105 protein-coding genes (2 of these 105 running past the window's edge) are annotated in these 115343 nt (G+C 37.9%); 14 read left to right on the forward strand and 91 right to left on the reverse strand.

Translation table 11 applies throughout. From position 1 onward, the window contains the following. The 70 genes from DPX34_RS00770 to DPX34_RS01115 all read right to left on the reverse strand — a co-directional run. Nucleotides 1-579 carry the 5' portion of a nucleotidyltransferase family protein gene (locus tag DPX34_RS00770; protein ID WP_157964580.1) on the reverse strand. Its footprint begins 156 nt before the window's first position, so the window shows 579 of its 735 coding nt (coding positions 1-579); its start codon is at nt 577-579; the stop codon falls past the left edge of the window. 2 nt (nt 580-581) lie between these two features. Next, the gene (locus tag DPX34_RS00775) at nt 582-2078 is read right to left on the reverse strand and encodes a PfkB family carbohydrate kinase (protein WP_111976501.1); all 1497 of its coding nucleotides are present in this window, start codon (nt 2076-2078) and stop codon (nt 582-584) included. 18 nt (nt 2079-2096) lie between these two features. After that, entirely contained in the window at nt 2097-3128 is a 1032-nt protein-coding gene (locus tag DPX34_RS00780) for an alcohol dehydrogenase catalytic domain-containing protein (RefSeq protein ID WP_111976502.1), read from the reverse strand. Nucleotides 3129-3145: 17 nt separating this feature from the next. Continuing rightward, a complete protein-coding gene (locus DPX34_RS00785; protein ID WP_111976503.1) occupies nt 3146-3970 on the reverse strand; it encodes an SDR family NAD(P)-dependent oxidoreductase in 825 nt (274 codons plus the stop codon). Next, nucleotides 3957-4748, reverse strand: coding sequence for an SDR family NAD(P)-dependent oxidoreductase (locus DPX34_RS00790; protein WP_111976504.1), 792 nt, complete (start codon nt 4746-4748; stop codon nt 3957-3959). Before DPX34_RS00790 ends, DPX34_RS00785 begins: the two co-directional genes overlap by 14 nt. A 4-nt stretch (nt 4749-4752) precedes the next feature. Continuing rightward, nucleotides 4753-6795, reverse strand: coding sequence for a B12-binding domain-containing radical SAM protein (locus tag DPX34_RS00795; protein ID WP_111976505.1), 2043 nt, complete (start codon nt 6793-6795; stop codon nt 4753-4755). Nucleotides 6796-6836: 41 nt separating this feature from the next. Continuing rightward, a complete protein-coding gene (locus tag DPX34_RS00800) occupies nt 6837-7712 on the reverse strand; it encodes an FkbM family methyltransferase (protein WP_157964581.1) in 876 nt (291 codons plus the stop codon). A gap of 39 nt (nt 7713-7751) precedes the next feature. Continuing rightward, complete coding sequence (locus DPX34_RS00805; protein WP_111976507.1) at nt 7752-9518, reverse strand: thiamine pyrophosphate-binding protein; 1767 nt, start codon at nt 9516-9518, stop codon at nt 7752-7754. After that, a complete protein-coding gene (locus DPX34_RS00810) occupies nt 9515-10339 on the reverse strand; it encodes an SDR family NAD(P)-dependent oxidoreductase (RefSeq protein ID WP_157964582.1) in 825 nt (274 codons plus the stop codon). The genes DPX34_RS00805 and DPX34_RS00810 overlap by 4 nt, the downstream gene beginning before the upstream one ends. Nucleotides 10340-10349: 10 nt before the next feature. Further along, complete coding sequence (locus DPX34_RS00815) at nt 10350-11399, reverse strand: alpha-ketoacid dehydrogenase subunit beta (protein ID WP_111976509.1); 1050 nt, start codon at nt 11397-11399, stop codon at nt 10350-10352. Further along, nucleotides 11389-12348: a thiamine pyrophosphate-dependent dehydrogenase E1 component subunit alpha gene (locus DPX34_RS00820; protein WP_111976510.1), complete on the reverse strand. Its 960-nt coding sequence runs from the start codon at nt 12346-12348 to the stop codon at nt 11389-11391. Before DPX34_RS00820 ends, DPX34_RS00815 begins: the two co-directional genes overlap by 11 nt. Beyond that, nucleotides 12345-12998 carry a class I SAM-dependent methyltransferase gene (locus DPX34_RS00825; protein WP_111976511.1) on the reverse strand — a complete coding sequence of 218 codons (654 nt, stop codon included), beginning with the start codon at nt 12996-12998 and terminating at the stop codon, nt 12345-12347. The genes DPX34_RS00820 and DPX34_RS00825 overlap by 4 nt, the downstream gene beginning before the upstream one ends. Nucleotides 12999-13001: 3 nt before the next feature. Then, the gene (locus tag DPX34_RS00830) at nt 13002-13997 is read right to left on the reverse strand and encodes a GDP-mannose 4,6-dehydratase (RefSeq protein WP_111976512.1); all 996 of its coding nucleotides are present in this window, start codon (nt 13995-13997) and stop codon (nt 13002-13004) included. 39 nt (nt 13998-14036) lie between these two features. Continuing rightward, nucleotides 14037-15101: a class I SAM-dependent methyltransferase gene (locus DPX34_RS00835; protein ID WP_111976513.1), complete on the reverse strand. Its 1065-nt coding sequence runs from the start codon at nt 15099-15101 to the stop codon at nt 14037-14039. 27 nt (nt 15102-15128) lie between these two features. Then, a complete protein-coding gene (locus tag DPX34_RS00840; RefSeq protein WP_111976514.1) occupies nt 15129-16178 on the reverse strand; it encodes a hypothetical protein in 1050 nt (349 codons plus the stop codon). Continuing rightward, nucleotides 16171-16737 carry an SIS domain-containing protein gene (locus tag DPX34_RS00845; RefSeq protein WP_232824616.1) on the reverse strand — a complete coding sequence of 189 codons (567 nt, stop codon included), beginning with the start codon at nt 16735-16737 and terminating at the stop codon, nt 16171-16173. Before DPX34_RS00845 ends, DPX34_RS00840 begins: the two co-directional genes overlap by 8 nt. Then, complete coding sequence (locus DPX34_RS00850) at nt 16734-17681, reverse strand: NAD-dependent epimerase/dehydratase family protein (RefSeq protein WP_111976516.1); 948 nt, start codon at nt 17679-17681, stop codon at nt 16734-16736. Before DPX34_RS00850 ends, DPX34_RS00845 begins: the two co-directional genes overlap by 4 nt. Nucleotides 17682-17695: 14 nt before the next feature. Then, entirely contained in the window at nt 17696-18838 is a 1143-nt protein-coding gene (locus tag DPX34_RS00855) for a methyltransferase domain-containing protein (protein ID WP_111976517.1), read from the reverse strand. 9 nt (nt 18839-18847) lie between these two features. After that, the gene (locus DPX34_RS00860; protein ID WP_111976518.1) at nt 18848-20020 is read right to left on the reverse strand and encodes a hypothetical protein; all 1173 of its coding nucleotides are present in this window, start codon (nt 20018-20020) and stop codon (nt 18848-18850) included. Nucleotides 20021-20045: 25 nt separating this feature from the next. Continuing rightward, the gene (locus DPX34_RS00865; RefSeq protein WP_111976519.1) at nt 20046-21242 is read right to left on the reverse strand and encodes a capsular polysaccharide export protein, LipB/KpsS family; all 1197 of its coding nucleotides are present in this window, start codon (nt 21240-21242) and stop codon (nt 20046-20048) included. Between the two features lie 8 nt (nt 21243-21250). Continuing rightward, complete coding sequence (locus tag DPX34_RS00870; protein WP_111976520.1) at nt 21251-22171, reverse strand: LicD family protein; 921 nt, start codon at nt 22169-22171, stop codon at nt 21251-21253. Nucleotides 22172-22181: 10 nt separating this feature from the next. Beyond that, a complete protein-coding gene (locus DPX34_RS00875; protein ID WP_111976521.1) occupies nt 22182-23252 on the reverse strand; it encodes an iron-containing alcohol dehydrogenase in 1071 nt (356 codons plus the stop codon). A 79-nt stretch (nt 23253-23331) separates the two neighbouring features. Then, a complete protein-coding gene (gene aepY, locus DPX34_RS00880; RefSeq protein WP_111976522.1) occupies nt 23332-24447 on the reverse strand; it encodes a phosphonopyruvate decarboxylase in 1116 nt (371 codons plus the stop codon). Next, nucleotides 24447-25745, reverse strand: a complete 1299-nt coding sequence (aepX, locus tag DPX34_RS00885; protein ID WP_111976523.1) for a phosphoenolpyruvate mutase — start codon at nt 25743-25745, stop codon at nt 24447-24449. Before aepX ends, aepY begins: the two co-directional genes overlap by 1 nt. Before the next feature lie 49 nt (nt 25746-25794). Then, nucleotides 25795-27432 carry a hypothetical protein gene (locus tag DPX34_RS00890; RefSeq protein WP_111976524.1) on the reverse strand — a complete coding sequence of 546 codons (1638 nt, stop codon included), beginning with the start codon at nt 27430-27432 and terminating at the stop codon, nt 25795-25797. Nucleotides 27433-27455: 23 nt separating this feature from the next. Next, on the reverse strand, nt 27456-28280 hold the full coding sequence (locus DPX34_RS00895; RefSeq protein ID WP_111976525.1) for a class I SAM-dependent methyltransferase: 825 nt from the start codon (nt 28278-28280) through the stop codon (nt 27456-27458). Between the two features lie 27 nt (nt 28281-28307). Beyond that, nucleotides 28308-30014 (reverse strand): B12-binding domain-containing radical SAM protein, encoded by a 1707-nt coding sequence (locus tag DPX34_RS00900; protein ID WP_111976526.1) that lies wholly within the window; start codon nt 30012-30014, stop codon nt 28308-28310. Nucleotides 30015-30110: 96 nt separating this feature from the next. Continuing rightward, the gene (locus DPX34_RS00905; RefSeq protein WP_198673592.1) at nt 30111-30947 is read right to left on the reverse strand and encodes an SDR family oxidoreductase; all 837 of its coding nucleotides are present in this window, start codon (nt 30945-30947) and stop codon (nt 30111-30113) included. A 1-nt stretch (nt 30948) separates the two neighbouring features. Then, nucleotides 30949-31725, reverse strand: coding sequence for an SDR family NAD(P)-dependent oxidoreductase (locus DPX34_RS00910; RefSeq protein ID WP_111976528.1), 777 nt, complete (start codon nt 31723-31725; stop codon nt 30949-30951). Beyond that, nucleotides 31726-32397 (reverse strand): class I SAM-dependent methyltransferase, encoded by a 672-nt coding sequence (locus DPX34_RS00915; protein WP_111976529.1) that lies wholly within the window; start codon nt 32395-32397, stop codon nt 31726-31728. Further along, nucleotides 32394-32828, reverse strand: coding sequence for a VOC family protein (locus DPX34_RS00920; protein WP_111976530.1), 435 nt, complete (start codon nt 32826-32828; stop codon nt 32394-32396). Before DPX34_RS00920 ends, DPX34_RS00915 begins: the two co-directional genes overlap by 4 nt. Beyond that, nucleotides 32818-34239, reverse strand: coding sequence for an aspartate aminotransferase family protein (locus DPX34_RS00925; protein ID WP_111976531.1), 1422 nt, complete (start codon nt 34237-34239; stop codon nt 32818-32820). Before DPX34_RS00925 ends, DPX34_RS00920 begins: the two co-directional genes overlap by 11 nt. Before the next feature lie 8 nt (nt 34240-34247). Further along, a complete protein-coding gene (locus DPX34_RS00930; protein ID WP_111976532.1) occupies nt 34248-34994 on the reverse strand; it encodes an acylneuraminate cytidylyltransferase family protein in 747 nt (248 codons plus the stop codon). After that, nucleotides 34987-35823, reverse strand: coding sequence for a sugar phosphate isomerase/epimerase family protein (locus tag DPX34_RS00935; RefSeq protein WP_198673593.1), 837 nt, complete (start codon nt 35821-35823; stop codon nt 34987-34989). The genes DPX34_RS00930 and DPX34_RS00935 overlap by 8 nt, the downstream gene beginning before the upstream one ends. A gap of 82 nt (nt 35824-35905) precedes the next feature. Then, on the reverse strand, nt 35906-37810 hold the full coding sequence (locus DPX34_RS00940; protein WP_111976533.1) for an N-acetylneuraminate synthase family protein: 1905 nt from the start codon (nt 37808-37810) through the stop codon (nt 35906-35908). Nucleotides 37811-37813: 3 nt separating this feature from the next. Beyond that, complete coding sequence (locus DPX34_RS00945) at nt 37814-39181, reverse strand: GHMP family kinase ATP-binding protein (protein WP_111976534.1); 1368 nt, start codon at nt 39179-39181, stop codon at nt 37814-37816. Further along, a complete protein-coding gene (locus tag DPX34_RS00950) occupies nt 39178-39888 on the reverse strand; it encodes a sugar phosphate nucleotidyltransferase (RefSeq protein ID WP_111976535.1) in 711 nt (236 codons plus the stop codon). The genes DPX34_RS00945 and DPX34_RS00950 overlap by 4 nt, the downstream gene beginning before the upstream one ends. 23 nt (nt 39889-39911) lie before the next feature. Then, nucleotides 39912-43469 carry a 6-hydroxymethylpterin diphosphokinase MptE-like protein gene (locus DPX34_RS00955; RefSeq protein ID WP_111976536.1) on the reverse strand — a complete coding sequence of 1186 codons (3558 nt, stop codon included), beginning with the start codon at nt 43467-43469 and terminating at the stop codon, nt 39912-39914. A 182-nt stretch (nt 43470-43651) separates the two neighbouring features. Continuing rightward, entirely contained in the window at nt 43652-44203 is a 552-nt protein-coding gene (pseH, locus tag DPX34_RS00960) for a UDP-4-amino-4,6-dideoxy-N-acetyl-beta-L-altrosamine N-acetyltransferase (RefSeq protein WP_111976537.1), read from the reverse strand. A 2-nt stretch (nt 44204-44205) separates the two neighbouring features. Next, the gene (locus tag DPX34_RS00965; RefSeq protein WP_111976538.1) at nt 44206-45561 is read right to left on the reverse strand and encodes an ANL family adenylate-forming protein; all 1356 of its coding nucleotides are present in this window, start codon (nt 45559-45561) and stop codon (nt 44206-44208) included. Continuing rightward, nucleotides 45561-46268, reverse strand: a complete 708-nt coding sequence (locus tag DPX34_RS00970) for an SDR family NAD(P)-dependent oxidoreductase (RefSeq protein WP_111976539.1) — start codon at nt 46266-46268, stop codon at nt 45561-45563. The genes DPX34_RS00965 and DPX34_RS00970 overlap by 1 nt, the downstream gene beginning before the upstream one ends. 6 nt (nt 46269-46274) lie before the next feature. Continuing rightward, nucleotides 46275-46574: a hypothetical protein gene (locus DPX34_RS00975; RefSeq protein WP_198673594.1), complete on the reverse strand. Its 300-nt coding sequence runs from the start codon at nt 46572-46574 to the stop codon at nt 46275-46277. A 2-nt stretch (nt 46575-46576) separates the two neighbouring features. After that, nucleotides 46577-47623: a UDP-2,4-diacetamido-2,4,6-trideoxy-beta-L-altropyranose hydrolase gene (pseG, locus tag DPX34_RS00980; protein ID WP_111976540.1), complete on the reverse strand. Its 1047-nt coding sequence runs from the start codon at nt 47621-47623 to the stop codon at nt 46577-46579. Then, on the reverse strand, nt 47623-48666 hold the full coding sequence (gene pseI / locus DPX34_RS00985) for a pseudaminic acid synthase (RefSeq protein ID WP_111976541.1): 1044 nt from the start codon (nt 48664-48666) through the stop codon (nt 47623-47625). Before pseI ends, pseG begins: the two co-directional genes overlap by 1 nt. Nucleotides 48667-48674: 8 nt before the next feature. Next, the gene (locus tag DPX34_RS00990) at nt 48675-49640 is read right to left on the reverse strand and encodes a glycosyltransferase family 9 protein (protein WP_111976542.1); all 966 of its coding nucleotides are present in this window, start codon (nt 49638-49640) and stop codon (nt 48675-48677) included. A 10-nt stretch (nt 49641-49650) separates the two neighbouring features. Next, entirely contained in the window at nt 49651-50349 is a 699-nt protein-coding gene (pseF, locus tag DPX34_RS00995; RefSeq protein ID WP_111976543.1) for a pseudaminic acid cytidylyltransferase, read from the reverse strand. Further along, nucleotides 50346-51506, reverse strand: coding sequence for a UDP-4-amino-4,6-dideoxy-N-acetyl-beta-L-altrosamine transaminase (gene pseC / locus DPX34_RS01000; RefSeq protein WP_111976544.1), 1161 nt, complete (start codon nt 51504-51506; stop codon nt 50346-50348). The genes pseF and pseC overlap by 4 nt, the downstream gene beginning before the upstream one ends. A 2-nt stretch (nt 51507-51508) precedes the next feature. Next, complete coding sequence (gene pseB, locus DPX34_RS01005; protein ID WP_111976545.1) at nt 51509-52510, reverse strand: UDP-N-acetylglucosamine 4,6-dehydratase (inverting); 1002 nt, start codon at nt 52508-52510, stop codon at nt 51509-51511. 159 nt (nt 52511-52669) lie between these two features. Continuing rightward, the gene (locus DPX34_RS01010) at nt 52670-52984 is read right to left on the reverse strand and encodes a hypothetical protein (RefSeq protein WP_111976546.1); all 315 of its coding nucleotides are present in this window, start codon (nt 52982-52984) and stop codon (nt 52670-52672) included. Continuing rightward, nucleotides 52981-53409, reverse strand: a complete 429-nt coding sequence (gene fliS, locus DPX34_RS01015) for a flagellar export chaperone FliS (RefSeq protein WP_111976547.1) — start codon at nt 53407-53409, stop codon at nt 52981-52983. The genes DPX34_RS01010 and fliS overlap by 4 nt, the downstream gene beginning before the upstream one ends. A 10-nt stretch (nt 53410-53419) precedes the next feature. Beyond that, the gene (gene fliD / locus DPX34_RS01020; protein WP_111976548.1) at nt 53420-54937 is read right to left on the reverse strand and encodes a flagellar filament capping protein FliD; all 1518 of its coding nucleotides are present in this window, start codon (nt 54935-54937) and stop codon (nt 53420-53422) included. A gap of 24 nt (nt 54938-54961) precedes the next feature. Next, the gene (locus DPX34_RS01025) at nt 54962-55399 is read right to left on the reverse strand and encodes a flagellar protein FlaG (protein WP_111976549.1); all 438 of its coding nucleotides are present in this window, start codon (nt 55397-55399) and stop codon (nt 54962-54964) included. Nucleotides 55400-55559: 160 nt separating this feature from the next. Then, nucleotides 55560-56378, reverse strand: coding sequence for a flagellin N-terminal helical domain-containing protein (locus tag DPX34_RS01030; protein WP_111976550.1), 819 nt, complete (start codon nt 56376-56378; stop codon nt 55560-55562). Nucleotides 56379-57045: 667 nt separating this feature from the next. Beyond that, entirely contained in the window at nt 57046-57867 is an 822-nt protein-coding gene (locus DPX34_RS01035; RefSeq protein WP_111976551.1) for a flagellin N-terminal helical domain-containing protein, read from the reverse strand. Nucleotides 57868-58396: 529 nt separating this feature from the next. After that, complete coding sequence (locus DPX34_RS01040) at nt 58397-59218, reverse strand: flagellin N-terminal helical domain-containing protein (RefSeq protein WP_111976552.1); 822 nt, start codon at nt 59216-59218, stop codon at nt 58397-58399. Between the two features lie 421 nt (nt 59219-59639). Beyond that, nucleotides 59640-60458, reverse strand: a complete 819-nt coding sequence (locus tag DPX34_RS01045) for a flagellin N-terminal helical domain-containing protein (RefSeq protein ID WP_111976553.1) — start codon at nt 60456-60458, stop codon at nt 59640-59642. Nucleotides 60459-61423: 965 nt separating this feature from the next. Further along, nucleotides 61424-62242: a flagellin N-terminal helical domain-containing protein gene (locus tag DPX34_RS01050; RefSeq protein ID WP_111976554.1), complete on the reverse strand. Its 819-nt coding sequence runs from the start codon at nt 62240-62242 to the stop codon at nt 61424-61426. A gap of 718 nt (nt 62243-62960) precedes the next feature. Then, the gene (gene flgL, locus DPX34_RS01055) at nt 62961-64175 is read right to left on the reverse strand and encodes a flagellar hook-associated protein FlgL (RefSeq protein ID WP_111976555.1); all 1215 of its coding nucleotides are present in this window, start codon (nt 64173-64175) and stop codon (nt 62961-62963) included. Nucleotides 64176-64179: 4 nt separating this feature from the next. After that, a complete protein-coding gene (gene flgK, locus DPX34_RS01060) occupies nt 64180-66246 on the reverse strand; it encodes a flagellar hook-associated protein FlgK (RefSeq protein ID WP_111976556.1) in 2067 nt (688 codons plus the stop codon). 128 nt (nt 66247-66374) lie between these two features. Continuing rightward, the gene (flgJ, locus tag DPX34_RS01065; RefSeq protein WP_111976557.1) at nt 66375-67439 is read right to left on the reverse strand and encodes a flagellar assembly peptidoglycan hydrolase FlgJ; all 1065 of its coding nucleotides are present in this window, start codon (nt 67437-67439) and stop codon (nt 66375-66377) included. Nucleotides 67440-67464: 25 nt separating this feature from the next. Further along, nucleotides 67465-68565 (reverse strand): flagellar basal body P-ring protein FlgI, encoded by a 1101-nt coding sequence (locus DPX34_RS01070; protein WP_111976558.1) that lies wholly within the window; start codon nt 68563-68565, stop codon nt 67465-67467. Between the two features lie 17 nt (nt 68566-68582). Continuing rightward, nucleotides 68583-69275 carry a flagellar basal body L-ring protein FlgH gene (gene flgH, locus DPX34_RS01075; RefSeq protein WP_111976559.1) on the reverse strand — a complete coding sequence of 231 codons (693 nt, stop codon included), beginning with the start codon at nt 69273-69275 and terminating at the stop codon, nt 68583-68585. Between the two features lie 31 nt (nt 69276-69306). Then, nucleotides 69307-70095 carry a flagellar basal-body rod protein FlgG gene (gene flgG, locus DPX34_RS01080; protein ID WP_111976560.1) on the reverse strand — a complete coding sequence of 263 codons (789 nt, stop codon included), beginning with the start codon at nt 70093-70095 and terminating at the stop codon, nt 69307-69309. A gap of 41 nt (nt 70096-70136) precedes the next feature. After that, the gene (gene flgF, locus DPX34_RS01085; protein WP_111976561.1) at nt 70137-70901 is read right to left on the reverse strand and encodes a flagellar basal-body rod protein FlgF; all 765 of its coding nucleotides are present in this window, start codon (nt 70899-70901) and stop codon (nt 70137-70139) included. 292 nt (nt 70902-71193) lie between these two features. Continuing rightward, on the reverse strand, nt 71194-72615 hold the full coding sequence (gene flgE, locus DPX34_RS01090; RefSeq protein WP_111976562.1) for a flagellar hook protein FlgE: 1422 nt from the start codon (nt 72613-72615) through the stop codon (nt 71194-71196). Nucleotides 72616-72663: 48 nt separating this feature from the next. Continuing rightward, on the reverse strand, nt 72664-73407 hold the full coding sequence (locus tag DPX34_RS01095) for a FlgD immunoglobulin-like domain containing protein (RefSeq protein ID WP_111976563.1): 744 nt from the start codon (nt 73405-73407) through the stop codon (nt 72664-72666). A 13-nt stretch (nt 73408-73420) separates the two neighbouring features. After that, nucleotides 73421-73852 carry a flagellar basal body rod protein FlgC gene (flgC, locus tag DPX34_RS01100; RefSeq protein WP_111976564.1) on the reverse strand — a complete coding sequence of 144 codons (432 nt, stop codon included), beginning with the start codon at nt 73850-73852 and terminating at the stop codon, nt 73421-73423. Next, the gene (gene flgB / locus DPX34_RS01105; protein WP_111976565.1) at nt 73852-74253 is read right to left on the reverse strand and encodes a flagellar basal body rod protein FlgB; all 402 of its coding nucleotides are present in this window, start codon (nt 74251-74253) and stop codon (nt 73852-73854) included. Before flgB ends, flgC begins: the two co-directional genes overlap by 1 nt. A 343-nt stretch (nt 74254-74596) precedes the next feature. Further along, nucleotides 74597-75415: a CheR family methyltransferase gene (locus DPX34_RS01110; RefSeq protein ID WP_111976566.1), complete on the reverse strand. Its 819-nt coding sequence runs from the start codon at nt 75413-75415 to the stop codon at nt 74597-74599. Nucleotides 75416-75432: 17 nt separating this feature from the next. After that, the gene (locus DPX34_RS01115; protein ID WP_111976567.1) at nt 75433-76356 is read right to left on the reverse strand and encodes a chemotaxis protein CheV; all 924 of its coding nucleotides are present in this window, start codon (nt 76354-76356) and stop codon (nt 75433-75435) included. Between the two features lie 160 nt (nt 76357-76516). On the opposite strand from DPX34_RS01115, the gene flgA reads away from it, so the two are divergent. From flgA to DPX34_RS01135, 4 genes are all read left to right on the forward strand, one after another. Further along, complete coding sequence (gene flgA, locus DPX34_RS01120) at nt 76517-77206, forward strand: flagellar basal body P-ring formation chaperone FlgA (protein WP_111976568.1); 690 nt, start codon at nt 76517-76519, stop codon at nt 77204-77206. 73 nt (nt 77207-77279) lie between these two features. Next, nucleotides 77280-77597 (forward strand): flagellar biosynthesis anti-sigma factor FlgM, encoded by a 318-nt coding sequence (flgM, locus tag DPX34_RS01125; RefSeq protein WP_111976569.1) that lies wholly within the window; start codon nt 77280-77282, stop codon nt 77595-77597. 9 nt (nt 77598-77606) lie between these two features. Beyond that, nucleotides 77607-78029, forward strand: coding sequence for a flagellar export chaperone FlgN (flgN, locus tag DPX34_RS01130; protein ID WP_232824617.1), 423 nt, complete (start codon nt 77607-77609; stop codon nt 78027-78029). Between the two features lie 274 nt (nt 78030-78303). After that, nucleotides 78304-80184, forward strand: a complete 1881-nt coding sequence (locus DPX34_RS01135; protein WP_111976571.1) for a cation:proton antiporter — start codon at nt 78304-78306, stop codon at nt 80182-80184. 451 nt (nt 80185-80635) lie between these two features. Here the strand turns inward: DPX34_RS01135 and DPX34_RS01140 are convergent, their stop codons facing one another. From DPX34_RS01140 to fadI, 8 genes are all read right to left on the reverse strand, one after another. Further along, the gene (locus DPX34_RS01140; RefSeq protein ID WP_111976572.1) at nt 80636-81310 is read right to left on the reverse strand and encodes a 2OG-Fe(II) oxygenase; all 675 of its coding nucleotides are present in this window, start codon (nt 81308-81310) and stop codon (nt 80636-80638) included. 94 nt (nt 81311-81404) lie between these two features. Further along, nucleotides 81405-81659 (reverse strand): hypothetical protein, encoded by a 255-nt coding sequence (locus DPX34_RS01145; protein WP_111976573.1) that lies wholly within the window; start codon nt 81657-81659, stop codon nt 81405-81407. Nucleotides 81660-81715: 56 nt separating this feature from the next. Continuing rightward, on the reverse strand, nt 81716-82075 hold the full coding sequence (rraB, locus tag DPX34_RS01150; protein WP_111976574.1) for a ribonuclease E inhibitor RraB: 360 nt from the start codon (nt 82073-82075) through the stop codon (nt 81716-81718). Nucleotides 82076-82086: 11 nt separating this feature from the next. Beyond that, on the reverse strand, nt 82087-82821 hold the full coding sequence (locus tag DPX34_RS01155; RefSeq protein WP_111976575.1) for a 1-acylglycerol-3-phosphate O-acyltransferase: 735 nt from the start codon (nt 82819-82821) through the stop codon (nt 82087-82089). Nucleotides 82822-82973: 152 nt separating this feature from the next. Next, entirely contained in the window at nt 82974-83486 is a 513-nt protein-coding gene (locus tag DPX34_RS01160) for a hypothetical protein (protein WP_111976576.1), read from the reverse strand. Nucleotides 83487-83535: 49 nt separating this feature from the next. Beyond that, on the reverse strand, nt 83536-84240 hold the full coding sequence (locus DPX34_RS01165) for a tRNA1(Val) (adenine(37)-N6)-methyltransferase (RefSeq protein ID WP_111976577.1): 705 nt from the start codon (nt 84238-84240) through the stop codon (nt 83536-83538). A 258-nt stretch (nt 84241-84498) separates the two neighbouring features. Beyond that, nucleotides 84499-86652 (reverse strand): fatty acid oxidation complex subunit alpha FadJ, encoded by a 2154-nt coding sequence (fadJ, locus tag DPX34_RS01170; protein ID WP_111976578.1) that lies wholly within the window; start codon nt 86650-86652, stop codon nt 84499-84501. Between the two features lie 10 nt (nt 86653-86662). Further along, the gene (fadI, locus tag DPX34_RS01175; protein WP_111976579.1) at nt 86663-87970 is read right to left on the reverse strand and encodes an acetyl-CoA C-acyltransferase FadI; all 1308 of its coding nucleotides are present in this window, start codon (nt 87968-87970) and stop codon (nt 86663-86665) included. A 317-nt stretch (nt 87971-88287) separates the two neighbouring features. On the opposite strand from fadI, the gene DPX34_RS01180 reads away from it, so the two are divergent. The 6 genes from DPX34_RS01180 to DPX34_RS01205 are packed head-to-tail and all read left to right on the forward strand — an operon-like array spanning nt 88288 to nt 95366. After that, nucleotides 88288-89244 (forward strand): AAA family ATPase, encoded by a 957-nt coding sequence (locus tag DPX34_RS01180; RefSeq protein ID WP_111976580.1) that lies wholly within the window; start codon nt 88288-88290, stop codon nt 89242-89244. Between the two features lie 8 nt (nt 89245-89252). Then, nucleotides 89253-90203, forward strand: coding sequence for a DUF58 domain-containing protein (locus DPX34_RS01185; protein ID WP_111976581.1), 951 nt, complete (start codon nt 89253-89255; stop codon nt 90201-90203). Continuing rightward, nucleotides 90203-90796, forward strand: a complete 594-nt coding sequence (locus DPX34_RS01190) for a DUF4381 domain-containing protein (RefSeq protein ID WP_111976582.1) — start codon at nt 90203-90205, stop codon at nt 90794-90796. Before DPX34_RS01185 ends, DPX34_RS01190 begins: the two co-directional genes overlap by 1 nt. Next, nucleotides 90789-91808 (forward strand): VWA domain-containing protein, encoded by a 1020-nt coding sequence (locus tag DPX34_RS01195; RefSeq protein WP_111976583.1) that lies wholly within the window; start codon nt 90789-90791, stop codon nt 91806-91808. Before DPX34_RS01190 ends, DPX34_RS01195 begins: the two co-directional genes overlap by 8 nt. Further along, complete coding sequence (locus tag DPX34_RS01200) at nt 91801-93681, forward strand: vWA domain-containing protein (RefSeq protein ID WP_111976584.1); 1881 nt, start codon at nt 91801-91803, stop codon at nt 93679-93681. Before DPX34_RS01195 ends, DPX34_RS01200 begins: the two co-directional genes overlap by 8 nt. Beyond that, nucleotides 93675-95366, forward strand: a complete 1692-nt coding sequence (locus tag DPX34_RS01205) for a BatD family protein (protein WP_111976585.1) — start codon at nt 93675-93677, stop codon at nt 95364-95366. The genes DPX34_RS01200 and DPX34_RS01205 overlap by 7 nt, the downstream gene beginning before the upstream one ends. Nucleotides 95367-95852: 486 nt before the next feature. Here DPX34_RS01205 and DPX34_RS22220 read toward each other — a convergent pair whose 3' ends face one another. Next, complete coding sequence (locus DPX34_RS22220; protein ID WP_269815492.1) at nt 95853-95975, reverse strand: hypothetical protein; 123 nt, start codon at nt 95973-95975, stop codon at nt 95853-95855. Between the two features lie 599 nt (nt 95976-96574). Beyond that, nucleotides 96575-98104 carry a CYTH domain-containing protein gene (locus DPX34_RS01210; protein WP_111976586.1) on the reverse strand — a complete coding sequence of 510 codons (1530 nt, stop codon included), beginning with the start codon at nt 98102-98104 and terminating at the stop codon, nt 96575-96577. Between the two features lie 504 nt (nt 98105-98608). Between DPX34_RS01210 and DPX34_RS01215 the strand changes: the two genes are divergently transcribed. After that, a complete protein-coding gene (locus DPX34_RS01215; RefSeq protein WP_157964583.1) occupies nt 98609-99235 on the forward strand; it encodes a TIGR04211 family SH3 domain-containing protein in 627 nt (208 codons plus the stop codon). A gap of 109 nt (nt 99236-99344) precedes the next feature. Here the strand turns inward: DPX34_RS01215 and yegD are convergent, their stop codons facing one another. The 6 genes from yegD to pdsR form a co-directional block, all read right to left on the reverse strand. After that, nucleotides 99345-100739, reverse strand: coding sequence for a molecular chaperone (gene yegD / locus DPX34_RS01220; protein ID WP_111976588.1), 1395 nt, complete (start codon nt 100737-100739; stop codon nt 99345-99347). Nucleotides 100740-100860: 121 nt separating this feature from the next. After that, nucleotides 100861-101550: a phosphoglycolate phosphatase gene (locus DPX34_RS01225; RefSeq protein ID WP_111976589.1), complete on the reverse strand. Its 690-nt coding sequence runs from the start codon at nt 101548-101550 to the stop codon at nt 100861-100863. Between the two features lie 12 nt (nt 101551-101562). Next, nucleotides 101563-102864, reverse strand: coding sequence for a valine--pyruvate transaminase (locus DPX34_RS01230; protein ID WP_111976739.1), 1302 nt, complete (start codon nt 102862-102864; stop codon nt 101563-101565). Between the two features lie 120 nt (nt 102865-102984). After that, nucleotides 102985-103779, reverse strand: a complete 795-nt coding sequence (locus tag DPX34_RS01235) for a diguanylate cyclase (protein WP_157964584.1) — start codon at nt 103777-103779, stop codon at nt 102985-102987. Between the two features lie 205 nt (nt 103780-103984). Then, complete coding sequence (pdsS, locus tag DPX34_RS01240; RefSeq protein WP_111976591.1) at nt 103985-106195, reverse strand: proteobacterial dedicated sortase system histidine kinase; 2211 nt, start codon at nt 106193-106195, stop codon at nt 103985-103987. A 21-nt stretch (nt 106196-106216) separates the two neighbouring features. After that, a complete protein-coding gene (gene pdsR / locus DPX34_RS01245; protein ID WP_111976592.1) occupies nt 106217-106906 on the reverse strand; it encodes a proteobacterial dedicated sortase system response regulator in 690 nt (229 codons plus the stop codon). 220 nt (nt 106907-107126) lie between these two features. On the opposite strand from pdsR, the gene pdsO reads away from it, so the two are divergent. Both pdsO and DPX34_RS01255 read left to right on the forward strand, forming a co-directional pair. Then, the gene (pdsO, locus tag DPX34_RS01250) at nt 107127-107876 is read left to right on the forward strand and encodes a sortase-associated OmpA-like protein PdsO (RefSeq protein WP_111976593.1); all 750 of its coding nucleotides are present in this window, start codon (nt 107127-107129) and stop codon (nt 107874-107876) included. A 202-nt stretch (nt 107877-108078) separates the two neighbouring features. Then, nucleotides 108079-108288, forward strand: a complete 210-nt coding sequence (locus DPX34_RS01255; protein ID WP_111976594.1) for a hypothetical protein — start codon at nt 108079-108081, stop codon at nt 108286-108288. Here the strand turns inward: DPX34_RS01255 and DPX34_RS01260 are convergent. The 4 genes from DPX34_RS01260 to DPX34_RS01275 all read right to left on the reverse strand — a co-directional run bounded on the left by DPX34_RS01260 (nt 108285) and on the right by DPX34_RS01275 (nt 112590). Beyond that, nucleotides 108285-109334, reverse strand: coding sequence for a retropepsin-like aspartic protease (locus tag DPX34_RS01260; protein ID WP_111976595.1), 1050 nt, complete (start codon nt 109332-109334; stop codon nt 108285-108287). The genes DPX34_RS01255 and DPX34_RS01260 overlap by 4 nt on opposite strands. A gap of 36 nt (nt 109335-109370) precedes the next feature. Further along, nucleotides 109371-110207: a glucosaminidase domain-containing protein gene (locus DPX34_RS01265; RefSeq protein ID WP_111976596.1), complete on the reverse strand. Its 837-nt coding sequence runs from the start codon at nt 110205-110207 to the stop codon at nt 109371-109373. A 301-nt stretch (nt 110208-110508) separates the two neighbouring features. Further along, nucleotides 110509-111591 (reverse strand): S41 family peptidase, encoded by a 1083-nt coding sequence (locus DPX34_RS01270; protein ID WP_111976597.1) that lies wholly within the window; start codon nt 111589-111591, stop codon nt 110509-110511. 222 nt (nt 111592-111813) lie between these two features. After that, nucleotides 111814-112590, reverse strand: coding sequence for an alpha/beta hydrolase (locus tag DPX34_RS01275; protein WP_111976598.1), 777 nt, complete (start codon nt 112588-112590; stop codon nt 111814-111816). 404 nt (nt 112591-112994) lie between these two features. Between DPX34_RS01275 and DPX34_RS21840 the strand changes: the two genes are divergently transcribed. Continuing rightward, nucleotides 112995-114872, forward strand: coding sequence for a carbohydrate-binding protein (locus DPX34_RS21840; protein WP_198673595.1), 1878 nt, complete (start codon nt 112995-112997; stop codon nt 114870-114872). A 468-nt stretch (nt 114873-115340) separates the two neighbouring features. Here DPX34_RS21840 and DPX34_RS01290 read toward each other — a convergent pair whose 3' ends face one another. Beyond that, a protein-coding gene (locus tag DPX34_RS01290; protein WP_111976599.1) for an ABC-F family ATPase crosses the window boundary here: on the reverse strand, nt 115341-115343 show its 3' end. The gene runs 1578 nt beyond the window's last position; only the last 3 of its 1581 coding nucleotides appear in the window; its start codon lies off the right edge, out of view; it ends in the stop codon at nt 115341-115343.

Raw genomic sequence — 115343 nt, forward strand, 5'->3', positions numbered from 1 at the left:
TTTGATATTTAGCGCATAAAAATATTTAAACTGTGCTTGTGAAAATATATAAACCGCCCCATTGGCTAAATTACCCGGCGGGTTTTCTACTTTTTCATGAAAGGCTAATAAGTTATTTTGCTTATCAACTTCTAATATTCCACACGTTTGGGGTGTCTCGGTTTCAAACCCCATCATGGTTAAGCCTTGAGCGTTATTGGTGTAATGAAATTGAAAAAAAGCATTCCAATCGCACAAACATAAATTGTCTGCATGGGCGATTAAACAATCCTCATCAATCTTAAATTTATGAATAATGGCTTTTACACTACCCGCCGTACCCAGCAAGCAAGGTTCGTTAAATAAGGTGATATTAGAATATAATGGGTGCTCTTTTAAAGTATTAACAACTTGTTCTGCAAAATAATGCGTGTTGATATAAAAACGGCTAACACCCGCTAAATGCAACTGCTCTAACCAAATAAATAAAAGCGGCTTTTCATCAATAGGCACTAAACATTTAGGAATATCATTTGTGATAGGGCGAAGCCGAGTGCCAAGCCCGGCAGCCAAAAGAATGGCTTTTTTTATTTTTGCCAACGTTATAAACCTTCAATTGCCTTTAATAACTCAGACTGCTGCAAAGGCTTATTGCCAACTCGACTTACCTGACAAGCAGCAGCAACAGCCCCCAAAAAAGAAGACTGCCAAAAATGAGTCCCGGTTGCCAACGCTAAAGCGGAAGACGCCAGAAAACAATCACCAGCCCCTGCCGGATCAATAGCTTTATCAGCTAAAGCGGCAATTTTATCGTTGTCCCAAGATTCTAACGCCGAATCTTCAATGTTTGGTTTATGTAAAAATGCACCGTCTTCAGCTAATGTAATAACAATGTGTTTAGCTTTACATTTTTTACGCAGTTTTTCGGCTAACAAGACTAAACCATCTTTAGTATTGTTAATGGCAAGCCTTGCTTCTCGTTCAGTTGGCGTTATTAAATCCATCTCTTCAAAACGAGAAATATCACCAACTTGTGAAGAAGATTGGCTATCAGCCGCAATCAATACATTATGCTTTTTACATAATTTTATAATTTTTTCAACCAAGCTTTGAGGTAAAACGCCATAATTAAAATCTGAAAAAATAAGTACATTTGTTTTTGGAATAATGCTAACCAAATCATCAAATATTTGGTTTTGAACTTTTTGCTGAATGTCATGGTTTCTCACTTCATTAACTCTCAGCATCGTTTTATTACCCACACGGTAACGTGTTTTTAAACTCGTAGGGCGTGTATCATCAATCGCAAGAAAGCGATCAACTGAATAATCTTTTAATTTTTGATCCGTGTAATGATGAAACTCATCTTTGCCCGTTACGGTAAATAAACTAACACTATTAGCACCGAGCGCTTTAGCATGTGCCGCGGTAATACCAGCCCCGCCCAAAAATAAATCTTTCGTATTGGGTGTTACAACAATAGTCGGGTCTTCTTGAGACATGCCGACAGCATTGCATTGCACATATTGGTCAATTATCACATCACCAATAACGACGACATTCAACTCTTTAAATTTTTCTAAAGTGGAACGACAACTCTCTGTTGAAATATGATGATGTTTTAAAAAACCATTAAGCTTAGCTTTATTAATAACCGGGGCGGTTTCTGTAATTTGGTTAGAAGAGCCGCTGTTAAAAGAAAAATCGCCTGAACAAAAAACAAGTTTTCCGCCAAATTCTTCTATCAAGTGTGTCTCAGGGTTGGGCCGATTTTGATATTCAACCCCTTTAACAACAACATTCGGCTTAATCTCACAAATAACATCTTCAATCGACACTTTATTGATAAAACAATAATCAACAAACCCTAAAGCACTCACCACTTCTGTGCGGTAAGCTTCGTCCATATAATTTGGATTTTGAATATGTGCATCGCAATTAACCCCTACAATTAAGAGGTCGCCACAATCTTTGGCAAACTTAAGCAAACGGATATGTCCGGGGTGAAGCGTATTAAAGTTCCCCGTCACCAATACACAACGCTGTTGGCTATTTGAGATGTTTTTTGCAATTGAAGGTAAATCTAAAACAACCGACATATTAAGCTCTACATTTTTTTATAACTTGATCAAAGCTCGAACAATTTTGCGCTGCTCAAGATCATCCAGTGCATCATTTATCTCGTCTAATGAATATTCTTTCGATAATAATTTATGCACAGGTAAATTATACTTAGTAATAATATCGGCAATAACGGGGATATCTTTATCCGGTTGAGAACCACCACCCCAACTACCGGCTATTTGCTTACCGCAGATAAGCTCAAAGGGGTCGATCGATATTTTATCACCATGTTTTGGGTGAGATGCAAAAACACACTGTCCACCACCACGTCTAACTAAACTAAACGCGGCTTCAATAGATTCAACAGTGCCTGCAGCTTCGATCGCGTAATCAATATCATTAGCGTGATTTTCACGTAATTGCTTTATGCCGATCTCATCCGCTTTATAACATTCAGCAGCACCAAATTCTTTAGCAAGGGTTAACTTATCATCCTCAATATCAACCGCTATAATTTTAATTGATTCAAAATGCCGTAAGGCTAATAACGCACTTAAACCAATCCCTCCTAAACCATAAACAACAACCGTTGAATTAGGCTCTGGCTTTACTTGATTTAAAACAATACCAGCACCAGTCGGTAAAGCACAACCCAATAACACGGCAAGCTTATCATCAAAATGTTTAGGCACTTTTACCACTCGGTTTTCAGAAACAACCGAGTAATCACTAAATGTAGTTACCGCGCCGGCGTTAATTTTACCTATCGGTGAATCATAAACCGTACCACCCGCTTCTAAACCATCACCTTTTATCCAGCCTAAAACAACTTTATCACCAACTTTAACTTTGGTAACACCTTCACCTACTTGCTCTACAATTCCGACACCTTCATGACCTAACATATGCGGTAAATATTTATCTTCACCACGTAGGCCACGAGCTTCCATAAGCTGGCTATGGCACATACCGGCATACAACATCTTAATTAATAACTGCCCAGATTGAATTGCGCCGTGGGAAATAGAATCAATAATGTCAATTTTACTACCCAAATTAATCAACACCGCAGCGGTATAGAACATAAATCTCTCATTTGAAGTTAGACAGCTCTGCACTTACCACCATCAATTAAAATATTAGCGCCTGTCATATAACTATTTTCTATAGAAGATAAAAAAATGACACAATCCGCTATTTCTTTTACCGTACCAAGCCTACCTAGTGGAATACTACTTGTTGCACGTTTATTTTCTTGTACTTCAACGTCTGCTATATCAGTAGTCTCGTTAATAGCTTTTTCTATTATATAATCATGCCACCCCTCTGTTTCTATAATGCCCGGAGAAATGGTATTCACCAATATAGAATCGCTTGACCACAACGCTGATAAATTTTTAGATAAAACTAATAATGCAGCTTTAGAGGCTGCATAATGCGGATTAAACAGTCCTGGAGAAGAAGCCACAACCGATGATACATTTATGACTCGAGGATTAGCCGATTTTTTTAATAAATCATGAAATAAACGGCAAAAAGTGACGACACTTGTCACATTTAAATTAAAACAACTAATCCAATGTTCTTCTAATAGGTCATTAAATGTTCCTTTATTATCAGGACCACTTGGGATCCCTCCGCAATTATTAACAAGTATATCTAAACGCCCATATAGCTTGGTTATTTCTTCCACCAATAACTGAACAGAGGGAGAGTCCATAACATCACATTGGTAATAATGTAAGGTACCGTGTTCATCGCCAGTTAAGTGTTGTTGTATAATTTCAGCTGCCGATTTGAGCCGATTTACATTTCGAGCACAAATATAAACATCAACACCAGAAGCGAGTAAGCCTTCGGCTATACCAAGTCCGATACCTTTACTGCTTCCCGTCACCAATGCTACACGATTATTACCCAAATTCATTTACATCAACCTCAAACATTAATCCACTTTGTTCTACCAACGATAGTCCTCCATCTACATTTAGAATTGCACCTGTTATAAATGAAGCGTCAGAAGACAGTAAAAAACGCATTGCAGGGATCACTTCATCCACAAGGCCTATTCTTTTTAAAGGGTGAGCAAATTCTGCGCGCTTACGATACTGCGTATTATCGGGTGAATGATACTTATCAACAAATTCATCTTGAACAATAAAACCAACACGAAGCGCATTAACTCGAATGTTTTGCTCACCTAAATGGACAGCTAAATATTTAGTCATATTCTCAAGCGCAGCTTTAGCTGAATGGTATGAAATCGTCACGCTTGTATTTAAACAAATTAACTCAGCATGGATCGAACTGATAAATAAAACGGCAGGGGAATTGTCAGAAAAATATGGCATAATTTTCTGAATAACAAAAAAAGCAGATTTTACGGTTAAATTATACTCAACATCCCACTCTTGGGGCGTTATATCTAAAAAATGAGGTTTGTGTTTGCATCGAATTAAATAACAAACACGATCAATTTTACAGTTTGAAAAAATATCTTTAAAAAGCTCCACTAATGAATCCGTATTCGTTACATCAAGTTGGTAAGCAGTACAATTAATACCTAAACTAATTAACTCGTCCCTACAGATAAATACATGTTCAGATATATCAAATAAATACACTTTATTATATTTAACAGCATCCGATTTTATAAAAGATAAACCAATCCCTCTTGCCGCACCAAAAATAGCTAAATTACACATAAATTTAGTTACTCATACCAGTGGTGACAGTGGATAACCGGATAGGTTTAAATAATTTTTCCGTGTTTATCCGCATTAAAATTCTACCTAACCCTTCTATTTTTTCACCGTACTGATTGAAATAGGATTCAACATAATCTCGTTCCTCATTAGAATACCCTAACGTTATTTCAATAGTATCTTCACTATAATATTCCAAAGGATCACATTCATATTTTAATTTTTCCATTTCAATAAAATTAAAATTAAAAGCGTCAGTAACCACTAGCTCTCGATTTGTTAAATTACATTTACGTAAAAGACTTATTTTTTTAAGTTGGTTTAAATAAAGTGCGATTTGATTCGTTAAACTAGATTGCTCGATGAGTAAATCACATACCACTTGATACGCAATATCATGTAACTCTTCTAAACCTTCAAACACGGCACGCGCTTTGCCTTTTGCCATTTCATTAGTCCCAGCTGAATTTCCAATAATAAGCTCATGATTATGCGTAAAATAATCCATTAAATGATCTTTCGTTTGGAATGTATTACTGAAACAATCATGCACATAATCACTGTATATATTAGACATGTATGATCTTGAGTTTAATATTTGAGCGTGCGCTCTTTCAATAAAATCAAACCATTCAATTTTATGACTAATTAATAGATTCCGTAATTCAAAAAACAGCCCAGTATTATGTAAAACTTCAACAGATAAGTCTAATTGTCTGCAGCTTAAATAATCTTGTTTAGAAAGCGTATTGGTTGCAACGCAAATTTCTTCGAATTCAACACTACAAAATCTTTCGCCGTAGCAAAAATAATGACCAAAGCACCTAGGATTGATTCTAAAAACAGTTTCCATCTGATATTTCTGCCGGCTCATCGGTGTCGCCAGTTCAGTTTGAGGTAAAAGTATAAGTTGATACATTCTTACAATACCGAGTCCCGAATTGATAACTTCTTTTAAGCTGGTAACGTGAGTTAAAACGGAGTCGCCAGGTAAAGCTAAAATTATTTCTGTATAGGTTGGAGTATTAACATCTTTACTCTCTTGGACTATTACATTTAAAGCATCACTAGATATATTTGATCTCTTGATAGTACTTAAAATATCTTGATTAGTGGTCTGAAGTGAAGCAGCAATACTCAACGCACCATCTAATTTTTTAGCAACTTCAATAACTCTTTCTTTTTTATTTTTGCCCGTTGATACCAATATTTTTTGTGGCCAATTATATTCTGATTTAAGTTCAGCTATAATATCTGCTTTTGCTACATCTTGAGGGAACATTCCAAAATTAGCATCCGTTATTAATAAGTCTTGTACCTGTTTTCTTCTTTGAGCGATATATTCAAGTTCATTTTTAAAATTATCAACTTGCGACACACGATTATAATAACTATTGCCTTCAGTACAAAAAGTACACCCAAATGGGCATCCTCTCGTTGTATGAACCATAGGGATTAAAACATTATCAAAAAATTTATCCATATAGCCAGATAGATATGGGGAGCCTATTTCAGCAAGGTTTTTTATTCGGGGTAAAATATCCGCACTAAACACACGCTGCGCCCCTTTTAAAAAATGTGCATTAGAAGGGATCACACCATTATTTTTAAGACGATTAGCATCAAATTCAACCAACTCTAATTGAGCTAATAAATCTAATGTCGCTTTTTCGCCTTCTTTAATAAGATAAAAGTCAATTAACGGGTAGGCGGACCAAAAATCATTTAATTCTTCAGGGGTTAAACCATAATTAGGCCCCCCCCAAATAACCACTGTTTCAGGGTGCTGTTGTTTTATACGCTTAGTAAACTGATATGATAGATCGCAATTCCAAGAATAGTTCGAAAAGCCAACTAAATCGGGAGTTTGTGTTTCTAAAGCCTTAGCTAAATCATCTGGATACTTAAATAACTCAATCTCATAATGATCAGGGTTTTCCTGATTAATATAATTAGCAATCAAGCCGACAGCTAAAGGAAATACATTAGAAGCAATACTTTGCCCCGTGTGAGTAAGATCAGCTAAAAATAATTTTCTTTTTCTCATATAAAACTCACTCTGTATAAACAAAACTATCTATTAAATACTTACCAATTCATTTGGTCTTTTTTGCTTACAAAAACAGACCCATCTCTATAACTTAAAGGCAGATCATCTAAACTTATTGCTTTATTCCACCCATCTTTTTGTAAAAATAAATTAAGGCCAAATAACTCCGCACGCTCGAAAATCACCTTAGCATTTTCAATACCATTTACCTCCATCATAACATCAACTAAATCCCAAGCAGTTTCTGGTATATTAATAAACACATCGGCTTCCTGCCCCTCTATATCCATTTTAATTAATGTGAAATTGTGTACAATTTCACATATATTGACAACATCCACATCAAACAATTCTAAAGCACCATATGGGTTTAGCTTTGAACCAGATAAATGACTACCAGTTAAATTGCCACATACTCGGGTAAACTCCGCGGTCCCAGAGTAGCTAGCGACAGCGGAATTTATAGCTTTTACAGTCTGCAGGTTGTTAAGTTTAATATTATTACGCAAGACACTGAACGTTGAAGGATCAGGCTCGTAAGATTCAACAAGTAATCCAAGTTTACCCAGTGCAATTGTATGTAATCCAATATTTGCACCTAAATCTAAAACCGACGAATATTTATGACAATTAGATATATAAAAACTTAAAATTATTAACTCATCAAGCCCAAATAAATGCTTTGTGTTAATATTTCCCATTTCATGGAAGGGTAAAATTAAATTGAAATTATCCGTAAATTTAATCATTGGCGCATTATCGTTTTGATATGCTTTATCAATAATTGATTCAATTTCCAATTTCCAGGTTAAATATTGTTCTGAAGTCATAGCATGTGAACTTGGACTTTTTATAATCTCAACGATATAACTTGATAAATCTACGGCCAATTCATTCATAATAAGCACACTCACTATTAGCCTCAATATATAGGGCTAAGATCTTTAAAAATATCATACAATAATAGTATCCTTTTCTATTTGTTCAGCAGGCAATAAGGGGCTCATATTCTCTAAACCATTACCATATTTGATAATAGGTTCATATCTAAAATGTTCATTAACCTGCATATCAATTAAAATTGGTTTTTTGCTTGCAAAAACAAACGGTAATAATTTTCCTAACTCTTCATTATTACCGACAGAATAAGAATCAATGCCATAAGCTTTCGCAACATCGGAGAAAGCAATTGAAGGTATACCTGAATTAACCGAAGATGATTCATAACAAGCATCAAGCCAATCATCCTGTGTCTGTTTTATCATTGAATGACCTTTGTTATTATAAACAAAGATATATACAGGGCACCCTATATAACACAATGTCGCCAGCTCCTGAATATTCATTTGAAGCCCCCCATCACCAGTAATACAAACAACTGGATTAGTTGCATTAACTGCAACACCTATCGCACAAGGTAAAGCGTATCCCATCGGGGTATTATTAAATGACGTTAAATATTTTTGACCTTTTTGATCAACACCGTAGACCATAGATAATGGTAAGCATGTACCGGTATCGACAACTACAACCTGATCATCAGAAAAATAACGTGAAATATTCTCTGCTGCCATATATGGATTTATGCCATCTAAATCGTAAACAGGGGGGCGATTATATTTTTGAGTTATTTTGTCAATATACCTAAACCAATCATCACTAAAATAAAAGTAATCAACATTATCGTTTAAAAAATTATCACATTGTTCAATAAAGAACTTAGCGTCTACCGGAAATTTAAATGCAATAGAAAATTTAGATTCAGAAAAACAGTCAAACTTATTAATTTCAGTCTCATCAATATCAACCATGCAGACTTTTGCATTCCTTGCAAAAGTATCTAGTTTAGCCGTTGCTCTTGAATCTAGACGACAACCTATTGATAGAATAAAATCAGAATTTTGAAGTACAATATTATTTCCACGATAAGAATGAGTACCAAAACTGCCGATAAATAACGAGTCGTTAGAGGATGCAACACCTTTCAATGGCCACGTTATTAAATAAGGCAAACCAATTTTATGACAAAAAGAGATAACTTGTTCATACGTATTATTTTCAAGTAACCCAGCTCCTAAAATAGCGATAGGACGCTTACTATTTTTTAGGGTTTGAAACATTGACATAAAAACGAATACATCGATAACGGGAGTACTCGTTTTTTTGATTAAGTCGTTTAAAAATAATTTTGCTTCATCATCATTTAACTCAGCTCTTTGGAAGTCATCCGGTATATCAATTAAAACAGGACCTTTCCTTCCCGTTGTAGCATGTTTGATAGCTTGTTTTAATGCGATATATATATCGTCAGGTGACTGTATTTGGATTGCATATTTACATATTGGTGCAGCAACGTTTACGATATCCGTTTCTTGAAAGCCATATTGCCTTACGCCCATCCCTTTTGATAACCTAAAAGATGAAACATTACCGGTTATATGCAAGGTTGGGATAGAGTCAAAATAAGAAACAGCAATGCCAGTAAGTAAATTAGTAGCTCCAGGCCCAGATGTAACCACTGTACATCCTAAACCATATACTCTTGCATAGCCATCTGCAGCCATTGAGCAGGCCTGTTCATGCTGCATCGTCACATTCTGTATATTAGGTTTTTTAGCTATCGAATCAATTAAATGTAAAGCAGCCCCACCCTGTAAAACAAAAACATGTTTAATTGATTGAACAGCTAAAAAATCAGCTAAAAAATCAGATAATTTCATAATAGGATTCTTTTATCATTAGCAAAACGTCTAAGTTTATACATTTCAGGAGTGGCTTTTAAATCAAGACTTAACTTTTCCCGTCCCCATTGATCATGAACAACTGAAAAATTTCGCCCACCGGCGACCGAGCGACCTTGAACGGTTAACCATTGTATACACTCATAAATATCCCTCATCGATGTGCCTTGCGCTTTTGAATCCCAAAAGTCTTGAACTCTAGATAAATTATCTTCCGCTAGTTCCCCCGCGCTTAAAGTTTCTAAGTGCGTTTTTGTTCGAACAAAGCCAGGACCAACGATAAATACATTTAATTCTGGGTTTTCATCATCCAGTAACTCACACATTTTAATTAACATGATCTTTGCAACACAATAAGCAGAATAACATCTGAATGGGTTATTCGTACCTCCACCGGCAAGCAATGCAATAGTGTTAATAGTATTTATATTTCTATACGGATAAAGGGCATGAATAGCTCGAAGTTGAGCGATAGAGTTGATATCTACAGACGAAGACCACGTATCAAAATCTAGATCAAAAAAACGACCAATTGGCTTGCTTGTGCCAACAGAACTAAAAATACAATCCCAATCAAATTTATATTTTTCTACCACGTTAATAAGTTTAGGCATTTCAGTTTTAACGGTTAAGTCGCATTGAACTAAATATAGGTTGTTACAATTTTTTAACCTTTCATAGTTTTCATTTTCAGACCTATATGTACCAATAACTTGGTAACCATCTTCTAAATAAAACAGGCATAAATTCATACCGATATCAGCATTGACGCCCAAGATAATAATTTTTTTATTTATCATACAAATAAACCTAAAACGGACCTTTAAACCAATCACCTGGAACATCATGTTTCGTTAACGGGCTGGATTTGACGTGATTTTTGTTAAATACGTTAGCTACTGCAATTACAATATCATCGGCTTCATTATAAAAACCTTTAGTCAATCCAAAGCTAGTCGGTTCAGGGTAGTTAGGTAAACCAAGTCTAATTGGGGCGACTTTAAGCTGACTAAAACAATTTTCAGTAATACTCGTGATAAGCTCACTCGCTACAGAATAATGAGAATGACTAATATCAGTAACAAGTACACTGCCTGTTTTATTTACAGAGTCATAGACATCCGTTAATTGAGTATTGGATGGTTCGCTTATTTCAAGCACCTCACAACTAACACCCATGAACTTCAAAATTTCAGCGGCTTTTAAAGACTCTAACAGCATATAACTATTGGATATTATTGTAATATCATCGCCTGAAATATGCTTACGTATAGAAGAAGGCTTTTGTTTCAAAGGCTTACAAATATCTTCATTTGCTTGTTGGTTATGCAACCATCTATGTTCTAAAAATATCGTTGGGTTATTATCCATAATAGCGTTATATAGCAACTGCCCTACATTATCAGTCAAACTAGGCACTACTACTTTTAACCCGGGTATATGTGTAAACCATGATTGTAGGCTTTGCTGATGTGTAGGGCCTTGCCCCCACCCCCGGCCAATAATCAAACGAATCGTTAATGGTACCGACATAGTGCCATTAAACATATAATGCCATTTAGCGGCATTGTTAACGAGCTGATCCATGGCTAATAAAAAGAAATCAACGCGTTGATGTGTCATTAATACCCGACTACCCGCTATCGCCGCACCAATACCAACACCGGTCATTGCATTTTCTGAAGTCGGTGTATCAAATACACGCTCTTCACCAAAAGCCTCGGCTAAGCCAGTTGTCGTATTAAATATCCCTTTGGGGTCATCGATTCCCAGCCCCATTGATATCATTGATGGATCGTCTCGCATTGCTTGATGCTGAGCTAAATTAATTTGTTCTGCAAAATTAGTATTAGTTGGCATATAAATAGTTATTATTCTGTTTTGGATCTGGGAATGGTGAATTTTCTGCAAAATCAAAGGCACTATGAATTTCTAACATTAGTTCCTTCTCAATATCGGCTTTGATTGCAGACCAGTTATTCTGCTTTGCGAGTTCTTGAGTCATTTTGAATAAAGGATCATTTGCTAACCAACGTTCTATGTCTACTCGTGGGCGATAGTTTAAATCATCATCAAAATGAGGCCCGCAGTGCTCTCGATGCCGGTATGTATGACATTCTATTAAAGCGGGACCTAAACCAGAACGAACATGGTTTAACAATTCCTGTGTTGCGTTAATAACCTGATTAATATCATTTCCATCAACCGCGATCGATTTAATTCCTATTTCTTGTGCCAGACGAGTAATTGACCGCCCTTCAGGCTGTCTTGGTTTTAAAGGGGTATAAACTGAATATTGATTGTTTTCACAAACAAATAAAATAGGGAGTTTTTTGACTGCTGCAAAATTAGTGGATTCATAAAATGCGCCTTCTTCAGTTGCACCATCACCAAAATAAGCAATTGAAATTTCAGCTTTCTTTTGCACCTGTTGATGTAAAGCGTTCCCGACTGCCAATGGAATGCTATTGGCGACAATAGCGGTACTCGCAACAAAACCAACATCTAGATCGCTTAAATGCATTGAACCGCCACGACCAGCAGTACACCCAGTCTCTTTACCGTATAGCTCCGCAATCAATTTATTTAAACAGCCACCTTTAGCTAGATAATGAGCGTGGGCACGATGGGAACTATAAGCTTTATCTTGATTTGAAAGTAAAGAGGATACACCAACCGCAACGGCTTCTTGACCAATAGATAAATGAGTTGGGCAACGCATTTTTTGTTCTGAATATCGCTTCGCAATTTCTTCTTCAACTAAGCGAATTCTTAATGTTTGGCGATAAAGTTCTATTAAATCACTCATGGCATAAACCAGTAATAATCGCCAGTGTAACCAACGTCTTCAAAGAATTGTTTCCACTCATCAACATGCATGATCGTTTTAGCGGTTAAATTCCATTCATACATACGTTCTTTTTCTTCATCGTCACGGTAAGCGTCAACGGTTATATACGCCTTACCTCGTGAAACACGCATAATTTCTTGCAAAGCTTTAGCACAATCCTCTCGCTCCAAATTATGAACTGTATTAATACTCATCACAAAATCAAAGCTATTATCTTCGTAAGGTAATTGTGTCGCGCAAGCTACTTTAAGGTTAGCTTTAACTTCAGGCTTTGCATTTTCGATAGCATATTCTGATACATCAATACCTTGGGCTTTAATACCGGGAATGGCTTGCGTCAAATCATAAATAAAAAAACCTTTAGCACAACCAACATCTAAAACCTGGCTATTATGATTTAGCTCGTAAAACTCTGTTAAATCGGGGATCACGGGTTGCCAAAAACGCGAAAAATAACTAAACCCACCATAGCCATATTTACGCTCACCATCAAAAAAATCACGCCCAAATTGCCTAGCTATAGATCTAACTTCTTCCGTTTTCTCTTCAACACGGGCTTTAGTATCACGTTTAGTTCTTGGATAATTTTTTAATAAATCAATTTCCATTAATTAAACCTTATGAATGTAATGTGAAGGTTGATCTTTTAAGGTTGAAAAGTGCGTTGTTAACCAATTTATTGTTCTTTCTAAACCCTTTTCTAAGGTAATTTGATCTTGCCAATTTAATGTATTACGTACTTTATTAGCATCTAATAGATAAGCAGCATCTTTACCCGCTCTATCTTCCGTAATTTGGCATAACAACTCAAAATCGGCCGACATCATTCCACAAATAGTTTCAACGAGGTTTCTGATAGAAATAATGTCTTTAGTTGATATATGGTAAGTTTGGCCAATTTCACCTTCCAGACCTATTTTATAAGTCGCATCACTCACATCATCTATATGAATAAATGAACGTTCAGAGTGACCACCGCCATGTAATTGTAGTGATTCACCTTTTAAAATACTTAAAATAGTTTTAGGTATAATTCGATATAATTGCTGACCTTCACCATAAACATTAGCGGCTCTGGTTGTCACAACCGGAAATTGGTGCACATCAAAAAAGGTTTTAAGGCTCATATCGGCTGCAGCACGAGAAACCGCGTAAGGGGTACTCGGGTTATATACTTGGCTTTCGTTTACAAAACCAGTGCAAGAGCCATAAACCTCAGGTGTAGATATGTGAATATACTTATCAACAAAATCTTTTTGTCTAATTAGATTATGTAACTTAATAGTTGAAACGGCATTGGTCATGAACCAATGTTCAGGAAAGTCCCAACTTTGCCCCACCATACTTTGTGCAGCAAAGTTATAAATATGATTTGGCTTTTCAGCGTCAATAAGTGTGTTGATTTCCACTAAGTTTTCATTTAAATCATATTGATAAAACCTAAAGCGCCCTTTGGGTTGTGTAGGGAATTTATAAGGTAATAATGCATTTATCGGCTCAGGTGAACGACTACAGCCAATAACATCGCATCCTAAATCAAGCAGGTAGCGGACAAAACTAGCGCCAGAAAATGAGTTGCTGCCGATAACTAAAATAGTTGAATTCATTGATAGCTCAAAACTAAAAAACCATATATAAACATACAATTAGACTTTTTTAAACTGAAAATAACGACTTATAACTTTGCTCGTCTCTATCTCAGGTATTTTTGAAAATTCGCTTAGTATTTTCTCTTTATCTTGAGTAATAAACTTAAAACCAAATGATTCAACTAATTCGATTAATTCATTTTGAAACCAAGCATTTTGGTGAATAAATTCAAAATTATCAAATTGCTTTTTAGCGATCGAAACAAGAGTATCCGCAATTTTTTTACCAGATGGATCATTCATCACTCGGTCTAATTCTAGCGAGCTCAATTTTACAGGGCCTACGTATCCTTCAGCATTCCAATTGACATTTTTTTCAAATAAATTGGGGCCATTAAGTTCTCTTACGCCACAGAAAATCATTGATGCTCTATTTGCAACATTGTCACAAACATCATGTTTTTCCCAATTAGGCAATAGCGGTTCAATCCCCCATTTACCAACAAAAAAATCAATATTATTTGTTTTCAATGCATTAATGACTTCATCAAAGTCAGGTAGCTTTAAAATGAAATTTGCATTGTTTTTACATACGCGAAATGATTCTAGAAAGACTTGAGTTAAAGTAGCATCATCTAAATGTTCAAAGTTATGAGAAGAGTAAATCAACTCAATAGCACTACTTTCAATAGGAAATTTACAACTAGCCGTTAATTGATAAGGATATAGGTAGGAACCAGAACCTTCTAAGTTAATCCAATTAGCATGATAAAATTTATGCCCGCCGCCAATGTTTAAGTATGAACCATTTAGTTGTGCCTCCAATGGGCTTAAATATCCCAAAGAGTGGAAATAACAGTAAATATTGCGCGCTAAGAATCCTAATTCAACTAATTGTGCATAAATTTCTTTATAGCTTTCAGAAACAATAATAACGTTATAATGACTATCGATATATGGTTGCAGTGCATTCAAAGCGACAAGTGGCTGAGGATAACCATATTCGATAACACTGTCAGGGTTAGTCACACTAAAAGCGTCAACTTCATCACAATTGATCAACCCAGAACTAAACATTTTATGCGTGCCTTCACCAACACCAAAAACCACATATTTATTCACACTGAACCCCATAGGAAAATTTACTTCTTAATTGATAACAGGAAATGTTGCATTATTACCGGCCAGGCAACTTAAAGACAAATACGATGCGTTCTCAGGCACTAATGTGATTTCAATCGTTTTTCGATTACTATTATCAGGGATAATAGCGCGGTGTTTAAGAGCGTTAGAATTAAATAACAAGCATGAGCCTGGCTCTCCTTCTAGAGATACAATGCCATCATCCAGCTCCAATTGAGTCGTACCTGATTTTAAGTTAATTTCGTTAGGGTAATATAATAATTTAACGACTGAGCTTGGTAACCCATCCTTGTGCCACAATAAAGGTCCAAAAAGCGTATCTTGATTATTTACCGTATATTCAAAAACTCTGATATTTGATATTTGCCAAGGTTTATCTATTAGTTGTCTAAGCTCTTCACTAAAACAGTCCATAATAGCGAGGCAATAAGCGACTGTTTCATCCGTTGGACGATAAAAATTAAACAGCTTGGTAATTTTAAGCTTTGATGCAGCATCTAACGATTGATTAAAATCATATCCTTTATGAAAGTCCTTAATATCAAAATCTTGAGGCTCGAGTAACGTTAAATGCTCTGCAATTTCAATTTTTAAAAAATTAGGCACTTGCTTAAAATAATATTTATTTTTAAAATTTAGAAATGAACTCCGTTCTGAAGCAATTAACGAACTAAAGTACAAAAACTCTTGTAAACATGAAAAATGAAAAATTTTTTCTGAAAAATCCAAAGTCATGTAACAACAATCATCAGTTTTCAGGCGACAAAGTCCAGGTTTTAAAACAATAAAGATTTGGTTTAAAGACACACCGATGATAACTAATTGCTGGATGATTTGCTTGTAAGACGCATAAGAAGTTGAAATTACAAAAGCTGAATTTGTCTTAACCTCGCGAGGAAATGGCAAAATATCAATACCTAATATTCGCCCACCTGCTTTAAAGTTATCAATCAAAGAACTTTCATTATCCTCGAATTTATTTAATACTTCACAGCCTTTTGGGGTCGCACCAATCACATAAACATATTCAAATTCTGCTTGAATCTCATTAATCATAATGAATTTTACTTAATAATTTCATCAGCATATGTCCAACGATAAGCTGTAAATCTTCTGATATTTGCATATCGTTAATATCAAAATGAATTGGCATATCCAATATTTCTTTTGCTTTACCACCATCAAAACCTAAAATACCAACGGTATACATTCCCTTAATTTTAGCTTCTTCAATAGCTTTAATTATATTGCTTGAATTACCGCTACCCGATAAAACTAACAGAAGATCACCTTTTTCAGCTTTAACTTTTAGTTGACGAGAAAATATAGAATCGTAGCCTAAGTCATTGCCTAAGCAAGTCAAAACAGAGCTATTTGCAGATAACGCTTCAACTTTTAATGCATTTGCCAGATTAGGACTCACACCGTATAAAAAATCATTAGCTAAATGCATCGCATTGCCGGCACTACCGCCATTACCACAAATGTATAAATGATTTTTGGTTTTAATAACCGATTTAAGTTTATCTGCAAATATCTCAACAGAAGACCAATCGGTTTCGGATAATATAACACTCAGCGTTTGAGCATATTCATTACAGCTAAATTTTTTCATAAAACGGTCTGTTGCATCCATTTTAAATTATAGTGTTCATCTTTATCGGCCAATTTGCCATTTTTATAAGCAGCAATTATTTCTTCTATTGCTATTTCAACAGATTTTTTAGGTTTAAAACCAGTAGCAAGTAGCTTATCTGAATTAACACGATACGATCTTGGGTCATTAGACGGCGTAGCAATAACTTCGGCTCTCGTTCTCTTTTTAAGAATTTCAGCAATTTCAGTGATCGTTATATTTTCAAAACCCGCATTATAAACCCCGGTAACATCAGGGTTTGCTAACATAAATAAATACAAGTCCGTTATATCATCTATGTGTATGTTGGGTCGCGATTGGTCGCCACCAAAAACAGTTATCTTGCCATTTTTAATCGCTTGCATTGTTAACATATTAACCGCAACATCAAGACGTTGCCGCGGAGATAAACCACAAACGGTTGCAGGTCTAATAATTTGCACAACCATATCATCGCTGTAACTCAACAACACTCGTTCTGAAACCATCTTCGTTTTGTTATATTCTGAAATGGGCTCGAGTGTTAAATCTTCTGTTACATTTTCTTCTTCTTTGACACCATATACACTACCAGAAGATGCATAAATAAAGTGCTTTATCCCTTTTCTTGCCGCGTGATCAGCTAATTGCATAGTTGCTAACGCGCTTACTTCCCAAGTTAATTTAGGGTTAAGATCTCCGCACGGATCATTAGCAATCGAAGCCAAATGAATAATAGCGTCAACACCATCTAATGGTATTGTTTCAACAAACCGAACATCGCCTTTAATGACAGATAAATTTTTGTGTTCGTCCAAATGATTACCAAACCATTGTATATCAAACGCTATAACGGAATAGCCTTCGGCTAACAGCTTAGGTACCAACACACTACCTTTATAGCCACACGCGCCAGTTACTAATATTTTTTTTAATTTATTCATAAGCTCTTTTTAAATTATTTTTCACATACAAGTATTGTAAAACAACCTGTTGAGCCTAATTCAACAGAGCCATTTATTTTATCGTTTTGCATATATGTTTCTTTAACTTTAAAACCCGCACTTTCAACTAAAAAGATAAATTCAGTAACCGTATAATGTTTAATATGATACTTAAATTTTTCCTTATCATATGGCATTACAGTTTGATTTGGAGTCGAGCAGATAAACAAACCACCCACTTTCAGTTGTCGGTAAAATATGTCCATCAACTGTTTATCTAATTTTAAATGCTCAATAGTTTCAAACGAAACAATTGCGTCAACTTCTGATTTAATTTCAACCTCTAAAGCATTTTGGCAAAGAAACGCTATATTATCTTTCTTATAATATTTATTAGCATAATCAATCGCGCCACTATCTATATCAACGGCAACGATTTGAGCATCTAACGAATCAGCTAACATAGCCGAACCATAACCGATACCGCAAGCAAGATCTAAAACCATTGTACTCTTTGTTTTCTTTAAATAATCACAGGCAAATTGGTAACGATTTTTATGATCCGCTCGTATATTTTTAATAGTAGGCGCGACTTGACGTTCACTTTTATTAACGATTTTTTTCCCTTTCGCCACTAAATGTACATTATTTTTAATTTCAGTTGCCACATCAATAAAACCAGCCCGCTCTAACAAAAATTTAATTCTTTTTTCATTATATCCAGACTTATGAACATCCCAATACGTTTGATTATAGTCTTCACTTCTAGGGTTACATTCTCTCTGCCAACCCCATAAACCAGCAAAACTATATCGAGCATCAGAACGAGTGTCTCGGAGGTTTTCTTCTGTCCAATCTGCTTCAAGCCACTGCCTAGCATGAAAATCCATATTGGGTACAACAATATAAACAGTGCCACCAACTTCAAGGGCATTATACCAATCGACCAAAGTAGCGTCGGCTTCCATAGACGTAAGGTGCTCTAGCATATGCCGAGAATAAATTTCTTTTACATTATGACAATATTTAGAAAGGTCCCAGGCTGGGCATACAATATCAACACCAGGTAACTCGCGAGTATCACAATGAATAAAGCCTTCCCGCCGGTCTTCTCCACAACCAACATAAACAGATTGAGATTTATTTTTAAAATTCAAAATCGCTCCTTAAAAAACATTTTTTCGGCCATATCGCTCGTGAAGCAATAAAAAATCATCTTTTAACAAAAGATATTCTTCAAGCTTTGCACAGATGCTTTCTAAATTAACAATTCGCTTGATCGTGCCTCTTAAAGAAACTAATAAAACTTCGGTTATATCCATCGATTGGACAAACTTAAAAATATCATAGTATGTATGTAATTGCTGGCCATTATAAGGAATGACACAAATAGGAAACTCGTGTTCTTTTAAACTCGATCGAATAGAGCTAAGTTCAGACTGGTTAAAATTACTATCTGGATGTATTTTATAAACAGGTGCTAAATTTGATAGTAATTCACTCTTAAAATTATCTTGGCAAATTAAATGAACTTGTTCTAATGACAATAAATCTGTTATTTCTTTATATATAATTTCGAAAACACTTTCCCGACAACTTCTAAAAAGCAATATAGGTTCATGCCGATGGGGCGTTAAAAAGTGCTTTAATTCATTGTGCGTGATCTGCTGTATATCTCGGTAATTATTACTTTTTCCAAAACTACGCTTTAAAATATCACTTAAATTTTCATCACAATCAAACCGCTTTTCTTTATTTATTAAGTTAAATACGTAAGCCATTTGTTCTTTGGATTTATGCCAAGCGTTATTATATGCGCCTTCACCCACAGATAAGTCTTGAAAATAACCGGACCGATAAAAATCAAAACCGTAAGCAAAAACTTGAGAGGCTCCTCTGTGAAGTAAATCAAAAATAGCAAACAGACCGGTAAAAGGGGTACATGAGATAGCAGACATCACTTCACTATATTTATTTTCATCCGCGATATCATATTCAATATTAGCTTCTTTATTCTCACAATAAAACCAATCCATATAGCGTTGCCAAACGTCTTGATATTGCGGCAAACAAGGCTGAAAAACCATTAATTTAACTTTTTGTCTCTTTAAAGCATCAAAATTAACTTGCCAACCAGAAGATGACATAGGTAGGCCGTACCAGATATCACATCGCCCCCCTAATTCATGTTCAGGGTCATCAACTTCGCAGGTATCCGTTGTTTTAACGACGAGATCAAACGAATTAATAAAGTCGACTGATTTAGAGCCCCTACCTTTTAAATAACCTGATGGCGAAATAACGATACAACGCTTGCCTTTAATTATATTTTGTTTCAATTGCTTTAGACCTAAATTGCATAATTCACATGAAAGAACCAATACTAGAATATTTCATTACATAATCGGCGATATCTTCATTTTTAATTTCGACTTGTCGATCAACCATGGCTGCAAACAAGCCTTCGTAATTGCCTTTATGAACAGATAATAACGATGTGCCTTCAGTGATTACATCAAGACCTGCAAGTGAAGCTTCGTATAAGCAACTCGAAGTTATCCCATGCACATGTTTAGCATTTTCAAGTAAAGTTAAAAAAGGTAACTCTGAGCTTGGATGTCCGTGATAATGGTATTGTGACCTAAACGGATCTTTAGGATGTGCCTTGAATAAAAGTTTATAATTTTTTGGATAATAATCAACAACATAATCAATAAACTCTTGCATACCCTTTGTAAATCGGCTGCAATTGATGATATTGGCATCATCCGGTACTTGCAGTGGTACTAATACGTAATCAGCCGTTTTATGCTTAAAGTCAGCAAGATAGCTCGCTTTAAGGTTATTTAATGCCTGATAGTGCCGGTCTTCTACCCAAGTTAAATCATCAAACATTAATGAACAGTTTTGATTTACACCCAACTTATCTAAATAAATATGCTCTGATTGTGGGAAAAAACCATATTCAACATACGTTTTGGCACGCTCAGAAAATACGCTTTGGGCTATTTGATATAAAGGGCGCTGTCCTCCCCAAATAACGATGTCTCGACTTTGCCAATATTCTTTATAATAAAAAAGGGTGTTTGGGCAAATTGAGGTAACGGTTAAACCTTGTTTTGTAAGATATTCTTTAATTCCAGTAAGATGTCTTGCATGTCTTTTAACGCCATCTGCGTGCTCTAACATTAAAACTGTTTTTTCAGGAGGCGCGACATCAATATGACGGGTATCAATATACGGGTCGACGAGTAAAACTTGCTCAATATTATGCGCAAAGGGTGCTAGCGCATTTAATTGATTAAACTGAAACGAACCATTGCCAGTACCCAAAACGACAATGCCTTTCGCTTGTTCAGGAACAAAAACAGGAACTTCATTCCTCACATTAACAATACCAGATACCGTGTAATCGATAAATCCAAGTACATTTTGAGGATTGTACTCGTATATTTTTTTAGCAAAGCCACCTGAGCCAAACAGCATATAGCGCTTATCGGCTAAATAAGTTATTGCTACGGGCTTAACTTTATTAAGTATATTTACAAGCGCTTTTTGCATAACAATAATTAACTTTTTCCAACTTCAACACAAAAACCAGCATTTTGTATATCATCAAAATCGACTGGTTGAGTGTGCGCATAATCACTCATTTGTATATTTTTTTTAGGAATGAGCCAATCACCATATAAAAAAGTTAAATATTCATTAGGTCGAACAGGAGTTTTAACCGAAACACCATGAAACAAAATACTCTCTGTCGCATTAAAGTGCACTTCAGGCGCGTACCACATACCTAAACTAGGTAAATGAATTGACTTACCTGATTCATTTTGTCTAAAACTAAATGACGTTTTAAATTCAATTAATTGACCTTTGGGGTCAGTAAACATCAATAAGTAACTCGTTGGTTGCTTATCTTTATCAACAATGCGCTCAAAGCGCCACTCAACCTCATGTTGACTTGCAGAAATAAACGAATTTAACACGCCTTCTAATGCATCGTGACTACCCGCCGGTAATGACATATCAATATCATCATCCCAAGCGATAATATCTTTATCACGAATTAAGCCTAAAAGAGTGCCAAAATCAGCGACTAAAGGTAAATTGATTTGGGCAGCAAAAAAACTTAATTGCATAATAATGTCTCGCCCCAAAGCTAAGGTTTGAGTATGGTAAAAAGGGGTGATTTTTTTTAATTGATTTTTAGGCGGTAAAATCACTTTAGATCTTGGAATAAGAAGTTGTTCTAATAACTGTTTTTCAACTTCTAATGCCCATTGAGTCGTGATGACGATTTCTTCGAAAGCTATTTCAGATAACTCGGTAGGCGCATAAACATAAAGACCGTTAATGGTTTTACCTATTTTATTCAGGTCGTTGTCAACCAAGCCGATAAATTCCCTTTCATGTTCAGTATTAGCCATAAATGTGCCTGCACCGGCGCCAGCACCAAACAGAAGTGATTTTATTTTTGCTTTATTCATATAGACGACTCTAGTGCATTAAGCTTTCTATTAATATATTTTTCAACATATCATCATTAATCGGCAAGATAAAATTACCCGCTCGACTTGGATCTAATTGACCCTTTATCGCATTAATTACTTGATCATTTGTCGCATATTGATTGACATAATCAATCAAGTTTAACGAATGTAACAGGTTTATAATACTATCGGCGAGTTTAGTCGAAAGCTTTAATTCATCACTTTTAACGTGCTTTAAAAGTGCAGCTAACGTAAAACTGCATGCTAACCCATGAGGCATACTAAATTTTAACGTTAACGGATAAGAAATTGCGTGAGCTAAAGCGGTTTTAGTTTGTGAAATAGCTAAACCAGCCAGTAAAGCACCGTATTGTAAATTCTCACGAGCAGTTAAATTTTCCGGTTCAGTCAAGGCAACCGGTAACCATTTGCAAATAAGGGCAATAGACTGCTCTGCAATATCTTGAGTGTTTGGGGTGCGATTAACATTCCAAATAGACTCTAAAGCATGTGATAAAGCATCAAGTGCCGAATAAAGCGTTTCAGTTTTAGGCAGCGTTAACGTTAGGGTTAGGTCATGAATAATATGATCCGCACAAACCCCATTTAACGAAAGCTTAGTTTGGCTTTCTGAATCCCAAATGGTAGCAAATGGCGTGACTTCAGACCCCGTACCGGATGTTGTCGGTATACAAATTAAATTTAAATGATCAGGTTCGGTTAATGCTGCGTTATTTAATGCTTGTGCTAACGAAACGTGCAAGTTTAATAATGAATAACTTAAGGCTTTAGCACTGTCCATCACACTGCCGCCGCCTAGGGCAATTACATCAGTAAAATGGGTATTATGATGTTCTTCATGTAATTGATTTAATAAGGTCAGTTCAGGGTTTGCTTTAACGGGTTGGCAAATCGTTAATTCAACGGCAGGTCTTAGTTGGCCCAATTGTTTACCTATATTATCTGCATGCCCACGTGTGATAAAACTTGAACTTGTAACCAGAAGTACTTTATCCCCAGTTAACATATTAGGTATTTCAGTCAAGTAGTTTTGAGTTTTAACAAGTGCTTGGTTCATTAATTCAAAGCCTATATATGGGCGCTAGATTACTTTTGACGGTGATAGATTCTCTGCCTACAAGCGTATGGTAGTCAATTTAGTTCAACGCGTGCTGCATAAATGCTTTTTTATTTTCGATAGGTGAATTCGTTGGTCGCCCTAAATCTGATCGCGAACCTGCATTAATTTTAATTTCTATTAAATGAGTACCCGCTTGAGTCACTATAGGCCAAGCGTTAATTAAATCAGCTAGCGTTTCAATACAAGTAGCCGTTTTATATCCGCAAGCATTAGCTATTGCCACAATATTAATTTCATTAGCAACGGTTAGCTGACCACCAACAGATTCATGGCAACCATTATTTAACACGACATGTGTTAAGTTATTTAAACCTTGTTGCGCAATAACAGGCATCGCCCCCATATGCATTAATAATGAACCATCACCATCTAATGCAAATACTTTTTTATCGGGTTGCGCTTTAGCAACACCCATTGCAATAGATGCCGTATGCCCCATCGCCCCAACCGTTAAAAAATCATTATTGGGTTGTTTTTTAGCTCGTCTTAATTCAAAAACCTCTCGCGATGTTTTACCCGTTGTAGAAACAACAAGCCCATCCGATGGAATTAAATCAAGCAATGTTTCCAGTATTTGTTCTCTGTTTAACGTATATTGATGAGGTTGTTGTAGCGCTTTCACGTCAGAAAATGTTCCTTTTTTGACCAGTAGCGCGACAGGTTTATTCAAATGATGCATTTTATTAATTAATGCTGGCAAAGATAAATAAAGGTTTGAACTTTGATCAATAATCATATAATCAATGTCTAATAAGGCCAGTTGCTCTTCCGTTATAACACCTTGCTTAACATGCTGTGGCTCATCTTTAACGCCCGCCTCACCTCGCCAACCAATAACTAATAACATAGGTATACTATAAACAGCTTCGTCTGCTAACGATGCAAGAGGATTGACAGCGTTACCCAAACCTGAGTTTTGCATGTAAACCACAGCGGGTTTACCAGAGCCCAAGTAATGGCCACAAGCCAATGAAATGGCATTACCTTCGTTTGCCGTAATAACATGGCTCGATTTTGGGTATTCATTATCAATATAAGCGCAAAGCGATTTAAGTAACGAATCAGGCACCCCGGTAAAAAAACGTAAACCTAAAGTATCTAATTGTTGGCAAAATTTAGCAGGCGATATCATTATTTCCCGCCTGGTATCAATTCAAGAATTTGCTTAAGAGGCATCATTTTCCCATCCACTTCTTTGCTTCGCCCTTCTCGCAAAATAGATTCAGCCGTATTACACATAGCAGGGTAAGCGCTACGTAATAACTGATTAGCATAGATGACAACATTCACACCGTTTTCAATGAGTTCTGATTCATAAACAGAGTTATAGCTCGAAGGTACGGCGACTAATGTTTTTCTGTTTGCAAGTTGATTGTAACGCCGGCAGAATTCAAATATTTCATCGGGTGATTTTTCTCGACTGTGGATCATAATACCATCAGCACCAGCTTCTAAAAATGCTTCAGCTCGTGCCATCGCATCATCGATGCCTTTACCCAAAATTAAGCTTTCTATACGGGCAATGATCATAAAATCATTTGTGGCTTGCGCGTTTTTACCGGCGATTATTTTTTGACTAAAGGCTTCGATACTATCCTGAGTTTGAGCAACATCAGTCCCAAATAAAGAGTTCTTTTTAAGACCTGTTTTATCTTCAATAATCACCGCTGATACACCTAGTCTTTCGAGTGTTTTAACGGTAAAAACAAAATGCTCGGTTTTACCGCCGGTATCTGCGTCATAAATAATTGGTTTAGTCGTTACTTCTAACACTTCATTTAACGTGCCCATACGAGATGATACATCTACTGCTTCAATATCGGGTTTACCTTTTGCGGTTGAGTCCGTTAAGCTGCTGCCCCACATGCCATCAAATTCTTTTGGCCCTTCTGGTGTATCAACCCGAGTATTCTCAATAATCAAGCCTGACAACGCATTATGAATATCTAAAAAACGTACAATAGGCTTAGCAGCTAATAAACGCTTTAAAGACTTTAAACGGATTTGTGGCGTTGTACCAATCTCTTTCATTGCTTTATGCAATTGAGTTGACGAAATACCTTGGGTGTAAGGCACTTCAATTAACTCGCCTCCCCATTGAGCAAGGCTATCAATCACTTTTTGACGCGTTTTTTGTTGCACGCCTTCACGCCAATCATCACCATGAACAACATAGTCAGGCTTTAGCAATTCTAAATTTGGCACATAATCTAAAGTGGTTTGAGGGATAACTTTCGAAACCCCTTTGATTTGTTCAATAACCAACAAGCGCTGCTCAAACGTCATAAATGGAACTCGTTTATAACTCGCAATCGCTTTATCTGTTAATAAACCCACTGTTACTTCGCCTAATTTAGCCGCTTCTTTTAAAATATTAAGGTGGCCAGGGTGGATCAAGTCAGCACTCATGCCAACGTAAACTTTTTTCATTCTAATTTTCCAAAAAGGGAGTTAGTTAACGCAAATCAATATTGGCAGTTCAATAAAAAACCGATTTATTAACAACAACAAATTTAGTTTTATCTACGCTAAATTTTTCTTGCAACTCTTCAATGATTTGAACTTCTCTATATTTAGGCGTAACGACAAGATAATCAAAATCAATATTGTGAATGCTATCGGAATGTAATACTCGAATACCATTTAATGTTCTGTTTAATTCATTTTTATTATCGAATATGCATTCAGTATTTTTAATATATGCCGGCAGGATATCTCTTGTTATGGAACCTGCACCATAAAAGGCTAATCGAGTACCTTTTCTGATCTTAATATCATTCAAATCAGCATATGGATATATGCCTAAAATATTTACATACAGATATTTTCGGATCCACTTATAAACCTTAAAAAACGAGTAAACCCCTAATATCACATTAAGGCTAACACGTTCACTTATTAAGCTTTTCTGAGATGTTAATGTAGAGCAACTATTTTGGGGATCCGGTTGATCTTGATAATTAGGTTTATAGAAATTAGGCACCAACTTATTATCTTCTTTTAAAAGATTCAGCATGTGATCAGTTTCTTGTTTTAAAATTTCAAAAGAATCTTCTTGCCAAACATATTTTTGATATTTTGTAGCACCATGCCAGTTGTCACCTAACGTTAATCGATTGGTTTTTTCTAAAAAATCAGCCGACGCAACAAATGCATCATCAGTTATAATTTTAAAATTAATATACGCTGTTTTATTTGAAAAGATGGAAACAACATTAACACCATTCGATACAAATAAATTAAGAGTAGCTTCTTGATGTAAAGCAGCTCGAAAAGCAAGATTACCAACAGCTTCATTACAGTAGATAACATTTTTACCCGTGATAGCATCTGCATCATACAGTGAATAAAAATCGGTCAGAATAATAAAAATAAACTCATCTTGCTTTTCATACGAGGTAACTAACGCCTGCCATGCCGATATATTACTATTACGACTGCTATCAATGGTCGTTTCTCTCAATGTGATCGTGATAGGAATACGAGGTTTAGCGTACTTTTTTAACCATCTCCTAGCAAGTTGAACTTGCCCATTGGGTGCTTTCAGGCAATTATAGCTAAGATCTTGTTCGGAAAAATGAGTAAAAGATAACACTTGGTAGCTAAGAGGACGTACTAAACCCAGCTGCCTTTCAAATGGTTGAGAAGGGTTATAATCAATGGGAAATAGTACATTGGTTTTTTCTAATGCTTTTATTACCGTGATCGCCTGATTTCGATTATCTAATAATAATACCGAACCAATAAAATCGAATAATTTAGTATATTCAAGCGCTAAATTATGTATAAGCTGTTTGTAATTTGACTGATTAATACGACTTTCGTAGTGAGGGTTAGCGGGATAAACTTCATCCGTAACCAATATAATATCAATTTTATGCAAGCCTAAACGACGACGCTCAACTTCCGCATTTATAATAAATACAGCAATATCAGATGTATATGGCAGCTCAGCAAAGTCATAAATCGCAATTAATCGAGTTCCATTATATGACTCAGCTTTTTGTTTATTTATTAATTTTTTTTTATTATTTAATTCAGATATAAACCTATCATAATTAACCGGCTGATTAAGATACTGACAAACTGTTTTGATTTGATTGATTGGTATATTCATTGCTCGCTCTATTATTTATCGTATCACTTTTGAGCTAGTACGATATATTCACCATGATCATCAACAGCAGCACCTACACACCATGAATCAAAAATTTGAATTGAACGAAAACCCATATTGGTTAATAGCTGTGTAATAGTTTCACGAGAGTACGGTCTTAGGATATTCTTAAAACATGATCGTTCATTTGAATTCCGCTTTAAAAAAGTCTTATTCCAAACCAGATCATTTGTAGAATCAACTGTGACATCACATAAAATATACTCAAAAGGGTCTGAATCAGGGAACTCTTTCCATGTATTTAATTGACCATTGCACAGTTCTAGTTGCTCTTTCACATTTTTAAAGTCCCATAATTCAAGAATTAAGAATCCACCATCACTTAATGAATCATAACACCACTTAAGAGTATCGCTTTGTGCAGATTGACTAATAGGAGCGATCAGTTGCAAAACAATATCAACCCCCATGATCAAGTCAAGATTACTTAAAGGTTTAATATCAAATAAGTTTTTATTAATGTTAGTTACTTTGACACTTTCAATATAAAGCCTAAATTTTTCAGCAAAATCATAGCGAGATTGACTAATTTCAATACCTAATGCCTCTGTAACTAAGCCTTCTTTTTCAAGTTTATATAATAATTTACTATTACCTGAACCGATCTCACATACACGTCCTGACCACTGAGTAGTAATGCAGCGTTCTTTAATAAAAGTAATATGCTTATCACAGCTAGCTAATTTATCATCACAATAGGATTGAAAACGAGCTTCAGTAAAATTAGTTAATAATTCAACATCTTCATATGCAGTTAAATTAACATGTTTGTTATCCGTTAATTCCATATAAGTATCAACCTAATTGTATCAGCCTTATGCACCTCTAATTCCTTGAGTGTGAGGAACAAAATTAGCATCATCGTCTTTGAAATACATGTTCTTAAAAATACTTTTTTCTTGTTCAACCATTTCTTTATGATAAGCGGTGATTAGCTCTTCATTTGCATCATATAAAGACTTATAAAAAGTATCGTTGTTCATTTCGGTGAAATTTACAGTCATTAAATCGGGGTTTCGAGAAAGTTGGAAAAAGTCTTCATGATCTCTCAACAGCCCATTTTTTAATGCATATTCATAAAGAGGGGAACCGGGATATGGGGTTACCGGTCGCAACAAGCGATACTCATCAGGTTTACAATCCAATAAGATTTTAACAGTCTTTTTAATAGACTCTTCAGTTTCCCCGATATTCCCAAACATGCAAGGAAGCGACACATCCATACCTGCTTCTTGTGTAAACCGAACACCTTCCCTGATCATTTCTTCACTTGTCTTTTTATTCATCAATTCAAGCGCTTTTGTATCACCTGATTCCAGCCCATATAAAATTTGACGGCAACCTGCAGCGGCCATTATTTCAGCTATATCTTGATCAACAATATTAAAACGCCCTGTTGTTGCCCAAGTAACCCTTGGTATATCGCCTGAATCCATAGCTTTGATCATGTTTTCACAAAATTGCCTAACATGGGATTTACTGGTCATAAATAATTCATCTGAAAACCCAAAATCAGTGACATTGTAACGATCATTTAAGAGGTGCATTTCCCCTAGAAAATCATCAAATGGGCGATGTCGATGACCCGTTTCTAGCCTATAACAAAAATTACATACATAAGGGCAGCCGCGACTAGATAATATAACGAAAAAATTACGTCCCTTGTGGTAACCCGTATTTTGATATTGAACGTATTTTTCAATTGGATATAAATGATAGGCAGGCCAAGGAATGGTCTTAATATCAGGAACGGGCTCTCGTTTTTTACTCACAAATATTTCATTACCATCTCTAAAAGATATTGAAGGTAAATCATGAATATCTTCACCACAAACAAGTGCGTTTAATAAATTAAGCATTGAGTTTTCTGCTTCACCAGAAATACCGTAATCGGCCCCTGTTTTAGCTAAATAAAAGCCAGGTAAAGGAGTAAAACCATTTCCCCCTAAAATAATTTTTGAGTGCGGCGAAACAGCACGGATAGCTTTACAATGTTCTATACAATCATGTATATAATTTGATAAGTAACCTATACCAATAAAATCAAACGGCTCTCTTTCAAGCAGGAACTTCTCTAAGTCTTTTGGTCCAAGGTGATAACAAGTTCCATGAAAAACCTCTACATAGTAATCATTTTGTTCAAGAACAGCAGCTAAATAGGCAGGTCCCGATGTAAAATTTGGCATTTGATCATATTGATCCATGGTCACAAATAATACACGTGCTCTTTTTTCATTTTGTTTAAGAGATTTAAGTGAATACTCTCTAGGGCCTTTTGTTGCTCTAAAGCTATCCCCTTCGTAATTAATTTTAATTCTAAGATTAGGATCACTTTTGCGCTTTGATTCATCAACAGAATATTGTTGTTTATCCATTTCAGGGTCATAAGAATCAACCGCAAATCCGGGATTCCTTAGATCTTGTTGTCCTGCATCTTCTTTTGTATCTTCTTTTTTGTCTTCTATTTTATTTTTATCAAAAGGATTAGGGTTTGGATCATATAGATTCTGCTTAATCGCCATTTAAATATCTCTTATTATCCTGCAATCAAATGTGAAAGCCAACCAGTGTTACTTTATTATCGGCCATAATGTATTGTTCTTTAAATAAAATTATACTCACCAAACACTTCTACCGCCTTCTACAGGAACTATAGAACCGTTCAAATAGCTCGAAGCATCACTTAACATCCATATTAATGTACCCTGATATTCATTTGCTTTAGCCATTCTCTTTAAAGGGATAAGATTTGACACTTTATCAATAAACTCGCTTGGTTGCCCATTTTCAATACCGCCAGGGCACATTGCATTACAACGAACACCGTCTTCAGCCCAATAAGTAGCTAAATATCGTGTTAGGCCGATTAACCCAGCTTTAACAACTGAATAAGTGACAGGTTTAACCGATTGTAAATGCTTGGGTTTATTTGGATCAGCATATAGCCTTTGATCTGGCGCGATAAGCCCTAGGTCTGAAGAAATATTAACAATAGAACCACCATCTATATTTTCACTGATAAACACGCCGTAATATTTAGCGCAATTGAAGGCACCGGTTAATCCAACGGCAATATCTTGCTCCCAAATATTAATTGGGAAATTTTCTAACCGAGAGAAATTTTCACTGTTATCCGTTTCAACTTTAGGGTTATTTGCCGCATTATTAATTAAGCCATTTATACAACCGAAATCAAGTTTAACTTGATTAGCATTATTTTTGACTTGTGTTTCATCGGTTATATCAACCTGATAGCCTTTACAATTTATATCATATTTCTGATTCAAACTATCGGCTAATAATTGTACCGCATTAAAATTTAAATCTAAAAGTATAGGAGTGCCACCGTATGCTGCAATTGCTTCAGCATGCATTTGACCTAGTAACCCTGCAGCACCAGTAATCACAATTACTTTTCCATCTAAACGAAACAGGCTATCTAAATTATCCGACACCTTAATAAACTCCCATTGTTTGCCCGCCATCTACTACAATTGAGCTTCCAGTTATAAATGAAGCCTTATTCGAACACAAAAATGTGCAAATACCGGCTACTTCGGCAGGTGCACCAAATCGATTCATAGGCACTGTAGACTCAATCATACTATTTATTTTTTCAGGATTATCAGCCATTTTTTTATCCCAACTACCATCTGGAAATAAAATGTTACCCGGTAATACCGTATTAACTCGGACTGATTCACAAGCTAATTTTCTAGCCATATTTTTTGATAAAGCCACTATAGCTGATTTAGCAGTGGAATAATCAACTGGTGCGCCAAAAGCTTCAACCCCAGCAATTGATGAAATAAAGAGAATACACCCTTTAGTTTTTCTTAAAACGGGTAAAAATTCATTTACTGTAAACAAAGACGATTCGAAGTTTTTCTGCCAAGTAATGCTCCATTGGGTCAAATTAGGTAAAGCATCTGGAACACTTTTTCCATCACCCACATTAGCAACCACAATATCAATATCACCAATTTCTTTGCTAATGACTCTGTTTAATAATGCAAGCTCATCAACCTTAGAACAATCACACTTATATACAGCAACATGGTTTTCACCAAATTTAACTTTTAAATCATGCGCTAAGTTATATAATTTATCAGAGCCTCTTGAGACCAAAATAACTTTAGCGCCTTCTTCAAGAAAACTCTCAGCAATAGAAGCACCAATCCCACAAGAGGCCCCCGTTATTAAAGCGACTTTGTTTGTTAAGTTTAAGTTCAATTATCTATCCTTTGATTTATATCCCACACCAACTAACATAAGCTCCCTAGACCATCTCAAAAATTTATTTTTGACTCTGACCGGAATAAATGGCGATATAAAAGCGCAAAAATAGTTTAAGAAAGGATAACGCCAAACAATGGGTAACTGCCTAAATTTGAATACATTAATTTCATCAAAACCAAATATTTTATAAGCATCTTTTAATGAAACAATTGTGAATGGTGTTCGATGGGTAAAATCATCAAAATATGTTTTATAGTTTGATTCCCAATCAGGAACCAATGTTATCAGAATTCCCCCAGGCTTTAATACTCGGTAAGCCTCTGCTAAATATTTTTCTGGGGAATGGAGATGCTCAATGAATGATTTACTATAGATCACATCAAAAAAATCATCCTCAAAAGGCAGTTTATCTTGCTCTACATCGCAAATAGCCACATCATAGTCAGTTGCATAATTTAGCGATTCACTACATATATCAACACCTGTTACATCTAAGCCTATTTGCTGAAACGCTTTAATAAAATCGCCTCTTCCGCAACCGGGTTCGAGTAACTTCATCCCAGGCTTTAATTGGAATATTTGAGCTATATAATTGCATAATTTTGCAGGATATTCAGTATAAGGTCTCTCGCTTTCATCATATACGACAGAGATGTACCGGCTCATTTTATTTCCTCTACAATTTCTAAAAGTACACCTTCTGGATCATAGCAGTAAGCCACTTTAACTTTTCCATTCGGGGCTAATGCGGGCTGATTAACAAGACTTCCGCCTAAAGCGAGAATGAGGTCACACGCAAGTTGACTATCTAAAACACTAAAAGCAATATGCGAGCAGCCTTGTTTATTTGCGGGTGCATTTCCTTCAACAATATCAGCGGGATGAGAGTGGTATTTTAATAATTCAAGTAAAAAACCATCTCCTAATCTTAATTTTACCCATTCTAATTTTGCGTTTTTATACCCTGTTACTTGATCAATAAAAGTCCCGATTTCGATATCTTGATTTTCAATGACAAAACCTAATCGTTGATAAAAATCAACAGAGTTTTCTATGTTATTCACAACGATACCGGTATGTCGAGCATTAACAAACATGATTTTTAACGTCCTCAGCTTTAACTTTCGCTAACTCACATAACGCTTGTTCAATGCACTCATCTAAAACCATTACTCCTTCCAATAAAGCATCTTCATTTATACTTAAAGGTGGGGCTAACTTTATAGATTCTCGTCCGGTATGAACCAATAACAACCCTTTTTGTAATGCTTTTTCACAAATCACATCACACAATTCGCTTAATGGCTTACCATTCTTATCTTGGAACACAAGAGCCGCTAGTAAGCCTTTGCCAAATATGTGTTTAAGGTGTTCAGGGTATTTAGCTTTTAATTTATCTAATTCTCTGTGGAAAACTAAGCCTAACGCTTTGGAATTATCAATAAGCCCGTCTTCAATTAACGCTTCTAAATTAGCGTGTCCCGCAACACAACACAGAGGATTGGCAGAGTGTGTAGAGCTCATCGAGCCAATGTCCGGTAAATCCATTACATCAGCAGAACCTAATACAATTGCTAATGGTAATCCAGAGCTTGCACCTTTACCACAGCATAATAAATCAGGCTCAATGTTATAATGCATATATCCAAACAACTCACCAGTGCGCCCAAATCCAGCTTGCATTTCGTCAAAAGCAATCAAGATCTGATTTTCTTTTGCGAATTCATCAAGTGCTTGTACAAATTCTACTGGGTAAAAAACGGCTCCCCACCCTTGGAATGTCTCAAGCATAAAACCACATATATCATGCTCAGGATCGATGTTTTGTGCACTGCACATTTTATACAATTCAGTTTTAAAGAACGCTTTAGAGTCTTCTTTTACAGGCGTTAACCAAGGGTAAGGAAAAGGTAGATGATGAATATTCGGATCTTGATAGCCTATCCATTCTCGAGCCCCCGCACTACCAGTCATCATTTGAGCCCCTAAAGTACGCCCATGAAAAGCACCATCAAAACAAACAATGCCTTGCTTTCTTTTACCACGTTTTTGACCTTCTAAACGCATCAACTTTAACGCAACTTCCGTCGCTTCAGTGCCAGCAGAAAGTAAAAATGATTTTTCGAATTGAGTCGGAGTTTGTTCTATTAAGTAATTTAAATAATCAATCCGTTCTTGGCTGGCATAGGTATATGTATGAAGCAATGGCTTTTCTATTACTTTTTGTAGTGCAGCTTTAATTCTAGGGTTTGCATGACCTGCGTTAGCAACAAATATAGTACTCGTAAAATCAATCCACACATTACCCCATCGATCATGCACTTGAAAATTTTCAGCTTTGTCCCAAATGATAGGCATTTGTCCATGCATTGAATGAGATTCAACTTTATACATACTATGCAGTAAAGGGATACTCTCGGGAACTGGAATTGCGGTTACTATTTTACGATAACGCGTATTTATTTTTTCAACCACGATTGGGTCGTGTGAAAAGCCACCACCAGCCATATTAACCTCTATTTAATTTTTTGATTGTGCAAATAGCGCTGTAGTTCTACTAACGGCTGTTTACTTATTTGGTATTCGATATATTCAAATTCTTCAGCGGAGTCAACTTCGGTACAAACAGGGCTTTCAAAGCCCAACATATATTCGCCATGAATAGATTGTTGATTTAATACGTGGGATGAGCGGACGATATCTACATATCCATCAGGAATATAAACTTGTTGAAACGCTTCTTTGGGTAAGTTAAATCTTTCAACTCCATCTGTATTGTTGGTCAGCCCGGTAAAACAGCCATCATCATTTTTGACAAACCATTTCAAAGGCGATTCAGGGGCTTTATGAGCAGAACGAAGAGACGTTGCGCCCTCACTTTTCTGAATAGTCGATATTGCTGTCTCTATGTATTTAGAATCTCTTAAGGGCGTTGTTGGTCTTAAATGCACCCAATATTCCGGACAATTTCCCTCGTGTTCTAATAACCATTGCATTGCATGAATTAAAAAGTCACGATCTGTCGACTCATCCGTAGAAAAAGCGTCAGGACGTATAAAAGGCACTTCAGCACCCCAAAAACGTGCGATTTCAGCATATTTTTCAGAATCAGTCGAAACAAGAACACGTGAAATACCCGGTGTAGATTTAGCAGCAGCAATACTATACGCAATGAGAGGATAACCATTCAATGGTAAGATGTTTTTATCAATGACCGACTTAGATCCTGAACGAGCAGGAATAATAGCAATAACATCACTCATATATGGCATCCAAATAAGGCTTTACCCAAGCAAGTTGTGATTTAAAAATCGCAAGCCCTTCATCATCTCTGTAAGCCTGCATAATAAAAGGGCCAGAGTAATTAAACTTTTTAAGCGCGTTAAAAAAACGCTCAAACTGAGCATCACCTTTACCCAACTCAACAGGGCCAGAGTTCAATACACGATCTTTGATATGAATGTCAGATATTTTTTCGCCATAGCAAGCGAGCTCTTCTTCTGGATCGAAACCTAAAGCAGCGCTATTACCAATATCATAGTTAACCGTGACAAAGGGCGAGTTAATCGCCATTAATAAAGATTTAAACGCCTTTGGGGGTAAATCAGTTTCTAGTGATAAATTAATTTTATGTTTTTCAAGGAGAGGTAAGAACTGTTGAATAGCGGCAACAAACCGCTCTTTATCTTCAAAGCTTGTGAGAGAAGACTGATCTACACAAGGAATAACAATGTCCGTAACCTGTAATTTCACCGCATTAGTAATTAGCTTTTTTAAAACGTTGAAGCTTCTTTTTGCTGAAGCTATATCAGCAACATGCAAAGGTGCTTCCATAAAATAATCGGCACATATCGTTTTAACCGCCACACCGGTATCATTGACGATTTGATTGATCGCGTTTACACCAACATCATTCATCAACGGGTTTAAGTCTACGTCATTAAAATCTAAAATGAACTCGATCCCATTTATGCCGACTGACTTGGCCACTTCAAATTCATCTTGCCAATAATTAACAGGGTGAGCTTGATAGCGCCCTTTATACTTAGGCAATAAACGCCCTTGCATTGTGCCTATAAAATATGAGCTCATGAACGTCAATAATCCTTTAAAATCTACTAATTACATATCGGCCTGAGAAGAAACTAATTTAATTTTTTCTAGAAATTCACGGCTAAAGTAAGTTATTTAATCTATTTAAACCAACCCAAAAACCTTCACCGCCATTCTTATGGCCTTGCCAAATTTCAGGGATAAATGAAGCATTAGGGCAACCTTGCTTCAAAATATCACAAAGCAAAGTAAAGTCGATATCACCGTCACCTATTTGCAAACCTTCACCGTTTACACCTAATGCATCACCTAGATGTAAATGAGCAGAAATAGGCGCAATTTTACGGGCAAACTCATAAAAATCTAAGCCAAAATGGTTACAAGTTAAACGTGTATGAGAAATATCAAAGCACATCCTCAAGTTTAGCTTGTCGCACCATTCTATTATCTCATCAATATGCACAAATATATTCTGATAACGTTGTCCACCAAAGTGCCACGGAAACGGAGCCATCGTTTGTGGAATTAATTCAACACCTTCTAAATCTAACTGACTCAAGCTATCTTCGAATGTTTGATAATAAAGCGCTCTTTGCTCAACCTCCATGGGTTCATCCATAGAGAAACCACCAATATTAGCGACTATTAGCGGCTTTTCGGTTTTAGGGAAGAATTTCTTAAGTGCTCTGGTAATATCGATAACTCGCTGAGTTTCTTTTATCGACTCAGTACGATAGTCTTCAGCTTGTGATGCAAGGTCCATTAGTCGACTGTTTGAGAATAGCTCTGGTGCATGAACCACAAAATCGCAAGCATAAGTACCTGAAAAATAATCAGCTAATGGCAAATCCATATCAGAGTACGATAAATGAAATTCAAATACATCAGGTTTAATCATTTGATTGTATTCTGAAAAATCATGATACCGAACAGGCACCCCCCAAGGTCGACTAAAACGATACGTTTGTGGCGTTACCACCTCTTCAGTCAAATCCGTTGCAAAAAAGAAGCCTTCCTCTTCCACATCACGTTGCAGAACCTTACCTAAAAGTGCCTCGTACATTTGTGGTGATAACCCCTGACCAGGGCTTCTCACTTTAATATGCTCCCCGGTAAGGCGAGTTCCTTTTTTAAGAACTCTAGTTGAAACTAAGCTCTTGCCTAAGTTTTCTCGGTTAATCATTTCGCCTTGAGATAACTGACGATGCTTTGCGTCTCCTAAGCTTTGCTCTATTTCACGAATACCTTTTAAAAGCGCTGAGAACTCAGTTGGCTCCAAGCTCGCTGCATGATCAGGACCTTCCATATTCCGATCAAGAGTAAAGTGACGCTCAACCACTTTAGCACCAAGCGCAACAGCGGCGAGGGACACAGCAGTCCCTCTTTCATGGCCAGAGTAACCGACTAAAGGGTGTATTTTTGCAAGAGAAGCCATCCAAGCTAAATTAATATCTTGCAGTGGAGCTGGGTATGTACTGTTACAATGTAGAAGAACATAGTGGGCATTTTTGCTATTTAAGAAATCAACCGTGCAATTGATTTCTTCATTTGTACTCATACCAGTTGATAAAATTAGCGGCTTGTTCGTTTTTATCAATTTATCAATTAGTGGTAAATTAGTTAAGTCAGCTGATGCAACTTTATAAGCCAGCACTGAAAATGACTCAAGTACATCAATACTCTTTTCATCCCACGGTGTACATAGATATAAAATACCTTTTTGTTGGCAATATTCAGCTAATCCTTTATGTTCTTCAAGGGTCAATTCAAATCGAGAAAGTAGATCCAGAACATATTCGGTGCCTAAATCATCACCTGATTTTTCAAGTGAACTTTGTCTATAAACTTGATCTAAATGCCTCATTTGAAACTTAACACAATCAACATCCATCTCAATAGCTAAGTCAATCATTTCTTTTGCACGTTTAATACAACCATTATGGTTGTTTCCGATCTCCGCTATAACAAAAGTATGATTAGAACCAATTTCAAATTGGCCGATTTTAAAATTAAATTTATTTGTCATTTATTAATACTTTTCTTCACGTACAGTCCACGATTTCAAGCCTTCCGATTCAAATCTAAATTGAATAGCTTGCTTACCCATTTTTTCTAAGGCTTTTATTAATTCTAATTTTTTAAATGCAGGAACATAAAAAAGGAAAAAACCACCACCACCAGCACCTAATAACTTACCACCTAAAGCGCCATTTAAAAGAGCTTGATCATATATATTATCCAGCTCTTGGCTTGAGATACGCGAACTAAACTGCTTTTTCAGCGACCAAGCTTTATTTAAGTTCAAACCAAATTGATGTAAACGTCCCCTGAGTAGGTTATTGCGCATTTCATAAGTTAGTTCAACATTCTCTTTCACTTTTTCTATGACTTCGTCTTGAGTCATCATCTCTTTTTGGTGCTTGTGTATTTCGCCAGAGTGGTGAGACAAGTTGCTATTGCACAAAACAAGATTTTCTTCTAACTCTAACAAAGTATCTTCAGGAATTCTAAGTGGGTGGACAATGTTCTGTTCCATTCTAAATTCCATAAAATTGAAACCACCAAATACGCTAGCATATTGATCTTGCCAGCCACCGGCGACTCCCATATGCAATCGTTCAGCTTGGTAAGCTAATTCAGCTAATTCATGCGAATCCCATTTGTCTTGTCTCAATTGATTAAAGCACCCCAACACAGCGGCAGATACAACTGCAGAGCCACCTAAGCCAGAGTTCATCGGAAAATCAGAATCCAAGTACATTTCAAAGCCAAAATTTGGGTTTGCAACTTTAAGCAATGCAATAATTAAATCAAATTTGCCTTTATGTCGCATGGCCTCTTCTATGTTGACAGCTTCGAATATTTCACCTAAATCTTTAGAATTAATAATAATTTTAGTATCACTTCTGAGTCTCAACGTGGCATGACTATATATGGCTAAAGTACTATTAATAACAGCACCATTTTGATTGACGAAGTAATGAGTTAAATCAGAACCTCCGCCACCAAAACTGACACGAACAGGAGCACGAGAGCGCGCATATACAGGCTGTTCATCTTGAGGTGGCAACCAGTTTTTTGAAGCTAATCCAGTTAATTCTTTATTAGAGTTAAGCAAGGGGATATAACGAATATTGTGATCAAGTTTTTTCATTAAAAACTCGCGTGTCACGTCAGATTCTGCCCAAATAAAATCTCGATTTATGCACAAATGTAAAGGGGCCGATAGCGAAAGGTTATTTATTAAACATCTGCGAATATCACCATCAGTAGCTAAACCTACAATTTGCTTTTTATCATTTATTGCTAAAATAACGCCATTATGATTAAGCTCAATTTTTTTTAAAGCATCTTTCAACGACGCTGATTCTGAAATTTGAAAAAGATCTAAATTCACAATGCACTCATTTTCTTATTTTCAACCCAACGACAAAAACGATGATAGTCTTCAGGGATGCCTATATCAATAAAGTCCCCTCCTACTTTAATGGCTTTTAGTAACTGGCATTCTGCAGCTGGTTTGAGTACTTTTTCTTCTAACGAAAAACTAGTATCTGTATCCACAAAGAAATCATAATTTAAACGATATAGCCCAGCGTTTATCCAACCGCGGCCCCCTGATAAATCTTTTTCACCAAATTGCATAACAACGTCACGTTGCAATTCTAATCGTCCATAACGAGTCACATCAGATACATGAACAGAAGCAATAGTGCCCGATGATGATCCATTTAGCGCTTCAATCCCTTGACCTAACCAAGTATCTGCATTAGCAACAAAAAAATCATCTTGGATAGCTAGCTTTTGTAAAGCATGTTTAATCGCCCCACCCGTTCCCAAAGGCTTAGGTTCATAAATATAAATAAATTCGCACGATTCAAAACGAGAATGCAACTTTAAATCATTTAAAAAGGCTTCAATTAAATCACCTTGATAATGTAATAAAAATATAAACTTGTGAATGCCTTGTTCGAGCCAATTATCAACTAAATAATATAGGAAAGGTTTGTTATTAACAGGAGCTAGAGGCTTAGGAACATTATTAACAACACTCCTTAATCGAGTACCAAAACCTCCCGCCAATACAAATAATGGAATATTCAATTTAACTTATCTCCATAAATTCATTATTGAGGTGTGACCCAACTTTTACCATATTGAATAGCATCTAATACATTAATTGCTTGAATTTCTGAAAAATCATTCCAAAGTAATGATTCCAGTGTGACAGAATGGCGACGTATTCTTCCTCTATTACCAACAACGTCACACTCAATATCTTCTAGACTAAAACTATCTTTGGGTATCGCAATATAATCCGTATATTCAACATAACCTTTCACATTTGATAGTGATTTAATCAAACAGGATAAGTATAATTTTTTTTGAGGTAAGGTCGAATTACAAAATTGATATTTAGGTAAAAACAACTTCACCTTGTGACTATTTAATAAAAATTTAGGGAGGAAAGTACATCGTCTAATGTGCACTAACGGATGCTCGCCATTAAATAAGCTTTCTTTATTACCATCTAAATTGCCTAACCAAAAAAAATAAGAAAGGTGAGGTTCATTATTTAATTGCTCATCTAAATATTGAAAGCTTTGTAATGGAACATTAAGACGTATAAGGTTATTACTATCATGTAGTAAGCTATAACTACACTTATAATCAATTAAATCTAACCATACTTTACCACATTCTGTAGCAGTATCAGGGTTGTCTTCTTCCCCAAAAGAAAAAATACTATTAACCATGCACTCAAAATAGGTAAAACTATTGTGTTGATCTTCAGTATAAATGCTTGCAGTCAGTTTAGCGGCTGCTTTTCTAAGTAACACAGTTTCTCGTTGTGATGTTAAAGAAGAACAAAAATCAAACGCTTTCGGATCATCAATAAAGTCACCTTTAATGGTCTGCAATGTTGATAACCATTCTTCTAAAACTTGCTGGCATAAATTAAGGTGGTCAGGCGTATTTAAACATTTTGTAAACGTCGCATTTATATAGTTAACCGTCCCATACAGCAAATAAAACAATAACGATTTACCGTGTTGATATGAGGTAAACAGCAATGTTTTTTGTTCTTCAATTAATCGTTCTACATCTTCAATACACGTTATTGATTGTTGTGATTTTTCAATAAATACCGTTAATTCATTTTTTAGCACTTCAGCTTGAAATTTAGCGTTAAAACGATCTTGATAGTTTTGCTCTGGATCAGCATCTTTAAATACGTTATGTCGAAGTGAACGAAGTGCATTCGTTTTATCAGTATGACTATTGGTAAGTAATATCAAATCCCCTTTTAATGGGATTGAACCAATGACTCTTGCGCCATCGCTACAATTAAAGCAATCCACTTTTTGTGACGCCAGCGTTTCTTCGATAATCGCTTTAGAGACTTTAAATTCTTGTTTGGTAAAAACGGTAGGTCGAAAGTTACCTGGAATAACAATCGAGGTATTGTTTTTCGCCGCATAATCAAACATCTCTTTACCATTTTCTTGGTAATATCCTGATTGTTTAGAATGATGATTTTTGTTATCGACAAAACCTAAATCTACACCCATCAAGTAAATTTGATTAAAACCTATTTTAGTAAACAGGTTAATAGCGAAGTTAGATACGGTTGGAAAAGCATATTGCAACTCTTCAAAGTTGTCGGCACCTAAAATTTCGAGCGCAGAAACAGTCGAAGATTCACCATCTTTAAATGCAATGAGTACATCTTTAAATAAATCACACGTATCAGGGTGAATGCCATTACAAGATAATAGTGTAATGTTTTTAAGATATTCAAAGTCACCTACACGGCAACACCAATCATAAGTGGAACGATTTAATTCAATTTCTGCGTGGTAATCAGGCGTAATACCATTTTTGTACAGTGGCATGAGTGCGGTGCCACATGAAACGACAATGGCTTGATCGCGCCACTCTTTAATTACCTCAATTAAACTGTCAAGTGATGGCCCGTTACCCACTAAAAATATTGGAACGTTTTTTTCGTTAAATGAAATTAATTTTTCCGGGTTTTTAGCTAAAAAGGGATAATGACGATTTATCGTTTCAGTCGTATGGGCAATACCATAACGTGCATGATCATAATATTCGCCCATCGATATAACAATTTGTAATTGCTCACGTAACTGTGCAACGGCTTTGACAAGTTCAGAATTATAATAGCATTGATAAAAATAGGTATTCGCTAATATATAAGGTCCTACAGCGTAAAACTGGCGTAATAAATCACGAAATAAATTACTGCCATCATCACCAACATTGATATATAAGCGACCTTCTGCCTTATCAACTTTCTCTAAAATACCGGCCCAATCGGTGGCAAATAAAGATGCATAGAAAAAGTCTCTATTGGGTTCGCATAAGAATAATTTTTCAACCTTCTTTTCTGATAGTAAATGCTCTATTTGATAACCTAAACCCACACCAAATATAATTAATGACTTAAGCGTTTCAGGTAAATCACCTACATCTTCTTCTACTTCTTTTAATAACTTTTCTGTTGAGGCAACCAGTTGGTAATGCAAATATTGTTTTAGTTTAGTGCCGGTATAACCTAAAACTAAACCGTCTTTATTTGGGTATTGACTAAAATGTTCGTAATTTAAAATGGATTCTTTTTTTGGTGAGTTACCGTAATAAGCAATTAATGTTTCTTTTTGAATTATATTTATTTCACCATCTGCCGCTTTAATCGGTAACCAATTCTTAGGTTGATAATTTTTAAACTCTTCATGAATGTCTGGAAAATAATATTTAAACGCGGTTAAATTCTTTTGGAAAACATCATCATTATTAGGGTCTACCGAACTATAATCTTCAACGCTTATGCTTTGTGTCCAATGCGGTAAACTTTGAATATAGTTAGCATATTGATAGCTAAAGCCATCCTTAATAATACGTGACCAAGGCTTATTTTTTAAATCTAATTCAATGGCATCAAAAATGGGATGGTTATAATGCTTGTAAAAATAAAATTCATTTATCGAAAAATGTGCTTTTAATTCTTCTATATCACTAATTAAATCACGACCATCTTTTTCTAACTGAAAGTAAATAGAAGTCCCTTTTTTATCCGCTATGTCTAAAATGTCTTGCCATTGAGCTACAGCCGCTGAGCATTGAAAATACTGACGCTCTGGTTCGTATATGACTAAATGGTTAATTTTATGCTGTTCGACTAACAATAATAGGTGCTTAGCAAGCCCAATACCAAAAACGATAAGTAAATTAACCTCGGTAGGCAACGCTTTATACGTTTGATACTTTTGGTAACTAGCCAGTGAAGTTAACGGATCGAGACTTTCACCGCTCTCTAGATTTTGGTCAGTTGATTCTGAAATAGAACGATTAATATCAACATAAGGAGCGTGTTGTGTAAAAACATCAAACTGTTTTTTTACTTCTCGATCGGGATCTAAACCATAAAAAGCACGTCCGGCTCCATAATCGACAATATTAAATTGACTGTTTTGATTTAAGAAAAAAGCAATATTCTGCGTGTTGGTATCTTGTATATCACCCACTAAAGAAGGTATATGGCGAGCAAAAGCGGAGACATTTTTTTTATGGTTTTGTTTAATATACAAAGAAGATTGGTTTTCAATTTCAGTTTGCGCATCTTCATCTTTTTCAAGATGCATGCGAATATCTTTTAACATCCCCAATCTCTCTCTATTATTATTTTAATTTGATGCAACTAACGTACTTTATAAATAGTATATTGAGTAAACAAGCAATAATTTTTTAAGCTTACCTATACGTCAGTTATTTGACTTCACGACAATTATTTTCTTTATTATCAATTAGTAGCAATATTTTTGCCAATGTTTTTACAATCTAACTAACTGTTCGTTAAAATATGTTCAAAAGGCGCTATGTATTTTTTAAACCGCTTTTTATTGATCCAATCTTCGCGGTGCAATTCCATAAGATGCACATCATAAACGTTACCCTTTTTATAAATATGCTCTTGCCATACCCCAACTTCACGATAGCCGTGTAATTTATGCAACTTGACCACTTGTGTATTATTACTCATCACTTCAGCTGTAATTTTATTTATCGAGGGATCAAGAAATACAAAATTATAAAAGTAAGGCGGGACTAACCCGCCTAAATTTTTACACGCTTGGTCACCTATATAAAATCCCCAACTGCAACGTTTATGTTCACGTGAAATATCATTTTGGCTAATCACACCAATCGGCGATTGTTGATAATAAATTACCCAATAATTCACATCAGTTCGTTGTTTTAAGTTTTCAAACCAAGCCAATTGCAATTGTGGGTCGGGCGATATATCCGAAAACATAAACTCACTCACGGCAGAACTTAAACGCCAAGCTAAAACCAGCGATAAATGTGCACGATCAAGACGTTTAAATTCAAACATAATTATAAGGTTCGCATTTTTTTAAAGCGCGGGCTGTATTGCTCACTGTCACTGAAGGTTAATTTGGCCGGGATTTGAAAAGACTCAAGTGATGTTAAACAATGCGCTTTCAATTGAGCTTTAATAGCACGTTTATCAAAAACGTCATCATGTGCGGTTAAACGTAATTTGGCACAAACGATGTTGCCTAAAATAGCATTTCGCTCGCTATAAACTTCAGCTTCGGCCACCCAAGGTAATTGCATAATCACCGATTCAATTTCGGCAGGGTACACTTTTTGCCCGCCAACGTTAATAATTTCTGACTGACGACCTAACACTTTAATATATTCGCCCGATACTTCAACTTGATCACCTGTATGAAACCAGCCATCGTCGGTATAAGGGCTCGGCGCATTTAAATACCCTAGCATACCTGAGTAAGCTTTAATTTCTAAAATGCCATCATCTGTCACTCGGGTTTCAAAACCTTCACCGCCAATTTTCATCCATAACGAATCAGAGCTTTTAGATTTTGACCGCAAAATACCCAGCTCCGATAATCCATAGGTTTGCAATAATTTAATATGCGGAAATAATTGAGTAAAACGCAGCAAAGTTGACTCTGGCATCGGCTCTGTACCATAAGTCACCGTTTTTAACGACGTTAAGTTGAATCGTTTATATGCTTCACTGATTAAAATTAAATTAATAAACGTCGGCGATGTTGGCAACAGATCGGCTTGATATTTATCTATCGTCGATAAAACCGTATCAGGTGTTCTATCACTTACGGTGATAACACACCCCGCATTAGCAAGCGTATATAACAACGTATTTACGCCACCAATATGGTCATATAATAAAAAAGTAATCGCTCTTAACGCGTGTCTCTGTACTTTAAATTTTTCAAGTAATTTAGCTAAGTCGTGTACTGCGGCTTTACTTTTTCCAGTTGAACCAGACGAGAATAAGATAAGACCAGGGGCGGCAAGTTGTTTTAACGCATCAAAATAAGCGTGCTTTGCAGCGGTATTTGTTTGCACACACGCAAACTCATCTGAATCACTTAAGGTAATAACAAATTCAGCCTGTGATGTTTCAATAAACTCTTGTTTTTTATGCGCAACGGATTCAGTAATAGGCACGATCACACATTGTTTTTCAATCAGTGCTAGTAATAACGCGATCGCATTAGGTGAATAATCGGCCTCAATCATCACGACTTTACCTGGTTTAATATTTAAATCAGGTAAAGTGTGTAACCAGTGTTGTGTTTTATTTAATAACCATTCATAAGAATACAGCGTATCGTGCCAAACAATGGCGTCTTTGTTTTTATTATTGTTAAAAGTGGCCAGTAAAAAATCGATATACATTAAGCACCGCCTAAATAAACTATTTGCCCGGTTATAAAATCACTCTCAGCTCGTGTGAAAAATTCAATGACATTTTTCACATCATCAAATTCGCCTAATCGTTTGATACTTTGCTTATTTAACAAATTTTCGATTTTGTCGGCCGGTACATTTTTTATCAAATCTGTTTGAATAGGACTCGGACCAATCGCATTAACCGTGACACCAAATTCAGCAAACTCTTTTGCTAAAATTTTGGTTAAGGTTTCTATAGCCGATTTAGAAGCAGCATATATCGCTTCACCTTCTAAATTAAAGGGCACCGCGACGGTTGAAAAATTGACTATGCGGCCAAATTTATTTTTACGCATGAGTTTAACGGCTTCACGACAAAACAAAAAACTCGCAAATACATTGGTCGAGAACACTCGCTCAACGGATTCTAATGGGGTTAAAATTGCATGATTCATCGCGGCGACCCCCGCATTGTTAATCAAAAAATCAAGACGCCGATGTTTTTTTCTAATGGTCGAAAATAAGCGTTTCACTTGAAGCTCGTCAGTGATATCGACTTGAAAGTGCTCATAATTATCCTGTTGAATAGGACAGGCACTTCGACTACAACCAACAACGATATAACCTAATGATAAAAACCACTGTGCAAGCGCAAGCCCTATTCCTTTGCTTGTTCCGGTGATCAAAACGACTTTTGTCTGATTAGACTGCATAAGTATTTATTCTGTTGCCGATTCAAATATATAAGCAGCCAAGGTTTCAACCGTTCTAAATGGGCTATTTTTTAACGACATGGCTTTTTCATTAGCGATAGTAAAATGAATATCAAAATCATCCTCTAATGTTTCTTCAATCGAGAGTAACAAATTAACTAAATCAACCGAATCCATCGGGCTTTGTGGCCCATATAGAGCGGTTGAATTACCTTGTACTATTTTCTCATTATCTTCACGAGTCGTGTTTAGCTCGTCAATAGCACGATAAATCGTCTCTAAGCATTCTTCTTTTGATAATTTCATTATTATTTTGAATCCAACTTTTTCATAAAAGCATTAATTATATTTTCGGCACCATTTAAAACAGCTTTAGCTTTCATTGTGTTATGCATTTTGATTAAACGGTTTTCATCTAGCCAAAATTGTTCAACATCAGCAACTAATTTAACTAGATTAGCGGTTTTTCTAAAGTCTAAAACATGAGCCATTTCTTGTTTACTCGCCATATTACAGGCAATTTCTTGATTATTAGCCACCATCAATAAAATCGTCGGTGTACAACAAGCTTGTAATTCGTATTGTGTGGTTCCGCCAGCCGAAATAGCTAACCGACTGCGTGCAAAAAGGGCTTCTACGTTTTGACAATTATGATGGTGTTTTAACATGCGCGGATGCGCTTGTACAAAGGGGGTTAATACGTTTAAATGCGGATAGGCCTGACCGGTTATCACATTAATAACAACTTGAGGCAAAACCACATGTAAACGCTGTAATATGCTTAAGGTTAAATTTTTCGTATCTGAACCGCCCATTATTACCGTTATTTCATGGCGTTCAGTTACCGGGTTATCAATATTTTGATACGCAGCAAATGCTTGTCTAATGATTCTATATTGAGCGCCTAAACATAATTCAGCGGTTGACGCGGTATAACGATAATCAAGTAAACTGGCATGTTCGTTACCATTAATGATGCAGTTGGCAAAGAGTTGCCCTTGATCATTATTGTCATCAAAAACAGCAAATAAACAGTGTTTCGATATAAGCATCGATGATAATGCAAAACGATACGCTTCAGAAAACTGATAACCATCTAAGACTAACCAATCAACAGATTTCAGCTCGACGTTTTCATTTAACCAATAAACTTCTTCTTTGGGTGTTAACAAATCAGGCATGATTAAGGCTTTAAAATGCCCGTGATTTAAAGCCTTATACAAGGGATGCGTTGTTTTATTAATTAAAAAAGTAACATGATGCTTTGGCGAAAAATAACCTGCAAGCGCGAGGCAGCGCATTAGGTGCCCTAGCCCAATTGATTGACTTGCATCAACACGAAATATCACGTGCATTAAAGCAAGTCATCCCATTGCAATGAATGACCTGCAATTAAATCGGCTTTAACTTGCTTGCCCAGTATCGTTTGATAATACTTTGGCGCTAAACCGATGGCAGGGCGCACTATTTTTAAATGACGCGGTTCAAGTTTATTCCCGGCTTTAATATCTTCTACGATATAAATAGAGCGCCGGTAATATTTTGACTTCTCTTCAGCTGCGCTGCCACCATAAACAATATGACCAAGAGCTTTATGTGCTACACGACTTTGCTCACATAGTAATTTGAACTCTGGCGGTTCGAGTGAGAACGCGGCATCAACACCTCCCGCATGGCGATCTAATACAAAGTGCTTTTCAATAACCACCGCGCCAAGCGCAACAGACGCAATTGCAGCACCAATACCTTGCGTATGATCAGACAAACCAATTTGACAACCAAAGCGAACGCGCATGTCAGTGATCGTATTTAAATTTGTATTTTCAGGTGTGGCTGGATAAGTACTCGTACATTTTAATAATACAAGCTCTTTCGCACCCGCGGCTTTAGCGGCATTTAGCGCTTCAAATATTTCAGTTTCTGTCGCCATGCCTGTCGACATAATAATGGGTTTGCCCGTGCTCGCCACTTTTTGAATAAGTGGAATATCGGTTAACTCAAATGACGCGATTTTATAAGCGGGCACATTTAACGTTTCTAAAAAATCGACAGCGTCTTCATCAAAGGGCGAACTAAAGGCAATGAGTCCTAACTGATTAGCATAGTCAAACAGCTCTGAATGCCACTCATAAGGTGTGCTGGCTTTTTGATAAAGCGAATGTAAGTGCTCACCATACCAAAGCGAATCTTTTTCGGTAATACGAAAATTATCCGAATCGACTGCTAGCGTCATTGAATCAGCAGTATAGGTTTGCAGCTTTATTGCATCAACGCCGGCATCAGCTGCCGCTTTAATCATCTGCTTTGCTAAAGCAAGATCTTGATTATGGTTGCCCGATAACTCCGCTATAATAAAAGGAGGCTGAGAAGCATCAATTTTCCGCGCTGCGATCTGCATACAAACCTCTATGAACTTGTAATTTCAGTGATTGCGTCAATCAACTCATCAAGGTTTATATCGTTAAGGGCGGTTTCAATTGTATATTCCGACATCAACATTTTGGGCTCATTATCAGCCGCTAATAATAATCGCGGACAATTGACCGCTTTAGCAAACCAAAACGCATCTCGTGCTAATGTCACTAATAAATCAGCGCGGTTTAAATCTTTAAATTGCTGTTCAACATCAGATGACTTCCTAAATTCATTTAAAATATCAAATCCGGCTGCAATCAGTTTTTCTTGTAATATCTGATTGCGGTCAAAGCCGGCATCTTGCGCAGAAGGTGCAAGCGCTAAGGCGATCACTTTTTTAGCGGGTTTATTTATCGGCGTCGGCTCTGAAAGTTCAATATGGTCGTTATGTTGATAATCTATATAGCCACACGAACGCGATAAATAGTATTCAGGGTAGCCCCCATCCGGTAAATAAGCGCCTTGCCACCATTGTGTATGCCAAGTTGCCATGGTGAAATACGTACTTTCTAAATATAAACTCTGTTCTTGTACAAATTCAGGTTGTAATGCTTGTGTTTGAAAATCTGCAATAAGCGATTGCACCGACATAGATAAAATATTACCAGTGACTTTTTCACCAGCATCTTTTAAAAAACGCGCTAAAAAGCATGGCATAAATGCCGTATCTAAATTAATGACTTCATCATATTCTACCGCGAGAATATCTTCTGCTAAACCTAAAAACGTTTCCATTGCCGGTAAAAATTCATCAGGCCAAAAACCGTCTAATAGAGCGCTCACCTGAACGGTAGGCTCTGCAAGTTTTATAATTTTTTCGCCTGCGCCATAGGTTAAAACCGTGATCTCACTATCGGGCCGTGTTTGCTGTAAATAACGTAATGCAGGCACCGCAACCGAAGCTATTTCACCAAGTGATAACATTCTAATTAATAATATTTTATTAGTCTTTTTCATTAATTTATTCTCATTTTTGCTGCATATACGCGGTATACATTAGTTCAGCTCTTTGCCAATCTTCAAGCGTGTCAATATCTTGAACTAGATGGCGCGGTAAAATAATTGGATAACTATGCTCTGAAAAAATACGCTTTTTTCTAGCTAAATAATCAGCACTTCGCCCCCAATAAAACTGTCCTGCATCGTGATAAGCTTCGGTTAAATCTTGTGAGCGTTTACCAATATGTTCAGGATACATAATAGAAACACCACTTTCATTAATACAAATAGAACGTTGAATTGGAAAAGCGTAACTCGTTACCGAAAATGCATAACTTTTTGATTTATTTTCTTTTAGTATTTGTAAACCTTGTTGCAGATATTCGGGCTGTAAAAAAGGGGCAGTAGCATAAATACAACAGGTATTTTCAAATTCAAAGCCTGCGGCTTGCATTGTCTCTATCGCATGCCGTGTTACGGCGGTGGTTCCTGTGTAATCATCAGCCAAATCGGCAGGTCGCATAAAAGGGACTTCTGCACCATATTGCTTAGCCACATTGGCAATTTCAATGCTATCTGTACTGACAATAACTTTATCAAAGCAATTTGATTGCAGCGCGGCTTGGATCGAATAGGCGATCAAGGGTTGACCACAAAATTCGCGAATATTTTTTTGTGGTATTCTTTTACTACCACCTCGCGCAGGAATAACAGCTAAATTTTTCATCCAAGTATCGATTCCATGGTTGCAATAACATAATCCTGTTGCTCGAAGGTCAAATGAGGAAATAAAGGTAAGGTGATAGCCCCTGCGTAATAAGCTTCAGCACATGGAAAATCACCAACAGAAAAGCCTAATTTTTGATAATAAGGCTGTAAATGCACCGGTATATAATGCACCTGAACACCAATGCCTTGCTCAATTAATTGATTAAATACATGTTGACGATCATGGTTTGTAACTTCAACAACATAGATATGCCAACCACTTTTAGCATAATTAGGCTCTATGGGTAAAACTAAAGGTAAATGAGCCAGCTTTTCGGTGTAACGCTGCCACAATTGACGGCGTTTATTAATAAACCCATCTAACTTCGTTAATTGAGTTAATCCCAAAGCGGCTTGCAGATCACTTAAGCGATAGTTATAACCCAACTCTATTTGCTGATAATACCAAGCGCCATCATCTTGTGATTTATATTGATCTTCAATTAGATCAGGCGCACGCGTAACGCCGTGTTTGGCAAACAACCCTGAACGTTTATATAAACATTCATTGTTTGTAAGTAACGCCCCACCTTCTGCGGTTGTTATGGGTTTTACCGGATGAAAACTTAAAACCGTAAAGTCAGAATATAAACAATTTCCAACCGGCAACTCGTTATAAAAGCTCCCCAGTGCATGACTTGCATCTTCGACGATCTTAAAACCAAACTCATTACTCAAGGCTTTAATCGCCTTCATATCACAAGGAAGCCCAGCAAAGTGCACAGCCATTAACACTTTAGGTAGTGAATTGGTTAACTTTGCTTGAGTTAATTTTTTAGTTAATTCGGGTAAGGAAATATTTCGTGTAGCTGGGTCAATATCAACAAAATCTATAGTCGCGCCACAATACAAAGCACAATTAGCCGACGCAACAAAGGTATTAGGCGTTGTCCAAACACGATCACCTTTTGTTACGCCCAGTGCTAAGCACGCAACATGTAAAGCTGAAGTGCCACTATTAACCGCAGTACAATAACTAACCTGACAATAATCGGCTATGGCTTGCTCAAATTCTGGAACTTTTTGACCTTGGGTTAAAAAGTGATTCTTTAAAACATCAACGACTGCATTAATATCATCATCATCAATTTGATGATTGCCATAAGGAATAAACATATCTAGTAATCAGCAACTATATCTAACTCAACTAATTCGTTGACAGACAAAAAATCAGGGTTTGTACCAGAGTGATATTCAAAATCTTCAGCGACTTTTTGGCCTGTTTCACCTAATTTATTTGTAAAATAATCTAATTCTTTATCAAAAAAACTAATTGCCGGCGTGATCACATAATGATCATCAAACTCTATCGTTTGATGTGCAACTTCTTCAGGCACCATTATTTCATGCATTTTTTCGCCAGGTCGAATACCCACAACGTCATGATCACGAGTTCCACTTAGTGCTTCAACTAAATCGAGTATTTGCACTGACGGTATTTTAGGAACAAAAATTTCACCACCTTGCATGCGAGAGAAATTTTTAACGACAAATTCAACGCCTTGCTGTAGTGGTAACCAAAAACGAGTCATCGCCGGATGTGTTACCGGTAATAACTTAAGGCCATCCGCTAGTTTTTGTTTAAAGAAAGGCACGACCGAACCACGAGAGCCCACAACATTACCATATCGAACAACCGAAAAACGTGGGCCTGTCGCGCCCGCAATATTATTAGCGGCAACAAACAGCTTATCCGATGCAAGTTTAGTTGCGCCGTATAAATTAACAGGGTTAGCCGCTTTATCGGTTGATAGTGCAATCACACGCTTTACATTGGCTTCAATGGCCGCGTCAATCACATTCTGCGCCCCCAGAATATTGGTTTTAATACATTCCATTGGGTTGTATTCAGCAGCGGGAACTTGCTTTAACGCGGCAGCATGGATCACATAATCAACACCGCGCATTCCGGTAATAATTCGCTCTTTATCACGAACATTACCAATAAAATAGCGCATCGCAGGATGTTTAAAATCTTGCTGCATTTCGAATTGCTTTAACTCATCACGTGAAAAAACAATAACGCGTTTAGGATTATACTGACTCAAAATATGTTTGATAAAACGTTTACCAAAAGAGCCCGTACCACCCGTGATCAATATGGATTTATTATCAAACATAGTTTAATTACCTTTTGTTATCTTAATTTTATATCGGCGATATAATCATAAACTTAAGGGTTAGAGTATCTTAGGTAGAATTGTTTTTTGCAAGCTAAGTATAGGATTTATGAAGGATTTATGAAGGACAAGCGCAAAAAATAGAATGAGTAAATTAGGTTAACGGTATTTTTTTATCGCTTTTCTGCTTTTTACAATTAATCGTAATTTATCAGCCGCCGCTTGTTGCTCTTCTCGGACCAGCGTCATAATGCGGCTGTTATTATTAAGTTCTTGCTCAATTAATGATTTTGACAAATGCTCTTTCGCGGTTGTCGTTAAGTAATGTTGGAGTAACTCATCTCTTTCATTAATCAACTGAAAAATCAAACTGTCGTCAAATTCTTCAGCTGATAAAGCCTGCTGGATAGCCGTTAAATTATCGACTAAAAATGAGGCTGTATTTTCGGTAATTAATTGAATAGATTTACTCACACTGCCGCTTGTTGTTTTTCGCGCTGAGCTGCAAAAGCTTCCTGTTTAGCTGATTCAGGAATACTCGCCCAAGCCGTTTTAATCGGTAACATAAGGTTAATCACTTCATCTAAGATCTGCAAATTATTTTGCACATGAGCATCGGTTAAACGGCCAACCATATAATCGTATAGGGCAAATAAATTTTCGCCAACTTCACCACCGGCTTCAATATCGAGTGTATCACGCAAATTAATGATGATAGCCGTCGCCTTACCAATATTGTCACCCTTAGCTTGAAACTCTTTGCGTTGCATACAACCTTTGGCTATGGCAATTTTATCAACTGCGCCTTGCATTAACATTAAAGTCAGTTTATGTGGGTCGGCTAGTGCGACCTCCTGCTTTAAGTTACCTTTTTTATACGCATTTATACCTTTATACATAGCTTTTACCTTATCCTAACAAGCCTAAAGAAGCAGACAACGAACCACTCGTCCGGTTTAATTTTGATACGGTTAAATCCAAATTAATATATTTGTCTCTGATAATCTGTTCATAGTTCGATATTTGTAAATCAACTCGGATACGCTGATCGTTTAACAATTCTTTTTGATCTTTTAACCCTTGCTCACGCGAACGCAACAAACCACCATAGGTTGTATATTCGTACACATAATCATATAAATTAGAGGCGATACCTTCATCACTATCTGAAAATAGTGTCGCGATATCATCATAAGAGTCATCCAGCGATTCATCTAACCTATCGATGCCACTACCTAAACCAAACTCATCTGTTTCAGATATTTGCAACTTACCATCGTCATCAAACGATACACCGATTTGAAACAAGGTGCCTAACGACGAGGTACTTACGCTACCTGAAATAATACTGCTTAAGCCATTTTGAATGCCACGAGCCATATAATCACCCGCTAACGCACCATCATCTTCTAATTCAGATTGACCATATTTAGTTAATGTCGTTATTTCATCCATTAACGAATTATAATTATCAACAAAGTCCGTTATTTTATTTTTAAGCCCATCTTTATCGGCACCAACACTCAGCCGTGACGTTTTGTAAACATCTTCACCAGTACCTGAATCCGTATAATCAAATTCAGAAACATATTCGGCTGTAAAAGAGACATTTTCAATAACGTTTTCAAATTCATTGGTTTCACTGGCAACGGCAATACCATCAATTGTCGCTGTAGCATCGGCTGCAGTTTTAGTTTCATTCAAATTAGCCAACGCACCGCCACCCGAACTTTGGGTCGATAAATTATCAAGTTCAGCATCATCGGTGGTATTTACAATTTGTAAGTCGTTACCGGTACCGGTTTTTTGTGAGGTGAATACAATTTTAGCACCTGCCGCCGTACCCGTATCAATAATACTGGCCAATACGCCAAAAACATTGCTCGAACTTGATGTTGTATTATCTTCAACATATGTTTCACTAGCACTGTTAACCGCAGCGGCTAGCTCAGTTAATGTCATTCCGGCTGAAACGGTAACATCAAACGTTTCACCACTAACCCCAGTTTGAAAAGTTAATAAACCGCCAGCCGTTGAAACAGATTGAGAAGAGTCGGTATATGAAGCATCAGCAGATTCATAGCGACTACCCGTCGCTAATGAATCAATTGTGATTTCATACGAGCCTTGGCTTGCACTATTTGCTGCTTCTGCTGTAAAAATTTCTTTATCTTCTTCGGTCGAAGAAGGATGTGTGGTTACGGCTTTTCGGCCTTGCAAATCATATGAATTACGAAGTTCATCAACCGCGTCCTTAAAATCATCCATTTTAGATTTTAATTGGCCGACACCTGATATTTCAGCTTCAATTTCGTCTTCTTGCTTATCTAAACGTGCATACTTAGGTGCACTTTCTGCATCAAGCAGTTGAGTAACTAAGCCGTTTAGGTCTAAACCTGAACCTACACCAATTGAAGAAATGCCCATGATGAACCTCTATAAAACATATAACTAAACTTGATTGTTTAACAATACTCCTAAGCCAATGGTTTCACCAACATCACTTTGGAGTTCTTTAATGCGTTCAGACAGTTTAACAACCTCTTCCGTGGGAATTTGTCGTATCACATCGCCTGATTTAGCATCAGTTACTTTAATAATAGAACGATTACTGTCTTCATCAAAACTAAAACTCAATGCCTGATTTTTTGATTGAACAAAATCAGTCACTGAAGATAATGCGTCTTCTACTGCTTGTGAATTTGTATCGGCAGTATCCGCATTAACTTTAGCTTGTTCTTCTTCGTTCTTAACTTCAGCTAAGTTGGTGACAGACTTAGCCACTTGTTGCTCATCTTCAGCGTCTTGCTGCAATTGACGGGTATCAATTGCAGCGTTTCCGTTTAAGTAAGCAATATTCGCACCAGATTGTAACGAATTAACATCCATTTCAACCTCCACTTTTGCATAAATATTTATAATAAAAATTAAAGCTTTATAAAAACATGCCGATAGATTTATTAAGCATTACAAAGCGATAACCAATAAATTTAAGATATTTAAAAAAGTAAAGTTGCCCGATAAAACATTGGAGACAAATTTACCTAAATTACCCTAAAAGCGATAAAGCTGATTGAGGGCGTTGGTTCGCTTGACTCAATACAGATAAACTCGCTTGTTGAACAATTTGATTACGGGTTAATTCAGCTGTCTCGGTCGCAAAATCAGTATCACGGATTTGTGAACGTGCATTTGTTACGTTTTCAACAACATTGCTCAAGTTACGGATAGTTGATTGAAATCGGTTTTGCGTCGCACCTAAATCTGCACGTAAACCACCAATAGTTGAGATAGCCGCATCAATTGATGTTAACGCTGTTGAAGCACCTGTTTCAGTTGCAACCGTAGTATCGGTTAAACCTAAACCAGATAGTGAAGCACTTGTACCAACAGTTACGCTGATACTTTGACCACCATTTGCACCCACTAAAAATGAAGCTGAATAATCGCCTTTTAATAAATCAACACCGGCGAATTGGGTCGTTTGACCAATACGACTGATCTCTGATTTTAATGCGGTTACTTCTTTTTGCAGTGCAGCACGATCAGAAGAACTATTGATACCACTTTGTGATTGAACAGCAAGTTGACGGATACGTTGCATAGAAGTCGTAATTTCTTGTAACGCGCCCTCAGCTGTTTGCGCTACTGAAATACCATCGTTTGCATTTCGTACTGCTTGGTTTAAGCCTTGCACTTGTGAAGTCATACGATCTGATATTTGCATACCCGCTGCATCATCAGCAGCACGGTTAATACGAAAACCAGATGATAAACGCTCAAATGAAGTGCTTAATTGTGAACCAGAGTTAGCTAACTGGCGTTGTGCATTTAATGATGACACATTAGTGTTTACGAACATTGACATAATAATATCTCCTGAAAGTAATTAGAGTGTTTAATTCACTAAATTACTTTGCCTCTATATATAAACTCTACAAGTAAATGTAAGAGTCACCTCAGTTAAAATTGAACTCCGGCCCCTCAACCATTGTTCAAAAAGGTTCCCCCCTCATGTAAAGGTATCGGCCCACTCTTGATAAGCTTTAGCTATTTTTTTATCTTTTTTTAAAATAATCACAATAAAACGCTACAGCATTGATAAATAAGTACTTTTAAAATTATTTTTTTTAATTTATATAAACAAAGTGACTATTCGGGTGATTTTTATTCAGAAACTCATAAAAAAAATAGACGAATAATAAATACGACATGCAACCTAAAGCACAATAATTTAGGCTTTTTGACTGAATGAAATGCACTTTGGATAATTTAAACCGTAGAAGAAATGAGAAGTACGACAGCAGAGTGAACAAAGTGTCAGAGTAAAGCAATGGATGAATAGATGAATGAATAAACTAACAAACAAACTCATAATTCAGGAGTTAGAGGCAAAATATAAATTTGCTTGTTAGCTATTCGGTGTTGCATTCAGAAAATATCAAAAAGAGGGATTTTTGACACTTTCCATTAAAACCTAATGCTGAGTGATCCTTAGCAAATACAAAGCCAAGTTTTAGCGCAAGGTTAATTTTTTAACCACCTAATAAAGATAAAGCCGCTTGTGGTCGTTGATTCGCTTGAGATAACACGGTTTGGCTAGCTTGTTGTACAATTTGATTTCTTGATAAATTGGCCGTTTCTACCGCAAAGTCAGTATCACGAATTTGAGAACGTGCGTTTGACACGTTCTCTACTACGTTACTTAAATTTCGAATAGTTGATTGAAAACGGTTTTGCACCGCACCTAAATCAGCTCGCATACCACCTATGGTAGAAATAGCCGCATCTAAATTAGTCAACGCACCTGACGCACCTGTAGCCGTTGCAACGGTAATGTCAGCCAAATCTAAACCACTAAGTGAAGCACTGGTACCAATAGTCACGGCAATGGTTTGACCCCCATTAGCCCCCACTAAGAATGAAGCTGAATAATCACCTTTTAATAAATCAACGCCGGCAAACTGTGTCGTTTGCCCAATCCGGCTGACTTCGGTTTTAAGCGCCGCCACTTCTTTTTGTAATGCAGCTCTATCGGTTGACGTGTTAATACCATTTTGAGACTGAATAGCCAGTTGACGAATGCGTTGTAAAGACGTTGTTATTTCTTGCATCGCCCCTTCAGCCGTTTGCGCAACTGAAATACCATCATTAGCATTTCGTACCGCTTGATTTAAGCCTTCAATTTGTGACGTCATGCGATCTGATATTTGCATACCCGCGGCATCATCTGCGGCTCGGTTAATACGAAAGCCCGAAGATAAACGTTCAAACGAAGTAGATAATGAATTGCCCGACATGGATAACTGACGTTGGGCGTTTAAAGATGAAACATTAGTATTAACAAACATTGCCATGGTAACTCTCTCCTAATCATTAAATTTTGTAGGTCTGGTATACATTGCCTACAACTGGGATATTTATTATTTTTATTTCCCTTACATTAACTATATCGGCTTAATAAACAGAGACTTGAGCGAATTTTAGGCGGAAAATATTGCCGATTTAGCGGCAATATAAGAGAAAAAAGAGACAAAACACGCCTGGAAAATTTCAAATTAAAATTATATAAGACTAGGCTGCGATTGAACTAAATAATGACTAATTAAACTTTTAAATGAGTACAGCATTGCGGCAACTGTAGATGAACTAAACATAAACGGATAGTCGAATGGAGTCGTCACACATATAGAAATGAAGGAAAGTTTAAGCAAGTTAAAGCAAGTTTGAATATTAGCTGAACTTATCACCGGATAAACATTTAGGCGTAAGTCATAAAATGAAAAAGCCAGAGGCAAGCCCCTGGCAAAAGCTCATATCTTGGAGAGAGTGAGCAAAGACATAAATAACGATTTCACAGTTGAATCGTTATTAAAATTAGAATGATTAACCGCCTAATAAAGACAAAGCAGCCTGTGGACGTTGGTTAGCTTGCGATAATACCGTTTGACTTGCTTGTTGTACGATTTGATTACGTGACAAATTAGCCGTTTCAACCGCAAAATCAGTATCACGTATTTGTGAACGTGCATTTGATACATTCTCTACAACATTACTTAAGTTACGAATAGTTGATTGAAAACGGTTTTGAATAGCACCCAAATCTGCACGCATACCACCAATAGTAGAGATTGCGGCATCCAAGTTAGTTAACGCGCCCGATGCACCAGATGCAGTCGCAACGGTAATATCGGCTAAATCTAAACCACTTAACGAAGCACTCGTACCAACGGTCACCGCAATTGATTGGCCGCCATTAGCGCCAACTAAAAAAGAAGCTGAATAATCACCTTTTAATAAATCAACACCTGCAAATTGTGTGGTTTGACCTATACGACTTATTTCCGTTTTTAAGGCTGCCACTTCTTTTTGTAGTGCGGCTCTATCCGTTGAGGTGTTAATGCCATTTTGAGATTGAATAGCAAGTTGGCGAATACGTTGTAATGACGTTGTTATTTCTTGCATCGCCCCTTCAGCCGTTTGTGCAACTGAAATACCATCATTTGCATTACGTACCGCTTGATTTAAACCTTCAATTTGTGACGTCATGCGATCTGATATTTGCATACCGGCAGCATCATCAGCCGCTCGGTTAATACGAAAGCCCGAAGATAAACGTTCAAATGAAGTTGATAGTGAATCACCCGACATTGATAACTGACGTTGGGCGTTTAAAGATGAAACATTAGTATTTACAAACATTGCCATGATTTCTCTCCTAAGTAGAACTTAATTGCCTAAAGGCATTTATGTATCAGTTACTTGTTATTATTATTGACTGACAATTAAGTTATCGCTTGCCGAAAGAAATTCTTTAGCCTTATTTTAAAAATAGTACGCAGAAACGCTGTTGATATAAAATACCAACAGTCCGCATCTAACTATAAACAATTGTTTTAATTAACTATTTCAAAGTTACAATTAAATTATAAATATCCGATTATAATAACAATTCAAACTGCCCACTTAGTTTTTACGAAATAGGCTGGGAGAATTTCTCCCAGCCAATCGCTCCTAAACTAAGGTGAGAGCGAGCGATAATCTCACCGTTTGGTTGATTAACCGATCGCACTACCTCCTGGCTATTTCTCCCAAACGGATGGAATCAGAGCCTAGATTAATTGAAAAATTAACCTAATAGAGATAAAGCAGATTGAGGTCTTTGGTTTGCTTGTGACAATACCGTTTGACTTGCTTGTTGTACTATCTGATTACGCGTTAATTCAGCTGTTTCTGTCGCAAAATCGGTATCACGAATTTGAGAACGTGCATTTGATACGTTTTCGACAACATTACTTAAGTTACGAATAGTTGATTGAAAACGATTTTGCACCGCACCCAAATCAGCTCGCATGCCACCAATAGTTGAAATAGCCGCATCAATTGTGGTTAACGCTGTTGAAGCACCGGTTTCAGTCGCTACCGTGGTATCGGTTAAACCTAAACCAGATAACGAAGCACTTGTACCAACCGTTACACTAATAGATTGGCCACCATTAGCGCCCACTAAAAATGAAGCTGAATAATCACCTTTAAGTAGATCAACGCCCGCAAACTGAGTTGTCTGACCAATTCGACTAATTTCAGTTTTTAAAGCGGTTACTTCTTTTTGTAAAGCTGCTCTATCTGATGATGTATTAATACCATTTTGCGATTGCACAGCAAGCTGACGGATACGTTGCAAAGAGGTGGTGATCTCTTGCATTGCGCCCTCTGCCGTTTGCGCCACTGAAATGCCATCATTTGCATTTCTAACCGCTTGATTTAAACCTTGAATTTGTGACGTCATTCGATCAGATATTTGCATACCCGCGGCATCATCTGCTGCTCGGTTAATACGAAAACCCGAAGATAAACGTTCAAAAGATGTAGAAAGCGCGTTACCTGAATTAGATAACTGTCGTTGTGCATTCAACGATGATACGTTGGTGTTAACGAACATAGCCATAGTTCTCACTCCTATAGGTACATTGATAAGCTGTAATTTATAGCAATTACAACCAAGTTTTAAAACAAACCAAAGATTTATGAAACTTTTAATCTGCTTATGTATATATATCGGACAATAAAGAACAAACTTTAATCATTTATATCAAATAAAATAAAAGAAAAGGCGCAACTTAAGACATTAAAATAAAGCCTTAACTCAATAAATAGCAAAAAAGGACCGTTATCATAAGATAACAGCCTTAAGCAAAGTGTGTAGAGTAAAACGACCGGAGGTTGCCCTCCGGTCAAACGCCCTACTTAGGAGAGATTGAGCGAAACCCTATCAACTAACACTCACTTAAAAATTCAAGTGGGTGGCAGTATTTAATCCTACAAAAGATTAAAACACCCTGATAGTAATTAACCTAAACTCTGGATCACAAATTAGCTAATCCATTGTATTTAATAACAATACTTTTTTATTTTATTCTCGAGAGAATCTTTTCACTTAAAATAAGGCCAATTAACGAATGTAATAGCAGGCTATTAATCACTAACTCAACGCCGTTATAAGCGAAAATTCTCTCTAAAAAGCAAATTGTTATATACAGTTCAGGTTGATTAAAATCAGCCTTATTTAAATCATTTTGTGTCGCGATGAGAACACCAATAAGCACTTAAATACATATAAAAGCTTATGCCCCTAGTTACAGGTCAACATATGACGTTATAAAATTTAAATAGCCGTAAAGCTCATCACCTTTTCTGTTTACCGCAATATTTATCACGGACAATCATTCTTTTTTTCGTATATGCATTAATCCTAAAACAATGAAACACCCAACAATTTTGCGAGGCATATTTCCATAAATAAGTTATTTCGAGTTTTTGCTAACTAAAATCAAAAAGTAAAATAAAAACTAGAAATAGCTCAATAAAGAGCAGGCTTAGGTGATGATAATATTTTCCACCTAAGCCACATTATTAACCAAGAAGAGACAACGCAGCTTGCGGGCGTTGATTAGCCTGAGATAACACCGTTTGGCTCGCTTGTTGTACAATTTGATTACGTGTTAGATTAGCGGTTTCTGTCGCGAAATCGGTATCACGAATTTGTGAACGTGCGTTTGAGACATTCTCAACAACATTGCTGAGATTTCGGATCGTTGATTGAAAACGATTTTGCACCGCACCTAAATCGGCACGCATGCCACCAATGGTAGAAATAGCAGCATCTAAACTGGTTAATGCACCTGATGCACCAGTAGCCGTTGCAACCGTAAGGTCGGTTAAATCTAAACCGCTTAATGAAGCACTTGTTCCAACCGTTACCGCAATAGTTTGACCACCATTAGCGCCAACTAAAAATGAAGCTGAATAGTCACCTTTTAATAAATCAACACCGGCAAATTGGGTCGTTTGTCCAATTCGGCTAACTTCAGTTTTAAGCGCGGCAACTTCTTTTTGTAGTGCGGCTCTGTCGGTTGACGTATTAATACCATTTTGAGATTGGATCGCGAGCTGACGAATACGTTGCAATGACGTTGTAATTTCTTGCATTGCGCCTTCAGCCGTTTGTGCAACCGAGATACCATCGTTGGCATTACGTACCGCTTGATTTAGACCTTCTATTTGTGAAGTCATACGATCAGATATTTGCATACCAGCCGCATCATCTGCCGCTCGATTAATACGAAAACCAGATGATAAACGTTCAAAAGATGTTGATAACGCATTACCTGATTGTGACAATTGACGCTGTGCATTTAAAGACGATACATTGGTATTTACGAACATAGCCATAATTTTACTCTCCTAATTTTGCTTAAAAACGCACAACTAAGCTGTTGTTTTGCGCCTTTCATAATAAAAAATCGTTAAACCCTTTTTTTATAGCATCATTCCTTTGATACTTATGTATCGGTATTTCAATTATTAGCTTTAGATAAATCGCGCTATTTTTTGTACATTTAAGGTAAATAAAACGCTAAAGAATTTAATAACATTGACGAGTCAGGTCATAAAAAAAATGAAAATAAAGCTTAAGTTTTTTGATGAATGTACGGGGTGGTGATCTTTTTTGATTAGAATTGAAATAAGAGCAAACAAGCCCAAATTAGGCTTCAAAAATCGATGAGTTTAAAAATAATTTTTAATAAACATAAAGCAGTAAAAAAGGTAAAAACTAACAATAGACGATAAAACGTACAATTAAGATGAAAAAAGCGGGGCGGAAAAATTAACATTTGAGAGAGATAACAAAGATGAATTGAGTAAAATAAGTAAAGTACAAATCAATAAAACTTGTTCCCGAATGATATCGTGCAACAAGTTTTATATGTAGTGGTATAGAGGTAGAGTTATAGTCTTCTCGCTCAGGTTTTATGGTTCATTGTCAGCGCTTACTCGCCCCAATCACATAATAGAGCATATGCTCATGGGGTCTCGAAGCTTGACGGCTTCCCCTAAAACCCGATCGCTTTGACTATAGAATGCTAGAAGACAATAACAAAGTACGGCGTTATAAGAAGTTAAACAAGGTTAAGCCCGTTACTTTACTAAAAGTTTGATTGGCAGCTTGCAAAGCGACTTCTTGTTTCTGTAATTCTGTAATCGCTTCAGCAAAATCGACTTCTGATATTTTTGCTTTCGCTTCTTTTAAATTTATTTCTTGGTCTAAATTAGATAAATTCACGCTCGTCACGACATTTAACCGCCCGCCTATTTCTGAGCGAGCAGCACTCACATTTCCCATTGATTCATCAATAGAATAAACAGCCGCATTAATTTCAGAATAATAACTTTCATTCAGCGTTTCAGCGCCACGTAATTTGTCAATTAATTGCGTTAGTGAGTTTAAGGTATTGTCTTTATTCGGCGCATCAAGTGAAAAGTGGAGTTCGTCACCTGCATTTCCATTTACGGTAAATTCAAGCCCTTTAAAATTCAGTTTATTCTCAGAGGATAAATTACCCGTTTCTAAAACGGCACCCGCATTATCTTGTACTTCATAAGCATCAGCTGCGGTTAATACAATATTAAACTCATTATTAGTAGCCGGGATTGTCGCGTAATTTTGACGGTGAAATGCCTCAAATTGATCACCTGAATTAACTCGATAACTGCCTGTCGCTGTAGATGCAGCATCAATGCTAATAGTGCTTCTTGAATCTGTATTTTCAAAAATAGCAAAACCAGAACCCGGTACACCTGACGCTATTTTTAAAGATTCAGATATTTGTATTTTTTTTACGTTTTCATTGCCTTGATATTCGTACTGGCCATCTGAACCTTGAATAAAAGCAGGTTCACTTGATTTAGAGCCCGAGAAAATGTATTCGCCTTGACCATTTTTAGAATTATACATATCAAAAAGTTCTTCTTTGATCTGCTCTAATTCAATAGCAATTGCTTCTCGATCTTGTTTTGCTAACGCGCCATTACCCGCTTGCAACGTCAAGTTTCTAGCTCGCCCCATTGAAGAGTGAATATTATTCAAAACAACATCTTTATTTTCTAATGAGTTCTCAAGCAAAATAGTATTTTTTTCAAATTGATCAAGTCGAGCTAAATCTTCATTTAACCGCACCACTTTTGTGGCAGCCGCGGGATCATCTGATGGTTTTAAAATATTAGTTTGCTTCACTAATACATCTTGCGCGCGGACTAAACGTTTTTGCGCATCTAAAATACCATTTAAACTATTTTGATAAAGTTGATTCGTTGTGATTCTCATAAGATTATCTCACCGCCGCTAAAATAGCATCGAAAGTTGTTTGCGCAACAGTAATAACCCGAGCTGCTGCGCTATAAGCTTGCTCGTAACGCACAAGGTCCGCTGCTTCTTCATCAAGGTTAACCCCTGACATATCGTCAACTCGTGATTTAGATTGGCTTAATAGTGTTTCAGAAGATTCATACGAAATATTAGCGCGATTCGCAGTATCACCAATAAAACCAATTAAGTTAGAATAAGATTCAGCAAAGGTCAGTGAGTTACCTGTCGACGATAAAATATTACGTCGCATCGTATTACTCGATTGCAAATCAGCTAATTTTAAGCCATTAAAGTTATCGTCAAAACCATCATTATTAAAATTCAGGTTAAATTCATCTCCTGGTTCAGGTTGACCTGTGACTGATATTTCATAACCAGGGTAATCATCTGCAGCCCCTGGCCAAGCAGCGTTGTCACGCAATTGTTCCATAATATTAGTGCCACTAGCCGCGGTACCTAAAGCATTGCCAGCAGAATCTTGTACTTCATACTCACCAGCTGCGGTATAAACCACTTTAACTGGAGCATCACTATTTAAACCATAATCGCCTGTTACACCGTCTGCATTAAGGTCATTAGTAAAAGCAGAGCTAGTCGTAGATGTCATATCAGTATTAGTAATATCTTCTAATTCTATTTTTCCGCTACCAATATTTTCAATTGGGTTTTCAACACTAATAGGTGCAGCTAGTGCTAATTGCTCAGGTCGGTCAAAATTCATGGTGATGTCTAAGCCTGACAAACGGCTTGGGCGCGCTAAAAATTTATCACCCGAAGTGAAACTACCGCCATCAGGATCAAAACGTAATTCTAGCCCATCCGGTAAACCATCTGATGCACCTTGAAAATCAGTCGTTGCAGCGGGGATCGTAAATGGCCCCGACGGATCCCCGTAGGCTTCACCTTTTTTTAATGATTGAACGGTATACTCTGTCGCACTAGTAAATGATATCTCGTATTCAAAATTTGTTGCTTGGCTGCCATAGCCTTCTTCAATACGCACTTCAACATCATGAAAACTACTTGCGTTACCGTCATAACCTAAAGCTTCTGTTGACGGAATTGAGAACATATCCGAGCCAATATTACCTTCTAAATCAACACCTTTTTTGTTTTGCTGGTTCATTGCATCCGAAAAAGCAATTGCCATTTGACCTAATGAATTAATTGATTCATCTAATACATCTTCACGATAATCAAGCAATCCGCCTAATTTGCCGCCTGCATTGGTCTCATCAAATGCACTATTATTATTTGGATTATTAACCGCGAAAAGCTCCATTTCAACTCGCTGCGGATCAGGGTCACCTAATTTAGTGCGTAAATTAAAAGCATTGCCATCAATAACCAAAGGCTGCCCATTAGGCGCAACAAGTTCAATACCATTATTATCTTTTTCAATAGTATTGACCCCCATAGTGTGGGTTAAACGCCTAATAAGTTCATTACGCTCATCAATCATATGTGGGCCAGCATCATTGTTTTCACCAGCAGAAACAGACACTATTTTTTCATTTAAATCGTAAATGCTATTAATTAACGAATTGGCTTCTGAAACCGTAAACTCAATTTCTTCGTTAACAACATCTTCTTGTTCGAGTACACGCTCAGAAAGTGATTGCATACGGGCAACTAAAGCTTGTGAATCAGAAATAACTAATTGTCGAGGTGTTAAAGAAGAAGGCTCATCATTGGCTTCATTGATACGACCAAAGACATCATCCAAACCACGTGCGATGCTCGTTTGATCATCACTAAATAAATTATCTAATATTTCGGTATTATCACGATAAGTTTCAGCTCTACCATTCGATGCGGTATCTCGCCTATATTGCTCATTCGCATATTGGTCGAATAAACGCACCGTTTCAGATCGCCCCAAGCCCCATTCAACAAAACTGGTAAATTCAGTTCTTTGGCGCGAGTAACCAGGTGTGTTTAAATTGGCAATATTATTACTCACCGTTTGCAGATGACTTTGATTGCCTAATAAAGCGGAAGTACCTAGTTTTAATAACTCTGAAGACATGATTTAGCTCACTCAACCTAACAGCTTAGGTTTGCTCGGATACAATATGAAAACAATATGAAAACAATAAAAAAATATACTCAAATAAAAGTATAGTCGTAACCTTATCGGCCGGTTACTTAATAACTTTAATATTGCATATTAGTGGCTGAATTAAAAACCTTATCTTTTAAAACATTTAGAATTTTAGTCGCGTAGTTTGGATCAGTTGCGTAGCCTGCTTGCTGCAGGGCAGAAAAATAAGCTTCAGGTTGTTGAGCCGCTTCTACAGCCGCTTGATATCGAGGTTGCTCTTTTATAAAGCTAACATAATCAGCTAATCCAGCTTCAATACTGTCATAAGCTCTAAATTGCGCTTTTTCGGTTTGAATAGCGCCTTGTCTAAACTCATAAGTATCGCGTTCAGCAGAGTCACCAGACCAACGAGAGTCTGCTTTGATACCAAAAAAATTATTCGCATTTGAACCGTCTGCTTTTTCAATCATTTTTTGTCCCCAGCCAGTCTCGAGTGCGGCTTGGGCTATCATCGCGACGGGTGACAAACCAATTGCTTGACTAACTTTTTCAGCAATCGGTAAAAGGCGATCAACAAAATCTTGTTTGCCTTGAAACGGTATATGTTTTTCGGTAAGTGACCCCGTGTTGCTCTCACTTAATGGCTTATCTTGATCGACAGGCTTATTAACCTTTTGCATTAGAACTTGGGCTTTTTCATCTGCAACTTGTAAAACATGTTTTTGAAATGATTGAGATTGAATTTGCAAGATAGCAAGTGGATCATTATTTTTATCATCGTTATTTTTTTCATTGCTGAAATCACCACCAAATGCACTCGGTATTACGCCATCTGAACGCATAACTGAGGCCGGCATATATTGGTTTTTTTCTGGGCTCAATTGCTGAACGATAATATCGGCTAAACCTAATGCGCCCGTACTTGATAACTCACTAGCCATTTGGTCATCATGCATACCTTCATAAAATTTAGCCGCTTGACTATTAAACGGGCTGTCTTTATCAGATAAAACTTCATTTGCTTGGCGCATGCTTTTTAATAACATATTCATAAAAATAGATTCAAAATGCTGAGCTGCTTTTTTTAGAGCATCTTTGTCATTTCGCTGCGCAGCTTGGCGTAAATCATCCAAGCCAGCAGTGTCATGATACATTTGAGTTTGTTCTAATTTATCCATATGCTTAATTCTTTATATGCTGTACTTATATAACGACAAGTTCACCATGCAACGACCCCGACTCTTTTAATGCCTCTAATATAGCCATTAAATCGCCTGGCGCTGCGCCAATTTCATTCATTGCTCGTACCAAGTCATCTAAACTGGCTCCCGTATCTAATACAAACATCCGAGTATCATCTTGAGCTACATCAATTATAGCTTGTTTAATAACAATCGTTTCGCCTTCAGAAAACGGATTCGGTTGATTCACTTGCTGGTTAGCTGCAATTGTCACGGTTAACCCGCCATGTGTTACCGCAGCCGGTTGTAACTTAACATCTTTACCGATAACAATAGTGCCCGTTCTTGAATTAACAATCACTTTAGCCGGCGCATCTGCAGGTACAAACTCGACATTCTCAAGTGTAGCAATATATGAAACGCGCTGGCCAATATCACGTGGCGCAATAACTCTAACGGATGTTGCATCCATCGCGGTTGCCGTTTTGGGGCCGACTAAATCATTAATCGCATCAGCCATACGGCGAGCGGTTGTAAAGTCAGAGTTATGTAAGTTAAATGTTAGATAATCACCGTGACCAAAAGCACTCGGGACTGCGCGCTCAACGGTTGCACCATTGGGAATACGGCCAACGGTCGGTGTATTTTGAACCACACTTGAGCCATCTGCCCCTTGAACACCAAACCCACTAACCACTAGATTACCTTGTGAAATAGCATAAACTTGCCCATCTAAGCCTTTCAAAAATGTTTGTACTAACGTTCCCCCATTCAAACTACCCGAACTGCCGATCGATGAAACAGTCACATCAATTTTTTGTCCGGGTTTAGTAAATGCAGGTAATTCAGCCGTTACCATAACCGCAGCTACGTTTTTAATTTTTGGTTTTAAGTTAGCCGGCATCGTAATACCAAAATTTGCCAACATGGTTCTAAACGTTTGTTCTGTAAATGGGCTTTGCTCACCCGTGCCTGGTAAACCAACCACTAAACCATAACCAATTAGATGATTACTTCTAACACCTTGTATACTGGCTAAATCTTTTAAACGCTGACTATGAGCTACTTGAACCGTTGTCACTAATAAAATAAACGCTAATAACGCTTTGTAATAAATTTTCATGTGTTGACTCCAACGACTTATAATGGAAACCAATCTGAATAAAAGAATTTAGACAACCAGCCCTGTTTATTAGCATCAGCAAACGACCCTGTGCCACTGTATTCGATCCGAGCATTAGCAACTCGATTACTCGCGACTGTATTAGAAGAGCTAATATCTTCAGGCCGTAAAATACCATTCAAACGGACATATTCTTTACCGGTATTTAACGTTAACCACTTTTCACCCCGTACAATTAAATTACCGTTAGGTAAAATTTTAATCACATGTACAGATATTTGACCATTTAAGCTATTGCTTTGGTCGGCTTTTGAATCGCCTTTAAACTCACTTTCAAACCCAAGCCCTAAGTCTAGCGGATTACCGTTTATAGACTGGTTGCGCCCAAGCGCATAAAAAGGAGAAAGAGAAACCTCATTATCTTTACCGTATTCCGCTTTAGCTGACTTAGATGCTGACGTATTTTCTTGTAAAACAATCGTAATAATGTCGCCAATACGACGAGCTTTACTGTCAGAATACATACCATTAGATTGACTTATTTGATAAAGAGAACCTGTTGGCACTACGCTTTGAGGTTCTGCTTCTGCAAATATAGGCGCATAAAATGGATCATTTGGAATTGCCGTAATATCATCGTTCAAAACAGCGCAACCTGATAAGCTCACTGATAAACCCAATACCGCTAAACTCATTAAAAATGATTTCATCATTTTGCTCCTCATCTGCAAAAAATAAGTATTAAAGTTGTTGTACAAGTTGACCAAGCATTTGATCGACTGTTGAAATAACTTTTGAGTTCATTTCAAAAGAACGCTGACTTTCAATCAAATTAACAAGCTCTTCTGTCACATTAACGTTTGATGTTTCAAGCGCACCCTGTTGTAAAATACCAAGCCCATCAACACCTGGGTTACCTTGAATAGGCGCACCACTCACAGCGGTTTCAGTGTAGAGGTTTTGCCCCATTGGCTGCAGACCAGCAGGATTAATAAAGTCAGAAATAGTGAGCTGACCAACAACCGTATTATCGGCGTTACCCTGTTGTTTTACTGACACTTCACCATCTTGCGAGATCGTTATTGATTGCGCATCAGGCGGAATAACAATATTGGGCTGAAGTAAAAAGCCCGCGCCAGAGGTCACTAATTCACCGTTTTCATTAATTGAAAATTGACCATTTCGGGTATAACCAATAGTGCCATCAGGTTGTAGTACCTCAAAAAAACCTCGACCTTGTACCATCACATCAAGCGAATTATCTGTACTTAGCATATTACCTTGAGAAAAGTTTTTCTGCGTCGCGGTTACCTTAGCACCCGCCCCCAACATTAAGCCATTTGGTAGCTCTGTATCTTGCGATGATCGCCCACCAGGTTGATTAATGTTTTGGTACAATAAATCTTCAAAAATAGCGCGTCCTTTTTTGTAACCCACCGTACTCGAGTTAGCTAAGTTATTTGAAATAACCGCAATATCAGTTTGTTGAGCGTCTAAACCTGTTTTACTTATCCACAGTGCCGGATGCATAATGTACTCCTCAGCAATATATAAATAACAATAAAAATCTATTAAAAAACACGCATTAGCATGTCAGATTTTCTATCTAGCGTTTCAGCTTGTTTCATTAATTTGGTTTGAATTTCAAATTGCTTTTGTAAACTAATCATGGACACCATTTCATCAACGGAATTCACGTTACTCGCTTCTAAAGCGCCATTGACAATTTTAACGTTAGGTGATAATTCACAAAAACCGCATTGACCAAATTCATTTATTTCGTTCGGGCGAAACAAACCATCTTTACCTTTATCCAAGTGATTATCATTAGTCATTTCAACTACTTTTAGCCGATCAATAGTTTCAACAAAATTGGCAGGAGCTCCCTGAGGTCGAACAACAATACTGCCGTCGGGTCCTATTTGAAATTTATCAATGGGTACGGGTAAAACAATCGCGCCCCCTTCCCCCATAACAGGGTCACCACGAGTCGTTGTTAATAAACCTTCCGCGGTTACTTGAAAGTTGCCTTCACGGGTATAAGCTTCATCGCCATTTTTATCTTGTACGGTAAACCAACCTGGGCCTTGAATAGCAGCATCCAAATCACGACCGGTCGTTATTATTCCACCGCCTGACATATTTTGCCCTGGGCTTTCAGTCATTGAAAAAACACGACTAGGGAGTCCTTCGCCAAAGGCTTGCATGGTTCTGGCTTGTTCCAGATCAGATTTAAAGCCTATCGTTTTAGAATTAGCCAAATTGTTGGCATGCATAGAGACACCAAGCATATTTTGCTTCGCACCACTCATTGCCACATATAGCATCTTATCCATCACTCACCTACCGTAAAAAATTTGACGTTAATCATATAATTGAGGTAAATGCATGAGACGTGCCAAAAGCGCTGCAAGCAGCAAAAACGATGTAAATTTAAGCAGAAAAGGGGGTTATAGTATAAAAAAGGGGTGTATATAATATCAAAACAAGCAACAAGGGGAGTTTAAAAATAAAAGTCGGCATACCAGACAAGTCTAATATGCCAACTTCGTAGGGGTAGTGGGTTAGAAGAACAACATTAGAGGTCATAATATTGTTCTTTTTCGACCTGAAAATCAGCTTAAATGATTAACGGATCTGTAAGATATTTTGTTGTAATTGACTATTAACATCCAATGCACGTGAATTTGCTTGGAACGCTTTTTGTGCTGTGATTAAATCAACAAGCTCTTTTGTAATATCAACATTTGATTGCTCAAGCGCGGATGACACAATTTCACCAAACGTTCCCGTACCTGCTTCACCAGCCAAAGGCTCACCTGAAGTAATAGTTTCTTTCCAGCTCGCATTACCAACTTGTTGCAAACCTTGATCATTAGCAAAACGAACAAGGGCTATACGACCTAAGAAATCGACTTCACCATTACTGTAATTAGCTGAAACTAGACCTGATTCATCAATCGACACACCCGTGAGCCGCCCAACGGTAGCACCATCCTGCTCTAACGCTGTCACTTCAAAATCAGATGCAAATTGTACAGGGTCAGTAAAACCTAACGTAATTTGTTGAGTACCATCAGCACCATTAAAAAGTGAATCGGCTAATGTTTGCGTTTGAATAAAAGGAGGCGAATCAATACCCGGTACAGACCCATTAATAGAGACAATTGAACCTGAACTATCAAAGAATATCGGCACACCCACAAAATCACCGTCACCAGGCGTCCCAACAGGTGCAGCTGTTCGTGGACCTTCAGTATCAGGCGCACTTGCACCTGCATTTTCGCCACCGGCAGCAAAAGCAGCGCCAGACCCCGAACCCAAATCAATAGGTAGTGGATTACCCGCATCATCGGTATCCATCGACATAAATGCATACCAGCGGTTTTCACTATTATTAGCCGATGTTAAATCTTTTACATAATACGTCGTGACAATGTGTGAATCACCCAGTGAGTCATAAGTTGTGACAGATGAACGAGCGTGGTATGTCGAATCATCATTGGGATCAAATAACGTAGGGTCAAGACCATCTTGTCGAGCATCCAAGTTCATCGTCATATCAACAGAGGCAGTCGAAACTGGTACCCCTGCTGAATCTGGAATTCGCAGCGGCGCAGTCGTGCTTAAACTAACACCTTGTGATGTACCATCATCATTAACAGGGTAAACTTGTAAAAAATTACCGCCATTTGTCACAACAAAATTGTCATCATCTAATTTATAGTTACCAGCCCGAGAAAAAGTCATTTCTCGTGATTCTAAATCTGGAGTTACCGCAAAAAAACCATTACCAGTAACAGCTAAATCAAGCGCATTTTTAGTAAAAATCAAACTGCCTTGTTCAAACTGCTGTGCAACAACGGCGGTTAAACCACCATCACCGGTTTTTGTTTTACCACCACCAAAAATAGATGATGCAAAAACATCAGAAAATTCAGCCCGTGATTCTTTAAAACCAAATGTATTAGCATTTGAAATATTATTAGCTGTTGTATTTAAGTCTTTTTGGCTTGTTGCTATACCACTTAGTGCTACGTTAAATGACATAATTAGTTACCTCGTTAAAATATATTAACTGTTACGCTCAATTAAAAATTAAGGCGCAACTTCGATAATATCGTCCATATTGAAACTACCTAACCCACGTAGATTCATTGTTAATTCATTACCGTTACCAAACCTGACACTATCAACCGTTGAGAAACTACCGGTTGTCAACGTTGTTTTTGTGCCTTCATTAGCATCGATACCGCTTGCTGAAATTTGATAAATCCCCGCTGGCATTTGCTCGCCGTTCGCGTTTTTACCATCCCACATAAAGTTTAATGGCCCTTCGGTTGCCGCTCCGAGATCAAGGTTTGCCACTTGCTTACCGCTTTCATCTCGAACGGTTACCTTTATACTGTTCACGGATTGATCAAACATTAATTGACCCGCCATGCCAAACTGCTCTTCTGAATATTGAAACAAAGCAGCTGAGTCACTTGCGACTAAAACTTCACGCCCTACCATACTGGACGCTTGTAGCGCCTTGTTCGACGTTTGCTGCGCTTGAGTGTCAGACATAAAAGAATTAAACGCTGAAGTAAACTCTTCAAATTGCGTTGACAAACCGCTGATCCCATCAGCCATCGTAAACTGCGTCATTTGCGCAATCATTTGGTCGTTATCTGTTGGTTTCGTAGGGTCTTGAGCCGCTAACTGTGTCGTTAATAAGCTAAAGAAATCCTGTTGCGTTAATGCACCGCTGTTATCATCTGAATCAGAATTTGTACTGTCGAGCGTATTCTTTTCCCAACGTAACGAATCTGAAAAATTAGTGTTTGTTATATCTGACATAAGCTAAACCTTGTTATGAACCTTGGCCTAACCGCAAGGTACGTGACATCATCTTCTTAGCTGAATCTGCAATTTGAATGCCAGTTTCGTAAGAACGAGAAGCAGAAATCATATTAGCCATCTCTTCTACCACGTTTACATTGGGTTTATAGATATATCCTTTATCATCCGCCATCGGATGATTGGGGCTATATTCAATTAATAATGGTTTATCACTCTCGACTATACCGGCAACATTGACCTTTACAGCGGCAGAGTTATTCATATTACTGGTTGCGCGGTCAAGCTCAGCTGAAAAGACAGGGTGGCGAGCTCGGTATGTTTCATTAACCGAACTACTAACGTTATTGGCATTTGATAAATTACTGGCAGTTGTATTTAAACGTACCGACTGAGCATTCATCGCTGAACCTGAAATATCAAAAATATTATATAAACTACTCATTAGCCTTGGCCTCCTTTGAGTGCATTTTTAATGCCTTTAATTCTACCGGTTAAAAACTGAACACTCGCGTTATAACCTAATTGGTTTTTCAAAAATTCCATACGCTCTTGCTGAAGTTCAACCGTATTACCATCTCCAGTATCCGCTTGTAATGGTGTTCTAAATTGCAAACTATTATCAATTGAGCTTGATGCCCCAATATGTCGATCATTTGTTCTCGCCATCGACGTAGAATACTGTTTTTTAGCACCAGACAAAGCAGCTTGAAAATCAAAGTCTTTTGCTTTGTAGCCTGGTGTGTCAGCATTAGCGATATTGCTAGACAGCACTTCAGAGCGTTTAATACGCAACGCCATTGATTCAGGGTGTATACCAAATGCTTTATCTAATGAAATTGCCATTATTTCGTCTCCGTATTGCTTTGCTAACTAAAAAGCAAGTGAAGTGCCAACTTTAAAAAAACTAACAACAATAATATAAAACACAATGTAAACAGTCAGTTAAAGAAACTAAATCGTCATTAAATGATTAATAATTAGCGTCAAATATCTGTTTAATTACGTGTTTTCAAACGATTAAAGATTAGATTGAATAACGTTTTATTGGCTTTACGCCTTAACGTTTAACCTTAGAATTCAACTTGAGGCTTAGGGTTTGAGATTTGAGACTTGAGATTTGAGATTTGAGATTTGAGATTTGAGATTTGAGATTTGAGGTTACGCTTTAATCAGTAACCTCAATCGTTTATTTTTTCTTACGATAAATAATACCTGGGTTGCAACGTTGCATTTCAAACTCGTCACTTAACCCTGTAATCGATTCAGAAGCACCTAAAAATAAATACCCATCTGGGTTTAACGCTTTTGCAAACTGTGACAATATTTTACTTTTTAGATCAGCAGAAAAGTAAATTAAAACATTGCGACAAAAAATCACATCAAACTTACCCAGTAAAGCGTAACTATCTAATAAGTTAACTTGCCTAAACGAAGTCATACGGCGGATATCAGCTTTCAAACGCATGTTGCCATTTTCAGCTTGTTCAAAAAACTGTCTTTTACGTTCGGGTGATAACCCACGACCTAACGCTAAATTGTCATATTCGCCTCGTTTGCACATTTCTAACATCGACGGTGAAATATCAGTACCCAAGATTTGTACATTACCTTGGGTTGGAAAACGCTTTTTGTGTTCCATCGCCGTCATGGCTATAGAATACGGTTCTTGGCCGCTTGAAGACGCCGCCGACCATATTTTAATAGGCTTATTGCCGTATGACGGAAAAATATCCTTTTCAAGTAATTGGAAAGGATAAGAATCTCTAAACCAGAGTGTTTCATTGGTTGTCATTGCATCAACTACAGCAGCACGTAAATTGCGCTCTGATATGCTCGTCGTTTTCTTTAATAATTCAGACAAAGATTCAAAACCAAATTTAGTCATTAAAGGACTTAATCTGCTTTTTACCAGATACTGTTTATTATCACCGAGAACGATACCGCATTGATGCTCTAAAAAAGTACAAAAGTGTTTATATTCACTCTCTTGAATATTCTTGGCCACGTGTTTATCTCAATAAATTAATCAGCGTTTAACCATTTTTGTACGGCACCAGCAAGCTCATCAGGATTAAATTTTGCGATAAAATCATCAGCCCCAACTTTGTCTACCATAGCATGGTTAAATACACCACTTAATGAAGTATGCAACACAACTCGCAGTCGAGCCAGTTGAGGATTGTTTTTTATTTCGGCGGTTAAGGTGTAACCGTCCATTTCTGGCATTTCAATATCAGAAATCAGCAACGCCACTTTATCACTTACATCACCAGTTTCTTCAGCCAAAACACTTAATTGTTTTAATGCATCTCGCCCATTTACCGCTAAACGGATCGGAATACCAAAGCCTTCTAATGCTCTTTTAACTTGATTTCGAGCGACTGAAGAGTCATCTGCAATAAAAATACATTTTTCAGACATATCTTTGTCGATTGGTGTATTAATGATTTCATCGCTCACTTCGGTCGACATCGGCATTATTTCATTGAGAATTTTTTCTACATCTAATATTTCGACCAATTCCTTATCAACTTCAGTCACGGCAGTTAAATAACTCAATTTACCCGTCCCTTTCGGTGGCGGCATAATTGATTCCCAATTAATGTTAATTATTCGCTCGACAGAGTCGACTAAAAAGCCTTGCACTGAGCGATTATATTCAGCAATGATAATAAAGCAGTTTTGAATATTCTGAATTTGTCTTCCACCCGTAGCGGCACTCAAATCGATCACAGAGATCGTTTGACCGCGGATATGCGCAATTCCTCTAACATAAGGGTTCCGCTTAGGTAAAGATGTTAATTTAGGACATTGTAAAACTTCACGAACCTTAAAAACATTTATACCATATCGCTGCCGACCATTTAATTTAAACAGTAATAATTCAAGTCTGTTTTGTCCGACGAGTTGAGTACGTTGGTTTACAGAATCGAGTAATCCGGCCATTGCATTCTCCAGTTCGTTTAATAACGGCTCATTTTTTGCTTAGTTCTAATTAAGCCTGATAACGTTAGTATTTTGACACTTATACAACGTTAATTTATAACGTTTTTTTCAATAAGCCTAGCAAGATTGAAAAAATGTTTATTTATAAAGAGTAGCACTAATGAAACGTTTTTCATTTATAATCGTAATATTAAGTTTATTATCGCTAAACCAAGCGTTTGCACAATCTTATACACATCAAGATATACAACAAATAGCAATAGAACACGCTGAAAGCGTATATCCAGCCGATAGCGCTGAAAATGTCAAAGGTGTAGCCTCTTCACTTGACAGTCGAATCACAATTAAACCTTGTGAAACAGACTTATCGGCAACAGCGCCAAATATTTCAGCTTTTTCTCGTAACTTAACCGTAAGAATACGCTGCTTAGATCAACAAGGTTGGTCTTTGTATGTGCCAGTACAGATGAAAGTCTTAGTACCTATTCTAGTCGCGACCCAAAATATTGCCAAAGGAGATGTCATTGATTCTTCAGTTTTACGTGTAGCGATGCTAGATAAGTCGTATGCACGTAAAGATAGCTTAACAAATGCAGAAAAAGTAATTGGTTCTAAAGCAAAACAACAAATTTTGGCAGGACGCGCTATAATGAATGATAATCTTTGCTTTGTATGTAAGAGCGAACTGGTTACAATAGAAGCGACGACAGGTTCTTTAACGGTAAAAGCATCTGGATATGCCTTAAGTGATGGTAGTTACGGCGATGTAATTAGAGTGCGAAATAGCTCTTCAAATCGTATAATCAATGCGCGAGTGAGTGATATAGGAAAAGTACAAATTTCACTCTAAAATAACTAAAGGTTTTCGGCAAATAACCGATACATAAAGTGAAGATAAATTATTATCGGTAGTGAGAATTAAAATGGCTATAAATATCAATAACTTGAATAATGCACAGGTTAACGCTAGACAAGTAGAGCAGCAAAATACTCAGCAAAAGGGAGCTAATGCTCCACAGAGTGCTCAAAATCAAGCTGCGGCGGCACGCCCGGATTCGGTTTCTTTAACGAATTCAGCCCAACAAATGGGCACAGCGCAGAAAAAAGCACAAAATGCGTCTGGTTTTGATCAAGAAAAAGTAGACAAAATAAAACTGGAAATCAGTGAAGGCCGTTATAAAGTTAATGCTGATAAATTAGCAGCTAACATTATTTCAGCTGAAGGCAAGTTGTTCGGGTAATAGTAATTGATGAAAATCGCACTTGACGTTTTAACGCAACAATTAAAAAATCTAGACAAGTTGACTAATTTATTAGCCGCTGAGTTAGAGGCGTTTACAAAACGACAACCTGATAACATCATTACTATAGCCGAACAAAAAATTCAGTTACTCAATGAAATAACCGACATTGATATACAACTTGCGGCCTTACCTGATCTTGAGCAAATAAAAAAAGAACCGAGTATCAAACAGCTCATTACGCAATGTGATGAAAAGCTCACTGCGCTCAAAACACAAAACTCAGTTAATGAACGCGTTATAAAGACAAGCTTGAATAACGTATCTCGACTAAAGCAATCGCTATTATCACTTAAAAATGCAGATGCAATGACCTATGATAAAAAAGGCCAAGCGATGACGCAAACTTTAGGCACGGGCATAAAAGCTTAATTTCTCTCTCTTTATTACCTAATACAAATCACAATACTCATAATAAGCTCCTGCTAAAGTAATCTAACCAGCCTATTGCATAATACCGTCGCACTGATAACATTTGTTAAGTACATAATGTGTGAACTCATAAATGCTCAAGCCTCTTTAACCTGCTCGTTCTAGGCCCTTGAGTATAATTACATGCATCCTTATTTTCTACGAGTGACCCAATGGATATGACGTCGCGACTAATCACTTTTTCTTTTTTCAAATTAATTAACTGAGACGATACATGATCGATCCAATTATTCTTTTAGTGGGTGTAGGTTTACTCTCTATTGCGAGTCAATATTTTGCATACAAGATACGTATACCGGCTATTTTACCTTTGCTTATTACCGGTATTTTATTAGGACCTACTTTTGGTGTACTCGACCCTGATGCTTTATTTGGTTCCCTACTATTCCCGCTTGTTTCGTTATCAGTCGCCATCATCTTATTTGAAGGCGCGCTTACACTTAAATTTGAAGATTTAGGTGGCCACGGGGCGATGGTTCGTAATTTGTGCACCGTCGGAGCAGCGATAACTTGGGCTATCGCTACCCCTGTTGCTCATTACGCGCTCGATATGTCTTGGCAAATAGCGTTCTTGTTTGGTGCAATAATAACAGTAACAGGCCCAACCGTTATTGTGCCAATGCTGCGCTCTATTCGCCCAACCACAAAAGTCGCTAATATTTTAAAATGGGAAGGCATCATAATTGACCCCGTAGGGGCTTTATTAGCGGTATTGGTATATGAATATATCGTTTCAACTCAGGACGCACTATTCCATACACTTATTACATTTGGCTTAGTCTTATTAGTCGGTTTAGGTATTGGCGTAATTATGGGCTTTATTTTGGGGCTTACATTACGCAAAAATTGGCTACCTCATTACCTCGAAAATACAGCAGTACTGACTTTAATGTTAGGTGCATTTGCACTATCTAATGCGATCGCACACGAATCAGGTTTACTGACCGTTACAGTGATGGGTATTTTGATGGCAAATATGAAAAATGTTGATGTTGATCACATACTCGAATTTAAAGAAACACTCAGCGTATTACTTATTTCGGCCTTGTTTATTTTATTAGCAGCACGCCTCGATTTTGGCTCTATTATTCAAGTTGGCTGGGGCGCGATTTTAGTTATTCTCGCTATTATGTTTGTCGCGAGGCCAATATCGGTTTTAGTCTCTTCTGTGGGTACAGGTCTAAACTGGCGAGAACTCGGGCTACTCAGTTGGATAGCACCACGAGGTATTGTGGCTGCTGCTGTTTCAGCGCTATTTGCCTTAAAGCTGGAAGAGCTCGGATATGCAGAAGCCGATTTATTAGTGCCGATGGTTTTCTTAGTTATTATTACCACCGTTGTGATACAAAGCTTAACGTCGGTCCACGTTGCTCGAGCCCTGAATATGCGATCACCAGCACCAAACGGCTTTCTTATTTTTGGCGGCAGTAAGTTTGCAAGAATGTTTGCAGCTGAATTAATGAACAAAAAAATTCAGGTCTATATAGCCGACACTAACTGGGATGCGATACGACAAGCTAGAATGGCTAACATACCCACTTATTATGGTAACCCGATATCAGAACATGCACGCCGTACACTTGATTTAACGGCGATGGGGCAGGTCCTTGTGATGTCACCATACCGACAGTTAAACCCCTTGGTAACCTATCACTTTGAACACCAAATGGGCAAAGGTTCAGTATTAGGCTTAAGCGGTAATGAGCAAGAAAACCGAGCAAGTCATCAAATATCAGAATCATATGCAAAAAAGATGGGCTTGTTTGCAGAAGGCATCACTTACGCAAGATTAGCCGGTTTAGTAAATAAAGGGGCTACTTTAAAAACAACAGGCTTATCAAGCTCTTTTACATTAAAAAATTACAAAGAAACGTACGGTACGAGAGCGCTGCCCCTTTGTGCTATTTCGCCAACCGGCCGATTATTCATTTATACAATCTCACATGAGTTTAAACCCAAATCAGACTGGCAAATAATTAGCTTAATAACACCTGAAACCGCAGAGGAAAAAGCAACCCGTGAAGCGAAACAACTCGCAGAACAACAAGAAAAAGAACAAATAGAACGACAACCTAAACCGGCCAGCGATTTTTAAATATTAGACTTTAAACGTAAAGGGTCAACTTGCCAGATCCACTAGATCAGGTCAGTTGTATAGTCTTCTCGCTCAGGTTTTATGGTTCATTGTCAGCGCTTACTCTCGACTTTGGCTCCTGCGTCGTTCTAACACCTAAATCCATTTAGGCGGCCCCAATCACATAATAGAGCATATGCTCATGGGGTCTCGAAGCTTGCCTGCATGGATGCAGGTAAGGGGCGAGAGCAGGACGCGGTAGCTTTGCCTGCATGGATGCAGGTAAGGGGCGAGAGCAGGACGCGGTAGCTTTGACGGCTTTGCTTACATGGATGTAAGTACTGAGGTTTCGTCTGGAACTAGAAACCTGCCCCTAAAAACCGATCGCTTTGACTATATGAATGCGATTCTGATAAGCAAAATTTAAAACTCAGCTTAAAGCATTGTGTTAATGACTTAAGCTGAGCTTTGATTACTTAGGTGGATCAACTCGATCTTTTTGCGAAGTATTTAAACGATACCAGCCAGCGATAGAATAGCGGTCACGAGTGGCAGGTAAAACCTCATGCGGAAAGTCTTCACTCAAAAAAGCGACAATAGTTGCAAATGAAGGTGTTACTTTAACTTGAGCTACATCCGTATCACTCGGTAAATATATGACTAATTCCCCGCCATCATCTAAATTCCATTGCGGGTTTAAGTAAACCACAACAGACAAAACACGATTTGCTTCACCTTTAAAAGCATCTAAATGCGTTTTATAGAAATCACCCGGTGCATAATGGGCAAAATGACTTTCAAATGAAAACAAACCTAAGAACAACCGACGGTTTAAATACTGTTGTAATTCGTATGTCCATTTAAGCCATGCTGTACCGATTTCAGTATCACCATTAATCCAACAAATTTCATCGGTTCTAACAAACTGATTAACAATATGTAGATCATCCCGCCCCGTACCGGCTGAATCAAATTTTTGCTCTGGCATCACCTGTAAATACTGATACAAACCATCAGCCAAATAGCTAGGTAGCGCGTTAGGCAATACACTGTAGCCTTTACTATAAATATCGTCAGCTAAGTTATTAAACAAAGATTCATTAACTAACGCTACCTCTGATAACTCAACCGCATGTGATGTAAACATTTAATAAGACACTCAAAAAAATTAAGGCGTGATAAATAAGCTTTTTTTAAGTATTAGGCAAGAAAAATATACCAGGAATTGAAAAAGGGAGTTTTTAGTCGAATTGCACTTTCGAAGGGGTTAAACCAAACTCAGCGCAAGGGCGAATATCTAAACGTTGTTCATCTTCTAATTCATCGTCATCAGAAAAACAAATTACCAATTCTTTATTTTTTAACGCATTCACCACTTGTTCAGCCATATTCGCATCAACACAATATGAAGAATCAAAATCGGCACGACGCGATAACCAATCTTTCGCTAAGCTGATTAATGTATCACTATCAATTAATTTAGGATTAACAAACACAATAAAACCTTATAAAAAAATAAGCTGAAAACCCATGTTTTCAGCTGATATATTCATTAATCATTCTGCTCAGGATCGATAAACTCAGTGCCCCAACCGTCGTAATCAATGCCAAACTCTTTAGCTAATAACGCCATTTCTTTCGTCTGAGCATTTATTTTTTCAACATCAAGAATACATTCTGCGATCACATCAAATGATAAAATCTCTACATCATCATCCGTTATAAATTCTTCAGCATCTGTCGCTTCAAAACCTTTTTTATAAGCCATAACGGCCGCTTTTTCTAGCAGGTCAAAATCTTCAGATGAAAAATGATGCTCAATAACATAAGTAGCGCTTGGATCACTACCGTCTTCTAACAAGGAATCAACGACCATTTGATTAAATGCAAGCGGGTTATCTTGAAATTCCATAGGGTAATGCCTTATTTTAAATGTTGATTTAATTCTGCAACTTCTGAATCAAGTTGTTCAAGTTTGTCAGCTAATAGCGTTCTAAACTCATCAGCCGCTAAACGCGAGTTATTTTGTTGCGCTAAGGTTAATGCTTGTGGAGCCATAACCTCAACAATAACAGTGCCATTATCCCAACGGTTTAGTTTGATTTTTCCGGTAGTCGTACTCATACAAATCGGCATAATAGGCACATTGGCGGCTTGAGCTAATTCAAATGCACCGCGTTTAAATTTAAGTAAACCTTTGCCGTATGAACGTGTTCCTTCAGGAAACATCCAAACCGATACATTTTTTTCATTCATGTATTTAGCGGTATCTTTTAAAGTTGAAATCGCGGCGCGACGGTCTTGACGATTAATTAAAATATTACCCGAGAGCCAATATAACCAACCAAAAAAAGGAATAAGTCTTAAACTTTTTTTACCAATAGTGACACCTCTAGCCGGTAAAGCCCCACTGATTGTAAAAATATCATAACTGTTTTGGTGATTTGCAACGATTAATACGGGACTTGCAGGATCGGTTTCCATTGCTTTACGAATAATCAGTTTCACACCCAACATTTTAGAGAGTTTGCTAAAAAGGTTAGCAAATACACGAGCATTAGCAGGGTTAAATGGTCTTAACAAACAAAACAGAACGCCAAAAACGCCGGTAAAAACAATAAAAAGAGCAATAATAATTAATCGAATAAACGCTAACAAGGCTTCCCCCGAACAGGTAATAATACAAATGAGTATAAAAAGAGGCGCAATTATAACCCTTTGTCAGCATAATAACAGCAACCCATTGTGACCTAATTCATCTTTTTAACTTAATGACACATTCATTAAAGCTTTAACCCTGGATGTGTAAATTAACTGCGTTTTTCTTTATCAAAATAGCGGTTATTAGGCCACTTTTGCTCATCACCCGCGGTTGCGGTTTCTTTACATTCGCCCCAAAAATATAAGCTGTCATCTGTTTCTTCACTATCGAGCTCAATATAACCATTACGACAATAGCCTTTAACCGTTAAATATTGATTAAGCATATTATTAAAACGCCCTCTTTCGACTGACTTAGCTTTACCTTGACGACGTTCACCTTTTGGTTTTTCAGCAGGTTGGCTACGACGTTGTGCATGAATAGCCCCATCAGCAGCAACTTCAGCAACATTGCGTCTAATTTGATGATTCAAATTGCGCACAGGGTCAACTTTATAAATAAACCACTTGCTGCCATCTGATGTTATTTGGGTTAAAAAGCGTTCTCGATATTCTTCTTTGGTGGGTTCAGCGGCACAAGCGCTCAATAAAACAGCTAAGGCGAGTACACAGCTCAAACGTAACTTAGCTTTTATGCTTAAAAACAAAGCAAAGGGGTTCATAATAATACAACAATAAATATAAGATAAAAGCACTCTAACAACTAAGTGGTTAAAAGTTCAAATAATATTCTCGGCAAAGCGCTTTATATTCTGGACTGTATTCCATACCAAGCGTGTAGATATTAACCTCTTCTTGCAATACGTGTTGTGGCTCAGCATCTTTAATAAACCGTAACAACACGCGCTTCGCTAATTTTGTGGGCTTAGTTTTAACAAACAAGGCAGCAGATAATGTCAAACCTTGACCGCTAGCCAATTCAATCATTGAATCAACGTTATCAGCAGGGATCACACACTCAAAACATCCAGCCGTATTTAAACGACGACTCACTTCTTTTAATAATACAGGCCAGGTTAATTCCCCCGTATGCCGAGCTAATTGTCGCGCAGGCTCAAAATGTTGCCCCGATGAAAAATAAGGTGGATTAGAAATAATCAAATCAAAGTGAGTTTGCTTAAGCATTTGAATAGGTGTATTTATCACTTCAACCTGCTTGACCCAAGGCGTAATTTTTACGTTCTCTAATGCTTGTTTAGCGGCTGATTTATCAAATTCACACGCTACAATTTGAGAATTACCCTGTGCTTTTTGCGCTAGCATAATAGCCAGTAAACCACTGCCAGTTCCGATATCTAAAATTTTTTGGTGTGTATGATTAATCGCACTCCAGCTGCCTAACATGATACTGTCAGTACCCACTTTCATCGCGCATTGATCATCAGCAATATGAAATTGCTTAAATGTAAAAGCCATAATTTAAGACCTATACCTATACCTATAAAAGTAAAACGCCAACAGCCCCTAAATTAAGCAAGCAATGTTTATCAAAATAGAAAAGCCGGGCTGATTATACCGAGATCCCAAAAACGATTTAAATCTAAATATTTTACCATGTTCAGGTTTATTGCAGATAAGCTTAAATTATAAAGCAGGTATAATGATAACTGAAAAAAGAAAGCCACACAGAAATCAAACTCAATGACCGTGTGGCTTAGTCTCTAATAAAAAAGCTTAATAAAATGTTTTATTTTCTTCAGCCATCTGCAGCAAAGAATCACATGGCGTAAAACGAGAACCAAAACGGGATTCAAAATGCGCTAAACGCGAAACAACATGCTCAGCGCCCAATGCATCGATATAGCGGAAAGGGCCACCTAAAAACGGCGGGAAACCAATGCCAAATATAGCACCAATATCACCATCGCGAGCATTACGAATAATCCCCTCCTCTAAACAACGAGCCGCTTCATTTAGCATTTGCATAACGCAGCGTTCAGTCACTTCCTCTGCATTTAACTTTTGCACAGGCGTGACACCTAACAAGGTATAAACACTCTCGTCGACTAATTTACCGGGTTTAACTCCTGTTAAACGTTGAAATTGATTTAAGTCGTATAAATAAAACCCTCGACTGTTCTTTTTGCCCTTACGATCATCATGCAATAACGCATCAAAAGTCGTTGGCATTGCAAAGCGATCACCAAAAGCGTCGGTCAATATCGGACCTATTTTACTACCAACATCAATGCCCACTTCATCGAGTAATTTTAATGCACCAACCGGAAAACCAAATTGAGCTAATGCTTTATCAATTAAATCAATGGGTTCACCCGCTAACACTAAATTAGCAGCTTCATTCATATACAGCGCTAAAATACGATTAACATAAAACCCAGCTCCATCTTTAACGACAATCGGGGTTTTGCCTTGCTTACGGGCAAAGTCTATCGTGGTCGCGATCGTTTGCTCACTGGTTTTTTCATGTACAATAATTTCCGCTAGTGGCATTTTATCGACAGGCGAAAAATAATGTAAGCCAATCACATTTTCTGGTCTTTGGGCTTTTGCTGCGATCTCTGTAATCGGTAAAGAGGATGTGTTTGAGGCAAAAATAGTATGGTCAGCACAATGTGTTTCAACATCGGCTACCATCGCTTGTTTAAGTTCAATATCTTCAAAAACAGCTTCAATTACGATATCGACATCCCGCACATTGGTATATTCAACGGTGCCCGACAATTGCATCATATTTTTTTGTAAAGCCGCTTCGGTAATAAAACGGCGCTTAGCTTTTTTATGCCATAAATTGTAACTATAACGTAATGCATTGCTTATCCCCTGCTGAGAGACATCTTTAATACGCGCGGGTATCTTAGCTTTATCAACCGTTACATAGGCAATGCCACCACCCATTAACCCCCCACCTAATATCAACGCTTTTTTAATCAGCGTTGGCTTGGCGGTTATACCTGTTTCTTTTTTCTGATCAACGGTCGCAAAAAATAAGTTTCTTAACTGTTGGCTTTCAGGGGTTTGTTTTAATTCACCAAACAATCGAGCTTCAGTTCGTAAGCCCGCTTGTAAGCTTTTTTGTTCAATGCCGGCTTGTACGGCTTCAATAATTTTACTGGGTGCGGGATAATTACCTAAGGTTTTTTTCTCAACCGCCTTTAACGCTTGATCAAACAAAATACCGCGACCAAATGAATTACGCTCGAGTATTTTCCCCAGTAAATTCAATTTAACTTTACGTTTAGCGGGCATACCTTTCGCGATCAGCTTTTCGGCTACCGATATTAATATCGTTTGAGGAACAACATCATCAACCAAACCTTTTTTCAATGCTTGTTTTGCTCTAACCTGCTTCCCCGTTAACATCATATCTAAAGCCGCTTGCAAGCCGACTTTTTGCGGTAATCGTTGTGTACCGCCACTTCCAGGTAACAACCCAAGTTTAACTTCAGGTAACCCTAATTGTGTTTTTTCATCATCAGTTGCAACACGATAATGACAAGCTAAAGCAAATTCGAGCCCACCACCTAAGCAAATCCCGTGAATGGCCGCCACAAACGGTACATTAAATTGTTCGATACGATTAAAAACATGTTGGCCACTTGCGGCTAATGCCGTCGCTTCAATATTATTTGCACAGGCATCCAGCATTTTGACATCGGCACCCGCGACAAACGAATCCGGTTTACCGCTTTTAATGATCACGCCTTTTAAATTGGCTTCAGTTGCCAATTTATCCAGCAAATGTTCGACTTCTTCAATGGTTTGTTTACTCAATACATTCATGCTTTCGTCTGGCACATCAAGTGTGACTAAAGCAATATTATTGCTGGTCATTTCATATGAGAAATGCGCTAACTCTATATCAGTCATCATTTGCTCCTTATTCGCTTTCTACGATCATAGCAGCGCCTAAACCACCGGCCGCACAAGCCGTGGTTAAACCGACTCCACCACCACGCCGTTTTAATTCATTTAATGTTTGAGTAATCAATCGAGTTCCCGTAGCAGCAAAAGGATGTCCATAAGCTAACGAGCCACCATTTACATTAAATTTAGCCATATCAATTTCACCAATTGCGTCATTTAAACCCAGCTGTTCTTGCGCAAACTTTTTACTGGCAAACATTTTCATATTGGCCAGAGTTTGTGCAGCAAACGCTTCATGCATTTCAATCACATCGAGATCAGCTAAATTCATGCCGGCTTTAGCTAAGGCTTTAGGCGTTGCATAACTCGGCCCCATTAGCATATCTTGCCAAACATCAATGGCTGTAAAAGCGTAACTGCGAATATAACCAATAGGGTTATAACCAAGGGCTTTAGCTTGATCTTCTCGCATTAATAAAATGGCAGAAGCACCATCCGTTAACGGTGTGCTATTGGCTGCCGAAACCGAGCCATGTTTACGATCAAAAGCCGGTCTTAATTTAGCGTAAGATTCTAAGGTTGAATCAAAACGAATATTGTTGTCGCAATCTAAATACGATTTATAAGGTGCAGCATGGGCAACCATAACTTCATCGGCTAATTTTTTATTATTCCAAGCATCAGCAGCAAGTTGATGTGAACGGTGAGCCAAAGCATCTTGATCAGCTCGGCTAATATGATGAGTTTTGGCCATTTGTTCCGCTGTTTGTCCCATACTCAAACCGGTTGAATATTCAGCCACCGCTGGCGGAACAGGCAATAAGTCAGCTAAACGTAAGCGTTTAATAATAGTTAAACGTTGGCCTAGGCTACGTGCTTTATTTAAATCAACTAACGCTCGGGCTAATTTTTTAGAAACACCAATCGGTAATACTGAAGACGAATCCGCTCCGCCTGCAATCCCGACACTGATATTGCCCGCCATAATAGACTCACAAATATTCGCCGTGCTTTGAAAACTAGTTGCACACGCTCGGCTCACACTATAAGCATCAGTGCTAACATCCATTCCGGTGCCCAAAACAATTTCACGTGCAATATTAGGTGCAGCAGGCATTTGCACTACTTGACCGTAAACAACTTGCTCAACTAATTTAGGATCGAGTTCGGTTTTTAGTAATAATTCATTAACCACCATTTTGCCCATATCAAGCGCCGACACGCCATGAAAATAGGTTGCTTGCTTAGCAAATGGGGTTCGTAAACCAGATACAACGGCAATACGTTGGCCATCTGATGTTTTGATTGGATATTGACTCATAAAATCTCCGAGCTAGCCTAGAGTGGTCAGACCTGTTAGTTATTTGTTATTTTAAGCTTAGATTAAAATGAAAAGCAACCTTTTTAAACGCTTGTTTGAAACACGCCTACTTCCAATAATAGGATCATTTTAGCGTTATGTAATTAAACATTAATAAGTTAACTCTATTAATTTCGCTTTAATTTAAGTTAACGGGGAACTAACGATTAATTTTACAGACAAAAGTGATTCGCCGAAGAGCAATGGGTTGAAATACAAGGATTTGCCCTTATAACCTTTCCAGTTCACTTTTTTATAACAACAAGATTTCATTAATTATGTCTGTCGCTAAATTTAAACAACTCAAAAAATATCTCGATTCTCAAGTTATCGGACAGCCGGCGCTAACCGAAAACATATTAATAGCCTTGTTAGCTAATGGTCACCTTTTAGTAGAAGGTCCGCCGGGTTTAGCAAAAACTCGCGCCATTAACGCTCTAGCGCAAGGGGTTGAAGGAGACTTCCACCGCGTACAATTTACACCTGATTTGTTACCCGCCGATTTAACCGGTACTGACATTTACCGTCCTGAAACCGGTAATTTTGTGTTTCAACAAGGCCCATTATTTCATAATTTAATTTTAGCGGACGAAATAAACCGAGCACCCGCCAAGGTGCAATCAGCATTACTTGAAGCCATGGCCGAAAAACAAATTACAGTCGGACGAACAACTTATAAACTGCCAGACTTATTTTTAGTCATGGCAACACAAAACCCTTTAGAGCAAGAAGGTACATACCCACTACCAGAAGCTCAACTCGACCGTTTTTTAATGCACTTAGAAGTTGAATATCCAGGTGCCGAAACAGAGAAAGCCATATTACAGCTAACCCGTAATGAAGCATTACACGAAACCGTTGAGCCACCGAGTGATTTAACCCAAGAAACCATCTTTGCAGCTCGTGAAGAAGTGCTTAGTATTCATATGGCGCCAGAGTTAGAAGACTATTTAGTCGACTTAATAATAGCCACACGCCAACCTGAAAAATATGACGCTGATCTCGCAAAATGGATAGGTTATGGAGCCAGCCCACGTGCAACCATTGCCGTTGACCGTTGTGCCCGTGCTAAAGCGTGGTTGGCTGAACGCGATTTTGTGACGCCAGAAGATATTCAAGCCGTATTCCATAATGCATTACGTCATCGTTTGTTGCTCACATACGAAGCCGAAGCTGACGGTATAACGGCAACCGCAGTATTAAATAAAATTTTATCACTTGTCGCTGTACCATAACGCTCATTATGCCTAAAACACTTCAAGAAAATAACGCAGCCCGATTGGCGTGGTTACAACGCATTAAAGCCAATGGCATTGATGCCAGTATTAACGAATTGCTCTATTACCGCAGCAAAACCGGCTTATTAAATTTAGAACCCCGATTTGCAAATCAATCTAAATTAGCCGGTAACTACCTCGCTAAATCAAAAGGCCGTGGCATGGAGTTTGACGAAGTACGTCACTACCAACACGGCGACGACCCGAGAATGATTGATTGGCGTGTCACTGCGCGTACCGGCACAACGCACACTAAATTATTTAGAGAAGAAAAAGAACGCCCCATTTTTATACTCACAGATTTAAGCTCATCCATGCAATTTGGTACTGAATTACTATATAAATCAGTACAAGCGAGTCACTTAGCGGCTTTGCTGGCTTGGAATGCAAAAAAACGCGGTGATCGAATTGGCGGTATCGTCTTTAATCAATTTCAGCATATGGAATTAAAACCACGCTCTCGCCAGCAAAGTGTTTTGCATTATTTACATGCACTTAATGCATTAAGCCAACCACAAACCGATTTAAAAACGCAATCTAATTTTGCTGAAGCCTGTTCGCGCATTAGACGACTCGCTCGTCCCGGTGCATTAGTTAATATTATTAGTGATTTTAGTCAATTAGACCCGGTGAGTATTCAGCATTTAAGCCAGCTGAGTCGGCATTGTGAATTACGCGCGTATCGGATCCAAGATCCACTCGAAATTGCGTTACCGCAAGTTAACGCTAAACAAGCGCTGCAAGTAACCGATGGCAAAAATCCAGGTATTTTGAGCCTGGGTGATAAACAAACAGACATGCAATACCGTCATGAGGCCGCTTTATATTTAGCTGAACAAAATAAGTGGTTACAGAAATGTCGATGCCAAGTACAAGATATTAGTGCTGGTATTCCATTAGAGGAGCAACTAGCCTAATGCTCACACGCTTTTTGCTAATGAATGCCATTAGCCCACAATTAACGGCGGCGACAAATAGCCCTCATGCACCTCAACCGCATGGACAAGGTATGCAACTCCCTAACGACCCAATGGCGGCGTTTAAAGATGTCGCATTACCCGAGCCAACCAGCACATTACCCGCTATCGGCTGGTGGATTTTAGGCGGGATCATTATTGTGAGTTTGATCGTTTGTTTAAAACTCATTTGGACGCATTATAAAAACAGCCAAGCGCGCCGAGAGGCTATCCAAGCCGTTAATGCGGCAAGCTCAGCAAGCGAATTAAATAGAATACTCAAGCAAGCGACTTTAGCTTATTTCCCTCGTGAAGACGTGGCCGCTTTAACCGGCGTAACCTGGTATCAATTTTTAAGTCGTCACATCAAAAAAAATAAAGCAGAACGCGTTTGTCCGGCACTCAAATTAATGATTGAGCAGTTATACCAGCCAAACGCGCAACAACTCAGTTCAGGCCAATTAACGCAGTTTAAAACCGCAAGTGCTAATTGGTTGCAACTCGCTTTGCCACCCAAAAAAATCAATCAAAAAGCGGAGGTAAAACATGTTTGAATTTGCTTGGCTTTGGGCCTTTTTATTGTTGCCTTTACCGCTTTTATATCGATTGTTACCCAAAAAATCATCGAACCAGTCTGCTGCACTTAAAGCTCCGATTTGGCATATGCATAAACAAGTCTCAACTGAAATAAACGAGGCCAAAGCTTCGCGTTTAATCTTGCCAAGCTTAATTTGGGTTTTATTAATTATTGCCGCGGCACGTCCACAATATTTAGACGAACCTATTAGTTTACCCACTGAAGGTCGCGATATCATGTTAGCGGTTGATTTATCCGGCTCTATGCAAGCAGAAGACATGAGTATAAATGGGCAAAGTGTTGATCGATTAATGATGACTAAATACGTCATGCAAGATTTTATACAACGCCGTATAGGTGACCGTTTAGGGTTAATTTTATTTGCTGATACGGCTTACTTACAAACCCCACTCACCCGTGATCGCAATATCGTCAGTAAAATGTTAAGTGAATCATTGCTTGGCTTAGTGGGTGAACGCACCGCAATCGGTGATGCTATTGGTTTAGCAGCCAAACGCTTTAAATTACATGAAGAATCTAATCGTATATTAGTTTTACTTACCGATGGCCAAAATACTGCTGGTAATTTACAACCCAACGAAGCACTCGAACTTGCGTTAGCAGAAGGGATTAAAATTTACACGATCGGCGTGGCTTCTGATCAAGTTTTATCTCGAGGTTTATTTGGTTTAAGCCAACAACGTGCAGATGCTGATTTAGATGAAGACTTACTGCATTCACTCGCTGAAAAAACCGGTGGTAAATATTTTCGTGCTAAAAACACAGGTCAATTAGAGCAAATATATAAAATTCTCGATCAGTTAGAACCCGTAAATTCAGATGCCGTTAAACTTCGCCCACTCACCGCCCTTTTTTATTGGCCACTGGCGCTCGCATTTTTATTAAGTTTAATACCCGCTTTATATACCATCATAAGCCAAATTCAATGGCCTTGGTTAGCGTTAAGAAAAGGAGCCAAACATGGCTGATTTTCACTTTATTCGTCCGTTATGGCTACTTAGCCTGATCCCATTATTATTCATACTTTGGCAATTGCAACGGGTCAGTTGGGCTCGGTCTGGTTGGCAAGGCATTATTCCTAAACACTTAGTTCAGCATTTGTTAGAAGGCCAACAAAGTCGACAAAGAGCCCCTTTAGCTCTAATCGGATTTGTCTGGTTAGTGTTAACGATTGCATTAGCGGGCCCTACTTGGCAGCGCATACCGCAACCCATTTTTGAAGCGCAAGCGGGTAAAGTGATTTTATTAGATATGTCGATGTCGATGCGGGCGACTGACATAACCCCAGATCGCTTAACGCGTGCACGCTTTAAAGCAATGGAATTAGTCGGTCAAATAACCGAAGGTGATATCGGTCTAGTGGCTTATGCCGGTGACGCTTTTGTCATCAGTCCGTTAACGCCCGATAGTAACAACCTAGTCACACTCGTACCCAGCTTAACCCCCGATATAATGCCCGTTGCAGGCAGTGATCCTATATTAGGGTTAAGTAAGGCCACCGAATTATTACAAGATGCAGGTTATGCTGAAGGTGACATAATTTGGATAACCGATGGGGTTGATTACCAAGACATGGAAGACCTGAATGTATTTGCTCAAGAAACGCAATACCGTTTATTAACCCTTGGTATTGGCAGTGCCGGCGGCGCGCCGATTAAATTAGCGAACGGTGATTTAATGCGCGATGCCTACGGTGCGATTGTGATCCCAAAATTAGATGCTCGTTTATTACAATCGATTAGCCATAAAACCAATGGCGTTTATATCGACATGACACCCGACGACAGCGATATAGCGTTGCTCATTCAACTCCTTAGTCAGGTTGATAGTATCAAAGAAAACAACGATGAAAACGATCAACAACTCGGTGATCAATGGCATGAAGCCGGTCCTTGGTTAGTTTTACTCATACTCCCTTTAGCCGCCTACGCATTTCGACGTGGCGTTATTTATTCACTACTGCCTTTTGTATTTGTATTAACCGGTTTATTTCCTAAACCGGTGCAAGCGGCGATTTGGGATAACTTATGGAAAACGGCTGACCAACAAGGTCAAGAAGCCTTTAAAAACGAAGACTATGCAAGTGCAGAGCAACATTTTCAAGATAAGCGTTGGCAAGCCGCTAGCCAGCTCAAACAAGGTAACTATGAAGGGGCAATCGAAACCCTGTCAGAATTTAATGATGCAGAGTCGCTATACAACAAAGGCAATGCATTAGCCAATATGGGTAAACTTGATGAAGCGATTAAAAGTTACGAGCAAGCCCTAAAACAACAACCTGATTTTGAAAATGCTAAGCGCAACAAAGCACTTGCAGAGCAACTGAAACAACAACAAGAGCAGCAAAATCAAGACAGCGACCAAAACCAAGACGGAGAGAAACAAGACGGCGAACAGCAAGATCAACAAGGTGAAAACCAAGATCAGCAAAACGGCGATCAAAGTAACGAACAAAATAACGAAAACAAAGAATCAGGCGAAGAAGGCCAACAATCAGCCGACCAACAAGAACAGCAAAATGGCGAACAAAGTGAAGAAGACTCAGCGCAAACAGCCGAAGAGAAAGCACAACAAGCCGCTGAAGAAAAAGCAGAACAAGAAGCCAAAGAACAAGCAGAACAACAAGAAGGTGAACAGCAAGAAGGCGATGAAACACAACAGCCACAAACAGCAGAGTTAACCGATGAAGAAAGACAAAACCAAGAACAACAACAAGTTATTCAAAAACTTTTGAATAAAGTAGAAGATGATCCTGCTTTTTTATTACGTCGAAAAATGGCGATAGAAGCAAACGAAAGACAACGAACTCAACAGCCTAAGGGAGTTAACAAAACATGGTAAGCCGCCTTCGTAACCCTATTATTTTTTGCTTACTGACGTTAATCAGCTTAACAAGTCATGCCGCCACTCAAGTGATCGCATCCGTCGATAGAAACCCCATTATTGCAAACGAATCGGTCGATTTGTTAGTTCGTGTAAACGAGCATGTCAGCAACAATGCGTTAGATACCAGCGCCTTAAACAAAGACTTTAGAGTTATTGGCAATTCAACCAGCACTGAAACGCGTATTGTTAATGGCCAAACAACCCGTATCACCAGCTTCACAGTCCGTTTAATGCCTAAAAAAGCCGGTACGTTGATCATTCCGGCTTTAACGATCAATGGTGCTGCATCAACCCCGATAAACTTGCAGGTGCAACCACAAAATACACAGCAACAACAAACTCAAGATATTTTTGTTGAAGCGTCCGTCTCAAATAATGAAGTGTGGTTACATCAACAAATTAAATATACTGTTAAATTATATTTAGGTTTACAACTTGAACGAGGCAGCTTAAGTCAACCTGAACTCCCCGGTGCCATTATTGAACAAGTCGGCAAAGACCGAGAATCAGAGCAATTAAGCAATGGCCGTCGATTTCATGTTATAGAACGTGACTATGCCATCACCCCACAACGCAGTGGAGAGTTTACCTTAGCATCGCCAGTATTTAATGGTGAAGTAGTGATATCCGGCAATCGTCGATCTTTATTTAGTCGTTCACAAACCAAGAGCATATCGGCCATTGGTGATGAAGTTAAACTGAATGTTAAACCCATACCAAACAACTACCCTGGTCATTGGTTACCCAGTAAAATGGTGCAACTATACGATGAAGTGACACCACAACATGGCTACGTTGTAGGCGAACCGATCACGCGCACAATCACATTAACCGCGCTAGATGTCGCAGCAGAGTTGTTACCCGAATTAAGTATTCAACACGGTAACGATGTAAAAATATATCCAGCTCAAGCTGAAACACACACCAAAGCTCGAGGACAAGATGTTATCGCTCAACGCATAGAAAGCATGGCGATAGTGCCCAACCAAGCTGGTAAAGTAACGTTACCGGCCGTTACTGTTACGTGGTGGAACACACAATTTGAGCGTATTGAAAAAGCAGAACTAGCCGCACGTGAAATCACCGTAGCCCCCGCTAAAGTCACACAAACAACCGCGGTGCCAAGCAGTTTAAACCCAACAGTCGTTCAGCAAGATACGTCAGATAACACCACAACAACCATTGAGTACCAAAATGAACCTTGGGCTTGGAACAACGTTAGTTGGTTATTAAGTGGGCTATGGTTAGCAACCTTGATCGGATTATTAGGTTTAATATTAAATAAACCACGCGCGGTTAAAACAATAGATAAATCACAACAACACGCAGATAATGAAAAACGCGCTTGGAGCCGCTTAATTAAAGCCTGCAAACAATCAGACCGCAGTGAAATACAAACACAGTTGCCACTTTGGACGAGTGCATTTTTGCAACAAGCCCACATCAGTAATTTACATTTAGCCACTGACGCACTCAATGATAAACAACTCACCGACTTGCTCGCTCAAATGCATGCTTGTCAATTTTCTAAGCAACCGTCGGCTTGGAATGCAGATGACTTAAGCCAAAGCTTACACCGTATTCGAAAAGATCACTGGCATAATAATAAAACAGCCGTTTTACCGACATTAAACCCTTAATTGAATCCTAGGTTAGTTAATTGAATAAGGTCGTTAAGGGTAAGCATTATCGGCGTGAGCATTTAGCTTGCGCCTGCTGCATAATGTCATGAAAATTGACGATTTGAGCCAGGCTTTAAACGCCCCTAAACCAATCAATGACAAAGATTTAGATTTAGAGAAAGTGTAAAAATCACATGCTGAAGTGGATTAAATAACGAGGTAGAGTATAACGCTTAAGAAGGTCAATTGGTGGGTTAAAGAAGGGTGTGTTTCAAATAGTTGATTGAGCAAATTAACCTGCCTTCAATCGTTGTGTTTTTCTCGTTCAAATTTAGGCATTCAACCAACAAGGTGTAATAACAGCCTGTTGCTTAAATGCCAATATCCAACAAAGTGGATATTGTGGGCGAGTTATACCAATGATAGTTAATAAGTGATTAACGATGATGGGTATTACCTGCAAGGTTATTCATGACTAACCTCACCAACTCAAACCCTCTTAAATTAAGCGGCTTTTTTTAACGCTTTTTTAAGTGCTTTTAATTTGCTTTTTTGCTTAGCAACTTTAGCTTTTCTTGATTTGATTTCTTCTTTAAGTGATTTAACTTTTTTTGATACTTTGCTCATCATTATGACCTTAATTGAATTTAAATAAATTATGCTTGCGCATAGCTAAAATTTAAAATGTCATGATTTATTAGTCTTGGTGCTGTTTCAAGAACTGACGAATAAATTTTCGTATTTCTCTGGCAGCGCTCGTATCTAACTCATCACATAATTCGACAAACTGGTTTCTTTCGTCACCACTAATCCGAATAATTAACTGGCTATCTTTCTTGCTTTTTTTAGTCTTAGACTTTACTTCACTCAAAATAAACAACCAATCAACACTTCAAATGTATATACAATGTAGATGCATTAACTATACATGTCAAATAAAAAATATTTAATTTCTAGAACCACTTTTCTTTGTCATATCAATGACATTCAATACCAACGTAATTTGATCGCGGCATAGGCTTGATACTTAGTCGATCTAAGTCGAAAACCAATAACAAAGAGCAGAACGAGTGTAGTTTCAGATTGTAAGATAGCCTGACAGTTGAAAGGGCTCGCTGCCACGCCAGCAAGCAAGTGGTTATGCAAAGCTCAGGGCGCTTAATTTCAGGCAATAAAAAAGGTAGCGATTTAGCTACCTTTTTATGTAATAAGTTGAGCTAATATATTTATTCTAGCCAATAGGGGGTTGAATCAAGGGCACTGATACGAGAACGTTCCATCACCGATATTAACGTGTCGGTCTTATTGTTACACCATTTTAAAAGTTTTTTATCCCCCTGGTTTTTCACCAAATAATTAGCGAGTAACTTATAAGTATGTAACTCATTAATACCTTGTAATATATCCAGCCAAGGGGCTCTAAAAACCTGCCAATGCTCTTCTGAATATAACTGCCCAACACACAATCCAGTCATTAAGCTATGGCGTAAATTGGCTTCAGTAGCAAAATAATGCTCAGCCGTAAACGCTTGGTTAATCGGCATATCTTGTTTAACAGATTGCCAGCTTTGCTGCTGTAACGTATCAACTTGCTCAATTAATAATGAATTAAGATTAGCTTCAACGGTATCGTTATAACAGCGCCACGCTTTTTCGTATAACCATTTAACTAAATCAATAATTAATTGGCTATAAGCTTTACTGTGTAAAAGCTGCTCAATATCGTTAGTAGAAACAATAGCCGCTTTTTGTTGCGAAAATTCGCTGACTAATTCAGGGTAATTAGTCATACGCTTTTTAAAAGCACCTTTGCAAGCAGCAAGTTGATGTAAAGCATTCGCTTGTGGTAACCAAGCAAATGCCTGACAAATTTTATCCAGTTCATCAACAAAGTATTGAGTCGATTGTTTCGGTATCGCTTTTGAAAACAATGAAAAAGCATGCTTAATAAGCTCAATACCTGTCAACATTTCAGCCAATGATGATAATTTACCATTCGCTAAATACACTTCTTCGTGCGTTTGCCAATAACTTAAACCATGTTGAATAGTATTGATAAAGCACTGCTCTATCGTGGTATCGCTAAATGCTTTAACAGGGGTAATGCCTGATTTATTTTTTAATAGTTGGTTAGCATATAAACGGTAGCCACGAGCCGCCTTAGAGTCATTCGATAAGCGCAGTGGCAAAATATCAGTTAGACGTTTAGCTAAAGAAAACAAGGCTCTAACGTCACCATCTACTAACTCGATCTCTATCTCACGAATAGCCACGGACTCGTCACCCGCTTCAACTTCACCAAAATCCATGACTAACTCAACATGACTATTTTCATGTTCAAGTTCCCACTTGGTGCGCCTAAAGTTTGTAGTAAAAAGCGGTTTAAGCTGTTCTTGCAGATGTGATACATGCGCATGTTCAGGCCATATATCAGCCGGAAACAAACTTAAATCGGGCCGCATACTGTTTATTTCAACATTATATTCAGGGCGTTTATGCAAACCACCAATCACAGTGCCGGCGGTTTTAATTGTTTGCTCTGTATAACCATCAACCGCCCTAACCCGCAAACCAAAATCATACGAACGTAATAATTGGTCAGGTGTTTCAAAATAAGTATTTACAAGGCGTTTGCACGATTTAGCTTTTTCAATCGCGATATCAGCAACAAGCTCATCAATAGCCAGCGTGATCGGTGCAGGGTCGTTATCAACAAAAGGAGCAATAAAAAATTTAAGCTCTATCTCAGTTTCCATAAAATGTGGTTATACAAATTGTAAAAGATAAAGAACAGAAAATACCTAACTATGACGCTGAACGCAAGGTTGTTAGAAAAATGAAAACAAAAAACCAAGCCGCAAAATAGGTCGTCATCTAAAAATGAAAACACCTAACTAAAAACATTGAGAATATTTGCCAAATTTAGCGCAATAGCATAGGCTAGCGTTAATATACTCAAGGGCAAATAACGAAGCTATAGTCAAAGCGATCGGGTTTTAGGGGAGGCTGTCAAGCTTCGAGACGCCATGAGCATATGCTCTACTATGTGATTGGGGCCGCCTAAATGGATTTAGGTGTTAGAACGACGCAGGAGCCAAAGTCGAGAGTAAGCGTTGACACTGAACCATAAAACCTGAGCGAGAAGACTATAAAAACTTCGCTATATCGAATCAACCTTAAGTGATACTCACAGGTTAAAAATAATAATGATTTACGCTTATGTTTGCCGTAAATCTAAATAAAAACAGAGCGATATGTTTATGTTTCGACACATTTTATTAATTAGCACGCTAATGTTAGCGAATCCACTCTCAGCAGAAGAAGAGAATACAACACCTGAATCTCCGGCTTATGTCACCGATGATTTATCTATCTTTTTGCATACAGGTTCAAGTCGTAATTACCGTATTCAAGGCAGTGTAACGGCTGGGTCGTTGATCAGCATATTAGATAACAACCCTGAAACAGAATTTACGCAAATAGAAGACGATAAAGGTCGTGTCGGTTGGGTTGAATCAAAATACTTAACCCAAACCTCAGGTGTACGCCAAGCTTTAACCTCAGCCGAAGCAACAATACTAAGTCAAACAGCCGAATTAGAGGCATTAACGCAGCGTGTAGCTGAATTGACAGAAAACAATAATCAATACGAACAGCAGCTCAATGAATTCAAAAGTTCAGTTGCTGATTTAACCTCGAACCTGAATGCTAAAAATCAAGAGATTGCCAAACTAACTGAGTTAAGCGACAACAAAGCAACTCGTGAGCAACTACAATGGTTAATGAAAGGCGGCGGCGTTTTATTCTTTGGTTTATTAATCGGCTACATAATGGCGTTTATGCCAAAACGTAAAAAACGTAACGATTTTGGTTACGGTGATTTATAAAAAAGCCGTAAGTGACTCATAAAAAAGCCGTGAGTGATCAATTTATCACTCACGGCTGTTTTATTTATATGTGTCTCAATCTCTCTTGCGACGGCTAAAACGGTAACGGTTAAGCAAATATCCTATCTGACCACTTAGTTAAACCGGCCGTCACACTACCAAAATAATCGCCATCTAATAATGGTATCTCTTTTGTATTATCAGTTGCTTCGTTTACGGCTTCGATAACCGCTTGACGAAGCACGCTCGATTTAGCACTACCGCCCGTTAAATAAATAATATCGGGCTGAGCAGCCGCTACTTTAACGGCATCGGTAACCAATTCTTTTATCGCAATCAAAGGTTGTTTAATTGCTTCAGAGAAATGATTCAATTGGGCATCTTTTGTTAGTGCATCTTCAATGTAATCTAAAGAAAACTGAACCGTTTCATGTTCACTTAGGGCAATTTTGTTTAATTCAGCATCTCGCACTAAACGATGGTTTTGCTTTGTTTTTTGTAACTTAATTAAACGTTTAATTAAGTTACCTTGCTGCGCATCACGTGCGAGTTGATCTAGTGCATTTGCATTCGGTTGACTAAAAAAGTCGCTTTGCGCAGCAACATCGTTAGTGGCAACAGCGTTCCAAAAAAAGTTACGTGGTAATGTTTTGTTACTTTTAGAGAGAGTATCTAAACCAAATAAAGGCATTAAATGCTTAAAGGCAAAAAATATGTCTAAATCATTGCCGCCAACTCGTTTACCTGTATGCGCTAAAAAGTCAGCTTGGCGATCAACTGATTTTTGACGTTCGGGGCCCATTCGCACCATAGAGCAATCGGTTGTTCCCCCACCTATATCAACAACAAGCACGGTTTTTTCACTGGTTAATTGGCTTTCAAAATCAATTCCGGCCGCTAAAGGCTCAAACAAAAATTCAATATTTTGATAACCGCAACGTTTAGCCGCATTGGTTAAAATGGCGGTTGCTTGTTGGTTGCTTTTTTCAGCATGAGTCCCTTGAAAATTGACAGGTCGACCAATGACAACATTACGCAAATCAGTTTGTAAATGTGATTCTGCACGTTGCTTGACGGCAATCATCATAGCGGTGACCACATCTTCAAAAAAATCAATTTGCGTTTGCATTAAGCCACCCGCACCTAAAAACGATTTAGGTGATTTGACAAAAAAGCCTTCCTCAGGAAAATCAATATATTCTTCAATGGCTTGTTTACCCACAAAGGTATCGGCTTCATTACCTTGCAAGTCATGTATACGGCGCAGCGACGCTGTTTTTTGTAATGCTAGCGTTCGACTTTTTTGATAGGCGATTCGCTGCTCTTCTGAGCTGTGTTGCGCCATAATTTGATAAATGAAATTGTTAATGAGCCCTCTATCAAATGAATACAGGGTAGAAGGCATAAAACAATCTTGTTGATGCAAAGGTACCAATTTAACGTTACTTTGTTCCATCACACCTAAAGCACAGTGCGATGTTCCAAAATCTAATCCACAATCCATACGTTTTCCCCTTTACAGCAAACAAAAATAAAGCCGTGAATAATAGCAATTTTGTTGCTGATATACAGAGAAAAAAGTCATCAACTTGTTAATTGCTTAAAAGTACAACAACCTTTGCCTATTAAACCGAAACCAACGCCGGCTCAAAAAGTGGTAAATCGCGTAATTGGGCAAACTTATCAATCACAAATGTCGGATTAGCGCTCGCAATAGGTACATCATAATTGTAACCATAGGTTAAGCCTACCGATTGACAACCCGCTGCTTGTGCGGCATTTATATCATTTTCAGAATCACCTACCATCACCACTTCATCCATCGTGAACTGATATTTATCACACAACCAGTGTAACCCCATCGGCGAAGGCTTGCGTTCAGGTAAGGTATTACCCGCAATGGTATATTCAAAAAATTGTGCAATACCAAAATGCACCAGTAACGGCTCAATAAAACATTCTGTTTTATTAGTCAGCACCGCCATTTTATAACCTTGCTTGGCAAAAAAGCCGAGCGTTTCAGCCACATCAGGATAAATTAAATCATGAGCGTGACCGGCATTTTGGTATGCGTCATTGAAAATTCCACGTGCTCTTTGTAATAAGTCACTCGGTAATGCGGGATCGATTGTTTGACTGTCGCTTAACCCACGCGCGACGAGTACATCACTACCATTGCCTATCCAACGGCGCGTTTTATCGGGTCCAGCGGCCGGATACCCAACCCCCGTTAATGCACTATCAAGTGCAAAGTTAATACTCGGTAACGAATCAATCAAAGTCCCGTCTAAATCAAATACAATTAACTTAATCATTTGGTTCCTATTTTAAATTTTCTCGGTTAGGCCACTTGGGTATAATTTTTTTATTTCACGCCCTAAAATACCCGCGGCTTGGCTTAAAACCGTTTCTGACTGGCAATAAGATAAACGCAAACATTCATGTTTATGTGGCCATTCATCCGGTAAAGCAAAAAAGAACGGTTCGCCATCCATCACTAAAACGCCTTCGTTTTTTAAGTTTTGATATAAAACTGAAGAATGAACAGGCAAACCTTCTAGCCACAGCCAAATAAAGAATGCCCCTTCTGGTTGATGAAAACGAAAAGGCACGCCTTTTAAAGCGTTGATTAATTCACTAATAAAATAATCGCATTTTTTTTGATAAAACGGCTGTAAAATTGTTTTACTTATTTTAGACACTAGCCCTTGGTCTAATAATCGAGTCATGAGCTCAGGGCCTAAATTACCATTAGCTAAACTCATTATCGTGTTCGCTTTAACCACGTTTTTCACCACTTCGGGTTTAGCAATAACAATACCGGTACGCACAGCCGGCAAACCTAATTTTGATAAACTCAACACGAGAATATGTTCATCTTGCCACTGGTAATGACTTTCTTGATAAACAATACCAGGAAAAGGTTCACCATAAGCACAATCGATAATTAATGGAATTTGATGCTGTTTAGCAAGATCTGACAATTGCGAAAGCTCAGCTTCCGAAACCATATTACCCGTTGGATTAGTCGGTCGTGATACACATAAAGCGGCAACAGAAGGGTCAATAGTAAGCGCATCAAAATCAATTTTATATTTAAAAAAATGCTCACCCTGTAATTCAATTTTAGGTTTAACACCGGCAAAATAATGCTCAGCTAACGCTTGATCGCTATATCCTAAATATTCAGGCACCAGTGGAAACATTATTTTTTTATGAACGGTTTGGCCCTGCTCGTCAGGTCGCTCAGCATTATTAGCATGCTCACCCGCCAACATATTCAGTAAAATAAAAAAAGCTGACTGGCTGCCATTCGTCACGGCTATATTATCTTCCGTTACCGGCCAGCCGCATTCATCTTGTAGATAGGTTGCGAGTGCACTAATAAAATTTTCAGCGCCTTGGGGTGACTGATAAATGCCAATCAGTTTATGTAATTCTGCAGGGGTTTGTGCGATTTGCTGCAATTGCTCAGCAATGATATTTTCAAATTCAGGTATTTGCGCGGGGTTGCCACCACCTAAAAATAAAATATCAGGGTTTACATTAAGTGCATTCCCTAAATCAGCCATTAAATTAACAATGCCTGAATCAGGCGTGAGTTGCTGGCCAAACTTAGAAAGTTTCATTGGAGGGTCTCTGTTCGTCATATCAAAAATAAAAAAAGCGCTTATCGCGCTTTTTATTAACAACCTAAATAGCTAACAACAAACTCAAGCTATTCGGCACCTGTTACAAACTATTTTACGCTAAAGCGTATTGACATCAAACCATAATTCTTTGCGGTCGAGTGGTGTTTGAGCGGTTAAATGTGGGTTATCGATACGAATAATACGGCGTTGTTTAATATTCGCTTTTTGTAAAACATCTTTAATTAGCGGATGATTGAAAAAGAATTCATCAAAACTGCCATCAGCAATCGTCGCTTCAAGCATCCGTTCTGTATCTCGCCCTAATTCGGCATTTTGCTTACCCACAAATAAATACAAAGGTAACGGATACACCAGCATGATTTCGGGTTCAACAGCTAAGTTAAGTTCACGTCGCGACGCAATTTCAGAAAAAGGCTCATGAATACCACGCGGGAAATAATCAAAACGACTACCTTCGAGCATATAAAATAAATTGTTATATTTAAGTTCTGATACCGTTGGAATACCTGCACTTAATAAAATTTGCGTGTCTGACCACATTTGCCCTTGACCGGCTTTAAAGCGAACCAGATCATCAAAATTGCGAATTTTTGAAAAACGAGCTTGTTCACCATCGCGAATTATTAATAACCGGTGTCCCAATAAACCTTTCAAAATAGGGATTCTAATAGGCATTAAAATATCTTCGATGCGTGAACCTGCAGCAAAAGCAGCAATAGATAACGCGCCCGTTTGTAATTCAACCTCTTGACGAGATTCAACAACCGGTCCGCTATTGGGTTCGAGTTGATATTTAGCTGAATTTTTAAATAAAAATTTTAATAAATCGACATGATAGGCATCTTTAGGCTCTGTCACATTAAGATGTATCACCGGTATTTTCGCACTCACATTTAAGCTTAAAAAACATAAGTATAAACACACCAGCACCGAACTTATAAATCGCATATAACCCTCATACACCCTATTAAAAGATTAGAAAACACGCATCACTGAATACGGCCAGTCAACACATGAGTAAAACACTTTAATTCACAAAACGTTAACAATACCCTGTGTGGCATGCACTAAACAATGATCTATCGTTTAAGCGGGCTTATCCAGAGGTTAACGGGATAGTCACCTCGGCATTCACGCCATTTTTTGTCGCGTTATTTGCAATCTTAATTTGACCTCCATGAAATTCAGCAACCAACCTAGCAATATATAACCCCAAGCCTAAATGCGGTTGAGATTGCTGCTCACCTTTACGCACCGATACCATTGAATCAAATAATCGACTTTGCATTTCCTCAGGTAACAATACACCCAAGTTGCTAACAGAAAGCACCAGTTCAGATTTTATTTGCATAAGTTTGATCAAGATCACGGTATCAGGCTCTGCAAACTCAACCGCGTTGGCAATCAACTTGTCAAATAATTGCGCAAATAGCTCAGGTGCGCCTTCAACTAATCCGCCTTCACCAGCAACATGCTCATCACTATTATTTTCTATATAACTAATAGTAGCGGTAAATTCAAACTTTACCGCTTGATAAGTTAATTTATAACCTTCAACGCAACCGGTAACCACATCGAGCAATACATAATGCTGTTTCTCTGTATTTTGTAATGCGTATTCTAAACGAGTGGCTTCACTCATGAGCGTTAAAATACTCGATAAGCGATTAACACCTTCTTTAGCGCGAGTCATGTAAACACTGCTTGCGGCGACTTCACAATCCAGTTCAAGTGATTCAAGCGACGAGCGCACAACGGCAACCGGCGTGCGCAATTCATGTGATAAACGCCCAGACATTCCTTGCAAATATTGCGTGTACTCGCTTAATCGTGTCACCATATCACCAAAACTGCGTTGTAAATCACCTATCTCATCACTGGCACGTGTCGGCTCAATTGCATTTATTATTTTACCTTGCTCATCAATCGCTTGTTCCGTTAGATTGCGTAATTTTACAATGCGCGACGATATGCGCGATGCAAATAAAAATAAGGCTAAGGTCCCTAATACCATCACAGCAATAATCACGTTAAAGAGTTTTTCTAACGCTTGATTTCTTAAAGTACGAATGCCATTGGTCGTTTCTTCTGCAATCACAACCCCCATAACCTGACCATCACTGTATATAGGAGATGCAGCCGATAAAATCACAGCTTGCTTATCGGTTGTTAAGCGCCACGTGGTAGCCGCTTTGCCTTTTAAAGCTTGATTAATATGGCTACCTTGTAATTGCGCAGCATCATATAATTCATCACTAAAATCGGTTGGCGGTTTAGTTAAAATTTTATAATACAAGGTTGTTAACCAACGCTTAAGGGTTGAATCCGTTTGCTCTTGTTTAACCGGCTGAGCCACTTGACTCCACACGCCTTCTGATTGTTTTATATCACCGGTTTGCGCTAATACTCGACTATGTTGGTCGACTATCCATATTCGAGACTGGCTATGCCCTAGCCCTTTTAAAATACGTTCTATTTCCGGAGACGGCACTAAGATAGTGCCAAGTTGGTCAGGTTGTTTAAAATTAGCGGTGCCCATGGTCACTTTTTCAGACGAACCTTGTGTGCTGTTGGTATCAATGTCCGTGATCGCAAAACTGAGCTGGCTGCCCAATAACTCAAGCGGAATACGCAGTTCAACATTGTAGCCTTTCGCGGTTTGCAACCAAGCACCTTGGATCCGAGATTCGGGCCTTAAGGGTTCATTAGTGATCACTTCGGTGCGCAACTCATACGGGGTCAACCAACCGGGTTCAGGAGTCGTAATTAAATAACGTCTAAAATCACCTGCGGGCGTCACAAAGGCAATTTGTAATAAATCATTACCGTCTACTTTTAAACTGTTTTTAGGTCGGTAAATAACATTATCGTCGGTCACTTCAAAGTAGCTATATAAATAATCGCGATACTTACCCACCATATGATTAAATTGCAAAGAGTCCGCTTTGAAATATGGCTTTCCTTCGAGAATATACTTTTCATCATAAGTGATCGCATGTTGCGTATCACGCCAATCTTCTAATTTTCCATCTAACCGGATAGGGTCAACAATAGGATAAGCATAAAGATCACGCCCTTGTTGTACACTGGGTAAAAAGCTCGCTTGACTATCAAATAACTTGGGGCGTTCATGTAAAGCCGTGGCGACGGCTCTAACCGTGCCCATTAATGTCTTCTCTTGTCCAATACGCAGGTATTTTTCCATCTCCCACACGTATTCATAACCCAGCCACGGAATGCAAAATAAAAAGCCTGATAACAACAATAGTTTAAAGCGTAAACCAAACTTAAACCGACCTAATTTCATAGCACCACTTATTTTTAAACATTAAAGCTTCCAGCGATAGCCCATACCATAAACCGTATCAATACAATCAAAGTGGGGATCAACAGCGATAAATTTTTTGCGAATACGTTTAACATGCGATGTGATGGTACTGTCATCCACATACACTTTCGCGTCTTGCATTAATTGTTGTCTATTTTTGACATGCCCAGGGGTTTTAGCCAATGAATAGATCATCCAAAACTCAGTCACGGTTAAATCAATATAATGCTCAGCCCATTGAACCGTCATGCGTTCTAACGCTAAAGTTAATTGACCACACTGAATAATTTCATCCTGATTTTTAGGTTTTGCAGTGGCTTCAATTCGGCGAAATAACGCCGCAATCCGCGCCGTCATGTGCGGCATACTAATATCTTTAGTTAAATAATCATCAGCCCCCATTCTCAAACCACTCACAGTATCAAAATCATTATCACGCGCAGTTAAAAATATAATAGGAATAGAACTCGAAAGACCACGCAAGGTTTGGCATAACACAAAACCACCATCTATTTCGTTCTCTAAACCGATATCGATAATGGCTAAATCAGGTAAGCGTTCTTCAAAAGCCGCTGTGGCTTGCAAACGGTTTGAGTAAGTTTGAACTTGATAGCCTTGCTTAGTTAAAAGCTCAGCGTAGTTTTCTCTAATAGCGACTTCATCTTCAACAATCGCAATGCGTTGGCTCATGATTAATTACATAGTGATATTTAAACAGGGTGTTCACTATACCTAAAAATAATCACAAAAATAGAGCCGCAGGGCAATTGCCTTTTTTTCGCCATAATTCAACAGTGCATTACCTTTTTTCATCCCAAACTTCGCCATTTGAGTTGTGTTTAATAAGTCCTGTCGGCACAACACAGGTTGTTTGCCAAAACAAACAAAATCAAACACAAGGAAATACCTAATGAAAAAGCAACTTATTACTTCAGCACTTTTATTGGCATTAACCAGCACAAGTAGTTTCGCTAACAGCAATTTAGCTAACCATGATAAAGAAGAATATGAAAAAAACGGTTTAATCGGATTTGGCAGCGGAGCCGCAATCGGTGCCATTTTTGCGGGGCCGATTGGGGCGGTAGCCGGAGCAACCATTGGCGGCATCATTAGCTACTACGAAACAACCAATGATATTAATGATAAAACCATACAAAGCACCAATGCAGCACTAAGCCAAGCGAAAAACCAACAACAAACACTCGCGCGAAATGTAAACCAATTGGCCAGCACCAACAAACAGTTGCAAACACAAATAATGCACGCAGAAAAAACGCTCGCATCAGCTGAAGTCATTGAAAAATTAAAGCTCAATTTACAATTTACCATTGGCTCAAGCGACGTCCAATCGATTTATCAAGACCAAGTATTACAGCTCTCACAACTTGCTAAACAAAATACCGACTTGCACATTCAACTCAATGGTTATGCCGATCGCAGTGGTGAAGATGAACGCAACTTGGTTTTATCAAAACAACGTGTAAACGCTGTTAAAAAATTACTGGTTGCTCAAGGTATTAATGCAGAACGCATCTCGACTCAAGCTTATGGCGAATCAGCGCCATTGGCCAGCGAGCAAACGTATCAAAATGACTTTTTTGACCGTCGTGTTGAAATCAAATTAGTGCCTCAAGCTATTTTAACCGCAGCCAACGATTAAAAAAAACTCTTTTTTAGGCGCATGACAAGGATGTCTTTTTTCATTGCCGTTCACACTGAACAACACTATTTAAGCGAATGGGAAGGTTTGCACAACGCTAACATTTATGCATAAAAGCGAGCTTAAATAGGTTCAGGGTGAACGACCACACTCAATAACCGAATTAATCTAAACAACAAAAAAGGTCAGGTAATAAAAATGTATGCGAGCAATTAAAGCACTGATTATTATTGTGATATGGCTATCTTTTGCTGCTTTTATCAGTTCAGCTAAAGCTCATTTAATTCAAACCAGAGCCAATGTCATAACGCAACGTATTTCACTAAATAACCATCTATTTAGCAATCATCAATTCAACAATCATCAAAAAAACCGTAAAGACTTCGGGATCATCACGACGGTCGCATTTTAGCGCGCAAAAATATGGCCTAATTTGTTGCTGTAATCTAAGGTGATGACAAAATTTTTCAGCATTTCGTAACCGATTAAACCATCGGCATGCACACCTTGATTCAAGTTACTAGCGTCATCTTGCATAGGCACATGTACAATCGCATTCGTTAAATTAAAAGGCCCAATTTGTGCATTGGGTATTTGTAACACAAACGTTTTGGTTTCTTGCATTACGCCTTTAAGTTGACCGGTTCTGATCTGATATTGCGATATCCAATTGGCTTGTGCTGCTAATGCATGACTCACCACAATACCGGCGTTATTTCCCGTATCAAGCACTAAAGATAAACGAGTGTTTTGTTGAATATAGGCATCAATTAAAAATAAGCGCCCTTTAGCTTGTAAACGCAAATTAGCAACTTGTTTTAGCGGTGTTTTATGCGGGTTTAATAAACGAAGGGTTTGCTGTGGATAGTCTATTTGTATTAAACGGTTAAAGAAAAACCCAACGCCGATGATGACATCAACCGACAGTGCATCTAATGCGATCGCCTTGATATTACGATCGGTTTGTCCGAGTAATGTCAGGTTTAATCCCGTCACAAAGGGCGCAGCGCCAATACCCAAAACCCCTTTAACGTTTATTGTTTTTTTACTTAAGCTACCCAATTGATGCTTTTGCAAAAAAGCGGTATTAAAAACATGATACTCAGCCCCAGTATCAATCATGGCATTCGCTTTAATACCATTTATATCAACAACAATCGCGATAAAGCCACTATCCGCTTTAAACGCGAGCTTTGTCATTATGTTAGCGGGTTTTATGTTAGCGGATTGATTGCTGCGTTTAGCCTTACTTTGTATCGTTTTACTGTGTACGGCTTTATTGGGTATTAAATGATTAAAATCACGGTTATTTAAAGCCGCAGTTTGCGCGTTAACCGAGGCTAATATCCCCAGTTGGAGGTAGCCTAACAGCAATAAAAAAATCGGCTTTTTATTCAACTTAATCCCATTCATTATCCATTGATTTAAAATAACAAATAATGACGCAAGAAAGGGCATAAATAGACTCGCTGAATAAAAAGCTAAATCATCAAGTTATAGCTTAATTTGCTGATAATTATGTAGTTTATTTTGACGCATAAATTTTGTTATTTTAACGACATATTCATGTTTTTCTTCTGAATAACGTAATAGGCCTTGAGCTAAATCTGCGCCTTTAGGTATTTTTTTTGCGTTGCGCTGTGTTTCACGAATTTTACGTAAATCAACATAGGCGGTATTCGTATTTAAGTTATGTAAATAAGCACGAATAGCATCATTCACCGTATTAAATTTAGCCACTTCATGACTTTTATCTGAATCGCGTGAACTCGGAACCATGCCACAGCCTTTTGTGAAACACCATTGACCAAATAGATTGTTACCCTGTCTTGAAAAACGAGAACTCCCCCAGCCCGATTCTAAGGCGGCTTGTGTTAACGCCAGCGCGGGTGGAATAAAATCAACACGGCGTAATAAACGCGTCATCAACGTGGCATTAATATCGGTTTCTGCAATTTTGTATTTTGCCGCGGTTTTTTGTAAAAACTGTTCATCACTTGACGATAAGTTAGTTAAACCTTGTTCTTGCAGCGCAATAATTTTAGAACGCAGTGCTAAAACATGATTATTTTCAACAAAAATAATCGGATATAATGTATCAAAAAATGTCGCCTTCTTTTGTTTCACATCTTTGATATCAGAAAACTTAGGCAATTTCTTTAACATATCAACTTGTGTCACAGTCGGTAACGGTCTTACGGTTTGAGCGACCTTAGCAGGCGATAAAACCAGCGGTACAACCTCTTCTTCACTTGAAAAAAACCAATAAACCGTGCCTATCACTAATAATAAAACCAAACCCAAAGGCAGCAGTAACTTTTTAATATTCATAAATAAAACCCTAATCAAAGCTAACAACGATACTCAGGCTCTTTGACCAGCAAATGAATCGCTGCTCTGTTCTACAAAATAAAAACATGAACATGAACTTGAGTGAAATTAATTTTCACATTATACAGTGTTCCTCTTCAAATATAGTTTTTATTTATAGGGGAAAAAAGATACCTAATGCGTTGATTATATGCGCTTAATATATCACTAAAAAGTCACAATAATTCCCCCACCTAGAAACTGCACATTTCACTCATAATTAATAAACGAATGTTTTCTATTTGGTATCGAGGTATTCGGCTTAGTTAGTACTATCCGAGTTTATTCTTACTGTGTTTACTTTTGCTAACTCAAGCGCTTTGTTAAAAGCAGAATTAGCTTGAGTTTCGATGTTAGGTTTTATACCAACACCTTCAATGCGACCAGAATGAACCGAATAATAATCAGCGATGGGTAAATAAAGCTGTAAGCTTTCAGGTAAATCAAACATAATTTGCGATAGCATTTCGCCCGCAGTTGGCTCACCAATAACCGTCACATTAGGCAAATTAACCAACGCATCGACTGCAAGTTCAGCGGCACTTGCTGTTTTTTTGCTAGTCAGCACATAAACCGGCCCTTTAAATATCGGTAGCATAGGTTGAAATTGAACTCGCGTTAACGGTGCTGCTTGTACATCTTGCCAGAAAGACTTAATCGACCACCCTTGCCAAGCGGCAGGCTTGAGCATATCAGCTTGTTTAGGCGAACTCGCGTTAGCGTTAAACCATTGTTGTGAAACAAATCCACCGACATCAAGCGGTGACGTTAACAAGTGTCCGACTAGTGGTTTAACAGCAAATGCACCACCGGTGTTATTACGTAAATCAATAATAAGCGCACTCGCTTGTTGTGTCACAAGAGTTGAGTATGCTTTATTAATAAACGCAATAGTGTCGTTTCCCATCATGGTATTAATCGTTAAAATGGCAGCACCTTGTTGCCACGTTAATGAATATGCTTGCTCACCCACATTCATAGTATCTAAATAGTTGGCTAATTGGCTTGCCGACTGATGAGCATGATCTAAACGTACATGAGAAAAAGGCCCCTGTTGCCAAATAGCATTAAACGCATGAATAAACTCACTTTTACTCAATTTAGATTGTGTTAGCTGTTCTACTTTTTGTTTAGTTGCAAGGTAGTCGGGTAATGTTAGCGCTTCTGGGTTGTAATGGTGAGCTTTCATTAATTGATTTATTTTGCTGATCACTAAACTCAAGTTAAGTGTATTTTCAGTCGTTTCGGTTTGATCTAAATTTTGATTGGCTTGCAACAAGCCAGACAAAAATAAGGAAGGAAGTAAAACAAGTAAGCTTAAACGCTTCAACAATAATTTATTCATATCAATAGTACTCTAAAGGTTAATATCACTTGTAGAGCAATAAATACGCCAAAAATTAAACCCTTGTTTTTAAAGAAATAATACAAAATGTAAAAAATAAAGGCTAAAAATTTTACTAAATAATGGTTAAATTAACCAAAGCAATATTAATGTCTGCTGAACTTACTTAATACGGTTATTTAGCGTTAGTTTATCTGCACGGCTTAATAACAAAATAGCGCATTACTCGCTAAACTCAGAAGTAGATAAAAACAATTCAGCTCGCTTATAAAAATCAGGTTTGGTTAAAATATTACGATGATTCGCATTTTTTACCGTGACGACCAATGGTGATGAAGTAAACGCTTTAATCAAATTTTGGGTATTAACATGCGGCACAACATGATCTGTTTCAGCAATGAAGATTAAAACCGGTGCGGTTATTTGCTGTGCTCGACTAGCCGAATCAAATTTGTCTTTTAATAAAATAGACATTGGAAACATAGGATAACGTCCTTGTGCAACTTGTTCGATACTGTCAAAAGGTGTAACCAAAATTAACTTATGTATATTACGGTTAGCGGCCACATAACTCGCCACGCCGGTACCTAAACTTCGACCTAATAAATCAATCGAATCATGTTCAGTTTTTATATGGTCAAATAATTGTAAGGCGTCACTAAAAATACCCGCTTCTGAAGGCGTACCTTCACTACCACCGTATCCTCGGTAACTCATCAAATATACGGTATAGTCACTAAATTGCTCTTTTAAATGCACGGCTTGATGCGCTGGCTTAGTCGCGTTGCCGCCAAAAAAAATTAACGCGTTGCGTTTACCCGGATTAACTATCAATGTTTTAACATTAATATTGTCATTATTAAGCTCGAGCTCAGCAAATTCATGCTCATATACTGGCGAAGGAAAAAACACAAAGCTGCGTTGTTCCACATATAAATAAGTGCCTGCCGCAAAATAAGCAAACATTAATAAACTCAAAACAACTTTAAATAGGCGCATATCAATAATCAAAATAAGGGTAAAAGTGAGGTATAGTCTTCTCGCTCAGGTTTAATGGTTCATTGTCAGCGCTTACTCGCCCCAATCACATAGTAGAGCATATGCTCATGGCGTCTCGAAGCTTGACGGCTTTGCTTACATGGATGTAAGTACTTCGGTTTCGTCTGGAACTAGAAACCTGCCCCTAAACCCCGATCGCTTTGACTATATATCCTACCCAAAAACCAAACAAAAGTCGTAACTTATACTCAAAAGAACCATAAATCATATTAAATAAGCAGTTGATAACCTTAGACAATCTGTCATCGCTTAAAAAAAGTAGGCGATAATGCGAGAAAAACCTTTAAAAAAACCAATAAATTGTTAATATTGTAAATGTATTTTGTTAACAATAGGCAAAACAAATGAAACACACAACCTCTTTATTATTATCTTTAGGCTTGTCATTTTCAGCCACCGCGGCCGATTGGGATGCCCTACCGGTTCCAGCCGATGCAGGAGATGGCAACGCATGGGTTCAACATAAACTATCAGACGACTTTAATTATACCGCGCCTGCAGTGGGTAAAAATGATGAATTTTTTACCCGTTGGAAAGAAGGCTATATAGGCGATTGGTTAGGTCCTGGTAAAACCTATTGGGAATCAAGTCATTCAAAAGTTGAAAATGGATATTTAACATTACGTGCCAGCCGTGTTCCGCATGATCATGAAAATACAGATAAAGCCGGTGGGGTATTTTTAGGTAGTGTTACATCAAAAGAAACCGTCATTTTTCCTATTTTTATGGAAGCAAAAGTACAACTAAGTAACTCAGCGCTAGCATCTGATTTTTGGTTTTTAAGCCGAGATTCAACTCAAGAAATCGATGTAATCGAAGCGTACGGCGGAGATGGCGTTGATGTTGATGGCGATGGTCAAATTAGTGGCGATGTGGATAAAGACAATCGCTGGTTTTCAAAGAGCCTCCATTTAAGCAATCATACTTTTATAAGAGACCCTTTTACCGATTATCAACCTTCTGATTCTGAAGGGGTTGAAGGCACTTGGTATTCTGAAGCTGGCCGCACTAATTGGCGCGACGAATTTATTCGCGTGGGTGTTTATTGGAAATCGCCGACTCACCTCGAATACTTTGTTAATGGTAAACATGTAAGAACCGTAACCGATACCGGCTACTCTTACCTTGACCCAAACGGCACGTTAAAAAGCTTTAATACTGATTTTAACCCGCTTGATAAATATGATTACACAAATGGCGCAGGGTTAAACAAACCCATGCACGCAATAATCAATATGGAAGATCAAGATTGGCGTCATGCATTAGGCTTAACACCAACCGATGCCGAATTAGCGGATGATAGCAAAAATACCTACCTGATTGATTGGGTGCGCTTTTATAAACCCGTAGCTGAAGAAAACCTAGTTGATACATCAACATGGGCTGATGGCGATAGCATTATCACTGAATTTTCGATGTTTATTACGACGGGTAAAGACAGTGCAGCCGTGGGTGGAGATGACCATGTTGGCTTTAATGTTGCTGCACCAGATAACATTAATTTTAATACGTTAGGCGATTGGGCTACATACGAAATTAACTTTCCAAGTAAAGGCTATTACCGCACTGAATTTGTTATAGGCTCAGCAACCGAAACCAACCTTGGTGTACAAGTTTTTATTGATGATACCCCTGTCGCAATAACGAATTTTGATGGCACAGGCAAATGGGATACCTATAAAACCGTGATCGGTGAAACACTTTATATTGATACACCGGGTGTAAAAACCGTAAAAATTCAAAGTGCAGGTAGCGCGGCATGGCAGTGGAACGGCGATGAATTTAGGTTAGTTAACTTAATTAACCCAAGCGATCCGACACCTGATCCAACTCCGGATCCGACGCCTGATCCAACTCCGGACCCGACACCTGATCCAACTCCGGACCCAACGCCAGATCCAACACCGGACCCGACACCAGATCCAACTCCGGACCCAACTCCGGACCCAACGCCGGACCCGACACCAGATCCGACTCCGGACCCAACTCCGGACCCAACTCCGGACCCGACTCCGGACCCGACACCTGATCCAACACCTGATCCAACGCCGGATCCGACACCAGATCCAACTCCGGACCCGACGCCAGATCCAACACCAGATCAAGATTCGAGTGATGATGCTAATAATAGTGAAAGTGGTGGCGAAAGTGGCGGTGGCTCAATGAACTTTTGGCTTATTTTAACAGGTTTAATAATAAGCTTACGCCGTAAGATGCGTTAATTAAGTTATAAAATTAAACCACATAAAAAACCGAGAGTTTAAAGCTCTCGGTTTTTTTATGTTATCACCCATTGTTTATTCAAAAATGTAAGTGCGTAGCCTGCACCGCCAATTATTTTGACCTTAACTGAAACAAGTAAAACAAATACAACAAAGACAAAATAAAGAGACAAAAAAACGAGCCGCAGCTCGTTTTTAATAAAAACCTAAGGGTTATAGTCAAAGCGATCGGGTTTTAGGGGCAGGTTTCTAGTTCCAGACGAAACCGAAGTACTTACATCCATGTAAGCAAAGCCGTCAAGCTTCGAGCCCCCATGAGTATATGCTCTACTATGTGATTGGGGCCGCCTAAATGGATTTAGGTGTTAGAACGACGCAGGAGCCAAAGTCGAGAGTAAGCGCTGACAATGAACCATAAAACCTGAGCGAGAAGACTATATCTAAAAATAACCACAATCTAACTAACAGTTA

It is taken from the genome of Algibacillus agarilyticus, from assembly GCF_003286125.1.
Classification (GTDB): Bacteria; Pseudomonadota; Gammaproteobacteria; order Enterobacterales; family Alteromonadaceae; genus Algibacillus; species Algibacillus agarilyticus.

What these genes read in the sequence shown, in the direction of transcription:
- pdsR (WP_111976592.1), bottom strand. Translation starts at nt 106,906, where the DNA reads ATGAGCCAACGCATTGCGATTGTTGAAGATGAAGTCGCTATTAGAGAA.
- DPX34_RS00875 (WP_111976521.1), bottom strand. Translation starts at nt 23,252, where the DNA reads ATGAACCAAGCACTTGTTAAAACTCAAAACTACTTGACTGAAATACCT.
- pseC (WP_111976544.1), bottom strand. Translation starts at nt 51,506, where the DNA reads ATGTTTATTCCTTATGGCAATCATCAAATTGATGATGATGATATTAAT.
- DPX34_RS00785 (WP_111976503.1), bottom strand. Translation starts at nt 3,970, where the DNA reads ATGAATTTGGGTAATAATCGTGTAGCATTGGTGACGGGAAGCAGTAAA.
- flgK (WP_111976556.1), bottom strand. Translation starts at nt 66,246, where the DNA reads ATGTCTTCAGAGTTATTAAAACTAGGTACTTCCGCTTTATTAGGCAAT.
- DPX34_RS21840 (WP_198673595.1), top strand. Translation starts at nt 112,995, where the DNA reads ATGAAACACACAACCTCTTTATTATTATCTTTAGGCTTGTCATTTTCA.
- DPX34_RS01025 (WP_111976549.1), bottom strand. Translation starts at nt 55,399, where the DNA reads ATGGATGTTAATTCGTTACAATCTGGTGCGAATATTGCTTACTTAAAC.
- DPX34_RS01215 (WP_157964583.1), top strand. Translation starts at nt 98,609, where the DNA reads ATGTTTCGACACATTTTATTAATTAGCACGCTAATGTTAGCGAATCCA.
- DPX34_RS00925 (WP_111976531.1), bottom strand. Translation starts at nt 34,239, where the DNA reads ATGGCTGGTGGTGGCTTTTCACACGACCCAATCGTGGTTGAAAAAATA.
- flgF (WP_111976561.1), bottom strand. Translation starts at nt 70,901, where the DNA reads ATGGATAAGATGCTATATGTGGCAATGAGTGGTGCGAAGCAAAATATG.
- DPX34_RS01225 (WP_111976589.1), bottom strand. Translation starts at nt 101,550, where the DNA reads ATGATTAAGTTAATTGTATTTGATTTAGACGGGACTTTGATTGATTCG.
- DPX34_RS01165 (WP_111976577.1), bottom strand. Translation starts at nt 84,240, where the DNA reads ATGGCTTTTACATTTAAGCAATTTCATATTGCTGATGATCAATGCGCG.
- pseB (WP_111976545.1), bottom strand. Translation starts at nt 52,510, where the DNA reads ATGTTTGATAATAAATCCATATTGATCACGGGTGGTACGGGCTCTTTT.
- DPX34_RS00830 (WP_111976512.1), bottom strand. Translation starts at nt 13,997, where the DNA reads ATGAATTCAACTATTTTAGTTATCGGCAGCAACTCATTTTCTGGCGCT.
- DPX34_RS00970 (WP_111976539.1), bottom strand. Translation starts at nt 46,268, where the DNA reads ATGCAGTCTAATCAGACAAAAGTCGTTTTGATCACCGGAACAAGCAAA.
- DPX34_RS01265 (WP_111976596.1), bottom strand. Translation starts at nt 110,207, where the DNA reads ATGAATATTAAAAAGTTACTGCTGCCTTTGGGTTTGGTTTTATTATTA.
- DPX34_RS00865 (WP_111976519.1), bottom strand. Translation starts at nt 21,242, where the DNA reads ATGCAAAAAGCGCTTGTAAATATACTTAATAAAGTTAAGCCCGTAGCA.
- flgN (WP_232824617.1), top strand. Translation starts at nt 77,607, where the DNA reads ATGAAAATCGCACTTGACGTTTTAACGCAACAATTAAAAAATCTAGAC.
- DPX34_RS01050 (WP_111976554.1), bottom strand. Translation starts at nt 62,242, where the DNA reads ATGGCTATGTTCGTAAATACCAATGTATCGTCTTTAAATGCACAGCGT.
- aepX (WP_111976523.1), bottom strand. Translation starts at nt 25,745, where the DNA reads ATGAAAAAAGTTTACGTTGGCATGAGTGCTGACTTGATCCACCCTGGC.
- flgH (WP_111976559.1), bottom strand. Translation starts at nt 69,275, where the DNA reads ATGAAATCATTTTTAATGAGTTTAGCGGTATTGGGTTTATCAGTGAGC.
- flgC (WP_111976564.1), bottom strand. Translation starts at nt 73,852, where the DNA reads ATGAGTAGTTTATATAATATTTTTGATATTTCAGGTTCAGCGATGAAT.
- DPX34_RS00930 (WP_111976532.1), bottom strand. Translation starts at nt 34,994, where the DNA reads ATGAGTGATGTTATTGCTATTATTCCTGCTCGTTCAGGATCTAAGTCG.
- flgL (WP_111976555.1), bottom strand. Translation starts at nt 64,175, where the DNA reads ATGAGAATCACAACGAATCAACTTTATCAAAATAGTTTAAATGGTATT.
- pseH (WP_111976537.1), bottom strand. Translation starts at nt 44,203, where the DNA reads ATGTTTGAATTTAAACGTCTTGATCGTGCACATTTATCGCTGGTTTTA.
- rraB (WP_111976574.1), bottom strand. Translation starts at nt 82,075, where the DNA reads ATGGAATTTCAAGATAACCCGCTTGCATTTAATCAAATGGTCGTTGAT.
- DPX34_RS01270 (WP_111976597.1), bottom strand. Translation starts at nt 111,591, where the DNA reads ATGAATAAATTATTGTTGAAGCGTTTAAGCTTACTTGTTTTACTTCCT.
- DPX34_RS00975 (WP_198673594.1), bottom strand. Translation starts at nt 46,574, where the DNA reads ATGAAATTATCAAAAGAAGAATGCTTAGAGACGATTTATCGTGCTATT.
- DPX34_RS01095 (WP_111976563.1), bottom strand. Translation starts at nt 73,407, where the DNA reads ATGTCAGATATAACAAACACTAATTTTTCAGATTCGTTACGTTGGGAA.
- DPX34_RS01035 (WP_111976551.1), bottom strand. Translation starts at nt 57,867, where the DNA reads ATGGCAATGTTTGTTAATACTAATGTTTCATCTTTAAACGCCCAACGT.
- DPX34_RS01275 (WP_111976598.1), bottom strand. Translation starts at nt 112,590, where the DNA reads ATGCGCCTATTTAAAGTTGTTTTGAGTTTATTAATGTTTGCTTATTTT.
- DPX34_RS01260 (WP_111976595.1), bottom strand. Translation starts at nt 109,334, where the DNA reads ATGCCCTTTCTTGCGTCATTATTTGTTATTTTAAATCAATGGATAATG.
- flgA (WP_111976568.1), top strand. Translation starts at nt 76,517, where the DNA reads ATGAAACGTTTTTCATTTATAATCGTAATATTAAGTTTATTATCGCTA.
- DPX34_RS00895 (WP_111976525.1), bottom strand. Translation starts at nt 28,280, where the DNA reads ATGGAATTAACGGATAACAAACATGTTAATTTAACTGCATATGAAGAT.
- DPX34_RS01135 (WP_111976571.1), top strand. Translation starts at nt 78,304, where the DNA reads ATGATCGATCCAATTATTCTTTTAGTGGGTGTAGGTTTACTCTCTATT.
- fadJ (WP_111976578.1), bottom strand. Translation starts at nt 86,652, where the DNA reads ATGACTGATATAGAGTTAGCGCATTTCTCATATGAAATGACCAGCAAT.
- DPX34_RS00820 (WP_111976510.1), bottom strand. Translation starts at nt 12,348, where the DNA reads ATGAGTGATTTAATAGAACTTTATCGCCAAACATTAAGAATTCGCTTA.
- DPX34_RS01140 (WP_111976572.1), bottom strand. Translation starts at nt 81,310, where the DNA reads ATGTTTACATCACATGCGGTTGAGTTATCAGAGGTAGCGTTAGTTAAT.
- DPX34_RS01195 (WP_111976583.1), top strand. Translation starts at nt 90,789, where the DNA reads ATGTTTGAATTTGCTTGGCTTTGGGCCTTTTTATTGTTGCCTTTACCG.
- DPX34_RS01160 (WP_111976576.1), bottom strand. Translation starts at nt 83,486, where the DNA reads ATGAACCCCTTTGCTTTGTTTTTAAGCATAAAAGCTAAGTTACGTTTG.
- DPX34_RS00790 (WP_111976504.1), bottom strand. Translation starts at nt 4,748, where the DNA reads ATGTGTAATTTAGCTATTTTTGGTGCGGCAAGAGGGATTGGTTTATCT.
- DPX34_RS00805 (WP_111976507.1), bottom strand. Translation starts at nt 9,518, where the DNA reads ATGAAATTATCTGATTTTTTAGCTGATTTTTTAGCTGTTCAATCAATT.
- DPX34_RS01045 (WP_111976553.1), bottom strand. Translation starts at nt 60,458, where the DNA reads ATGGCTATGTTCGTTAACACCAACGTATCATCGTTGAATGCACAACGA.
- aepY (WP_111976522.1), bottom strand. Translation starts at nt 24,447, where the DNA reads ATGATATCGCCTGCTAAATTTTGCCAACAATTAGATACTTTAGGTTTA.
- DPX34_RS00915 (WP_111976529.1), bottom strand. Translation starts at nt 32,397, where the DNA reads ATGAGCCGGTACATCTCTGTCGTATATGATGAAAGCGAGAGACCTTAT.
- fliD (WP_111976548.1), bottom strand. Translation starts at nt 54,937, where the DNA reads ATGGGCATTTCTTCAATTGGTGTAGGTTCAGGTTTAGACCTAAACGGC.
- DPX34_RS01115 (WP_111976567.1), bottom strand. Translation starts at nt 76,356, where the DNA reads ATGGCCGGATTACTCGATTCTGTAAACCAACGTACTCAACTCGTCGGA.
- DPX34_RS01205 (WP_111976585.1), top strand. Translation starts at nt 93,675, where the DNA reads ATGGTAAGCCGCCTTCGTAACCCTATTATTTTTTGCTTACTGACGTTA.
- flgE (WP_111976562.1), bottom strand. Translation starts at nt 72,615, where the DNA reads ATGTCATTTAACGTAGCACTAAGTGGTATAGCAACAAGCCAAAAAGAC.
- flgG (WP_111976560.1), bottom strand. Translation starts at nt 70,095, where the DNA reads ATGCATCCGGCACTGTGGATAAGTAAAACAGGTTTAGACGCTCAACAA.
- DPX34_RS00825 (WP_111976511.1), bottom strand. Translation starts at nt 12,998, where the DNA reads ATGGAAATTGATTTATTAAAAAATTATCCAAGAACTAAACGTGATACT.
- DPX34_RS00810 (WP_157964582.1), bottom strand. Translation starts at nt 10,339, where the DNA reads ATGATAAATAAAAAAATTATTATCTTGGGCGTCAATGCTGATATCGGT.
- DPX34_RS00920 (WP_111976530.1), bottom strand. Translation starts at nt 32,828, where the DNA reads ATGTTTGTTAATGCTCGACATACCGGTATCGTTGTGAATAACATAGAA.
- DPX34_RS00815 (WP_111976509.1), bottom strand. Translation starts at nt 11,399, where the DNA reads ATGCCAACTAATACTAATTTTGCAGAACAAATTAATTTAGCTCAGCAT.
- DPX34_RS00845 (WP_232824616.1), bottom strand. Translation starts at nt 16,737, where the DNA reads ATGAAAAAATTTAGCTGTAATGAATATGCTCAAACGCTGAGTGTTATA.
- pseG (WP_111976540.1), bottom strand. Translation starts at nt 47,623, where the DNA reads ATGCACGTGATATTTCGTGTTGATGCAAGTCAATCAATTGGGCTAGGG.
- DPX34_RS00850 (WP_111976516.1), bottom strand. Translation starts at nt 17,681, where the DNA reads ATGAATAAATTAAAAAAAATATTAGTAACTGGCGCGTGTGGCTATAAA.
- DPX34_RS00840 (WP_111976514.1), bottom strand. Translation starts at nt 16,178, where the DNA reads ATGATTAATGAGATTCAAGCAGAATTTGAATATGTTTATGTGATTGGT.
- DPX34_RS01255 (WP_111976594.1), top strand. Translation starts at nt 108,079, where the DNA reads ATGCGAGCAATTAAAGCACTGATTATTATTGTGATATGGCTATCTTTT.
- flgJ (WP_111976557.1), bottom strand. Translation starts at nt 67,439, where the DNA reads ATGGATAAATTAGAACAAACTCAAATGTATCATGACACTGCTGGCTTG.
- DPX34_RS00935 (WP_198673593.1), bottom strand. Translation starts at nt 35,823, where the DNA reads ATGAGCTCATATTTTATAGGCACAATGCAAGGGCGTTTATTGCCTAAG.
- DPX34_RS00890 (WP_111976524.1), bottom strand. Translation starts at nt 27,432, where the DNA reads ATGAATATACCAATCAATCAAATCAAAACAGTTTGTCAGTATCTTAAT.
- DPX34_RS01185 (WP_111976581.1), top strand. Translation starts at nt 89,253, where the DNA reads ATGCCTAAAACACTTCAAGAAAATAACGCAGCCCGATTGGCGTGGTTA.
- DPX34_RS01190 (WP_111976582.1), top strand. Translation starts at nt 90,203, where the DNA reads ATGCTCACACGCTTTTTGCTAATGAATGCCATTAGCCCACAATTAACG.
- DPX34_RS22220 (WP_269815492.1), bottom strand. Translation starts at nt 95,975, where the DNA reads ATGAGCAAAGTATCAAAAAAAGTTAAATCACTTAAAGAAGAAATCAAA.
- DPX34_RS00965 (WP_111976538.1), bottom strand. Translation starts at nt 45,561, where the DNA reads ATGTATATCGATTTTTTACTGGCCACTTTTAACAATAATAAAAACAAA.
- DPX34_RS00955 (WP_111976536.1), bottom strand. Translation starts at nt 43,469, where the DNA reads ATGTTAAAAGATATTCGCATGCATCTTGAAAAAGATGAAGATGCGCAA.
- DPX34_RS00900 (WP_111976526.1), bottom strand. Translation starts at nt 30,014, where the DNA reads ATGGCGATTAAGCAGAATCTATATGATCCAAACCCTAATCCTTTTGAT.
- DPX34_RS01070 (WP_111976558.1), bottom strand. Translation starts at nt 68,565, where the DNA reads ATGAAAATTTATTACAAAGCGTTATTAGCGTTTATTTTATTAGTGACA.
- DPX34_RS00780 (WP_111976502.1), bottom strand. Translation starts at nt 3,128, where the DNA reads ATGTTCTATACCGCTGCGGTGTTGATTAATTTGGGTAGTAAAATTGAC.
- yegD (WP_111976588.1), bottom strand. Translation starts at nt 100,739, where the DNA reads ATGGATTGTGGATTAGATTTTGGAACATCGCACTGTGCTTTAGGTGTG.
- DPX34_RS01210 (WP_111976586.1), bottom strand. Translation starts at nt 98,104, where the DNA reads ATGGAAACTGAGATAGAGCTTAAATTTTTTATTGCTCCTTTTGTTGAT.
- DPX34_RS01040 (WP_111976552.1), bottom strand. Translation starts at nt 59,218, where the DNA reads ATGGCAATGTTTGTAAATACTAATGTTTCATCTTTAAACGCCCAACGT.
- DPX34_RS00775 (WP_111976501.1), bottom strand. Translation starts at nt 2,078, where the DNA reads ATGTCGGTTGTTTTAGATTTACCTTCAATTGCAAAAAACATCTCAAAT.
- pseF (WP_111976543.1), bottom strand. Translation starts at nt 50,349, where the DNA reads ATGAAAAATTTAGCTGTTATTCCTGCGCGAGGTGGTAGTAAAAGAATA.
- DPX34_RS00795 (WP_111976505.1), bottom strand. Translation starts at nt 6,795, where the DNA reads ATGAGAAAAAGAAAATTATTTTTAGCTGATCTTACTCACACGGGGCAA.
- flgB (WP_111976565.1), bottom strand. Translation starts at nt 74,253, where the DNA reads ATGGCAATTTCATTAGATAAAGCATTTGGTATACACCCTGAATCAATG.
- pseI (WP_111976541.1), bottom strand. Translation starts at nt 48,666, where the DNA reads ATGCAGATCGCAGCGCGGAAAATTGATGCTTCTCAGCCTCCTTTTATT.
- pdsS (WP_111976591.1), bottom strand. Translation starts at nt 106,195, where the DNA reads ATGAAATTAGGTCGGTTTAAGTTTGGTTTACGCTTTAAACTATTGTTG.
- DPX34_RS01230 (WP_111976739.1), bottom strand. Translation starts at nt 102,864, where the DNA reads ATGAAACTTTCTAAGTTTGGCCAGCAACTCACGCCTGATTCAGGCATT.
- DPX34_RS01180 (WP_111976580.1), top strand. Translation starts at nt 88,288, where the DNA reads ATGTCTGTCGCTAAATTTAAACAACTCAAAAAATATCTCGATTCTCAA.
- fliS (WP_111976547.1), bottom strand. Translation starts at nt 53,409, where the DNA reads ATGTATAAAGGTATAAATGCGTATAAAAAAGGTAACTTAAAGCAGGAG.
- fadI (WP_111976579.1), bottom strand. Translation starts at nt 87,970, where the DNA reads ATGAGTCAATATCCAATCAAAACATCAGATGGCCAACGTATTGCCGTT.
- flgM (WP_111976569.1), top strand. Translation starts at nt 77,280, where the DNA reads ATGGCTATAAATATCAATAACTTGAATAATGCACAGGTTAACGCTAGA.
- pdsO (WP_111976593.1), top strand. Translation starts at nt 107,127, where the DNA reads ATGAAAAAGCAACTTATTACTTCAGCACTTTTATTGGCATTAACCAGC.
- DPX34_RS01200 (WP_111976584.1), top strand. Translation starts at nt 91,801, where the DNA reads ATGGCTGATTTTCACTTTATTCGTCCGTTATGGCTACTTAGCCTGATC.
- DPX34_RS00940 (WP_111976533.1), bottom strand. Translation starts at nt 37,810, where the DNA reads ATGACAAATAAATTTAATTTTAAAATCGGCCAATTTGAAATTGGTTCT.
- DPX34_RS01030 (WP_111976550.1), bottom strand. Translation starts at nt 56,378, where the DNA reads ATGTCAATGTTCGTAAACACTAATGTGTCATCATTAAATGCACAACGC.
- DPX34_RS00990 (WP_111976542.1), bottom strand. Translation starts at nt 49,640, where the DNA reads ATGAAAAAGACTAATAAAATATTATTAATTAGAATGTTATCACTTGGT.
- DPX34_RS00870 (WP_111976520.1), bottom strand. Translation starts at nt 22,171, where the DNA reads ATGAATAAAGCAAAAATAAAATCACTTCTGTTTGGTGCTGGCGCCGGT.